107 protein-coding genes (1 of these 107 running past the window's edge) are annotated in these 115,343 nt (G+C 60.7%); 41 read left to right on the forward strand and 66 right to left on the reverse strand.

The annotated features are described in order from the left end of the window. The 4 genes from ACN0SW_RS04235 to ACN0SW_RS04250 all read right to left on the reverse strand — a co-directional run. Positions 1–2,459, reverse strand: a 2,459-nt coding sequence (locus ACN0SW_RS04235) for a choice-of-anchor L domain-containing protein (RefSeq protein ID WP_417726663.1), incomplete at its 3' end; no start/stop codon positions are given. A 237-nt stretch (positions 2,460–2,696) separates the two neighbouring features. Next, positions 2,697–3,062, reverse strand: a complete 366-nt coding sequence (locus tag ACN0SW_RS04240) for a hypothetical protein (RefSeq protein WP_417726664.1) — start codon at positions 3,060–3,062, stop codon at positions 2,697–2,699. After that, entirely contained in the window at positions 3,059–3,367 is a 309-nt protein-coding gene (locus ACN0SW_RS04245; RefSeq protein WP_417726665.1) for a hypothetical protein, read from the reverse strand. Before ACN0SW_RS04245 ends, ACN0SW_RS04240 begins: the two co-directional genes overlap by 4 nt. A 12-nt stretch (positions 3,368–3,379) precedes the next feature. After that, a complete protein-coding gene (locus ACN0SW_RS04250; protein WP_417726666.1) occupies positions 3,380–4,444 on the reverse strand; it encodes a DUF2793 domain-containing protein in 1,065 nt (354 codons plus the stop codon). Positions 4,445–4,776: 332 nt separating this feature from the next. On the opposite strand from ACN0SW_RS04250, the gene ACN0SW_RS04255 reads away from it, so the two are divergent. Then, positions 4,777–5,721 (forward strand): ABC transporter substrate-binding protein, encoded by a 945-nt coding sequence (locus ACN0SW_RS04255; protein WP_417726667.1) that lies wholly within the window; start codon positions 4,777–4,779, stop codon positions 5,719–5,721. Between the two features lie 101 nt (positions 5,722–5,822). Here ACN0SW_RS04255 and ACN0SW_RS04260 read toward each other — a convergent pair whose 3' ends face one another. The 5 genes from ACN0SW_RS04260 to argH are packed head-to-tail and all read right to left on the reverse strand — an operon-like array spanning position 5,823 to position 11,650. Continuing rightward, entirely contained in the window at positions 5,823–8,423 is a 2,601-nt protein-coding gene (locus ACN0SW_RS04260; RefSeq protein ID WP_417726668.1) for a TIGR02302 family protein, read from the reverse strand. A gap of 37 nt (positions 8,424–8,460) precedes the next feature. Continuing rightward, positions 8,461–9,726, reverse strand: a complete 1,266-nt coding sequence (gene lysA / locus ACN0SW_RS04265) for a diaminopimelate decarboxylase (protein WP_417726669.1) — start codon at positions 9,724–9,726, stop codon at positions 8,461–8,463. Between the two features lie 36 nt (positions 9,727–9,762). Further along, positions 9,763–10,083 (reverse strand): DUF2834 domain-containing protein, encoded by a 321-nt coding sequence (locus ACN0SW_RS04270; protein WP_417726670.1) that lies wholly within the window; start codon positions 10,081–10,083, stop codon positions 9,763–9,765. After that, the gene (locus tag ACN0SW_RS04275; RefSeq protein WP_417726671.1) at positions 10,080–10,262 is read right to left on the reverse strand and encodes an argininosuccinate lyase; all 183 of its coding nucleotides are present in this window, start codon (positions 10,260–10,262) and stop codon (positions 10,080–10,082) included. Before ACN0SW_RS04275 ends, ACN0SW_RS04270 begins: the two co-directional genes overlap by 4 nt. Then, positions 10,259–11,650, reverse strand: a complete 1,392-nt coding sequence (gene argH / locus ACN0SW_RS04280; protein WP_417726672.1) for an argininosuccinate lyase — start codon at positions 11,648–11,650, stop codon at positions 10,259–10,261. Before argH ends, ACN0SW_RS04275 begins: the two co-directional genes overlap by 4 nt. Positions 11,651–11,674: 24 nt before the next feature. On the opposite strand from argH, the gene ACN0SW_RS04285 reads away from it, so the two are divergent. Further along, positions 11,675–12,241, forward strand: coding sequence for a TlpA family protein disulfide reductase (locus tag ACN0SW_RS04285; RefSeq protein WP_417726673.1), 567 nt, complete (start codon positions 11,675–11,677; stop codon positions 12,239–12,241). Between the two features lie 96 nt (positions 12,242–12,337). On the opposite strand, the gene ACN0SW_RS04290 is transcribed toward ACN0SW_RS04285, so the two are convergent. Beyond that, positions 12,338–12,976 (reverse strand): hypothetical protein, encoded by a 639-nt coding sequence (locus ACN0SW_RS04290; RefSeq protein WP_417726674.1) that lies wholly within the window; start codon positions 12,974–12,976, stop codon positions 12,338–12,340. 24 nt (positions 12,977–13,000) lie between these two features. Continuing rightward, a complete protein-coding gene (locus ACN0SW_RS04295) occupies positions 13,001–14,401 on the reverse strand; it encodes a selenium-binding protein SBP56-related protein (protein ID WP_417726675.1) in 1,401 nt (466 codons plus the stop codon). A gap of 305 nt (positions 14,402–14,706) precedes the next feature. Here ACN0SW_RS04295 and ttcA point away from each other — a divergent pair, with 305 nt between their 5' ends. The 5 genes from ttcA (at position 14,707) to yihA (ending at position 20,473) form a co-directional block, all read left to right on the forward strand. Next, entirely contained in the window at positions 14,707–15,576 is an 870-nt protein-coding gene (gene ttcA / locus ACN0SW_RS04300; RefSeq protein ID WP_417726676.1) for a tRNA 2-thiocytidine(32) synthetase TtcA, read from the forward strand. Between the two features lie 41 nt (positions 15,577–15,617). Further along, positions 15,618–17,147 (forward strand): putative bifunctional diguanylate cyclase/phosphodiesterase, encoded by a 1,530-nt coding sequence (locus ACN0SW_RS04305; protein WP_417726677.1) that lies wholly within the window; start codon positions 15,618–15,620, stop codon positions 17,145–17,147. A gap of 112 nt (positions 17,148–17,259) precedes the next feature. Continuing rightward, positions 17,260–19,083: a membrane protein insertase YidC gene (gene yidC / locus ACN0SW_RS04310; protein ID WP_417726678.1), complete on the forward strand. Its 1,824-nt coding sequence runs from the start codon at positions 17,260–17,262 to the stop codon at positions 19,081–19,083. Then, positions 19,080–19,823: an MOSC domain-containing protein gene (locus ACN0SW_RS04315; RefSeq protein ID WP_417726679.1), complete on the forward strand. Its 744-nt coding sequence runs from the start codon at positions 19,080–19,082 to the stop codon at positions 19,821–19,823. The genes yidC and ACN0SW_RS04315 overlap by 4 nt, the downstream gene beginning before the upstream one ends. Continuing rightward, positions 19,823–20,473 (forward strand): ribosome biogenesis GTP-binding protein YihA/YsxC, encoded by a 651-nt coding sequence (yihA, locus tag ACN0SW_RS04320; RefSeq protein WP_417726680.1) that lies wholly within the window; start codon positions 19,823–19,825, stop codon positions 20,471–20,473. The genes ACN0SW_RS04315 and yihA overlap by 1 nt, the downstream gene beginning before the upstream one ends. 81 nt (positions 20,474–20,554) lie before the next feature. Here yihA and ccrA read toward each other — a convergent pair whose 3' ends face one another. After that, positions 20,555–21,841 (reverse strand): crotonyl-CoA carboxylase/reductase, encoded by a 1,287-nt coding sequence (gene ccrA / locus ACN0SW_RS04325; RefSeq protein ID WP_417726681.1) that lies wholly within the window; start codon positions 21,839–21,841, stop codon positions 20,555–20,557. 138 nt (positions 21,842–21,979) lie between these two features. Further along, entirely contained in the window at positions 21,980–23,353 is a 1,374-nt protein-coding gene (locus ACN0SW_RS04330) for a 1-acyl-sn-glycerol-3-phosphate acyltransferase (RefSeq protein ID WP_417726682.1), read from the reverse strand. Between the two features lie 190 nt (positions 23,354–23,543). Between ACN0SW_RS04330 and ACN0SW_RS04335 the strand changes: the two genes are divergently transcribed. Beyond that, positions 23,544–25,511: a methylmalonyl-CoA mutase family protein gene (locus tag ACN0SW_RS04335; protein WP_417726683.1), complete on the forward strand. Its 1,968-nt coding sequence runs from the start codon at positions 23,544–23,546 to the stop codon at positions 25,509–25,511. Then, positions 25,508–25,954, forward strand: a complete 447-nt coding sequence (locus tag ACN0SW_RS04340; protein ID WP_417726684.1) for a GNAT family N-acetyltransferase — start codon at positions 25,508–25,510, stop codon at positions 25,952–25,954. Before ACN0SW_RS04335 ends, ACN0SW_RS04340 begins: the two co-directional genes overlap by 4 nt. A 343-nt stretch (positions 25,955–26,297) precedes the next feature. On the opposite strand, the gene mepA is transcribed toward ACN0SW_RS04340, so the two are convergent. Together mepA and ACN0SW_RS04350 are read right to left on the reverse strand one after the other, a co-directional pair. Beyond that, positions 26,298–27,221, reverse strand: coding sequence for a penicillin-insensitive murein endopeptidase (gene mepA / locus ACN0SW_RS04345; RefSeq protein ID WP_417726685.1), 924 nt, complete (start codon positions 27,219–27,221; stop codon positions 26,298–26,300). Continuing rightward, complete coding sequence (locus tag ACN0SW_RS04350) at positions 27,206–28,585, reverse strand: MFS transporter (protein ID WP_417726686.1); 1,380 nt, start codon at positions 28,583–28,585, stop codon at positions 27,206–27,208. Before ACN0SW_RS04350 ends, mepA begins: the two co-directional genes overlap by 16 nt. A 324-nt stretch (positions 28,586–28,909) precedes the next feature. Here ACN0SW_RS04350 and ACN0SW_RS04355 point away from each other — a divergent pair, with 324 nt between their 5' ends. The 3 genes from ACN0SW_RS04355 to yaaA all read left to right on the forward strand — a co-directional run bounded on the left by ACN0SW_RS04355 (position 28,910) and on the right by yaaA (position 32,111). Continuing rightward, complete coding sequence (locus ACN0SW_RS04355; protein ID WP_417726687.1) at positions 28,910–29,197, forward strand: YggT family protein; 288 nt, start codon at positions 28,910–28,912, stop codon at positions 29,195–29,197. An 80-nt stretch (positions 29,198–29,277) separates the two neighbouring features. Further along, a complete protein-coding gene (gene recQ, locus ACN0SW_RS04360; RefSeq protein WP_417726688.1) occupies positions 29,278–31,314 on the forward strand; it encodes a DNA helicase RecQ in 2,037 nt (678 codons plus the stop codon). Between the two features lie 32 nt (positions 31,315–31,346). Then, entirely contained in the window at positions 31,347–32,111 is a 765-nt protein-coding gene (gene yaaA, locus ACN0SW_RS04365) for a peroxide stress protein YaaA (RefSeq protein ID WP_417726689.1), read from the forward strand. On the opposite strand, the gene ACN0SW_RS04370 is transcribed toward yaaA, so the two are convergent. From ACN0SW_RS04370 to ACN0SW_RS04390, 5 genes are all read right to left on the reverse strand, one after another. Then, entirely contained in the window at positions 32,096–34,258 is a 2,163-nt protein-coding gene (locus ACN0SW_RS04370; protein WP_417726690.1) for a response regulator, read from the reverse strand. The two genes, yaaA and ACN0SW_RS04370, sit on opposite strands and share 16 nt — an antisense overlap. A gap of 86 nt (positions 34,259–34,344) precedes the next feature. After that, positions 34,345–35,520: an acetyl-CoA C-acyltransferase family protein gene (locus ACN0SW_RS04375; RefSeq protein ID WP_417726691.1), complete on the reverse strand. Its 1,176-nt coding sequence runs from the start codon at positions 35,518–35,520 to the stop codon at positions 34,345–34,347. Between the two features lie 99 nt (positions 35,521–35,619). Then, positions 35,620–36,339 (reverse strand): metallophosphoesterase, encoded by a 720-nt coding sequence (locus ACN0SW_RS04380; protein WP_417726692.1) that lies wholly within the window; start codon positions 36,337–36,339, stop codon positions 35,620–35,622. A gap of 184 nt (positions 36,340–36,523) precedes the next feature. Next, the gene (gene serA / locus ACN0SW_RS04385) at positions 36,524–38,119 is read right to left on the reverse strand and encodes a phosphoglycerate dehydrogenase (protein WP_417726693.1); all 1,596 of its coding nucleotides are present in this window, start codon (positions 38,117–38,119) and stop codon (positions 36,524–36,526) included. Between the two features lie 86 nt (positions 38,120–38,205). Continuing rightward, the gene (locus ACN0SW_RS04390) at positions 38,206–39,360 is read right to left on the reverse strand and encodes a phosphoserine transaminase (RefSeq protein ID WP_417726694.1); all 1,155 of its coding nucleotides are present in this window, start codon (positions 39,358–39,360) and stop codon (positions 38,206–38,208) included. Positions 39,361–39,518: 158 nt separating this feature from the next. Here ACN0SW_RS04390 and serB point away from each other — a divergent pair, with 158 nt between their 5' ends. Then, entirely contained in the window at positions 39,519–40,394 is an 876-nt protein-coding gene (gene serB, locus ACN0SW_RS04395) for a phosphoserine phosphatase SerB (protein WP_417726695.1), read from the forward strand. Positions 40,395–40,471: 77 nt separating this feature from the next. On the opposite strand, the gene ACN0SW_RS04400 is transcribed toward serB, so the two are convergent. After that, a complete protein-coding gene (locus ACN0SW_RS04400) occupies positions 40,472–40,723 on the reverse strand; it encodes an EF-hand domain-containing protein (protein ID WP_417726696.1) in 252 nt (83 codons plus the stop codon). A gap of 278 nt (positions 40,724–41,001) precedes the next feature. After that, positions 41,002–41,997, reverse strand: coding sequence for an asparaginase (locus ACN0SW_RS04405; RefSeq protein WP_417726697.1), 996 nt, complete (start codon positions 41,995–41,997; stop codon positions 41,002–41,004). A 215-nt stretch (positions 41,998–42,212) separates the two neighbouring features. Between ACN0SW_RS04405 and ACN0SW_RS04410 the strand changes: the two genes are divergently transcribed. Next, complete coding sequence (locus ACN0SW_RS04410) at positions 42,213–42,716, forward strand: hypothetical protein (protein WP_417726916.1); 504 nt, start codon at positions 42,213–42,215, stop codon at positions 42,714–42,716. A gap of 93 nt (positions 42,717–42,809) precedes the next feature. Here the strand turns inward: ACN0SW_RS04410 and ACN0SW_RS04415 are convergent, their stop codons facing one another. From ACN0SW_RS04415 to ACN0SW_RS04480, 14 genes are all read right to left on the reverse strand, one after another. Next, positions 42,810–43,106 carry an SCP2 sterol-binding domain-containing protein gene (locus ACN0SW_RS04415; protein ID WP_417726698.1) on the reverse strand — a complete coding sequence of 99 codons (297 nt, stop codon included), beginning with the start codon at positions 43,104–43,106 and terminating at the stop codon, positions 42,810–42,812. Positions 43,107–43,234: 128 nt separating this feature from the next. Continuing rightward, positions 43,235–43,678 carry a molybdenum cofactor biosynthesis protein MoaE gene (locus ACN0SW_RS04420; RefSeq protein ID WP_417726699.1) on the reverse strand — a complete coding sequence of 148 codons (444 nt, stop codon included), beginning with the start codon at positions 43,676–43,678 and terminating at the stop codon, positions 43,235–43,237. A 3-nt stretch (positions 43,679–43,681) separates the two neighbouring features. Continuing rightward, on the reverse strand, positions 43,682–43,930 hold the full coding sequence (moaD, locus tag ACN0SW_RS04425) for a molybdopterin converting factor subunit 1 (RefSeq protein WP_417726700.1): 249 nt from the start codon (positions 43,928–43,930) through the stop codon (positions 43,682–43,684). Next, entirely contained in the window at positions 43,927–44,592 is a 666-nt protein-coding gene (gene pgsA, locus ACN0SW_RS04430; RefSeq protein WP_417726701.1) for a CDP-diacylglycerol--glycerol-3-phosphate 3-phosphatidyltransferase, read from the reverse strand. The genes moaD and pgsA overlap by 4 nt, the downstream gene beginning before the upstream one ends. A gap of 48 nt (positions 44,593–44,640) precedes the next feature. Next, entirely contained in the window at positions 44,641–45,402 is a 762-nt protein-coding gene (locus ACN0SW_RS04435) for an enoyl-CoA hydratase/isomerase family protein (protein WP_417726702.1), read from the reverse strand. After that, positions 45,399–46,703 carry a phenylacetate--CoA ligase family protein gene (locus tag ACN0SW_RS04440; RefSeq protein ID WP_417726703.1) on the reverse strand — a complete coding sequence of 435 codons (1,305 nt, stop codon included), beginning with the start codon at positions 46,701–46,703 and terminating at the stop codon, positions 45,399–45,401. Before ACN0SW_RS04440 ends, ACN0SW_RS04435 begins: the two co-directional genes overlap by 4 nt. Beyond that, positions 46,700–47,356, reverse strand: a complete 657-nt coding sequence (locus ACN0SW_RS04445; RefSeq protein WP_417726704.1) for a TetR/AcrR family transcriptional regulator — start codon at positions 47,354–47,356, stop codon at positions 46,700–46,702. The genes ACN0SW_RS04440 and ACN0SW_RS04445 overlap by 4 nt, the downstream gene beginning before the upstream one ends. Positions 47,357–47,431: 75 nt before the next feature. After that, positions 47,432–49,300, reverse strand: coding sequence for an excinuclease ABC subunit UvrC (uvrC, locus tag ACN0SW_RS04450; RefSeq protein ID WP_417726705.1), 1,869 nt, complete (start codon positions 49,298–49,300; stop codon positions 47,432–47,434). 294 nt (positions 49,301–49,594) lie between these two features. After that, complete coding sequence (locus ACN0SW_RS04455) at positions 49,595–50,374, reverse strand: SDR family oxidoreductase (RefSeq protein WP_417726706.1); 780 nt, start codon at positions 50,372–50,374, stop codon at positions 49,595–49,597. 13 nt (positions 50,375–50,387) lie between these two features. Further along, positions 50,388–51,353 carry a calcium/sodium antiporter gene (locus tag ACN0SW_RS04460; protein ID WP_417726707.1) on the reverse strand — a complete coding sequence of 322 codons (966 nt, stop codon included), beginning with the start codon at positions 51,351–51,353 and terminating at the stop codon, positions 50,388–50,390. After that, positions 51,350–51,541, reverse strand: a complete 192-nt coding sequence (locus ACN0SW_RS04465; protein WP_417726708.1) for a hypothetical protein — start codon at positions 51,539–51,541, stop codon at positions 51,350–51,352. The genes ACN0SW_RS04460 and ACN0SW_RS04465 overlap by 4 nt, the downstream gene beginning before the upstream one ends. Continuing rightward, on the reverse strand, positions 51,522–52,319 hold the full coding sequence (locus ACN0SW_RS04470; RefSeq protein WP_417726709.1) for a S49 family peptidase: 798 nt from the start codon (positions 52,317–52,319) through the stop codon (positions 51,522–51,524). The genes ACN0SW_RS04465 and ACN0SW_RS04470 overlap by 20 nt, the downstream gene beginning before the upstream one ends. Before the next feature lie 109 nt (positions 52,320–52,428). Continuing rightward, positions 52,429–53,190: an ABC transporter permease gene (locus ACN0SW_RS04475; RefSeq protein ID WP_417726710.1), complete on the reverse strand. Its 762-nt coding sequence runs from the start codon at positions 53,188–53,190 to the stop codon at positions 52,429–52,431. Continuing rightward, the gene (locus ACN0SW_RS04480; RefSeq protein WP_417726711.1) at positions 53,187–54,116 is read right to left on the reverse strand and encodes an ATP-binding cassette domain-containing protein; all 930 of its coding nucleotides are present in this window, start codon (positions 54,114–54,116) and stop codon (positions 53,187–53,189) included. The genes ACN0SW_RS04475 and ACN0SW_RS04480 overlap by 4 nt, the downstream gene beginning before the upstream one ends. A gap of 204 nt (positions 54,117–54,320) precedes the next feature. Here ACN0SW_RS04480 and ACN0SW_RS04485 point away from each other — a divergent pair, with 204 nt between their 5' ends. Further along, complete coding sequence (locus ACN0SW_RS04485) at positions 54,321–55,037, forward strand: SGNH/GDSL hydrolase family protein (RefSeq protein ID WP_417726712.1); 717 nt, start codon at positions 54,321–54,323, stop codon at positions 55,035–55,037. Positions 55,038–55,137: 100 nt separating this feature from the next. On the opposite strand, the gene ACN0SW_RS04490 is transcribed toward ACN0SW_RS04485, so the two are convergent. After that, complete coding sequence (locus tag ACN0SW_RS04490; RefSeq protein ID WP_417726713.1) at positions 55,138–55,641, reverse strand: CoxG family protein; 504 nt, start codon at positions 55,639–55,641, stop codon at positions 55,138–55,140. Between the two features lie 147 nt (positions 55,642–55,788). On the opposite strand from ACN0SW_RS04490, the gene ACN0SW_RS04495 reads away from it, so the two are divergent. From ACN0SW_RS04495 to ACN0SW_RS04515, 5 genes are all read left to right on the forward strand, one after another. Next, the gene (locus ACN0SW_RS04495; RefSeq protein WP_417726917.1) at positions 55,789–56,874 is read left to right on the forward strand and encodes a CaiB/BaiF CoA transferase family protein; all 1,086 of its coding nucleotides are present in this window, start codon (positions 55,789–55,791) and stop codon (positions 56,872–56,874) included. 51 nt (positions 56,875–56,925) lie between these two features. Then, positions 56,926–57,381, forward strand: coding sequence for a YaiI/YqxD family protein (locus tag ACN0SW_RS04500; RefSeq protein ID WP_417726714.1), 456 nt, complete (start codon positions 56,926–56,928; stop codon positions 57,379–57,381). Positions 57,382–57,825: 444 nt separating this feature from the next. After that, positions 57,826–58,797 carry a DMT family transporter gene (locus tag ACN0SW_RS04505; protein WP_417726715.1) on the forward strand — a complete coding sequence of 324 codons (972 nt, stop codon included), beginning with the start codon at positions 57,826–57,828 and terminating at the stop codon, positions 58,795–58,797. A 15-nt stretch (positions 58,798–58,812) separates the two neighbouring features. Beyond that, a complete protein-coding gene (locus tag ACN0SW_RS04510) occupies positions 58,813–59,730 on the forward strand; it encodes an ornithine cyclodeaminase family protein (protein ID WP_417726716.1) in 918 nt (305 codons plus the stop codon). Further along, complete coding sequence (locus ACN0SW_RS04515; protein WP_417726717.1) at positions 59,727–60,650, forward strand: alpha/beta fold hydrolase; 924 nt, start codon at positions 59,727–59,729, stop codon at positions 60,648–60,650. Before ACN0SW_RS04510 ends, ACN0SW_RS04515 begins: the two co-directional genes overlap by 4 nt. Here ACN0SW_RS04515 and ACN0SW_RS04520 read toward each other — a convergent pair. Then, entirely contained in the window at positions 60,647–61,879 is a 1,233-nt protein-coding gene (locus tag ACN0SW_RS04520; protein WP_417726718.1) for an MFS transporter, read from the reverse strand. The two genes, ACN0SW_RS04515 and ACN0SW_RS04520, sit on opposite strands and share 4 nt — an antisense overlap. Before the next feature lie 153 nt (positions 61,880–62,032). Continuing rightward, entirely contained in the window at positions 62,033–62,821 is a 789-nt protein-coding gene (locus ACN0SW_RS04525) for an alpha/beta hydrolase (RefSeq protein WP_417726719.1), read from the reverse strand. Between the two features lie 90 nt (positions 62,822–62,911). Between ACN0SW_RS04525 and ACN0SW_RS04530 the strand changes: the two genes are divergently transcribed. Beyond that, a complete protein-coding gene (locus tag ACN0SW_RS04530) occupies positions 62,912–64,384 on the forward strand; it encodes an NAD-dependent succinate-semialdehyde dehydrogenase (protein ID WP_417726720.1) in 1,473 nt (490 codons plus the stop codon). Between the two features lie 73 nt (positions 64,385–64,457). Then, complete coding sequence (locus ACN0SW_RS04535; protein ID WP_417726721.1) at positions 64,458–65,696, forward strand: META domain-containing protein; 1,239 nt, start codon at positions 64,458–64,460, stop codon at positions 65,694–65,696. A gap of 52 nt (positions 65,697–65,748) precedes the next feature. Here the strand turns inward: ACN0SW_RS04535 and ACN0SW_RS04540 are convergent, their stop codons facing one another. The 6 genes from ACN0SW_RS04540 to ACN0SW_RS04565 form a co-directional block, all read right to left on the reverse strand. Then, positions 65,749–66,216: an Hsp20 family protein gene (locus ACN0SW_RS04540; protein WP_417726722.1), complete on the reverse strand. Its 468-nt coding sequence runs from the start codon at positions 66,214–66,216 to the stop codon at positions 65,749–65,751. 139 nt (positions 66,217–66,355) lie between these two features. Next, positions 66,356–67,177, reverse strand: a complete 822-nt coding sequence (locus ACN0SW_RS04545) for a trypsin-like serine peptidase (RefSeq protein ID WP_417726723.1) — start codon at positions 67,175–67,177, stop codon at positions 66,356–66,358. Then, a complete protein-coding gene (locus tag ACN0SW_RS04550; protein ID WP_417726724.1) occupies positions 67,174–67,977 on the reverse strand; it encodes a trypsin-like serine peptidase in 804 nt (267 codons plus the stop codon). The genes ACN0SW_RS04545 and ACN0SW_RS04550 overlap by 4 nt, the downstream gene beginning before the upstream one ends. Before the next feature lie 65 nt (positions 67,978–68,042). Beyond that, on the reverse strand, positions 68,043–69,365 hold the full coding sequence (gene glcF, locus ACN0SW_RS04555; protein ID WP_417726725.1) for a glycolate oxidase subunit GlcF: 1,323 nt from the start codon (positions 69,363–69,365) through the stop codon (positions 68,043–68,045). Between the two features lie 21 nt (positions 69,366–69,386). Continuing rightward, positions 69,387–70,532, reverse strand: coding sequence for a glycolate oxidase subunit GlcE (gene glcE / locus ACN0SW_RS04560; RefSeq protein ID WP_417726726.1), 1,146 nt, complete (start codon positions 70,530–70,532; stop codon positions 69,387–69,389). A 60-nt stretch (positions 70,533–70,592) separates the two neighbouring features. Beyond that, positions 70,593–72,026: an FAD-linked oxidase C-terminal domain-containing protein gene (locus ACN0SW_RS04565; protein WP_417726727.1), complete on the reverse strand. Its 1,434-nt coding sequence runs from the start codon at positions 72,024–72,026 to the stop codon at positions 70,593–70,595. Between the two features lie 83 nt (positions 72,027–72,109). Between ACN0SW_RS04565 and ACN0SW_RS04570 the strand changes: the two genes are divergently transcribed. Then, complete coding sequence (locus ACN0SW_RS04570; protein ID WP_417726728.1) at positions 72,110–72,829, forward strand: DUF599 domain-containing protein; 720 nt, start codon at positions 72,110–72,112, stop codon at positions 72,827–72,829. Positions 72,830–72,865: 36 nt separating this feature from the next. Then, positions 72,866–73,225: a hypothetical protein gene (locus ACN0SW_RS04575; protein WP_417726729.1), complete on the forward strand. Its 360-nt coding sequence runs from the start codon at positions 72,866–72,868 to the stop codon at positions 73,223–73,225. Between the two features lie 26 nt (positions 73,226–73,251). On the opposite strand, the gene ACN0SW_RS04580 is transcribed toward ACN0SW_RS04575, so the two are convergent. From ACN0SW_RS04580 to ACN0SW_RS04595, 4 genes are read right to left on the reverse strand one after another with little or no spacing between them, the layout of a single operon-like run. After that, the gene (locus ACN0SW_RS04580; RefSeq protein WP_417726730.1) at positions 73,252–75,300 is read right to left on the reverse strand and encodes a hypothetical protein; all 2,049 of its coding nucleotides are present in this window, start codon (positions 75,298–75,300) and stop codon (positions 73,252–73,254) included. Further along, on the reverse strand, positions 75,297–78,053 hold the full coding sequence (locus ACN0SW_RS04585; RefSeq protein ID WP_417726731.1) for a DUF4159 domain-containing protein: 2,757 nt from the start codon (positions 78,051–78,053) through the stop codon (positions 75,297–75,299). The genes ACN0SW_RS04580 and ACN0SW_RS04585 overlap by 4 nt, the downstream gene beginning before the upstream one ends. Further along, complete coding sequence (locus tag ACN0SW_RS04590) at positions 78,050–78,934, reverse strand: DUF58 domain-containing protein (protein ID WP_417726732.1); 885 nt, start codon at positions 78,932–78,934, stop codon at positions 78,050–78,052. The genes ACN0SW_RS04585 and ACN0SW_RS04590 overlap by 4 nt, the downstream gene beginning before the upstream one ends. 1 nt (position 78,935) lies before the next feature. Next, complete coding sequence (locus ACN0SW_RS04595) at positions 78,936–79,943, reverse strand: AAA family ATPase (protein ID WP_417726733.1); 1,008 nt, start codon at positions 79,941–79,943, stop codon at positions 78,936–78,938. A gap of 69 nt (positions 79,944–80,012) precedes the next feature. Between ACN0SW_RS04595 and ACN0SW_RS04600 the strand changes: the two genes are divergently transcribed. After that, positions 80,013–80,594 (forward strand): DUF1285 domain-containing protein, encoded by a 582-nt coding sequence (locus ACN0SW_RS04600; protein ID WP_417726734.1) that lies wholly within the window; start codon positions 80,013–80,015, stop codon positions 80,592–80,594. Between the two features lie 14 nt (positions 80,595–80,608). On the opposite strand, the gene ACN0SW_RS04605 is transcribed toward ACN0SW_RS04600, so the two are convergent. Both ACN0SW_RS04605 and ACN0SW_RS04610 read right to left on the reverse strand, forming a co-directional pair. Next, a complete protein-coding gene (locus ACN0SW_RS04605) occupies positions 80,609–82,243 on the reverse strand; it encodes a hypothetical protein (RefSeq protein ID WP_417726735.1) in 1,635 nt (544 codons plus the stop codon). Then, positions 82,240–82,935, reverse strand: a complete 696-nt coding sequence (locus tag ACN0SW_RS04610) for a thiamine diphosphokinase (RefSeq protein ID WP_417726736.1) — start codon at positions 82,933–82,935, stop codon at positions 82,240–82,242. Before ACN0SW_RS04610 ends, ACN0SW_RS04605 begins: the two co-directional genes overlap by 4 nt. Before the next feature lie 232 nt (positions 82,936–83,167). Between ACN0SW_RS04610 and ACN0SW_RS04615 the strand changes: the two genes are divergently transcribed. From ACN0SW_RS04615 to mscL, 9 genes are all read left to right on the forward strand, one after another. Beyond that, entirely contained in the window at positions 83,168–85,039 is a 1,872-nt protein-coding gene (locus ACN0SW_RS04615; protein ID WP_417726737.1) for a hypothetical protein, read from the forward strand. A 144-nt stretch (positions 85,040–85,183) separates the two neighbouring features. Beyond that, positions 85,184–86,554: a hypothetical protein gene (locus ACN0SW_RS04620; protein WP_417726738.1), complete on the forward strand. Its 1,371-nt coding sequence runs from the start codon at positions 85,184–85,186 to the stop codon at positions 86,552–86,554. Between the two features lie 96 nt (positions 86,555–86,650). After that, positions 86,651–87,946, forward strand: coding sequence for an ABC transporter substrate-binding protein (locus ACN0SW_RS04625; protein WP_417726739.1), 1,296 nt, complete (start codon positions 86,651–86,653; stop codon positions 87,944–87,946). Positions 87,947–87,979: 33 nt separating this feature from the next. Continuing rightward, entirely contained in the window at positions 87,980–88,585 is a 606-nt protein-coding gene (locus tag ACN0SW_RS04630) for a hypothetical protein (RefSeq protein WP_417726918.1), read from the forward strand. Positions 88,586–88,598: 13 nt separating this feature from the next. Next, positions 88,599–89,525: a branched-chain amino acid ABC transporter permease gene (locus tag ACN0SW_RS04635; RefSeq protein ID WP_417726740.1), complete on the forward strand. Its 927-nt coding sequence runs from the start codon at positions 88,599–88,601 to the stop codon at positions 89,523–89,525. After that, entirely contained in the window at positions 89,522–90,454 is a 933-nt protein-coding gene (locus ACN0SW_RS04640; protein WP_417726741.1) for a branched-chain amino acid ABC transporter permease, read from the forward strand. The genes ACN0SW_RS04635 and ACN0SW_RS04640 overlap by 4 nt, the downstream gene beginning before the upstream one ends. Continuing rightward, entirely contained in the window at positions 90,451–91,176 is a 726-nt protein-coding gene (locus ACN0SW_RS04645) for an ABC transporter ATP-binding protein (RefSeq protein ID WP_417726742.1), read from the forward strand. Before ACN0SW_RS04640 ends, ACN0SW_RS04645 begins: the two co-directional genes overlap by 4 nt. Then, on the forward strand, positions 91,160–91,855 hold the full coding sequence (locus ACN0SW_RS04650; protein WP_417726743.1) for an ABC transporter ATP-binding protein: 696 nt from the start codon (positions 91,160–91,162) through the stop codon (positions 91,853–91,855). Before ACN0SW_RS04645 ends, ACN0SW_RS04650 begins: the two co-directional genes overlap by 17 nt. 140 nt (positions 91,856–91,995) lie before the next feature. Then, positions 91,996–92,418, forward strand: a complete 423-nt coding sequence (mscL, locus tag ACN0SW_RS04655; RefSeq protein ID WP_417726744.1) for a large conductance mechanosensitive channel protein MscL — start codon at positions 91,996–91,998, stop codon at positions 92,416–92,418. Positions 92,419–92,455: 37 nt separating this feature from the next. Here the strand turns inward: mscL and rlmH are convergent, their stop codons facing one another. The 3 genes from rlmH to ACN0SW_RS04670 all read right to left on the reverse strand — a co-directional run bounded on the left by rlmH (position 92,456) and on the right by ACN0SW_RS04670 (position 94,800). Then, on the reverse strand, positions 92,456–92,926 hold the full coding sequence (gene rlmH, locus ACN0SW_RS04660) for a 23S rRNA (pseudouridine(1915)-N(3))-methyltransferase RlmH (protein WP_417726745.1): 471 nt from the start codon (positions 92,924–92,926) through the stop codon (positions 92,456–92,458). Next, positions 92,927–93,292, reverse strand: coding sequence for a ribosome silencing factor (gene rsfS, locus ACN0SW_RS04665; protein ID WP_417726746.1), 366 nt, complete (start codon positions 93,290–93,292; stop codon positions 92,927–92,929). It lies immediately after the preceding gene. Positions 93,293–93,474: 182 nt separating this feature from the next. Next, positions 93,475–94,800 carry a mechanosensitive ion channel family protein gene (locus ACN0SW_RS04670; protein ID WP_417726747.1) on the reverse strand — a complete coding sequence of 442 codons (1,326 nt, stop codon included), beginning with the start codon at positions 94,798–94,800 and terminating at the stop codon, positions 93,475–93,477. 96 nt (positions 94,801–94,896) lie between these two features. On the opposite strand from ACN0SW_RS04670, the gene ACN0SW_RS04675 reads away from it, so the two are divergent. The 3 genes from ACN0SW_RS04675 (at position 94,897) to ACN0SW_RS04685 (ending at position 98,118) form a co-directional block, all read left to right on the forward strand. Further along, positions 94,897–95,826, forward strand: a complete 930-nt coding sequence (locus tag ACN0SW_RS04675) for a histone deacetylase family protein (RefSeq protein WP_417726748.1) — start codon at positions 94,897–94,899, stop codon at positions 95,824–95,826. A 28-nt stretch (positions 95,827–95,854) separates the two neighbouring features. Beyond that, the gene (locus tag ACN0SW_RS04680) at positions 95,855–97,021 is read left to right on the forward strand and encodes an MFS transporter (RefSeq protein WP_417726749.1); all 1,167 of its coding nucleotides are present in this window, start codon (positions 95,855–95,857) and stop codon (positions 97,019–97,021) included. Positions 97,022–97,095: 74 nt separating this feature from the next. Then, entirely contained in the window at positions 97,096–98,118 is a 1,023-nt protein-coding gene (locus ACN0SW_RS04685; RefSeq protein ID WP_417726750.1) for an aspartate-semialdehyde dehydrogenase, read from the forward strand. Positions 98,119–98,183: 65 nt separating this feature from the next. On the opposite strand, the gene ACN0SW_RS04690 is transcribed toward ACN0SW_RS04685, so the two are convergent. The 3 genes from ACN0SW_RS04690 to ACN0SW_RS04700 form a co-directional block, all read right to left on the reverse strand. Continuing rightward, positions 98,184–98,768: a c-type cytochrome gene (locus ACN0SW_RS04690; protein WP_417726751.1), complete on the reverse strand. Its 585-nt coding sequence runs from the start codon at positions 98,766–98,768 to the stop codon at positions 98,184–98,186. Beyond that, complete coding sequence (locus ACN0SW_RS04695) at positions 98,768–100,024, reverse strand: PQQ-dependent sugar dehydrogenase (protein WP_417726752.1); 1,257 nt, start codon at positions 100,022–100,024, stop codon at positions 98,768–98,770. The genes ACN0SW_RS04690 and ACN0SW_RS04695 overlap by 1 nt, the downstream gene beginning before the upstream one ends. Before the next feature lie 239 nt (positions 100,025–100,263). Then, positions 100,264–100,914, reverse strand: a complete 651-nt coding sequence (locus ACN0SW_RS04700) for a winged helix-turn-helix transcriptional regulator (RefSeq protein WP_417726753.1) — start codon at positions 100,912–100,914, stop codon at positions 100,264–100,266. 98 nt (positions 100,915–101,012) lie between these two features. Between ACN0SW_RS04700 and ACN0SW_RS04705 the strand changes: the two genes are divergently transcribed. Further along, positions 101,013–101,738, forward strand: a complete 726-nt coding sequence (locus tag ACN0SW_RS04705; RefSeq protein WP_417726754.1) for a DUF1428 domain-containing protein — start codon at positions 101,013–101,015, stop codon at positions 101,736–101,738. Next, positions 101,735–102,403: a glutathione S-transferase family protein gene (locus tag ACN0SW_RS04710; protein WP_417726755.1), complete on the forward strand. Its 669-nt coding sequence runs from the start codon at positions 101,735–101,737 to the stop codon at positions 102,401–102,403. The genes ACN0SW_RS04705 and ACN0SW_RS04710 overlap by 4 nt, the downstream gene beginning before the upstream one ends. Before the next feature lie 7 nt (positions 102,404–102,410). Here the strand turns inward: ACN0SW_RS04710 and ACN0SW_RS04715 are convergent, their stop codons facing one another. From ACN0SW_RS04715 to ACN0SW_RS04745, 7 genes are all read right to left on the reverse strand, one after another. Then, positions 102,411–103,151, reverse strand: coding sequence for a 2-keto-4-pentenoate hydratase (locus ACN0SW_RS04715; RefSeq protein ID WP_417726756.1), 741 nt, complete (start codon positions 103,149–103,151; stop codon positions 102,411–102,413). Continuing rightward, entirely contained in the window at positions 103,148–104,350 is a 1,203-nt protein-coding gene (locus ACN0SW_RS04720; protein ID WP_417726757.1) for a CaiB/BaiF CoA transferase family protein, read from the reverse strand. The genes ACN0SW_RS04715 and ACN0SW_RS04720 overlap by 4 nt, the downstream gene beginning before the upstream one ends. Beyond that, positions 104,347–105,120: an enoyl-CoA hydratase/isomerase family protein gene (locus ACN0SW_RS04725; protein ID WP_417726758.1), complete on the reverse strand. Its 774-nt coding sequence runs from the start codon at positions 105,118–105,120 to the stop codon at positions 104,347–104,349. Before ACN0SW_RS04725 ends, ACN0SW_RS04720 begins: the two co-directional genes overlap by 4 nt. A 10-nt stretch (positions 105,121–105,130) precedes the next feature. Then, positions 105,131–106,411, reverse strand: coding sequence for a TRAP transporter large permease (locus ACN0SW_RS04730; RefSeq protein ID WP_417726759.1), 1,281 nt, complete (start codon positions 106,409–106,411; stop codon positions 105,131–105,133). Then, positions 106,411–106,965, reverse strand: a complete 555-nt coding sequence (locus ACN0SW_RS04735; RefSeq protein WP_417726760.1) for a TRAP transporter small permease — start codon at positions 106,963–106,965, stop codon at positions 106,411–106,413. The genes ACN0SW_RS04730 and ACN0SW_RS04735 overlap by 1 nt, the downstream gene beginning before the upstream one ends. Before the next feature lie 117 nt (positions 106,966–107,082). Then, positions 107,083–108,003, reverse strand: coding sequence for a TRAP transporter substrate-binding protein (locus ACN0SW_RS04740; RefSeq protein WP_417726919.1), 921 nt, complete (start codon positions 108,001–108,003; stop codon positions 107,083–107,085). A gap of 187 nt (positions 108,004–108,190) precedes the next feature. Continuing rightward, positions 108,191–109,375, reverse strand: coding sequence for a pyridoxal-phosphate-dependent aminotransferase family protein (locus ACN0SW_RS04745; protein WP_417726761.1), 1,185 nt, complete (start codon positions 109,373–109,375; stop codon positions 108,191–108,193). 142 nt (positions 109,376–109,517) lie between these two features. Here ACN0SW_RS04745 and ACN0SW_RS04750 point away from each other — a divergent pair, with 142 nt between their 5' ends. Next, positions 109,518–112,448 carry an FAD-binding and (Fe-S)-binding domain-containing protein gene (locus ACN0SW_RS04750; RefSeq protein ID WP_417726762.1) on the forward strand — a complete coding sequence of 977 codons (2,931 nt, stop codon included), beginning with the start codon at positions 109,518–109,520 and terminating at the stop codon, positions 112,446–112,448. After that, positions 112,441–113,133, forward strand: a complete 693-nt coding sequence (locus tag ACN0SW_RS04755) for a GntR family transcriptional regulator (RefSeq protein WP_417726763.1) — start codon at positions 112,441–112,443, stop codon at positions 113,131–113,133. The genes ACN0SW_RS04750 and ACN0SW_RS04755 overlap by 8 nt, the downstream gene beginning before the upstream one ends. Positions 113,134–113,250: 117 nt before the next feature. On the opposite strand, the gene ACN0SW_RS04760 is transcribed toward ACN0SW_RS04755, so the two are convergent. Together ACN0SW_RS04760 and ACN0SW_RS04765 are read right to left on the reverse strand one after the other, a co-directional pair. Further along, complete coding sequence (locus ACN0SW_RS04760) at positions 113,251–114,357, reverse strand: NAD(P)/FAD-dependent oxidoreductase (RefSeq protein ID WP_417726764.1); 1,107 nt, start codon at positions 114,355–114,357, stop codon at positions 113,251–113,253. A gap of 2 nt (positions 114,358–114,359) precedes the next feature. Further along, a protein-coding gene (locus ACN0SW_RS04765) for a histone deacetylase family protein (protein WP_417726765.1) crosses the window boundary here: on the reverse strand, positions 114,360–115,343 show its 3' portion. 39 nt of this gene lie beyond the right edge of the window; the window shows 984 of its 1,023 coding nt (coding positions 40–1,023); its start codon lies off the right edge, out of view; its stop codon occupies positions 114,360–114,362.

The raw sequence follows: 115,343 nt of genomic DNA on the forward strand, positions 1-115,343 counted from the left end.
GCGCCATTGCCCGCGTCAATGCCGTCATGGCCAAAGCTGCCGGACATGCTGTCATTGCCGTCGCCGCCGTCGAGCGTGTCATTGCCCGCACCACCGGCAACCACGTCATGGCCAAGACCGCCCACAACCGAATCGTCACCAAAGCCCGCACCCATGATGTCGTCGCCATCGCCGCCAACAATCGTGTCATTGCCAAGACCGCCGCCAATATTGTCATTGCCAAGACCGCCAAACACGATGTCGTCGCCATCCGAGGCCGGGATGGAATCGTCCCCGTCGTCGCCAAATATACTGTCATTGCCCAGTGTACCCGGAAGGAATTCAGACGCAGCGGTGCCGTTCACCACATTGAAAGCCGCCTGCGCCCCGGTGCTGGTGATCTGGGTATTGCCCCCCGAAGTCACAACATTGAAGGTGGCATTGCTGAAATCACCCTCCAGCGTGACCGTGGTGTCCGCAACCCCATCACCATCTGTATCCACGTCTAGGATCGCAGACCCAAGCGTTACGACTAAGTTGTTGATATTAAAAAGAACCCCAAGGAACTCCAACAGGTCATCGTCATTCCAGCCATCAATGAGGTCACCGTTTAGCTGGTCTGGCGTGCCCGACACCGTATCCTCACCCCCACCAAGGTTGATCAGTTCCGGCGCAGCGGTTGCGTTGAACTGATCCGCACCGGACGAGCCACCAACATTCACAAAGCTACCGCTGGAATTGAAGTTAGAGGCCTGCATGTTGCCAATGAACAGACCTGAATCGAGGATATTGTCTCCGGTATCGGCAATCCCGATCTTGATCTCGTTCACACCCGCCTGAATCGGTGCGATCACTGTGATAACGCGCGAGAACCCGTCATATTCCGTGTCGAACTGTCCGGTAAAGGGATTGTTCGGATCGTTGTTGCCATCGTTGGAAAAGAAGTTGCCGGGCGTGTTGATACTGTCGCCCACGATCGACAGCGGTTGACCGGGATCGTTGTTGAACAGCGCGAAATTCTGCCCGTTCACAAAGACGGCCGCGATGTCAACAAAGCTGCTGTTGACGAATTCCGGGAACTCATCCGACCCAAAGAACAGATCGAACGACACCGCTGGCGCATTCCCCAGATTGGCCGCATCAAAGGTAAAGGTGATCACCGACGCATCATTGGTCGTCCCCGCCCCTGAAAACGCATCGCGCGCAGCCCCGTCCAGATCGGGATCGCCCGGTTCACTGAGGTTCACCGAAAACCCGGCTTCGCTGTTGCTGCTGCCGGGCCCGCCGCCAGTGGTCAGAAACACCCCCCGGTCAAGAGACACAACAGGTGTGACAGTCTCGAACTGGCCATCCAGATCGATATCTTCGATCCGGTTGATCGTGTACCCCTCAGGCAGGAGAGCAATCCCTTCAATCGCCCCTGTAAAGATCACGTCAACAGGCAAGAGATTGGGGTCTGATACCAGCGCGTCAGCTATCCGGTCGAATTCTGCCGGGCCAGAAACCGGTACACCGATCCCGGCTGTCGGGGCCTCGCCCAATTGTAGAATGGCTGAGCCATCGACAAAAGATTGCACCAGCGTCGCACTTGATTCCGCGCTCTGCACCGTGAAACTCGACTCGATGAATCCATCGACATCCACATCAATCGACACGGACAGACCATCACCACCTATAATGATATCGGACGTGGCGGTCAGACCCGCAATCCGGATCTCATCCCCGAACCCAATCAACAGGGTATCGCCGTTCAGTTCATCCGCGGTGCCCTGCAACACGTCCAGCCCACGACCTCCGTCGATGAAATCGGCCCCCGGTCCCCCGACCAACAGGTCGTTGCCATCTCCGCCGAACAGGCTGTCATCCCCGGCATTCCCAAGGAGCGTGTCCGCGCCGTCGCCACCATTGATCAGATCGTCGCCACCCAACCCGGAAATCACGTCGTCCGAACCAAAGCCGTCAATCACATCATTGCCTTCGGTGGGCGCGAACAGATCGACCTCCGTCGTGAGCACGCCGGCAATCGACGCGAGCGGAAACGAAACCCCCGGCGCGAACGGTCCGGACGGAATATCTCTCAGCGACCCGCTGGCCAAGATTTGCTCCATCTCCGCGACAGTCGGCACCGGCCCGGCAAATATGGGCACATTGTCCAATGGAAAGATGAAGGTTTGACCGCTGAAGGCATTAACAAACCCGACAAACTGCGACGTCACGCCATTCAGCTCGGCCTCCGCCATGAGCGTATCGAAATCGTTGTCAAAGACGAATGGGTCAACACCGTCCAACTGCACGTCGAACAGGTCGCCTTTGGTCACATCAAGCCGCCCTTCCGGGTCTGTCGGATCGATGGTTTCTGAGGTATATGTATACTCCAGATCGTCACTTCCGAGAACCTCCAGCGTTGCCGGTCCCAGGCCGGACACCGTTACTCCATCTGTGAAAAACTGGAACCCAGTGAGCGTGAACATTGTTGCCATTTGTAATCTCTCCAGCCCTGTAAAATTTACCAAGAATAAATGCGGCTTTCGCTCGGGGTAACGGTAAGTTTACTTAAGTTTGCTTAAGTTTACTTGATTCCCCTGGAAACAGCTTAACCTCAAAATGACAGAGTTCAAGAATTCTGGTCAGAGGGCTATCGGCTCAAACAACAAGCCTCTGATAGAAATGAATACTAATCACCGTCCCTGCGAAACAGGAACGCCCCGACCGGACGCTCAAAACCGGGCCGCCAGATCGGCAACCCCTGATGGAACGTCCGGCCAGACCGGATCAGTGCTCTCCACAATGGCGGTCCGGCACGCACTCTGCATCGCGGCAACCCAAGCCTTCCACGCCTGCGCCAACGCCAAATCACCCTCTTGCAGACCAGACGCCGCCAGCGCCGCCTCGCGCGGATTGCCATCCAGCACCGCAGCCGTAAACACGATCCCGGCCTGCGCGATGTTCATCTGTGTGGTTTCCGAACCCACAACCAGAATGCGCGCGCGGCACTCGGCCTTGATCGCTGCGGCCCGCACTGCCGCTGCCTCTGCGGCCTTGGCCACTGCGGTGATCGCTTGGGTGAAATCAATCTGCATCATTCAGTCTCCACGTCATAGGGCGGCAGGGCCACAGGCCCGTCAGCAGTTAGGGTCAGGGGGGCGGGATCAACGGTCTGCGGCGGCGCGGACGCCCCGAACGGCACCACCAGCGACAGATGCAGCACACCGCCAATGCGTTCCACGGGACCGGCGAACCAGTTGCTCGCAATTGCCTCTCGCGGCAGGGTCGCCCCATCCGGCAGAGGTGAGAAATCAAACGCCTCGCCATTGATCACCAGCATGTCGCCGGTGCGCCCAAGTGTCAGCACCTCATCGCGGCGCTGCGGTATAAGTGTGATTTGCATTGCGGTCTCTCCTTAGGCCCAACGGCCAATGACGATAAGGCCCACGAATGAGGAAACACGCGCAGAGGCCGTGTTGAATGAGCTGACACTGACCGATGTTGTGGTGCCGCCAATGGCCCGAGGTATGCTGATCGCCCCCCCACCGATTGTGACAGCGGCGACACGCGGCGTTGCGGCAAACGCAGCCGGGTAGGTCCAGGTCACCTCGCCCGCCGAAGATGTGGCGAGGGACGTCGCGCAAATCTGCAAGCCGTTCGCAAATCTGCTGTATTCACCAGCGCCGCCCACAAAGACGCTCTCGATAAGCGCGCCAGTGGGCACACCTCCGGTCAGGCCAACAGGCCCCAGAATATTCCCGCGCCAAAACACATCCGAACCCAGCGCAGCACCCGCCGCCCCCACGGTCAGAACCCGCCCCGCCGTGGCATCGGCCACATGCGATTGCACCGCCGCACCGCTGATCTGCCCGGTCTGCGCATCAACCCGCAGCGCTTCGGTCCAGTCTGCGCCATCCGCGCTCACCTTGATTGAAAAATCATCTTGGCCGGCCAGCCCCATTTCCGCATGACCCGCAAAGGCCGTCTGAAACAGCAGACTTGCAGTGTCACTGACGGCCGCCTTGTTGATCTTGAGCTGATGCCCCGCCCCGGCATGGCTCAGCAATGTCGCCTCCGCCGCCACGTTCAACGGGTTTGCCGCATCGGCTTGGGTGCCAATCCCCAGCGCCTCCAGCCTGTCCGGAAACCCGCGCCAGACGCCCTGACGATAAATTCTCACACCAGAGCCGCCGCGCTCTGCTGCAATCCAGCCCTCTTGCGGCGTGACAAATGTCCACGCCGCATCCGCAAACATGGCAAGCTGGCCATCCTGCCCGGCCCAAACCCCGGTCGCCCCCGGTCCCAGAGCATAGCGCGCGCCCGTCTCTGGCACGGCAGGGGGCTCTGTCGCCTCGAACCCGTCCAACGCCATCTGAACCAAAAGATCCAGCCGTTGCACAGCCTCATTATGGGTCACATGCTTTTGCGCCTGTGACGGGGCGATAAACGGCAGGTCAAGGCGGGCTGATAAATCCGACATCTGTCTCTCCAGAACGGTTGCGCAGGCGACAACCTCGGGGAAACAGGCTTGCCAGCAGGTTAACACCGCGGACGCAGAACACCTACTCGACTGATTTCATGTCATAAACCTATGGCGCACCGATGCCGGAACCGATCAATTGAAACATCGGACACCCTCTCGTGTAGTGGTATGAAAAGGGATGCAGCATGCATCGGACATGGTATCGTATGGCGTGAATCGGAAAACACCTTACCATTGCTCACAACTGCCATTTCAGCATCTCGTTTTCCGATCTGACCAATTGACACATATGAGGGCCGCAGGCCCTCGCTTTGACCAAGGAGTTTGACATGAAATCTACCTGCTGCGCGCTCGCGCTCTGCGCCTTTGCCCTCCCCGCATCTGCGGCGGACTTGGGCAAATCCGAAGAGCCAATCAAGCTTGCGCTCACGGAAGGGACCGGTGCCCAGATCACCGCCCATATGGCAGGCGAATTGCTCACGGCCGCAGGCTACAAGGTCGAATACGTGCCGGTTCAGGACATGGCCGTGTTTCGCCAGATGGGCCGGGGCAACATTGACGCCAATCTCGAAATCTGGCCCGCCAATGCCGCGCCGTCCTTTCGCGATATGGTAATGGATCGCAGCCTGGTGGAAATGGGTGATCTGGGTCTCTCCCTTGTCGAGGGGCTGGCCTATCCCGCCCATATGGAAACCACCTGCCCTGGCCTGCCCGCGCTTGAGGCGCTGCGCGACTGTGCCGCCGCGTTCAGCACCGATGGCGATACACCAGTGCTGATCGACTACCCCACCGCATGGGAAGGACCGGGGGCCGATCTGATGACAGCGCTGAACCTGCCCTTCACCACCACGCCTGCGGCCTCTGAACAGGCGCTCGTCGATAGCCTCGTCAGCGCCAGCAAGAACGGCACCCCGGCGCTCGCGATGTTCTGGCAACCGCATTGGGCCGTGGCCGCCCAAGACCTGCGCTTTGTCGAACTGCCCGTGGCCGAGGCCGCCTGCTATGAGGATGCAAGCTGGGGGATCAACCCCAATGCGGTGGGCGATTGCGGCTTTCCGGCGCTCACAGCCGTCAAAGCCGTGATCAAAGGATTCAAGACCCGCTGGCCCGCCGCCTATATCATGCTGGGCGATTTCCAGATCACCAACGAGACCCAGGCCGAGTTGATGATCGCGGTCGAACGGGATGGGCGTCCCGTCGCCGAAGTTGCCGCCGAATGGGCCGCCGCCAATGAAGAAAACTGGCGTCCGCTGGTCGAGGGCGCCATCAACTGAGCGGTTTCCGGCAAGGGACAGGGTTCACCAATCCTGTCCCCGCCCCACCACTGCAACACAGCGCTCACACAGAACGCCGCAGGCGCATCATACAGCGCGCGTCAGAACCGCTCCAGCAACCGCTTGAGATACTCCAGCTCCACATCCGGGCGCGCGCCCTCGCCTGACCGCTTGCGGATCTCGTCCAGCAATTCCCGCGCCCGCCGATACACATCCTCGCCCTGCAACAAACTGTCCTGCGTGCCCGCCTGCCGCCCTCGCCCGGCCTCACGCCCCAACGGGTCTGCCTGCGCTTGCCCCGGTTGACCTTCGGCATCGCCCTGACCACCCGGATTTTGCTGCTCGGCCAGCGCCTCCCCCATGTTGCGCATGCCCTCGCGCAGCGCATCCATCGCCTCGGCCTGATTGTCGATGGCCCCCGCCAGATCGTCACTGCGCAGCGCCTCTTCGGCCCCTTCCATCGCCCGCCCAGCCCGTTCCAGCGCCTCGCGCGCGGCTTCTCCGGCCTCGCCGCCCAATTGCGGCAATCCCTGCCGCTGACGCTCCAATTCCTGCCGCAACGCGTCCTGCCGCTCGGCCAGTGACCCCTCACCGGTCTGACCGCCCTCAGCCTGATCACGGCCCTCACCGCCTTGACCCTGCTGCTGGCCGCCCTTGCCACCCTGGCCCTGCTGACCCTCATGGCTCTGACCGCGGCCTTCGCCACCATTGCGGCCCTCATTGCCCTGCGACTGCCCCGATTGCGCGCCGGGGTTGAATTGCTCCTGCAAATCGCGGAACGCCTGATCCGACAGGCCCTGCTGCTCGCGCAGCGTCTCGGCCAGCCCCTCCATCGCCTGTTCTCCCTGCGATTGGCCCTGCTGTCCCTGCCCTTGGGTGACCTGCATATTCTCCATCATCTGCTGGAACTCTTCGAGCGCCTGCTGCGCCTCGGCATAGCGGCCCTGTTCCATCAGCTCCTGAATGCGGTCCATCATGTCCTGCAGATCCTGCTGGTTCATCTGCATCATGTTCTCGGCGTTGCGCTGATCGCTGCCTTCAGGGGTCTCGCGCCCGGCCTGCTGCATCTTCTGGCGCAGATAATCCTGCGTGGCGTCGCGCAACTCCTGCATCAACTGCGCGATCTCCTCTTCGCTGGCGCCGTTCTTCATCGCCTCGCTCAGCCGCTCTTGCGCGGTGCGCATCCGCTCCAGCGCATCGCCCAGATCGCCATCCTCCAACAAAACGCCCAGATCCCAGAGCGCCTGTGCAATCTCATCGCGCTCAGCCTCATCCAATCCGTCACTGCGCGTCATCGCCTCCAATTGCCGAATGATCACCCGCAAACGCAAATAGGCCCTTTCGGAGCGAAACAGCCGGCTTTTCGGTTTGTAGGACACCGCGCGCAACACCTGCGCCACGCGTCCGGCATTCTGCCGCGACCACAACAGATCGCGTCGTTGTTCAATCACCGCCGCCGCCATCGGATCAAAGAACCGGCGCGCGGGCAATGCCATCTCAAAGGGGGTCGACCGCGCCTCTTGTCCCGCCGCATCCTCGACCTGCAACACCAAGGTTATCGGCAAATGCGCCCAAGGATGCTCTGACAGGTTCTCGACCAGGGTCTCTGTGAATTCGGTCCGGTCACCCGCCAGCGGCATCGGCAGATCAAGCCGGATCGGCGCGCGTGGCTCCGGAGCCACCGACAAACCATAACGCCGATCCACCTGCGCCAGATCCAGTTCAAAGACAGCGCTGCCGCTGACCACGCCGTAATCATCGCGCGCGACAAAGGGCTGGCTCATCTGCCCGTCAAAGGTGGTGCGCGCCTCGCGTTCCATTAGATCGACCTGTGGGGCGGCATCCGCCAGCGCCGCAATCGCCCACTCACGTCCCCCCGGCCCGTCGATGCGCAGGGCACCATCGCCCGCGACCTCGAACTGTTGCTCAGGATGGGGGTTCGCGGCCTCTGCCCCCGGTCCGGATACGGTCTCCGTCAGGCGCAGTGCCCCCACCTCGCCATAAAACCGCAGGGTGATCCGGCTGCCTTGGGGCACCTCGATCACCGCGCCCTGATCCGCCAGATAGAGGCTCGGCAAACGGGTATAGGCGGGCGGCTCGATCCAACCCTCCCATGTCGGGCCAGAGGCCAGCGCCGCCGCACCGCCGCCCGGCACCATCTGCGCCACCGACCCGGCCCGCCAGACCGAGCCAAAGAGCAGCGCCACCACTAGCCCCAACAAGGCAATATAGCGCAACCCAAACGGATCTTGCCGCGACAACCGCAAATCCGGCTCTACCGCGCGCGCCTGCGCGGCCCGTGCCGCCATCCGCGCCTGATGCGCCCGCCACAATGCGGTTGACCCGGCATCGCCTGCGCCCACCGCCTGCACATCCGCCAGCGCCGCCAATGGCCTGCCCGGCATCGCCGCATCCAGACGCGCCAGCGCCTCGGCCCGACGCGGATAGCGGAACTTGGCCACCCCCAGCACACCGCACACCAGCACCGCCAGCCCGCCCAGCATCATGGCGCCCCAGACCACCTCGACCGCCGCCATATCCTGAAGGCCCAGCATCAGCGCCGCCGCCGCTGCGGCGATCACGCTCCAGACCGGCCAGAACGCCCGCACCAGCCGCTCGGCGATCAACCCCGCCCAAGTCAGCAAGAGCGGTCGCCGCAACCGCGCGGTCAGCCCCTTCAGCGGATTTTCGGTCGCAGCCATGCGCGGCACCTCATCTCGGCCCCGCGCGCCCATCGCGTCAGAGCCATTCAGGGATGGTATCGCGATTTATCATTTCGTCAAAGGTCGGTCTGGCGCGGATCACGGCAAAGTCACGCTCATGCACCAGCACCTCGGGCACCAGAGGCCGGGTATTATACTCGCTCGACATCACCGCACCGTAAGCGCCGGCACTGCGAAACGCCACCAGATCGCCCTCGGCCAGTGGCGGCAACATCCGCCCCTTGGCGAATGTATCCCCCGATTCGCAGACCGGCCCGACCACGTCATAGGGCATCTGCTCCACCCCCGCCGCAGGCTCGACCAGCGGCACGATGTCGTGATGCGCATCATACATGGCCGGACGGATGAGATCGTTCATCGCGGCATCAAGGATCAGGAAATCCCGCCCTTCCCCGGATTTTACATAGATCACCCGGCTCACCAGAATGCCCGCATTTCCGGCAATCAGCCGCCCCGGCTCAATCTCGATCTCACAGCCCAGATGCCCCAGAACCTCGCGGATCAGCGCACCATATTCGGTGGGCAGCGGCGGGGCCTCATTCGAGCGCGTATAGGGGATGCCCAAACCGCCCCCCAAATCGAGGCGGCGAATATCATGCCCGTCAGCGCGCAGCGCTTGGGTCAATTCCGCCACCTTTTCATAAGCAAGGCGGAACGGTGCCAACTCGGTCAGTTGCGATCCGATATGCACATCGATCCCGATCACCTCCAGCCCCGGCAGGGCGGCGGCCTCCGCGTAAACCGTGCGCGCCCGCGCGATCGGGATGCCAAACTTGTTCTCGCTCTTGCCGGTGGCAATCTTGGCATGGGTCTTGGCATCCACATCCGGATTGACCCGGATGGTAATCGGCGCGCGCATGCCCAATTCCAGCGCCACGGCATTGAGCGCCAGCATTTCCGGCTCGCTCTCGATATTGAACTGCCGGATGCCACCTTCCAGCGCCATGCGCATCTCGTCGCGGGTCTTGCCCACGCCCGAAAACACGATCCGCTCGCCCGGCACACCCGCCGCGCGGGCGCGCGCATATTCCCCGCCCGAGACCACATCCATGCCCGCCCCCAAACGCGCCAGCGTCTTCAGAATCGCCTGATTGCTCGCCGCTTTCATCGCGTAACAGACCAGATGATCCATCCCCGCCAATGCCTCGTCAAACAGGCGAAAATGCCGCTCCAGCGTCGCGGTGGAATAGCAATAGAACGGTGTGCCCACCGCCTCGGCGATCTCGCTCAGAGACACATCCTCGGCATGCAACACGCCCTTATGATAGAGAAAATGATCCACGCGCCGTCCCGCCCCGTTTCATCGTTCCAAAAATACTCAAATTCCGCGCGTACCGCCCCGCGAAGCCCGCAAGAACAGATAGAGCGGCAAACCGCAACTCACCCCGATCCCGAACGTCGCCGGAATCGCAATCATCCCCAGCCAATGCCGGTGCCGCACAGTCTCTGCCAGCACCCAGACCGTCAGCGCCACGGCAGCGATGGTCAGATCCCAGACCAGACCGGAACTGGCCGCATTGGCATGCCAGGCATCGACCATAGCCCCGAGGTCATAGCCGTTCTGCCCAAACCATTGCAAAAACCAATACATCGGATGAAGAGCGCCCCACACAGCCAGTGCGGCAAAGACCCATCTCACAGGCCCAGCCCCACGCCGAGATTGACACCGCCCACGCGGACCCCACCGCCCACGCCGACGTTGACGCCACGGGTGCCGACCCCCACATTCACGCCCGCTGTCGGGCGCACCGGCGGGCCATCCACACCGCAGGCGACCAGCACCGACAGCGCAATCAGCCCCAGACCCAGCCGTATCATCCCAACCGCTCCTTCCACCGCGCCACCTGCGCGCGCACCTGCTCAGGCGCCGTGCCGCCATAGCTCACCCGCGAGGCGACCGAATTATGCACGCCCAGCACATCATAGACCGACGCGTTGATTTCGCCATGCACCTCTTGCATCTCGTTCAGGCTCAGGTCCGGCAGGTCACAGCCCTTGGCCTCGGCGCGCGCCACCAGCGTCCCCGTGACATGATGCGCCTCGCGAAACGGCATATCCAGCACCCGCACCAGCCAATCGGCCAGATCGGTCGCGGTCGAGAACCCGGCACCGGCAGCCGCCTCCAGATTATCCGTCCGCGCCGCCATGTCGCGCACCATGCCCTCCATCGCGGCCAAGGCCAGCATCAGGTTGTCAGCCGCGTCAAACACCTGTTCCTTGTCTTCCTGCATGTCCTTGGAATAGGCCAGTGGCAGCCCCTTCATCACCATCATCAGCGCCACATTGGCCCCGAAAATCCGTCCCACCTTGGCGCGGATGAGCTCGGCCGCATCCGGGTTCTTCTTCTGCGGCATGATGCTCGATCCGGTTGAAAACCGATCCGACAGCGCCACGAACCGGAATTGCGCCGAGGACCAGATCACCAACTCTTCCGCGAACCGGCTCAGGTGCATGGCGCAGATGCCGGCCGCCGCCAGAAACTCCAGCGCGAAATCCCGGTCACTCACCGCATCCAGCGAATTGGCGCAGGGGCGGTCAAAGCCCAGCGCCTCGGCTGTCATCTCCCGGTCGATGGGAAAGGAGGTGCCCGCCAGCGCCGCCGCCCCCAAGGGGCATTCGTTCATCCGCGCCCGTGCGTCGCGCACCCGGCTCAAATCCCGGCCAAACATCTCGACATAGGCCATCATGTGATGCCCCCATGTCACCGGCTGCGCGGTCTGCAAATGGGTGAATCCGGGCATCACCCACCCGGCCCCCGCCTCAGCCTGCGTCAGAAGGGCGCGCATCAACGCCTGCAACGCCTGATCCACCGCATCCAGTTGATCGCGCACCCAGAGCCGGAAATCGGTGGCCACCTGATCATTGCGCGAGCGCCCGGTGTGCAGCCGCCCGGCGGGCGCGCCGATCAGGTCCTTCAGCCGCGCCTCGACATTCATGTGAATATCTTCCAGCGCCGTGGAAAACTGAAACTCCCCCGCCTCGATCTCTGACAAGACCGTGAGCAGCCCTTCCCTCATCGCCGCCGCATCACTATCACTGACAATACCTGTGGCCGCCAACATCGCGGCATGGGCCCTCGACCCGGCGATATCTTGTGCCGCCATCCGCTTGTCGAATGAGATCGAGGCATTAATTGCCTCCATGATCGCATCCGGCCCGGCGGCAAAGCGGCCGCCCCACATCTGGTTCGAGGTTGTGTTCGTCATGTCTTTGGCCCTTCGGAGGGAATTATGAAAATCATTCGTCAGATCGTCCTTTATATGGCCCTAGCGCTTGGTGCAAATACTGCCCACGCCGATACCGCAGCCCTTGAGGCGCTGCGCGACGGCGACATGAAGAAATTGAACGTTCACAGCACCCCCATCGCCGCCCCGACGACCGAATTCACCCGCGCTGACGGCACCATGGGCACGCTCGCCGATTTTCAGGGGCGCTATGTCGTGCTGAATTTCTGGGCCACTTGGTGCGCGCCCTGCCGGGCCGAGATGCCGACGCTCTCGAACCTGCAACGCGAGATGCAAAGCGAGGATTTCGAGGTCGTCACCATCGCCACAGGGCGCAACGCCCCCACCGCCATGGCCAAATTCTTCGATGAAATCGGCGTCGACAACCTGCCACTCCATACCGACCCCAAGAGCGCGCTGGCCCGTGCCATGGGGGTCTTTGGCCTGCCCATCACCGTCATTCTCGACCCCGAGGGACATGAAATCGCCCGCCTCCAAGGCGACGCCCATTGGGACAGCGACAGCGCCAGGGCGATTATTCAGGCATTGGTGGATAGCAAAGGAGAGAGCTGAGCGCGCGCGACGGCCCCAAAGCGGCGGATTTTCCAGAGACAGCGGTCATTGCCGGCGCAGGCCTCAGCTCTGCGGCTCTGCGGTTCACCGATAAACCTATTGGGCAAACACAAGCGAGATCGTCCCCACCAGAATCAGGCTCAGCGCCCAGACCAGATCAAGGTTGAACCAACTCCTTGAGAGAAACCGCAGCCCAAGCCATTTATAAACACCGACCGCCAGCGCCCCCCCCGAGAGCATCATCGCCGAGGTATGAACAACGGCAACCAAAACCGCGATCCCGGCATTGCCCGCCATCAGAGTCGTGGCCGCCGCATGACCGGCATCCGCTTCAGCCGCGCGGCAAATGCCCAGATAGACGGGCACCAGCATCAGCCCGGCGCCATGCGCCATCGCCGCCAAAAAGGACCACAGCCCAAGCCGCGACGGCGGCACACGCGCCAGAAACCGCGGATGCCGCGGGCTAAAGACAAGATACAAGCCGAGCCCGATCACAAGAAGCGCGGCCCCGATCTGAATCTCCCGCTGCCATTCCACAAGGACCAACAGCGCCATGAACGGAAACAGGATCGCCGCCATGGCCAGAAAATGCCCGACGGCCAGCGCCAGCAACGCCCTGTAAAGGCTCCGATGTGCGTGGTCCATCAGGGCGGCAGACACAGCCAACGGCCATCCCATGCCCGGGTTGACCCCGTGGTAAATGCCTGAGAGGACAACGGCCCACCACAGGGCCATTGCCGTATCCGTGACCTCCACGCGTCAGACGGAGGGGTAGCAGAAACTGTCGGTCGAACAGTCACCGCCCTCAAGACGGATCTGGTGGCTGCGATAGCCCTTGGGAAAGTCGATGTAGAAATCCTTGTCGAGCTCAAGCCCGCCAGTTTCTCCGACATTCGCCATCACCATCTGACCGCCCTCGTCATTGGGATAAAACTGGTTGTCCCAGGTTGAATAGAGCGAGTTCGTCCAGTAGACGCGCTTTCCGTCGCGGCTGATCTCGACCATCTGAGGACCGTAGGCAAAGGGCTTGCGATTCGGATGCTTGGTGCCCCGGCCAATTCCCCCCAACTCGACCTTGCCGGTCAGCTTGGGATGCATCGGGTCGGAGACATCGTATTGATGCATCTCGCCCATACCCCAGCAGGCCACATAGAGGTATTTGTCATCAAGGCTGAGGTCGATATCCGTCACCAGCGGCGGCACGGCCGCAAAGCCTTGCAGCAGCGGCGGAAGATTCTCGACCTTTTCAGGGCGCGGATCGATGGTCAGGGTCTTCTTGGCCTCAAAGGTGCCATCGTCCTTCCGCCACCAGGTAAAGATTGCGCCCTGCAGATTGGTGGTATCCACAACGACACCGCAAAACCCATAGTCCTTGGCCGGGTCATGGGCTGGCCGGATTTCAAGAGCCATCTGGTGGTTCGCGCCCAGATCAATGGTCTGGACATTGCGCCGCTCACGCAGATTCCAGAAATGGATTGAATGGCCGTACTTGTTCGACAGCAAATCCTCCGGGACAATGCCATTCTCGAACTGCGGCGGCAGGCCCCATTCCGAACTGACCATGTAGTCACGCGGCAGGTTCCACCAGAAATCGTAATGCTTGTCCTGTTTGCCACGATCCATCTCGTAGCGGCCAAGGATCTCGAAGGTCTCGCAATCCATGATAAAGATGCCCGGCGGCCCATCAGTTCCGTCCTTGCCGCCGCCACCGAGGGTCGAGACGTAGATGCCCTCCGGGCCGCAATGGATGGTGTGCGGGCGCGAATAGCCGGTCTTGGCAAAGACCTCTTCCGGCTCGATGATCTTGTATATCTTGGCGTGCATCGGCTCCTTCACATCGATAACATAGATGCGCGAAGACCGAATGCCCGGAATGATCAGATAGCGCCGCTCAAGAAAGGCATGACCGGTAAGCGGGGAAAGCGCAGACGAACAGGCGTTCCAGCCGAAATGGTGAAACTCATCCCCTGTGTTGGGCATGATAACCTGATGAACAATCGTGCCATAGGTGTCTGATTTCGGATTGACGTCGATGATCGCCAGACCATCCGGCTGCGACCCATCGGGGCTAAGCATAAGCGTAAAGGCCAGTGTTTCCGCCGGGGCTTCCATGGCAAGCTTCGGGGTGGCATGAAATGTAGGATCGGGTCGTAGGTTCATGATTGACTCCTCCCAAGCCGTCAGCGCCCACTTGTTATAATAGAATGATCCTTCTTCGGGCACTGTCGCAACACAGTGCCACGAATCCGGAATTCTTGGAAACACTTTGATTTCCCGGCTCCGCACCACATCCCCTGACGTTGTCTTGAAAAGAAACCGGATCAGCCCCTTTCACCTCATCGTTTTCTTGAAAAGAAAACGGATCGGACCCTTTGAAAGGGTCCGCGCCAAATCCTTGCCGCCCCATGCCCGACGGCCCCGCGCAGACCCTTGTGCGAGCCCGTCAAAACCCCTAAAGCCAGCCCATGCTAGACGAAACCGAAGAGATCCATCCACTGTTCCACGGGGCGCCCAGCAGCACCGAATTCAAAAAGCTGCGCAAACGCATTGTCCGCCACACCCGCGAGGCGATCGAACAATATGGCATGATCGCACCGGGCGGCAAATGGCTCGTCTGCCTATCGGGCGGCAAGGACAGCTACACCCTGCTTGCGGTGCTTTACGAGCTGAAATGGCGCGGCCTTTTGCCGGTCGATCTTCTCGCCTGCAATCTCGATCAGGGCCAGCCCGGCTTTCCGGCCACCGTCCTGCCGAAATTCCTCGAAGAGCGCGGCGTCCCCCACCGGATCGAGTATCAGGACACCTACTCCATCGTCATGGACAAGGTGCCCGCCGGACGCACCTATTGCGCGCTATGTTCCCGGCTTCGCAGGGGAAATCTCTATCGCATCGCCCGTGAAGAGGGCTGCACGGCGGTGGTCTTGGGCCATCACCGCGACGACATTCTGGAAACCTTCTTCATGAACCTCTTTCACGGCGGGCGGCTCGCCACCATGCCGCCAAAGCTGGTGAACGAAGAGGGCGATCTGTTTCTCTACCGCCCCCTCGCGCATGTCGCCGAAGAAGATTGCGAGCGGTTTGCCCGTGCCATGAATTACCCGATCATCCCCTGCGATCTCTGCGGCTCGCAGGATGGGTTGCAACGCCAGCAGGTCAAACAGATCCTTGATGGCTGGGAGGCGAATTCACCCGGTCGCCGTCAGGTCATGTTCCGCGCCCTGATGAACGCGCGGCCCTCGCACCTGCTTGATCCCAACCTGTTCGATTTCGCCGGCCTGACGACCGAATCGATAAAATCCGATGCAAATCCCGAAGGATTGCCCAAACTCCGTTAACCCCTCGGCGCTAGGCTCAAGGCCAGATCGCGGGATATCGGATGTTTTACAAAACAAAACAGATAGTTAACGTGGCTCTGACGAGCGTGGCACAGGCTATGCGCTGGCCGCAATCGCTCGCCCTCCTCACCGCCGCCGCCCTCGCGGCCCATTGGTTCGGCACCGCCGCTCTCTTTCTCGCGCTGCCTGTCACCGTGGTTCTGTTCAGTCTTTCATCCCGCCCTGATGATCTGCGCGCGCCCCCACACACAGACCTGACCGATGACAGCACACAGATGTACGCTCAGATCGAACGCACGGTGTCTCATGCCCACCGCAACGGCCTGCGCACCGGCTGCCTGATCCTGCAGATTGATGACTACGCGTCTCTGACCGACCGCTACGGCCTGGCAACCGCCGACCGTGTGATGGTGCAGACACTTGAACGCCTCGCACGCGCGCTCCGCGCCCCGGACCAGCTTTTCGATCTCGGGGTGGGGCGCATCGGCGTCCTGCTCACCCCGGGTCGCGACCTTGGGCATGACCGCCTCCTGTTTCTTGCCGACCGCCTGAGCGCCGCCCTCAAAGAGCCGATCACACTGGACGCAACCACCCTCTATATCTCTGCCTCCATTGGACTTTGCCTTGATGGTCATGCCCCCGCCCGCTCGGCCAAGGCCCTGTTTGACGCGACCATGACCGCCCTTGACGAGGCACGCCGCCACGGCCCCTCTGCGATCCGTGCCTACGCACGCGGCATGCGCGCAGCCACGCCCCTGCCGCATCAGATCGCGGACGAATTGCAACAGGCCCTCGACACCGGCCAGTTCATCAGTTGGTTTCAGCCGCAGATCAGCGCCGCCACCGGCGAGATAACCGGGTTTGAGGCTCTCGCGCGCTGGATGCACCCCACTGCGGGGCTCATTACCCCGGCGGAATTCCTGCCGCTCCTCGCCGCCTCTGGCCGGATGGAGGTGCTCGGCGATGCGATGCTGGCCAATGCCCTGCGCGCGCTGCAAACTTGGGATAATCTTGACCTGGACATTCAGTATGTCAGCGTCAACTTCTCTCCGGAAGAGCTGCGCAATCCGCACCTTCCGGCAAAAATCGCATGGGAACTGGACCGCTGTGATCTTGCCCCCTCGCGGCTGACAGTCGAAATTCTCGAAACCGTGCTGGCCACCTCTGCTGATGATACCATCACCCGCAACATCGCCGCTCTGGCCGACATGGGCTGCCTCATCGACCTTGATGATTTCGGCACCGGCCACGCCTCGATCTCGACCATCCGCCGGTTTGCCGTGCAGCGGCTCAAAATCGACCGCTCCTTTGTCACCAAGATTGATCATGACCCCGAACAACAGCGCATGGTCGCCGCCATCCTCTCGATGGCCGAGCGCCTCGACCTCGCCACCCTCGCTGAAGGGGTCGAGACCGCAGGCGAACACGCCATGCTCGCCCAACTGGGCTGTGGTCATTTGCAGGGCTTTGGCATCGGTCGCCCCATGCCGCTCGACGCGACCGCCGATTGGATCGCGACCCATCGCGCCAAATTCCCGCATCCGCCCCGGATTACCCGCGCCAAAGGGTAAGAGCCGCGATGAATCCCCGCGCGCCCCGTAAAAATACCCGGATTCCGCTTGACCTTTGGGTCCGCACTCTGTTGAACCGCCGTGACATGTAACAGATGGATGGCCATCGGCGATGGATGATCAGAACAAGAACCTAATCTTTGCAACGGCGCTCAGTTTCCTCGTGATTCTGGTCTGGTTCGTGATGTTCCCGCCGCCAGACGCGCCGACGGTGGATCCCAACGCCCCCGTCCCGAGCGCAACCCAGAGCGTACCCGCGCCTGTGGCAAGCGGCACAGCGGACGCGACCACAACCCAGACCGCAACCCCGATGGCAGAGCCGGACGCCCCGCGCCTGACCATCGACACACCCAGCCTGCAAGGGACGGTCTCGCTCAAGGGTGGCCGGATCGACGATCTTTTCCTCAAGAATTATCATGAAACGATTGATCCCGACTCCGACATCGTGCGCCTGCTCGCCCCGGTGGGCAGCGACGCGCCCTATTACGCGCTGTATGGCTGGGCCCCCGGTGCGGGTCTGACTGCGGATCAGGTGCCCGGCGCCAACACGCTCTGGCAGGTTGAAACCGGCGAGACCCTGACACCCACGTCCTCCGTCACCCTGTCTTGGGACAACGGCGCGGGCCTCGTGTTCCGCCGTGAACTCAGCGTCGACGAAGATTTCATGTTCTCGGTCCGCCAGTCGGTCGAGAATACCGGGACCGCCCCCGTCAGCCTCGCGCCTTACGGCATCCTCGCCCGTCACGGACGGCCCGCCGATCTCAAGAAGTTCTTCATCCTCCACGAGGGGCTGATCGGAATGGCCGATGGCACGCTGGCGGAAATCGACTATGATGATGTCGAGGAATATCCCTTCAACGCCCGCGAAAACGCCCCCGCCGAAGTGACGCAAGTCACCGAGAGCGGCTGGATCGGCTTTACCGATCACTACTGGATGACCACACTCATTCCAGCCTCGGGCACCCCGTTCAAGGCGGTCAACAAATTCGATCCGCAGCGCGGTATTTTCCAGACAGAAACCGTCCAGCCGACCCAGACCGTGGCACCGGGTCAGACCGCAACCGCCGAAACCCGCCTCTTTGCCGGGGCCAAGGAATGGGCGACGATTCGCGCCTATCAGAATGAGCAGGGCGTCGACCGCTTCCTCGATTCCATCGACTGGGGTTGGTTCTTCTTCCTGACCAAACCGATCTTTGCCGCGCTGCATTGGTTGCATGCGATGATTGGCAATATGGGCTGGGCGATCATCGCGCTGACCCTGCTGATCAAGGCGCTGGTGCTGCCGCTCGCCTATAAATCCTACGTCTCCATGGCCAAGATGAAGGAACTTCAGCCGCAGATGGAGAAGATCAAGGAGACCGCTGGCGACGACCGTCAGAAACTCCAGAAAGAAATGATGGAGCTCTACAAGCGGGAAAAGGTCAATCCGGCGGCGGGCTGTTTGCCGATCCTGTTGCAGATCCCGATCTTCTTCTCGCTCTACAAGGTGATCTTTGTCACGCTCGAATTGCGCCACACCCCGTGGATTGGCTGGATCAAGGACCTTTCGGCCCCCGACACCTCGTCGCTCTATAACCTCTGGGGCATTCTGCCATGGGCCCCGCCTGAACCGGGCTCGGTTCTGGCGCTGATCTTCATCGGTATTCTGCCGCTGTGCCTCGGCGTCTCCATGTGGCTGCAGCAAAAGCTGAACCCGGCCCCCGCCGATCCCACGCAAAAGATGATCTTTGCCTGGATGCCGTGGGTCTTCATGTTCATGCTGGGCAGCTTTGCCTCGGGCCTCGTGATCTACTGGATCGCCAACAACGTGATCACCTTCTCGCAGCAATACCTGATCATGCGCAGCCAAGGCTACAAGCCGGACGTGTTTGGCAACATCCTGTCCAGCTTCAAGCGCAGCAAACCTGCGCCTGAGGCCTCCAAAAAGAAAAAATGACAGAGGTTCGCGCCCTCTGGCGGCACCCGATCAAGGGACATGGGCGCGAGCCCCTGACCTCGGTGCGCCTCACCTCAGGGCAGGCAATGCCGGGTGACCGCCTCTGGGCGGTCGCCTTGGACATCGCACGTCTGGCAGACGGCGAATGGGGGCCTTGCGTCAACTTCTCGCGCGGCTCGAAAACCGGTGCGATCATGGCGATCAACGCGCGACTGGATGAGGCGTCAGAAACCGTCACCCTGACCCACCCAGACCGCCCCGACCTCACCTTTCGCCCCGATCACGATCCGGCGGCGTTCCTCGATTGGGTGCGCCCCCTGATGCCGCCCGAGGGCACGCAACCCAGTCGCCTGATGCGGCTTGATGGGCGCGGCTTTACCGATACCGATTATCCGTCGGTCAGCCTGCTCAACCTCGCCTCGAACGCGGATCTGGCGGACAAGATGGGCGTGCCGGTCTCGCCCCTGCGTTGGCGCTGCAACATCCATCTCGACGGGCTGGCACCTTGGGCCGAATTCGACCTCATCGGTCAGCGCCTGCGCATCGGCAGCGCCGAAATGACCGTGCGCGAACCGATCCGGCGCTGCCTCGCCACCACTGCCAATCCCGAAACCGGCCTGCGCGACCTCGATACTCTGGCCGCGCTCAACACGAATTGGGATCATCAGGATTTCGGCATCTACGCCGAGGTGACCCAAGGCGGCGAAATCACCCTTGGCGACCAGATCGAGGTGCTGTGATGCAATTACGTTTTCCCATTTCCGAAGAGCCCGATCACACCACCTCTGAACAAGGGCGCAAGCTCTTTGCCGGTCCGGTCGAGTTCGTCAAAGGCGTCGTGGCCATGTCCGGCCTGCCCCCGGCGGACCGGCTCGAAGTCTGCTTTGCAGGGCGCTCCAACGTCGGCAAATCCAGCCTGATCAACGCCCTGACCGGGCGCAAGGCTCTGGCGCGCGCCTCCAACACGCCGGGCCGCACGCAGGAAATCAACTTCTTCAGCTTGGGCGAGAGCCACTATCTCGTGGACCTTCCCGGCTATGGCTATGCCAACGCGCCCGTCGCCGTCGTCCAGAAATGGCAGGCCCTGCTCAAACAGTATCTCTCGGGCCGTCAAACCCTGCGCCGCGCCTTCGTGCTGGTAGATGCCCGCCACGGCATCAAACCGGTGGACGAGGAAATCATGACCCTGCTCGACGGGGCCGCAGTGACATTCCAATGCGTGCTGACCAAAACCGACAAGATCAACGCGGCCGACCGGGATCGCGTTCTGGATCAGGTGCGCAGCAAACTCGCCCCGCATCCAGCCGCCTTTCCAGAGTTGATCCTCACCTCCAGCGAGAAATCCGAGGGGCTGGCCACCCTGCGCGCCACCATCGCAACGCTGGAATAACGCGACCCGGTCTTGAAACAGGATCGGCCCGCGAACCATTCGTGATCCGCGGGCCGACTGTTTCACACCAGAACGCTTAGCTTACCGAGCGGCCTCGATCACATCCTCGACCGTGCGCAACCCGGTGCGCGGGGCCTGCACCAGCACCGCCATATTGCCCGGCTTGTGCTCGTTGCGCAGCATCTTCAAATGGGCCTTGGGAATCTCATCCCAAGGAAACACCTCGGACATGCAGGGATCAAGCCGCCGCTCGACCATCAGCTTGTTCGCCGCCGCCGCTTGCTTGAGATGCGCAAAATGGCTGCCCTGAAGACGCTTTTGATGCATCCACATATAGCGCACGTCGAAGGTGCAGTTAAAGCCGGAGGTGCCCGCACAAATCACGACCATACCGCCTTTCTTGCACACCAGCGATGACACCGGGAATGTCGCCTCGCCGGGATGCTCGAACACCATGTCCACGTTGACGCCCTTGCCGGTGATGTCCCAGATCGCCTTGCCGAACTTGCGCGCTTCCTTGAGCCACTCATTATATTCCGGCGTATTCACCTTGGGAAGCTGACCCCAGCAGCTGAAATCCTTGCGGTTGATGACCCCCTTGGCCCCCTGATCCAGCACGAATTGCCGCTTACTCTCGTCCGAGATCACACCAATCGCATTGGCCCCCGCCGTATTCGCCAACTGGATCGCATAAGATCCAAGTCCACCCGACGCCCCCCAGACCAGTACATTCTGGCCGGGCTTGAGGTCATGCGGCGCATGGCCGAACAACATCCGATAGGCGGTGGCGAGCGTCAGCGTGTAACACGCGCTCTCTTCCCATGTCAGATGCTTGGGGCGCGGCATCAATTGCTGCGCCTGCACACGGGTGAACTGCGCGAATGACCCGTCCGGCGTCTCATATCCCCAGATCCGCTGCGTGGGGGAAAACATCGGATCGCCGCCGTTGCATTCCTCGTCATTGCCATCATCCTGATTGCAATGAATCACCACCTCATCGCCCACCTTCCAGGTGCGCACCTTGTCGCCCACTTTCCAGACGATGCCAGCGGCGTCAGAGCCTGCGATATGATAGGGCGCGCCATGGCCGTCAAACGGGCTGACCGGCTGACCCAGACCGGCCCAGACACCGTTGTAATTCACGCCCGCCGCCATCACGAGGACAAGAACCTCTTGGCTGTCGATATCCCAGACATCGACCACCTCTTTTTGAAAGGACACGTCCGGCTCACCATGCCGCTCGCGGCGAATGGCCCATGCGTACATTTTCTTGGGCACATACCCCAGGGGCGGCATTTCTCCGACCTCATAGAGGTCCTTTTCGGGGGCGTCATAGGGCGCTATGCCCGTCTTGGTATCCAGAGCCATGGTCAACCTCCTGTCTCAGCAATTGCCGCGATGCAGAATCGCGGGTATCTGCCCCGGAATACTAATCGCCTTGAAATATTGCAATAGCTTTTGGATTGTTTTTGTAATTTTATAACCGAGCGGATGCAGAAAATCCACTCACTCCCCGCTGCGGTTGCGAAAGAGATGGTCAATCGACGCCGCATAATACGCCACAACAGCGCGCTCCGCCTCACACACCACAAAGGCTCCGTTTCGCTCTTCGATCATGCCGCGGTTTCGCAACACCTGTATGCCAAACCGGGCCGCATAGCCCAGATCATTGCGCGGCAGATACACATGCGCGCGCGGGGCCTCTTCCAGCATCCGCTCCACCGCCGCATCTAGGCCTGCGCGCGTCAGCGGCCCCTCGGCCCGGATCAGCGCCAGCGCCACCAGAGGCACCGGCAACACCGGCACCTCGGCCCCGATCCGCGCCATCAGCGCCCGCGCCAGCCCCCTTAGCCCAGCCGCCGGATGATCACGTTCGAACTCTGCCAGCGACATCGGGGCACCAAAACTCACTGCCGCATAGCCGTGCCGGTGATAGCGCCGCCGCAGCCGCAACCACACCTGCCGCAGCACGAACCCCGCCACCACGGAAATCCGCGCCGGAAATCGCCGCTTGCCCGCCTGCCCGGCGGCCACCAGCACCCGATCCTCGAACACCCGGTCGTAATTGATCGCGACCGGCACGAACACCACATCACGCCCACCGGGGCTGCGTTCCTCGACCAGATATTTCAGCAACCCCAGCTTGGGCGGCTGCAATCCCCCCGAGAGGCTCAGCCCGCCCTCAGGAAACATCGCCTGTGTCACACCACCATCCGTGGCCATGCCGACATAGCGCGCCAGCACCCGCCGATAGAGATCGCCACGCGATTTGCGGCGGATGAAATAGGCCCCCATCGCCTTGATCAGACGGCTCAGCGGCCAGACCCGCGCCCATTCCCCCACCGCATAGCTCAGCGCTGACCGCTCCGCCGCCAGCCACGTCACCAGCACATAATCCATATTGCTGCGATGGTTCATCACAAACACCACTGTCGCCTCGCCATCGACTTCGGCCAAGGCGTCTTCATCAAAATGCCCCAACCGCACCCGGTAGAGTGACCGGCTCATCCATTTCGCCAGTTTGATCGCAATCCCGAAATAGGCGGTGGCGGAAAAACTCGGCACGATCTCGCGCGCATAGCGCCTGGCCAGCTCAAAGGCCACATTCTCGGGAATGCCCTCGGCCTGTGCATGGGCGGCAATCGCCCGGCTCACTTCGGGATCATAGATCAACCGCTGGATCATGTCATAGCGCCGCGCCAGCTTGAACGGCTCAATGGGCCGCTGCAACCGCGTGTTCAACCGCGCCACCGCCCGCTCCAACCTGCGCCGCAGAAACCACCGCACCGAGGGAAAGAGAAAATGACTGGCAAAGGTGACAGCCGCAAAGCTCACCAATAACACCAACGCCCAGAGCGGCATTTCCACGGTCTGTCCCATGGGCTTACCAAATCAGGGTTTTGGGGTCTGGTAAATGCCCCTCCGCCGCCCCCTTCATCATCCTCTCGCTTGACCAGAGGAAGACGAAACCGCCATATGCCGCAACGCAGCGAATTGACAGCGCAACCTTCTTGCATATACCTTACCCAGAAACGTAACAAAATTGCGCAATCTGAATTACGAGGGCCCTATGTCGCAGACGCAGAAAGACAAGCCTTGGCTTATCCGCACCTATGCGGGCCACTCAACCGCCGAGAAATCCAACGCGCTTTATCGCTCGAATCTCTCCAAGGGTCAGACCGGCCTCAGCGTCGCCTTCGACCTGCCCACCCAGACCGGTTATGACAGCGATCATATCCTGTCGCGTGGCGAGGTCGGCAAGGTCGGCGTGCCCATTTGCCATTTGGGCGATATGCGCACCCTCTTTGATCAGATCCCCTTGGATCAGATGAACACCTCAATGACGATCAACGCCACCGCCCCGTGGCTCTTGGCGCTCTATATCGCCGTGGCCGAGGAACAAGGCGCCGATGTGCGCGCGCTCCAAGGCACCGTCCAGAACGATCTGATCAAGGAATATCTCTCGCGCGGCACCTATATCTGCCCGCCCGCGCCCAGTCTCAGGATGATCGGTGACGTGGCCGAATATTGCTACAAACACGTCCCCAAATGGAACCCGATGAACGTCTGTTCCTACCACCTGCAAGAGGCGGGCGCGACTCCCGAGCAAGAGCTTGCCTTTGCCCTCGCCACCGCCATCGCGGTTCTGGACGAATTGCGTCCCCGCGTGCCCGCCGCCGATTTCCCCGCCCTCGCGTCGCGGATTTCCTTCTTCGTCAACGCGGGCATCCGCTTTGTCACCGAAATGTGCAAAATGCGCGCTTTCGTCGATCTCTGGGATGAAATCCTGCGCGACCGTTACGGAATCGAGGATGCCAAGCACCGCCGCTTCCGCTACGGCGTGCAGGTCAATTCCCTTGGCCTCACCGAACAGCAGCCCGAGAATAACGTCTACCGCATTCTCATTGAAATGCTGGCCGTGACGCTCAGCAAAAAGGCCCGCGCCCGCGCCGTTCAGCTTCCGGCATGGAACGAGGCGCTTGGTCTGCCGCGCCCCTGGGATCAGCAATGGTCGATGCGCATGCAACAGATTCTCGCCTATGAAACCGACCTTCTGGAATTCGACGACCTCTTTGACGGCAACCCGGCGGTTGACGCCAAGGTCGAGGCGCTCAAGAGCGGCGCGCGGCACGAATTGGCCAATCTCGACAGCATGGGCGGCGCGGTCTCGGCGATCGAGTATATGAAATCCCGTCTGGTCGAGAGCAACGCCGATCGCTTGGGCAGGATCGAGCGGAACGAGACCATTGTGGTCGGCGTTAACCGTTGGCAAGACGGAGAGCCCTCGCCGCTGCAAACCGAGGATGGCGGCATCATGGTGGTCGACCCGGCGGTCGAGGCCGAGCAAATCGCCCGCCTGACCGAGTGGCGCACCGCCCGTGACGAGGCGGCGGTCAAATCCACCCTCGCCGCCCTGCGCGCGGCGGCCACCAAGGGGCTCAATGTGATGGAACCCTCCATCGCCTGTGCCCGCGCTGGTGTGACAACCGGCGAATGGGCGGCCCAGATGCGCGCCGTCTTTGGCGAATATCGCGGCCCCACCGGCGTATCGTCCAGCCCCTCGAACAGAACCGAAGGGCTCGACGACATCCGCGCCGCCGTCGATGCGGTCTCAGACCGCCTTGGCCGCAGGCTCAAGTTTCTCGTGGGCAAGCCCGGTCTCGATGGCCATTCCAACGGCGCAGAACAGATTGCCTTCCGCGCCCGCGATTGCGGCATGGACATCGGATATGAGGGCATCCGCCTGACCCCGGAACAGATCGTCAGCGCCGCCGCAGAGGACCGCGCCCATGTGGTCGGCATCTCGATCCTTTCCGGCAGCCACCTGCCGCTGGTCGAGGATCTCATGTCCCGGATGCGCGCGGCGGGCCTTGGCGATGTGCCGGTGATCGTCGGCGGTATCATCCCCGAGGACGATGCCCGTCGCCTGCGTGAAATGGGCGTGGCGCGGGTCTACACCCCCAAGGACTTTGAGCTGAACACCATCATGATGGATATCATCACCCTCGTCGATCCTCAGGCGGTGGCGGCAGAATGACCGGCTCTCTCACCATCCGCCCCATAGAACCCGCTGATCGCCCCGCTTGGGGCGATCTGTGGCGCGCCTATCTCGATTTCTACGAAACCACCCTGCCGGACACGGTCTATGACACCACCTTTGCCCGGCTGGTCTCTCCCGATCATCCCGATCAGAATGGCCTGATCGCCCTCAGAGACGGCCAACCGGTTGGCTTGGTGCATTACATCTACCACGCCCATAACTGGCGCGTGGAACAGGTCTGCTACCTTCAGGATCTCTATGCCACCCCCGAGGCACGCGGCCTCGGCGTGGGGCGCGCCCTGATCGAGGCGGTCTATGCCCGTGCGGACGCCGATGGTCGCCCCGCCGTCTATTGGCTGACGCAAGAGTTCAACAGCACCGCGCGTCAACTCTATGACCGCATCGCTCATGTGACGCCGTTCATCAAATACAACCGCTGATGTCCTCAGGGCTTTGCCGAACGGGCGGGTGCAGCGCCCGACCTTACAAAATCACCTTGCAAACCTGACAGAGCTGCACATTCAAAAGGGCCGTTTCACATGGAAACGGCCCTCTAGAAGTCGCGGAGGCGGGCCGGTTAGGCGCACCAATTTGGTTGGCTTTCGCCTCGGGGCTGCCCTAGGCGATCATCTCCCAAACTGTTCCGACACCTCGCTCCAATCCCTCTGTAGACACTGGACCACCTCCTTTCGCTTGTTGAACTTATCCACAGGTTGCCACATATTTTGCGCTTGTCAAAACAAAATAATGTGGTCGCCGCAAAAAAATCCGCAGCATGCTGATTTATTCAGCCTGCAACACCGCCACGCACTGCCCCGGCAGGTCCGCCATGGTCAATTCGCGTTTGGGCACCGGCTTGGGCGCATTCGGATCGGGCGGCGGTGGATTCAGGATATTGCGCACCCAGTGTTCGGCCTCGGCACAGCCATCCCCCGGCGGCGGCGCCTCCTGCGGCACGCAACCCCTTGCACCCTCGGGACAATTCAGCCTGACATGGAAATGATAATGATGCCCGTACCATGGCCGCACCTTGCGCAACCAGGCCCGGTCACCGCCTCGCTCATCCTTGCACATTTGCACCTTGGCCCCCGGAAAGATGAAAATGCGCGCCGTGCGCGGATCTTTGGCCGCAGCCTTGACGATCTCGTGATGGGCGCGGGTCCATTGGCCGTTGGTATAGGCGCCGTTCGATCTTCTCATTGAAATCGAAGAGATATTTTCCCTCTGCGTCGCACTCAGGGCAAGATTGTCCGCCGGTCTCAGCCATATATCGGCATCCAACCCCATCTGATGGCTGGCATGCCCGCTCAGCATCGGCCCGCCGCGCGGCTGACTGATGTCGCCCACATAAAGCCCATTCCACCCCGGCTGTTCGGCCGCGACACGCGACACCTTCTGAAGCAGATCAATGGTTTCCGGGTGACCCCAGTTGCGGTTGCGGCTCAGCCGCATCGCCTGCCACGTCGGCCCCGTCTCGGGCAGGGCCTGCCCCCCCGCCAGACAGCCCTTGGCATAGCTGCCATAGGCCGCCGGGCTATGCTCTGACCCACGCCGCGAGGTGCCAAAAAGCTGTTTCGCCTGAACACCTTGCATCGCGGCTGGGATGCTCTGGCTCGACAGGATGCCGGTTGTTTCTGGCTCCGGCTTGGACTGCATACAGCCCGCAAGCCCGAGCAAAAGCGTACCGATGACTAAGACCCGAGCCATGTTTCTTTGTCTCCCTCCGCCTTGACCCAGCGTAGCAGAACCAGACCAATCACGAAAAGCAAAATCACCGGCGACACCCCGATGCGCGCCGACCCGCTCAGCGTCGTCACCAACCCAATTAGCGCCGGTGCCATAAACGCCGTCGCCCGTCCCGAGAGCCCATAAAGACCAAAGTTTTCCGTCGGCACCGCCGGATCGGTATGGCGCACCATCAGCGACCGGCTCGACGCCTGCAACACCCCGCCAAAGCCGCCGATAAGCACACCACAGCCGAAAAAGATCATATCCGGCAGCTTGGAGCCTTCGGCCAGCGCCAGCCCGAAAATCTGGCTCCGGTCCATACCAACCACGATGATGCAAACCCCGATCAAGGCCCAGATCGCCAGCTTGATCACCGGCTTGGGGCCAAACCGCTTGTCCGCCTTGCCGCCCATCCAGCTAAATACCGCACCGGCAACCGCCCCGATGATCCCAAACACCCCCACCGACGTGATCGACCAGTTGAGAACCAAAATGGCATAGGTGCCGCCAAACCCATAGAGCCCGTTGAGCGCATCGCGGTAAAACATCGACGATCCAAGATAGGTGCTCAGGCTCAGCCTGTGCCGCAGGCTCTTGATTGTTCTCACCAATGCCCCGAGCGCCCCCATCACCCCGCCACCGTGCCCCCGTGGTCCGACATCGCGCACCCAGAGGAAATAGGGTACCATGAAAACCATATACCAGAGCGCCGTAAACGGCCCCACCGCCCGCGTTCCTTCTCGCATCGCAGCGTCCAGCCCAAACACCGGATCAAGCCCGATCAGGGTCTTGCCGCTCGACTGCTCGACAAACAGCGCCAGCATGATCAAGAGCGACGCAACCCCACCCAGATACCCAAAGGCAAACCCAGATCCAGAGAGATCGCCAACCTCCTCGGCGGTCCCCAGTGACGGCAACTGCGAGTTGATGAAAATCAGCGCATATTCCGCCCCAATGAACCCAAAGCCGAACACCATCAGGCCCCACCAGAGGTTGGACCCATCCGGCAAAACGCCCCAGATCGCCGCGGCCCCCAGCACATACATCATTGAAAAGACAATGATCCACGGCATGCGCCGTCCTGTCGTATCGGCAAAGGCCCCCATGATCGGGGCGCCCAGCCCGATAATCAGCCCCGTCACCGTCAGACACCAAGACCACATCGCCTGCGCTTGCGCATCCGCCACCTCTTCGGTCACGCCTGCGCCGATGAAATGGTCTGACGCGATCGAGGCAAAGTAGGGCCCGAAAATAAATGTCACGAGAAGCGTGTGATAGGGCTGGCTCGCCCAGTCAAAGAAATACCAACCCCAGATCCGCTTGCGCTGCGAAATGCCTGCCATGCCCCATACCCTTTGGTTTCAAAGGGATATGACAACCGTTGCGCGAGCGGCGCAAGCTATTCCTGCCCCTCTTGCACCGGGGGTCACGGACCTGTGGCATCTGCTGCACGCCACGCCGTCGCCCAATCCGATAAGACAGGCGCGGGGATTTGCGGGGCAAAAGCTGCCACATCAGACGCAGGACGGGATACATGCTCGGTTTCCGTTGCAAGGCCCCGCACCAGCGCCCCAACGGTCAACCGCGACCACGACTGCGCGTCAGACTTGCGCTTTGCCGCAGGCTTGCATAGGTCATAGGCGGCCAGACCCAGAGGACACCCGCCCATGCAATCGCTTTTCCAAATTCTGATGCTCATTCTTGATATCGTGTGGTTCTTCATCATCGCGCATGTGATCATGTCATGGCTGATCAACTTTCAGGTTCTGAACCTGCGCCAGCAATTCGTGGCCCAAGTCTGGTATGGCCTCAATCGCCTGTTGGACCCGATCTATAGCCGCGTGCGCCGGATCTTGCCCCCGATGTCCGGCATTGATCTGGCCCCGCTTGTGGTGCTGGTTGCGGTCTATGCGCTGCGCATCGTGCTGATCAACAACGCCGCTGCATTTTACTGATGTCCGGGGCTTGTTCACCGAATCTTAGTATGAAAAACTTTCTGTAAGAGCAGATAGATAAAATCTTACAGGAACCCCCCATGCCAAGCGCTGCCACGCTTTTGCGCGATGTGTTCGGATTCGACGCCTTTCGTCCCGGTCAGCAAGAGATAATCCACACCGTGGCCACCGGCTGTAACACGCTGGCGATCATGCCCACGGGCGGCGGAAAATCCCTGTGTTTTCAAATTCCTGCGCTGATGCGCGACGGTGTGACGGTCGTCATATCGCCGTTGATCGCCCTGATGCGCGATCAGGTGCGCGCGCTCAAGGCTGCGGGCGTCGAGGCGGGCGCGCTCACCTCCGGCAACACCGAAGAAGAAACCGCCGAGGTCTGGGACGCGCTTGAGGCACGGCGCCTGCGCCTGCTCTATATCGCACCCGAACGGCTGGCGGCGGGGTCATCGCTTGGCATGCTGCGCCGTATCGGCGTGGGCCTCATCGCTGTGGACGAGGCCCATTGCGTGAGCCAGTGGGGCCATGATTTCCGCCCCGATTACCTGCGCATCGGCGAACTCAGGCGCGCCCTCAACGTGCCCCTCGCCGCCTTTACCGCCACCGCCGATGCCGAAACCCGCGACGAGATCGTCGAGAAACTGTTTGACGGCCAAGCCCCACAAATTTTCTTGCAGGGCTTCGACCGGCCCAACATCCACATGGCCTTTGCCGCCAAGGACAACCCGCGCGCCCAGATCATGGAGTTTGCCGCCGCCCGCAAGGGGCAGTCAGGCATTGTCTATTGCGGCACCCGCGCCAAGACCGAAACCCTCGCCCGCGCCCTCTTGGACGCCGGGCATTCCGCCTGTGCCTATCACGGCGGGATGGAGGCCGAAGCGCGGCGCATCGTCGAAGGGCGGTTCAGCAGCGAGGATGGGCTGATCGTCGTGGCCACCGTCGCCTTTGGCATGGGCGTGGACAAACCGGATATCCGCTGGGTCGCGCATGCCGACCTGCCCAAATCCATCGAAGGCTACTATCAGGAAATTGGCCGCGCCGGGCGCGATGGTGCCCCCGCCGAAACGCTCACGCTCTTTGGTCCCGAGGACATCCGCCTGCGTCGCGCGCAGATCGACGAGGGGCTGGCCCCTCCCGACCGGCGCATGGCCGATCACGGACGGCTCAACGCGCTCTTGGGTCTGGCAGAGGCGCTCGAATGCCGCCGCGCCACGCTCTTGCGCTATTTCGGCGAGACCGCCACCCCCTGCGGCAATTGCGATCTCTGCGATACCCCGCCCGAAACCTTTGACGGCACCGAGGCGGTGCGCAAGGCGCTCTCGGCGATCCTGCGCACCGGCGAGAGCTTTGGGTCGGGTCACCTGATCGACATTCTCACCGGCACCGCAACCGACAAGGTGCGCCTGCGCGGGCATGAGGCACTTCCCACCTTTGGCGTCGGGCGCGATATCGACAAACGCAACTGGCAGGGCGTCTTTCGCCAGATGATGGGCCGCGATTTGATCCGCCCGGATCGCGAGAGGCACGGCGCTCTGGTGATGACCGAGGCGGCCCGCCCGATCCTGCGCGGCCAAGACAGTGTGATCTTGCGCCGGGATGCGACCTCGCATGCGCCGCGCCCTGCGGTGCGCGCATTGGTGTCAGACGAAGATGCCCCGCTCCTGTCCGCGCTCAAGGCAAAGCGCCGCGCATTGGCAGAGGCGGCCAGCGTGCCCGCCTATATCGTCTTTAACGACCGCACTCTGGTCGAGATGGCCGAAACCCGGCCCGAAACTCTGGATCAGATGGCCCGGATCAGCGGTGTCGGCGCCAAGAAACTAGAGCGGTATGGCGCGGAATTTCTCGAAGTGATCACCGGGGCGGCCGATCCCGTGCATCCCACCCGCCGCAAACTGGCAGGCAGCACCGCAGGCGAGGTATACGACCGGCTGATGCAGGCGCAGGCCGATCTGAGCCGGGGCGAGGACGGCATTGACCGCCCTCTCAGTTGTTCTGCGGCACTCTTGGCCAAGGTCGCCAGCCAGAAACCCCGCACGCCCCAAGAGATGCAGCGCCTGATCGGCGAGAAATACGCCGAGCGTTTTGGTGACGCCTTTCTGGACGTTCTGCGGGCTGCGTCCTAAACCACGGTCAGCGCCACACAAAGGATCACGGAATGCTCGTCGTCGTCTCGCCCGCCAAGAAACTCGACATGACCCCCGTCGAGGGGATCACCGCCACCCGCCCCGCCTTTGCCAAAGAGGCCGTGGATCTGGCGCAAGTGGCACAGGGGCTGACTGTGGGCGATCTGCAAAACCTGATGCATATCAGCGAGAACCTTGCCCGCCTCAACGCTGACCGCTTTGCAGATTTCGGACGGATGGAGGAAAAACCCGCCGCCCTTGCCTTTGCCGGGGACACCTATCAGGGGCTCGAAGCCGGATCGCTCGATCCAGACGAAATGGCTTGGGCACAGGATCATTTCCGCATTCTGTCCGGGCTCTACGGTGTGCTGCGCCCGCTTGACGCGATTCAACCCTATCGCCTGGAAATGGGCAGCCGGCTGAAAACCGCGCGCGGCAAAACGCTCTATGATTATTGGGGCACACAGATTTCCGAGGCGCTGAACACTCAGGCCAAGACGCTTGGCAGCGACACGCTGATCAACTGTGCCAGTCAGGAATACTTCGGTGCGGTGGATCGCGCCGCGCTGCACCTGCGGGTGGTCACGCCCGTCTTCATGGAGGACAAGGCAGGCACCCCAAAGATCGTCAGCTTCTACGCCAAACGCGCGCGCGGGGCGATGGCGCGGTTCATCATCCAGCACCGCCTGACAGACCCGGACGCACTCCTTGATTTCGACAGCGGCGGCTATCGTCATGACGCCAGCCTGTCAAAGCCGGATCAGCCGGTATTCCTGCGCGATCATCCCACAGCCTGAACCAGATTGGCCGCCCCCTCTGGCGGACGCGCGCCCTGGGGACAGGCGGCGATGACATGGCGGTGAATGATCTCTTTGCGCAGCGGCTTGGTCATGTAGTGATCCAGCCCCGCCGCCAGAATGTCCGTATCGTCCCCGGTCATCGCATGCGCCGTCATCGCCACGATGGTTACATGCCGCCCGGTCTGCGCCTCCAGCGCGCGAATGGCGCGCGTCGCCGCCTTGCCATCCATTTCAGGCATGGAAATATCCATAAAGATCACGTCAGGAGCAAAAGAACCGTATCGCTCAACCGCCTCGCGACCGTTCTCGGCAAAGCACAGATCCACATCCAACCCCTTGACCATTTTTGAAAAAACAAGCCGGTTGGTCCTGTTGTCCTCAGCGGCGAGCACCCGCATGGCCCGCAACGGCACAGGCTCTGCGGGCACCAGGGCGGCCAGCGCACCAAACAGATCGCGCCGCGCCACCGGCTTTTGCAGCACCGCCTGCACATGCACGCGCGCCGGGTCTTGCTCGGCATAGCCGGTGTTATGGCTGAGCAAGAGAAAGGGCATGTCATGCCCCGCCTCGCGCAGCGCCTCGGCCAGTTCCAGCCCGTCCATCCCGGCCATGTTGTGATCGCTCACCACCAGATCAATGCCACGGCCTGCCTGCGCCAGCGCCTCATCCCCGCATTGGCAACGGATCACCTCGACCCCCAATTGCCCCAGTTGCCGCTCAAGAATGCTGTGGCTCGCCTCTTGCGGCTCGACGATCAGCACCCGGCGCAGACCGGCCATGAGGCCCGGCAACTCTGCCTCGTCAGGCTCGGTCACCGGCAAGGACATCGAGAACCCGAATGTCGATCCCGTGCCCTGCTCGGACTCCACCCAGATTTTGCCCCCCATCATCCGGATCAGCTTTTGCGAGATAGCAAGGCCAAGCCCGGTGCCCTCGAACTTGCGATTGCGTTCATCATCGACCTGATTGAACTCGCCAAAGATGTGGTCGATCTTGTCCGGCGGAATACCGATCCCGGTATCCTCGACGGTAATATGAATATCGGCCGGGCCGCCGACCTCGGGGGTCATCCCCGTCACCCGCACCAAAACATGACCTGCCTCGGTGAATTTCACCGCATTGCCCAGAAGGTTGGTCATAATCTGCCGGATGCGCCCCGGATCACCAATGAACCGCGTGGGCAGGAACAGATCGTAATCCACCAACACCTCCAGCCCCTTGTCGCGGGCATTGACCTGCATCAGCGTGATCAACTCGTGAATACACCGTTCAAGATCGAACGGCTCAGCATGCAACACCAGCTTTTCAGCCTCGATCTTGGAATAATCCAGCACGTCATTGATGATCACCAACAGCGCCTCGCCAGAGTTCTTGATGGTTGCGGTAAAGAGCCGCTGCTCGTCGGTCAACTCGGTCTCCATCAACAGATCCGCCATGCCCACCACCCCGTTCATCGGCGTGCGGATTTCATGGCTCATATTGGCAAGAAACGACGATTTCGCCCGATTAGCCGCCTCGGCCCGGCGCCGCGCCTCCGTCAACTCTGCCTCGTAACGGATCGTATCCGTGATATTGAGCGCCAGACTGACCATGTCGCCCCCAGGTCCGCGCTGATCTATCAGCTTGATATAATGCCCGTTCCACAGCCGGATCACCTCTGGCTCCGGCAGCGCGCTCTGCCATCGGTCCAGCATCCGTTCGCGCCATTCATGCGGTTTGAGCGCATCAATATTGACGATCCCCTCCTCCGTGATGAATTGCAGGATCTCGATATAGCTCACGCCGGGTTTGACCGCGTCCAGCCCATCGAACACCGAGAGATACGCATGGTTGGCCGCGATCATCCGGCTATCGGCGTCAAAAAATGCAAACCCATCCTGAATCGTTTCGATCGAATGCCAGAGACGGCGTTCCGCGATTTCGACCTTCTGATAGGCGACAGTCAGATCGGATTTGACCCGCTGGTTCTCATTGCGGACCGTCAGCACCTCAGCCCGCGTTTCGTGAATCTCATGCGACAGGGCCAGCGCATGCTTGCCCAGTTTGCGATTGGCCGCCTGCAATTCGGCCTGTTTCTGCTCCAGCAGACGTTCGGCGGCAAGGCGCGCGCGCCGTTCTTCTGCCAGCTTGTTGGCAAGGCTCATGCCCATTCTCCGACATGCCGGATCGTGATCTCCTCACCATCCGGCATCGTCGTGAACAAGCGGTTAAAACCGCCGAGAATAAAGGATCAGAGCCGCTCTATCGCCAATGCGATCCCTTGCCCGCCCCCAATGCACATGGTGATGATCGCACGCTTGCCGCCAATGCGCTCCAACTCATAGAGCGCCTTGACGGTCAGGATCGCCCCCGTGGCCCCGACGGGATGACCCAAGGCAATGGCGCCACCATTGGGATTGACCCGCGCGGGATCCAGACCAAGCCTCTTGTTGACCGCCAACGCCTGCGCGGCAAAGGCTTCGTTGGATTCCACCATATCGAAATCCGCTGCGCTCAAACCGATCCGTTTCAGCAGCTTTTCCACCGCTGGCACCGGGCCGATGCCCATCACCTCGGGGCGCACACCAGCATGGGCATAGCCCAAAACACGCGCGCGGGGTTTGAGGCCAGCGGCCTCTGCCGCGTCGGCCCGCGCCAGCACCAGCGCCGCCGCACCATCGTTGATTCCACTGGCATTGCCCGCAGTTACACTGCCGTCCTTCTGGAACACCGGGCGCAACGCCCCCAGCGCCTCGGCGGTGGTGGCCTTGGGGTGCTCGTCGGTATCAAACGCAACCATGTCACGCTTCACACGCACCTCGACCGGAACGATCTGGGATGCAAACCGCCCCTCAGCGATCGCCACCCCGGCACGGCGCTGGCTTTCTAGCGCAAAGCCGTCCTGATCCGCGCGGCTGATCCCATGTTCTGCGGCAACATTTTCTGCGGTGACGCCCATATGCCCGGTGCCAAACGGACAATTCAGGGCCCCAAGCATCATGTCGCGCGTTTTTACATCGCCCATCTTGGCCCCCCAGCGTTGATCGGGGATGATAAAGGGAGAGCGGCTCATATTTTCCACCCCGCCAGCAAGGCCGAAATCGGCATCGCCCAGCATCAGCGATTGCACGACCGAGACAATTGCTTGGGCACCAGACCCACAGAGCCGGTTCACGTTCATCGCCGGTGTCGTATCGGGAATACCTGCGTCAATCGCCGCCACCCGGCTGACATACATGTCACGCGGTTCGGTGTTGATCACATGACCAAACACCACATGACCGATCTGTGACCCCTCCACCCCAGAGCGCGCCAGCGCCTCACGCGCCACGATAGCCCCAAGTGCGGTAGGCGGAGTGCCCGCCAGAGCCCCGCCAAAAGTGCCAATCGCCGTGCGGCAGCCGTCCAGAATCACGATGTCGGTCATGGGTATCCTCCCTCCGGGTTGCGTTGGGTCAGAGCCTAGCGGCAGGCGGGCGGTAATAGCAACGGGGATATGCCGTCATAGCGGACAATAGCGCCATGTTCACGGGCAAAGCGCGATACGCCCCGTCTCCGTCAAGAGCCAGCCGTCGCGCCCCTCAAACACCGCAGGCCACAGCGGGCGACCATAGGCAGCCCCGCCATCAAGGTCGATGCGATTGCCGAAATGGGTGGGCATTTCCAGCGCCGTGTGACCATGCACCACCAACCAAGGATGCGCACCCTCATGGTCCAGAAACCCGTCGCGGATCCACATCAAATCTGACGGCTCTTGGGCCGCCAGCGCGACGCCAGGGCGAATGCCCGCATGGACAAAGAGCAGCGCCTCAACCTCTTGCCAGAGCGGCAAACCCGCCAGCCAATCACGATGCGACCGCAGCACCATATGGCGCGCGGCGTCCCAATTCGGGGCCCGTTCCGTCGCCGTCAATCCGTAAGAGGCCAACGTCGCAGCCCCCCCCAGCCGGTGATGCAACCAACTTAGACCGGAACGGATGTGATCAGACCGGATCACACCAGTATCAAGGAAATCGACAAACATCTGGTCGTGGTTGCCGCGCAGCACGGTCCAGGGCCGGCCCGCAGCCTGCCCTTGCATCAACCGCTCGATCACCGCGCGGCTGTTTGGCCCCCGATCAACCAGATCGCCCAGAAATACGATGCGCGCCTCTGGCCCGCCGTCGCGCGCAACAAGGTCGAGCGCGGCATCAAGCAAGGCATCCTGCCCGTGAATATCGGGAATGGCGTAAATCGGATCTGTCATGCGCCCGTTGAACCCCTGCCTGCGGCGGATGTCCAGCGATTCCCGCGCGCGGCAGGACAGAGGAGGGATTGCACCGCCAAGCTTTGCTCTGGAACAAGACGTCCAGACATGCAACCGCCGCCCGGCAAACGCGGGGCGGCGGATAAGAGAACGGAAACGGCGTGTCACCCCGCCTGTGCTGCGCTCAGACTCCGTCGAACTTCAGCTCGCGGATCTGCTGGAATTTACCAGTGTTGTGCAACGCCTTGATCGCAGCCTCAGGAACAGGCGCATCGACATAGAGCAGGGCAATCGCTTCACCACCTGCATCGGCACGGCCAAGGGTAAAGTTAGCGATGTTGACGCCGTGATCCCCCATGGTCTGACCAAGCGTGCCAATGATGCCCGGCACGTCCTCGTTGGTGGTATAAAGCATATGACGACCGATTTCAGCGTCGATATTGATGCCCTTGATCTGGATAAAGCGCGGTTTGCCATCCGAGAACACCGTCCCCCCGATCGAGCGCTCGCGCTTGTCGGTGACCACGGTGATCTTGACATACCCTTCAAATGCGCCGGATTTGTCCTGCTTGGTGGTGCTGATCTTGACCCCGCGCTCTTTGGCCACCACAGGGGCCGAAACCATGTTGACCTCGGGGTTAACCGATTTCATGATCCCCGCCACGGCGGCAGAGGTCAGCGCGCCAAGGTTCATCTCCGACACCACACCATCATAGAGGATGTTGATCGCCTTGATCGGCTCATCGGTCATCTGCCCGATGAAATTGCCCAAATGATCCGAGAGCTTGATCCACGGCCCCATCACCTTGGCTTCTTCCGCCGTCACCGACGGCATGTTGAGCGCATTGGTCACCGCCCCCGTGAGCAGATAGTCAGACATCTGTTCGGCCACTTGCAAGGCAACGTTTTCCTGTGCCTCGGTGGTAGCGGCCCCCAGATGCGGCGTGCAAACCACATTGGGCAAACCAAAGAGCGGGTTTTCCACCGCCGGTTCCTCGGCAAACACGTCAAATCCCGCACCCGCGACATGGCCGGATTTCAAGAGGTCCGCCAGCGCCTGCTCATCCACCAGACCGCCACGCGCACAGTTGATGATCCGCACGCCCTTCTTGGTCTTTTCGAGGTTCTCGCGGCTCAGGATGTTGCGGGTCTGATCGGTCAGCGGCACATGCAGGGTGATGAAATCGGCGCGTTTGAGCAGGTCGTCAAGATCGACCTTTTCCACCCCCATCTTGTCCGCCTTTTCCTGACCGAGGAAGGGATCATAGGCGATCACCTTCATCTTGAGGCCCCGTGCACGGTCGCAGACGATACCACCGATATTGCCCGCACCGATAACACCAAGGGTCTTACCCGTGAGCTCCACCCCCATGAAACCGGATTTCTCCCATTTGCCCGCATGGGTCGAGGCGCTGGCCTCGGGGATTTGCCGCGCCACGGCGAACATCATCGCGATAGCATGCTCTGCGGTGGTGATCATATTGCCAAAGGGCGTGTTCATCACGATCACGCCTTTTTTGCTGGCCGCTTCCTTGTCGATATTGTCGGTGCCGATACCGGCGCGCGCGATCACCTTGAGCTTGTGCGCATTGGCTAGGATTTTCTCCGTGACCTTGGTCGCGGACCGGATGGCAAGGCCATCATACTCACCGATCACCTCGGCAAGCTTGTCCTTGTCCTTTCCCAGTTCGGGGCGGAAATCCACCTCGATGCCACGATCGCGAAAGATCTGGACAGCAGTTTCAGAGAGTTTGTCGGATACGAGAACCTTGGGGGCCATGGTCGGGCTCCTTAAATGTAAACCTTGAGGGAGGGACCCGGACTCTTGCAAAGAGTCCGGATCGATTTCTTTTCAAGAAATCGGAATCACGCCGATACGGTCAGGGCCGCGATCTCGGACTCAAACGCCCATTTGATCCACGGCATCAGAGCCGCCACATCGGCGCTCTCGACCGTGCCACCGCACCAGATCCGCAAACCGGCGGGGGCATCGCGATAGGCACCGATATCATAGGCGACCCCTGCGGTTTCCAGCCGCTTGGCAACGGATTTGGCAAACGCTGCACCATCGGTGATCCGGGCATCCTCGAACGTGAGACACACCGAGGTATTCGATCGGATCGCCGGATCAGCCGCCAGAAACGCCAGCCAATCGTTCTGCGCCACGAACGCCTCAACGGCCGCCAGATTGGCATTGGCGCGCGCCTGCAGGCCGGTCAGACCACCCACCGATGCGGCCCAGTCGAGCGCGACGAGATAATCTTCAACCGCCAGCATCGAGGGCGTATTGATAGTCTCGCCCACGAAAATCCCGTCAATCAGCTTGCCCCCCTTGGTCAGGCGGAAAATCTTGGGCAGGGGCCATGCAGGGGTATAGCTTTCCAACCGCTCCACCGCGCGGGGGCTGAGGATCAGCATGCCATGCGCCGCCTCGCCACCCAGCACCTTTTGCCAGCTGAACGTCGTCACATCGAGCTTGTCCCACGGCAAATCCTGCGCAAAGGCCGCGCTTGTCGCATCACAGATCGTCAGGCCCGCGCGGTCCGCCTTGATCCAGTCGCCATTGGGTACCCGCACCCCAGAGGTGGTGCCGTTCCATGTAAAGACAACATCCTTGTCGGTATCGACGCCCGCCAGATCAACAATCTGACCATAATCAGCAGTTTTCACCACCGCGTCGAGCTTGAGTTGCTTGACCACATCCGTGACCCAGCCTGCGCCAAAGCTCTCCCATGACAGCATCTCGACCGGGCGCGCGCCCAGCAGATTCCACATCGCCATTTCCACGGCACCTGTGTCCGAGGCAGGAACAATGCCGATCTTGTAATCGGCAGGCACGCCCAGAATGGCACGGGTGTTCTCGATGGCGGCCTTCAGCTTGGCCTTGCCCACAGCGGCACGGTGGCTGCGGCCCAAAGGCGCATCAGACAGTTTATCGAGCGTGAATGTGGGAATCTTGGCACAAGGGCCAGACGAAAAACGCGGATTTTCCGGCCGCGTTGCCGGTGCTTCAATAGCCATATAGCTACCCTCTCAGATAAGCGCCCCTCGTTGGGGAGGGGTGTCCCACCTCCGCAATTACGGCCAAGCGGGGTCTTTCGCAAGTGCAGAAATGACGCTAGAACGCCGCTTGAATGAGAAATTGCGACATCGCGCGCCTACAATCGGAAACCTGACCCATGTTCACCGTCACCTTGATCGCAGTGCCCGGTGCGCTGCACCCCGCCTTGGTCGAGGCCCTGCGCAACGCCTGGGGCGGCGGGGCGGCACAATGGCTGTCCCCCGACGAGGCGGCAGAGTTCGAGATGCCCGAAGTGCCCGGCAATCGTTGGGACGTCTGGGCAGACCTGCAAGAACAGCGCGTCGATCTGGTGGTGCAGCCCACTAAGGAACGGCGCAAAAGAATGCTGCTCGCGGATATGGACAGCACCATGATCCAGCAGGAATGCATTGACGAACTGGCCGAGGTCGCGGGCGTGGGCGCGCATGTCCGCGCGATCACAGCCCGGGCGATGAATGGCGAACTGGATTTTGAGGGCGCCTTGATCGAACGGGTGGCGTTGCTCCGGGATCTGCCCGAAACCGTGATCGGCGAGGTTCTGGCAAGCCGCATCAGCTATATGCCGGGCGGAACCGCCTTGGTGGCGACGATGCAGGCCAACGGGGCCTATTGCGCGCTCGTGTCGGGCGGGTTCACGGCCTTTACTGCATCGGTTGCAGGGCATCTGGGGTTTGACGAACACCGCGCCAACAAGCTTCTGGCCCAAAACGGCCGCTTGCTGGGCGATGTAGCCCGCCCCATTCTGGGGCGTGCAGCCAAGGTGCAGGCGCTCGAAGAGATCAGCGCACGGCTCGGGATAACCGAGGCCGAGGTGATCGCCGTGGGCGATGGCGCCAATGATCTCGGCATGCTGGGGCGCGCGGGCGCGGGCGTGGCGCTGCATGCCAAGCCAAGCGTTGCCGCCGAATGCGATATCCGTATCAATCACGGCGATCTGACAGCACTGCTCTATCTTCAGGGCTACGCCAAGGATGAGTTTGCCGCAACAGCCTGAACAGACCAACAGACGTCATCCCGGGGCAGGTGATGGCCCACCCCGGAACGGGAAGAGGAGGGGCGCTTAGGCTCCGATCACCCTTCCTTTGCGGGCAAGACGCCCGCGTCCTGCGCGGCGGCCACCTCTTCATCGGTCAGCGCACCATCGGCATTGGCATCAGCCGCGGTAAAGATTTCCGCTGTCGCCTCAGGCATCGCCTGCTGGAACTCGGACATGGTCACGTAACCATCGCCATCCGCATCCATTGCCGAAAACTCCCCGGCCCGCGCCACAGCGGGCAGGCTCATGGCAATTGCAAGGCTGGCTGCAAAGAATTCCTTGGTCATTTGGGTCTTCCTTCTCTCATGTTCAGGGGCACGGGTGTGCCGCTGTGAGAGAAACATGAGACCTCTCTGCCGCAATGTAATGGGCCCACATGAAATCCCGTCAAAAAGCGCGAAAACCAGCCAGAGTCGGGGGGCGGGATGCGCGGACCTACGCCGCCCGCAGAGGCCGGGCGAGAGGCCGCGCATGCACGGCGACAGTTTGGGCGGTGCAGCGCCGACAGGGCCAGCAATCGCGCATAGGTGGAACTCCGCCGATCCGCGAAACCGCCCCCGCCGGATCAGACGAGAGCGGCAGCGGGCCGGATCATACCGATCTCGATCCCGCGCCGGTTCAGAATTGGCGCGTTCATGAATTTGCGCGTGGCCGGGTGATCCGCATCCAGCACGCCCAGCTTGACCAAGAGCGCCGCAATCGCACATTCCGCCCCGCGCGTGCCGCCATCCGTGATCTTGAGCGCGATACCCATCTTGCGGGTCGGCAGAATGGCGATAAAGAACGCCTCGGCCCCGGTCTTGAGCGCCACAGGTTCCTTGCAGGCACGCATCAGCTCGGTACAGGCGCGCCCCTCGCCCGCCACCAGATCGGGATGCGCGATCATTGCCTGCCAGAGCCGCACAGCAGCGCGCTCAGACACATCGCCGCCCTCCGATGCCCCGGCGAACCACGCCATCGCCCGCGCCATCCCATGCAGGCTCGAGGCATGATTGGGGGCCGAACACCCGTCGATCCCGAAAAACGGCGATGTCTCATTGGTCACTGTTTCAAACGCCTCCAGCACCGCCTTTTGAACCGGATGCTGAGGGTCGATATACTCGGCGCTCCCCTTCAGGTGCCGGTTCAGCGTCAGAAATCCCGCATGCTTTCCCGAACAGTTGTTGTGCACCTGACAGGGCGATGTGTCCGAACACAGCAGCGCCTTATGCGCCACCTTGTCATCCGGGTCTTGCGGCCCACATCGAAAATCGTCATCCGTCAGCCCCAGATCGGCAAGCCAGCGATTGACGCGGGTGGTGTGGATCGCCGCGCCATTATGCGAGGCGCAGGCCAGCGCCAGTTGCTCTGTCGTCAGGCCATGCGCATCCGCCGCACCGCTGGTGACCAGCGGCAGGGCCTGAATCATCTTCGAGGAACTGCGCGGCAAGATGATCGTGGACGGATCCCCCCAAGCCTGAACAATGCCGCCGCCCGCGTCGCAAATCACCGCATGTCCTAGATGTACGCTCTCAGCCAAGGGGCCGCGCCAGATTTCAGTCAGGGGAATAGCATGGGTCATTGGTTTGCTCCGGCAGATCGGGGTTACAAGCGGGATGTGCGAAAATCCGCCAATTGCGTCTTTCACTTCTCGCGTGTTTGAGGCTAATATTGCAATGTCGAGATAGGACTGGTCGCATATAAAAATATTCCCGTAAAGGGTGGCTGGCGACCGATAAATTTGAGGCTCAGGACAGCTTGGAGGCTGGACACATGGTATCACGAATTGCAGGCAGCATGGCCATCGCACTGGCTATGCTGGTCACACCCGCAGCTCACGCGCAGAGCACGAGCACCAATCAGGTGGCAACAAGCACAGCCTGGAGCGTGTTTGAGGACAGCGATCCGCGCGAATGCTGGGCCGTATCCGCCCCCACAGAGTCGGTCAACACCAAGGACGGGCGTGTGGTCGCCGTGCGGCGCGGCGACATACTGTTGATGACATTCTTTCGCCCCGGCGCGGGCGTGCAGGGACAGATCACCTTTACCGGCGGCTATCCCTTTGCTGGCGGGTCTACCGTCAACCTCAACATAGGCGGCACCCAGTTCGAGCTTTTCACCGAGGGCGAATGGGCGTGGCCTGCCAGCACCGAGGATGACGCCAAGGTTCTCGAAGCCATGAAGCGGGGCGCTGACGCAGTGCTGTCCGCCCGGTCCGGGCGTGGCACGGTGACCAAGGATACATTCTCGCTCTTGGGGTATACCGCTGCGGTGGAAGAGGCCGAAAAGCGCTGCAAGTAAGTCTGCTCTGGACTTTGCATCAAGGATCAAAGCGGCGGGCCGGATCGGCACTGCCGCTTTTGACGTCACAAGGCCCCGGCGCCCTGACGGGTCTTAGACATTCTCCGTCAGGATCGCGCTGACCTTGAGCGCACGTTGCACGTTGCCCTCGACCTTCAGCTTGCCCGACATATAGGCCATGATCGGGTTCTGCTCGCCCGACAGGATATTGCGAAACACCGCGTCGCTGGCGCTCAGCACCACATCCGCCGCCTCGTCCCCGGCGCGGGCCCCATCTTCGCTCAACATGACGCTGCCATGGTCGGTGATCATCAGCTTGGCCAGCCCCCTGATCCGCCCGCGCGCCTTGGGGGTGAGGGTGGCGACATATTCGTCAAGTATCAGGCTCATCTGCCGCTCTCACTTGGGTGGTCTTGCGGGCCTGATCATCTCTGGAATTTCGCCTTGCGCAAGGGAAACCGCGCATCAGGCGGGATGCGTACACAAACCGCGTACACATTGGACGCTTTGTACACAATTCACCACCGCGTCAGCGCGTCCTCATCCTCATCACGCGCCGCGACCCAATCGGTGCCTGCGTCCGTGACTTCCTTCTTCCAGAAAGGTGCGCGCGATTTTAGAAAATCCATTAGAAATTCAGCAGCTTGGAATGCATCCGCGCGGTGACGCGCGGCGGTGGCGACCATCATGATCACCTCATCTGGACGCAGCGCACCGTAGCGGTGAATAATCAGAATATCCCCGAGATTCCAACGGCTTGCCGCCTCTTCGGCAATCGTTTCAAGCGCCTTTTGCGTCATTCCGGGATAATGCTCGATTTCCATCGAGGTCAGGCGCGTCCCGTCGAGATCGCGCACGATGCCGGTGAACGTGACGACCGCCCCCATACCGGCCTGTTTACCAACAAAGGCATTGGCCTCTGCGCCGAGGTCAAACGCGGCCTCCTGCACCCGGATATCCATGGGTTAACCCCCTGTCATCGGCGGGAAAAATGCCACTTCACGCGCACCAGAGAGCGACGCGTCAAAATCGCTCAATTCCTGATCCACGGCCACGCGCAGGGCACTCAGATCGGCGAAAGCCGCCTCATAGCGCTCCTCGCGCGCCCGCAATTGGTTAACCAGATCCATGACCGTGTCAGGCGCGATGTCGATCCGCTCTTTCGGCAGACCAATCCGCTCTCGCACCCAAGCAAAATATAGCACATCCATCATCCATCATCCTTTAGATAAGGGATTGATTTGTTTAGATAATCAAACCCTGTCACAAGGGTCAGCGCCGCTGCGAGCCACAACAGCCAGATGCCCACATGCCCAGCCCAGACCATGCCAGCGTATTTCCACGCCAACCCGTGAACATCATCCTCACGCCCCTCAAGAATGGACAAAACCAGTTGGTTATCCATACCAAATACCGACATTCCAAAGTAGTGTTCAAACACCCCTTGGGCAAATAATACTGCAATTGCAATCATTTGCGCCGTGGTTTTCCATTTGGCCAGTTGCGTCACCTTCAACGTGCCGGCGGTGTCCCCCAAAAATTCTCGCAATCCAGACACAAAAACTTCGCGAAAGAGAATCACCGTCGCTGGCAGCACCAGCCAAGGCGACATGCTCGAATAACCGACAATCACCATAAGCGCGATCACCACCATCGCCTTGTCGGCAATTGGGTCCAGCATCGTGCCCAACTTGCTCACCTGCTTCCAACTGCGCGCCAGATAGCCATCGAACCAATCGGTAATTGCCGCGCTGACGAATAAAACCAAGGCGAACCAGTCGGCGTATGGTCTTGTAAAATATAGGAACATCACCGCAACTGCCGGGGCGGCCAGCAGGCGGAGCGTGGTCAGTATATTGGGCAAGGTCCACGTCATGGCATAGTTCTACCCTGTCAAAGAGCGAAGGGAAAGCGCCGTTGATGCCTAGAAATCCTTTAGCCTTCGGGTGGTTTCAGGGTCCATGAATCCCGCGATCGTGGCCTCGGTTTCCAAATCCATGGCGCGGCGCAGATCGGTTAACGCGGTGGCGTTCAAAACCCGCTTCATCGCCCGCACCGAGAGCGGCGGCAGATCGGCGAGACGGCGCGCCGTACTCCGTGCCGTGCCCATAAGCTCTGGATCGGAAACGGTTTTCCATGCCACCCCCATCGCCTGCAATTGCGTCGCATCATAGCGCTCGCCCAGAAACAGCATTTCGCGCGCCGTGTTAAGCCCCACCAAGACCGGCAACAGGCTGCTGACCCCTCCGGTAACAAAGAGGTTAAGCGACACTTCAGGAAAGAATCCGCGTGCCGATTCGCCCCAAATCGGGAAATCGCAATTGATCGCCCACTCGAACCCCCCTCCTACAGCCCAGCCATTGATCGCGCCGACCACAGGTTTATGATTTAAAACAATGGCATAGGTTGAACGCTGGATCGCCAGAACCAGATCTCGGGCCTCTTCTTCGCAGGTCGGATGCACATGCTCGCGCCGATCATCCCCCGCACAAAACGCCTTGCCTGCCCCGGTAAAAATGATCGCACGGGTCTTTTGATCGGCATTTGCATCTTCAAAAGCGCGCGCCACATCATCAATCAGGCCACGGTTCATCGCGTTCAGACGATCGGGACGATTAAGGGTGATACAGCGCACACCGTCTTCGACGATCTCACTCAGGACGGTTTCATATTTGAAATCAGTCATTTATATTCCCTCGCCACACGTTTCGTCTTGCCCTCGGTCAGGGGGAACGTGCCATGCGGCACCACCTTGACCCGCGCTGTTGCGCCCAGTTTGGCCTTGATCGCGGCTGCAACCGTCTCGGCCAATCCCTCCGAAGCAGCGCGCCCCTTGGCCAGTTCCACCGTCACCGGCAGCGCGTCATAGGGCGGCGGGCTGTCCAGCGTGATCCGGTAATCCCCTGACAAGGCGGCAAACTCATTAATCACCGCAGCAACCATAGTGGGAAAAAGATTGAGGCCGCGCACCACAACCATATCATCCGACCGCCCCACCACCCGGAACCGAAACCCGGTGCGCCCGCAGGAACATGGCGCGGTGTCATCCACGGCAATGATATCTCCGCTGCGAAACCGCACCAGCGGCTGACAGTCGCGCAGCAGATGCGTCAGCACCAACTCGCCTGTCTGCCCCGCCTCCAGCGGCACCGGCACACCGGTTTCAGGGTCGATCAACTCGGGATAGAGCACATCGGCAGCCATGTAATGCAGCCGCGTATCGTCTTCACATTGCGCCGCAAAATTGCAGAATACGTCAGAGACTCCGTAATTGGCGTTGCGCGGCTCCATCCCCCAAATATCCTTGAGTCGCGCACGAAAGGCCGGGTCATCCAAACCTGCCTCGCCCCCAAAGAGCCCCAGACGCAGCCCCAGATCGCGAGGTTTCAGCCCCGGAAACTTCTGGGCAATCACCCGCTCCAGCACCGCCGGATAAGAGGGCGTGCAGGAAATCGCAGTGATCCCCACCTCCTGAATCGTGCGCACGAGCAGTTCGGTGGACCCTACGCCAAACGGCACCACCAAGGCGCCCGTGGCCTGCAAGGTCATGTGATCGGTCAAGCCACCCATCCACATCTGATAGTTAAGACAATGCACAACGGTATCCTCGGGCGTGAGGCCTGCAGCAGTTTGGCAGCGCCCACCAACCGCCTCTGTCACCGCGCAATCACGAGCAGAGAGCGCCAGATTCATCGCCTGCCCGGTGGTGCCCGAGGTGCGGTGCAGGCGCACGGCGTCACGCCGGGATGCGGCCATGTAATTGCCAAACGGCGGGTGGTCCGCCTGCGAAATCCGCAACTGCGCCTTGTCGGACAAGGGCAATTCTGCCAGATCGCGCAGATCGGCCGGAGGCATGCCCCCCTGCCACAGTTCGCGGTAGAAAGCCGAGTGTCGCGCGACATGATCACTCTGCACCGCCCAAGCGGCGGCTTGATGCGCGCGCAGGCGTTCGGGCTTGGCAAATTCGGCTTGGTCAAGCAGGCTCATGGCTGCAATCCTCGTTCCCAAATGGCTGTAAGTGTGGCGATCACCGACCCGCGATCGGCAGAGACATCAACCAGCCCCGGCTCACCCGAGAGATAGAGACTGGAAAAATACTGATCTGTCATGCCGCCCAACGCATAGGCGCGGCGGGTCAACTCGGCATCACTGAGCGTATCACACCCGTCCCGCGCCAACCTGCGGCGGGTGGCGGCAACCACGGTTTCGATCCACTCTCGGTTGAGTCGGTGAAACGCCGCACGTGCTGCCGGAAAGGCGTCGAGATGGTGAATGAGACATTTCATCAGTCCGCGATTGGCCTCGAAGAGACGGGCATAGGCCTCGGTCGCGGGACGCATGCTGCGCTCAGGGCTGGACCGACTGGCACGGATCATGCCTGCCTGAAGAAAGGCCGCGAACCCTTGCAACAGATCGTCAAGAAGATGCGTCTGGTCCGGAAAATAGAGATAAAAGGTTCCATTCGCGACGCCTGCGTCCTTGCAGATGGCCGCGATGGTCAGATCCTGAAGCGCGGCGCGTTCCAACAGGGTGCAGGCCGCAATGCGGAGCGCCTGCGCGGTGCGGACGCCCTTGGCCTCCCCCTCGACCTGCACGGCGAGAAACTGTGGATAGCTGGCTTGATCGAGGTGCGTAGGCATTGGCGACTCAAAATGAAACTGACTTCATATTCATATTTTTGAGAACTCTGTCAACCCTGTGCGCCCCGGGCCCGCCTAACCGCGTTCGTGGAAGAAATCGTAGAGTTTCTGCGCCATAGCATCCGACACCCCCTCGACTGCGCGCAAATCCGCGAGATTGGCGCGGCTCACCGCCTTGGCGCTGCCGAAATGCGCCAAGAGCGCACGTTTGCGCGCGGCCCCAATTCCCGGCACCTCATCCAGCGGCGTGGCCCCCACCGCCTTGGCGCGTTTGGCGCGATGCGTGCCAATGGCAAACCGATGTGCCTCGTCGCGCAGACGCTGCACGAAATAGAGCACCGGATCGTTATGGCGCAGCGCCATGGGGCGCTTGCCGACACGGTGGAACTCCTCCTTCCCGTGGTCGCGGTCCACACCCTTGGCCACGCCAACCATCGGGAGATCCTCGACCCCCATCTCGCGCATGATACCGGCGACGGCGCTTACCTGCCCCGCGCCGCCGTCGATCAACAAGAGGTCTGGCCATTGCCCGGCACTGCGGTCAGGGTCTTCCTTCAAGAGGCGTTTGAACCGGCGGGTCAGGACCTCTTTCATCATGCCGAAATCATCGCCCGGGGTTAGGTCCTCACCCCGGATATTGAACTTGCGATACTGGTTTTTCATCATGCCCTCGGGCCCCGCGACGATCATCGCGCCGACGGCATCGGTTCCCTGAATATGGCTGTTGTCATAAACCTCAATCCGTTGCGGCGGCCCCGGCAGATCAAACGCCTCCGCCAGGCCACGCAGCAATTTTCCCTGCGTGGCGGTCTCGGCCATCTTGCGTGCCAGACTCTCACGGGCATTGCGCATCGCGGCGTCGATCAGTTCCGCCTTCTCTCCGCGCAGGGGTACGCTCAGTGTCACCTTGCGCCCCAGCTTGTCGCTCAGCGCCTGCTGCATCAGATCGCTATTTTCGATCGGATGCGACAAGAGCAGGCTGCGGGGTGGATCTTTGCTATCATAGAACTGACCGATAAAGGCCTCCAGCGCCTCGGCCTCTTCGACATCCACCCCGACACGGGGATAGAAATCCTGATTGCCCCAATTCTGCCCGCCACGGATAAAGAACACTTGCACACAGGCCTGCCCGTTCTCCAAATGCAGCGCAATCACATCCGCCTCGTCCACGGTACGGGGGTTTATGCCTTGGGCGGTCTGCACCTGCGTCATGGCCTTGATCCTGTCGCGCAGGGCTGCGGCGCGCTCGAATTCCATCGCCTCTGATGCTTCGGCCATTTGCGCCGCCAGCTTCTCCTGAATCTCGGTCGAGCGACCCGAGAGATAGCGCTCGGCATCGCTGACCTGTGTCGCATACTCGGCACGGCTGATCTTGCCCACGCAGGGCGCGGTGCAGCGCTTGATCTGGTGTTGCAGGCAGGGGCGTGTTCGGCTCTCAAACATGGCATCGGTGCAATTGCGGAGCTGAAACACCCGCTGCAACTGCGCCAGAGTCCGGTTGACGGCGCCCGCACTGGCAAAAGGGCCGTAATAGGCGCCTTTCTCGCGCTTGGCACCCCGGTGTTTCTTGATCATCGGGAAATCATGCCCGGTCACGAGGATGTTCGGAAAGCTCTTGTCGTCGCGCAACAACACATTGTAGCGCGGCTTGAGTTGCTTGATGAGGTTCTGCTCCAGCAAAAGCGCCTCTGTCTCGGTCGCGGTGGTCAGAAACATCATCGAGGCAGTTTCCGAGATCATCCGCGCAATGCGTCCCGTATGCCCGGTAGGACGTGCATAGCTCGACACGCGCGCACGAAGATTTCGCGCCTTGCCCACATAGAGAACCCGCGCCTGCGCATCCAGCATACGGTAGACGCCCGGCGATGTGTCCAGCGTGCGCAGGTAGTCACGAATGACCTCATGTCCGGTTTTCGGAGTGAAGTTGGGATCGCTGTCCGTCATCGTACCTCAGATATGATTCCCAACGAGTGCTGCAATGATACGACCCCAAGAGCAAGAGGGAAGCTGTCCACGATTCCTGTGGATAAGTCTGAAGATAAGTTTCCGGGAACTGGAATTTTTCCTTGAATCAGGCGGGCTTCGTCGGATTGCCTATATTTTAGGCAATTTCTCAAGTTATTGATTATAGTGATAAAAAATATGCGGCCACTGCAAAATATTGAAAACACTAACGATTTTGTAACACTTACGTAACGGCAAGACGGCCAGTGCAAAACTTTGCGGCGAGGGCGCGTGCTATTCCAAACCCAAGACATCGGGGGTCTGCCAGCCGAGGTGCTGGCCGCCATCCACACAGAGCAACTGCCCCGTCACACCGGGGGCATTGAGAAAGTACCCAAGCGCCGCAGTGATGTCCTGAGAATTGGCGCCGCGTTGCAGAACCGTGGCCTTGCGTTGGTTCTGGAAATGGCTGTCGCTCTGACGATGACCCTGTAGCGTGGGGCCCGGCCCGATAGCATTGACGCGCACGCGTGGAGCAAGAGCCTGCGCGGCTGTTTGGGTAAACGCCCACAGGCCCATCTTGGCAATTGTATAGGTCATAAATTCTGGCGTCAGTTTGCGCACACGCTGGTCAATCATGTTGATGACCAGTCCCTGCGCGACAGGCTCGCCATTTTCGTCCAATATAGGCGCAGGCACTTGCCGCGCAATTTCTTGCGTCAGAACGAAAGGCGCGCGCAGATTGCTTTCTATATGCCGATCCCAGCTCTGGCGTGTAGCGCTCTCGATACTGTCATAGTCGAAAATCGAAGCGTTGTTGATCAGCGTTGTCAGAGGGCCATCAAGCGCCTCTGCGGCCTTGGCCACAAGTGGCGTCACCTGCGCCTCATCCAGAAGATCAGCCTTAAGCATCACAACATTCCGACCCATGGCACGGATTTCCGCAGCCACCGCTTCGGCCTCGTCACCGGAAGACGCAAAATGCAAGGCAATATCGTGACCTTGGCGCGCCAGCTCCAGCGCCATTGCGCGACCCAACCGCCTGCCTGCTCCCGTAACCAAAGCCCGTGTCATGCTGTTTCTCCAATCATATCAGGATGATCGAGACATAACCCACATAGGTCGCCGTCAAGGCGATACCCCAGAAACGGTTGATGTCAAACTTGAAGAAGACGAAGGGAACAATCAGCACGGATGCACCCAGCATTACCCAGAGGTCAAATTGCAGGAATTGCGGATCAACCGGGATGTTTCCGACCAATGCGGCTACACCAATTATTCCCAACAGATTGAACATGTTGGAGCCGATCACGTTGCCGAGTGCCACATCCGCCTGTTTGCGCAGGGCTGCCATCACGGTGGTCGCCAACTCGGGCAGCGAAGTGCCAACCGCAACCAGCGTCAGCCCGATCACCGCCTCGCTCACCCCGTAGCGCTCGGCAATGATTGAGGCGTTATCAACAAGAATATCAGCGCCAAGCGGCAGACCAACCAGACCGAGAACGAGAAAGGTAATGATCTGCCACCACGGCATAGACGGATCGGCCCCTTCCAGATCCTCTATGTCGTCGCTTGCTGACATCGAAGCGTTTCCGGCGTCCCGCCGATGCGCCAGTGTATCGCGAAACGCATCCGCCAGCATAAGCACCAGTGCAATCAACAAGACCAGCCCTGCAATCCAGTCAAACGTACCGCGAAAGGCGAGCAGGATAAAAAGCAAAGAGGCTGCCAGCATCTGAATATAGGACTTGGAACAGCGGCAACCGCTGGTATGCAGGACCGATAGAATGGCCGGGATACCCAATACCAACAGGATATTTGCGGTATTCGAGCCCACAACATTGCCAAGCGCCAATCCCGGCTTGTTATCGAGCACCGCATTCACCGAGATCAGCAATTCAGGTGCGGAGGTACCAAAGGCCACCACCGTAAGGCTAACGATCAGCGCCGGAATGCCCATCCGCAAGCTAAGGTTCACGGCACCTTTGACCAGAGCATCCCCGGCCAGCAACAGGATCAAAAGCCCAAGCGCCGACAAGAGCCAAGGCATCATTTCAACTTACCCTTTTCGCAAGAACAGGGGCCCTTACCGATACGGTAGCGACCGCATTTACGGCATTTAGCCTGACTGAGGCGGTTTTGACCCGGAAAGCGCAGGCGCCCGAACATGGCCAAAACGCCCATGGCCACCAGAAAGAGTATGACAATCTTGACTACCAAATCAGAGACCAAACCGGGCAAAGCACGCCCGCTCCTCGACCGATGACAGAGCATCCTGAGCGATTATTGCGCCAAAGCGCTGAAAGAGCCCGCGTTTGCGGCCATATTTGGCAAAGCGAACCTTGTCGCCGTAAATATCCTTGAGCTTTGGCACAAGGTGGCCGATGCCATCCGCAAGGCCCAACTCCACGCTGCGCCCCCCCAGCCAAAACTCACCCGTAAAGAGATCGGGATCATCCATGAGTTTGCTCCCTCGCCGGGATTTCACATGCACGATAAAGGCGTCATGGATTTGCTCCAAAATCCCCTTGAGGCGGGTCACATCCTCGGGCTTTTCAGGCATGAACGGATCAAGCGTGCTCTTGGATTTGCCAGCCGTGTAAATGCGCCGCTCAATCCCCTGCCGGATCAGGAACTCATTCGCGCCAAAGCCCGCAGAAATTACTCCGATGGACCCCAGAACCGACGAGGCATCAACCCAGATATCATCCGCCGCCACAGCCAGCCAATAGCCGCCCGAGGCCGCCACATCCTCGACAAAGGCATGCACCGGAATGCCCTTGTCATCTGCCAATCGCCGGATGCGGGCGGCAATGAGCGAGGATTGCACAGGCGATCCCCCGGGGGAGTTGATCACGAGCGCAACCGCCACTGGTTTGCCGCGCGTGAATGCCTTTTCTATCACCGGCCCAATGGCCTCATCGCTCAGGGGCGCACGCGCCCCGGATCCGATCATGCCCGCAAGACGAATGACCGCAACAGTTGGCTTACGTTTCAAGAATGGGATCAGTTGTCTCATGCAGCCCGATGTAGAGTGCGCAGCCAAGACAAACAAGGCAGGCTAGGCATCTGATCGCCCTGCCTTCGGCATTTCCCGTCGTCTCGCGTGAAAAAATCACGCAACACGCTCAGGATTTGATCCGGTATCCAGTCTTGAAGATCAGCCAGACCGCCGCGAGGCACAGGCCAAAGAACACCCCCACCGCCAGCAAGCTATAGCCGATACCTACATCCGCCACCCCAAAGAAGGCCCAGCGAAAGCCTGAGATGAGATAGACCACCGGATTGAAGAGCGTAACCACCTGCCACGCTTGCGGCAGCATTGAGACCGAATAGAACGCCCCCCCGAGGAAGACCAAAGGTGTGATCACCAAAAGCGGGATGAGTTGTAGTTGCTGAAAGTTCTCAGCCCAAATCCCGATGATGAATCCGAAAAGAGCAAAAGAAACGGAGATCAACAACAAAAACACCACCATGATCACCGGATGCTGAATATCGAGATCGACAAAGATGCTGGCGGTGATCAGGATCACCACCCCGATCATCAACGCTTTGGTTGCCGCCGCCCCGACATAACCCAGAACGATTTCGAAGAAATTCACCGGGGCGGAAAGCAGTTCGAATATCGTGCCGATGAACTTTGGAAAATAGATACCGAAAGAGGCATTGGAAATCGCCTGCGTCATCACGCTGAGCATGATAAGACCGGGGACGATGAAAGCGGCATAGCTCACGCCCTCAACCTCTTGGATACGGCCGCCAATTGCCGCACCAAAGACCACGAAATAGAGCGTGGTCGAAATCACCGGCGACAGCAAGCTCTCCAGAATGGTCCGGAAAAATCGTTTCATCTCGTATATATAGATGGCTCTGATTGCTTGGAGGTTCATGCCGCACCCTCTCTTACAAGGTCCACAAAAATTTCTTCGAGACTGCTCTGACGTGTTTCGATGTCCCGCACCGAGAGCCCCTCAGCGGAAAGCGCCTGCAAGAGCCGTGTGATGCCTGTACCCTCGGCCCGCGTCTGGTAATGGTAGATGAGTGACTGTCCACCCTCGGCGCGCTCCAACTCATATTTTCCAAGGCTCGCAGGCACTGCGTCGATGGGAACCACAAGGTCGATACGCAGTGATTTGCGGCCCATCCGACGCATCAGCGCAGCCTTGTCTTCGATCAACAGGACCTCTCCTTTATTGATCACTGCGATGCGGTCAGCCATCGCCTCGGCTTCTTCCAAATAATGCGTCGTGAGAATAATGGTGACGCCGCTTTCCTTGAGGGCGCGCACCACCTCCCACATATCGCGGCGCAACTCGACATCGACTCCCGCCGTCGGCTCGTCGAGGAACAGAACGCGCGGCTCATGACAGAGCGCTTTGGCGATCAGAACCCGGCGTTTCATGCCCCCGGACAGCTCGCGAATGCGGTTGCCGCGCTTATCCCACAGTGAGAGTTGTCGAAGAATCCGCTCGATCAGCGCCTCGTTGCGCGGCTTCCCAAAGAGGCCACGCGAGAAACGCACCGTGTTGATTACCTTTTCAAACGGTTCCAGCGCGATCTCTTGTGGCACAAGGCCGATCATTGCCCGCGCCGCGCGATATCCGGTGAGGATATCATGCCCGCCAACTGTGGCATAGCCACTCGTGGGTGTCGTGATGCCGCAGAGTGTGGAAATCAACGTAGTCTTGCCCGCTCCATTGGGGCCGAGCAGTGCCAAAATCTCACCCTCTTCGATGCTGAGAGAGACATTGTCGAGTGCGGTGAAACCACCTTTGTAAGTCTTGGTCAGACCGTCAACTGTGACGATAGCCGCCATATCAATCCCCTTGTTGCTGAGCCAAACCTAAGCCTCCCGCATCAGAGCGCAATACGCATCGCAGCATAGGCATCTGTGCACTAATGCGCGGCGTCGCCATTCAGAAAACAGTCTGTTTTTGTGAGTTTGTTCATAGTTTCACTACATGCTGTTAGAGTAAATGTCAGCTATGGTGGCAAGCCTGAGGAACGCAAGGACGACAGGATGCTAAGATTCATTTTCAGCCTGAGCCTGTTGGTTTGCGCGTTGGCGATGGGGCCGACCGATGCGCGCGCAGAGCCAAAAATATTGGTTATGGGCGATTCGCTTTTGGCAATGCACAAGTTGGCGGGGCGGTCTGTATCGGCATCGGTCGAGCGGGAATTGGGGGTGCGGGTTACGGATATGTCTGTGGCTGGGGCGCGATTTCTGTACCGCTTGCCAATCACTGGCGCACTTGGCCTCAACATCACCAAGCAGTACAGACAGGATAATTGGGACTGGGCGGTACTGAATGGCGGCGGCAACGATCTCTGGTTTGGCTGTGGCTGCATGCAGTGCGAACGCAAATTGGATCGTTTAATCTCCAGCGACGGGCGGCGCGGCGTGATCCCCGGGTTTGTATCACGGCTGCGTCAAAGCGGAGCACAGGTGATTTATGTGGGCTATCTCCGCACACCCGGCGTCACCTCGCCTGTAGAACATTGCACCGATGAAGGCGCTGAAATGGATCGTCGCGTGGCGCTCTTGGCGAGGCTGGACCGTGGCGTGCATTTCTTGCCGCTGGCTGATATGGTACCAAATGGTGACCGTTCCTATCATGCCATTGACCTGATCCATCCATCGTTCAAGGCCAGCCGCAAGATCGGTCAACGTATTGCACGGCTAATTGCAGAAAACGACCGCAGTGCAGTGTCTCGCAACCTGTTAGTGACGAAGTGATCGAAAATACAGCATTTCTATGGTGCATAGAAACGCTGCATAGGTTCGCATTGACACACTTTCAGGCCCAGAAAACCTCATTGGCCCCAACGAGATTGCTTTAGCTGATCAAGCGTTTGAGCCAGCCCTTTTTCTCTGCCTCAGGCTCTGGATCATCTTCGGATGGCCCTTCCAGCACCTCTTCCAGTCGGGCAAAGAACTGATCTGCCATCTTCTTGGCGAAACCATCCACCAGCCTGCTGCCCAGTTGCGCTAGCTTACCGCCGACACTGGCCTCAACCTCGTAGCTAAGCCGCGTGCCTGTCTCGCTATCCTCAAGCCGCACATTTGCTCCACCCTTGGCATAGCCTGCGGCCCCCCCCTTACCTTCGCCTGTCAGGGTGAGGCTCTGCATTTCGACGATGTTTGACACCCTGACCATACCCTTGAAGGTAGCCTTCACCGGCCCGACTTTTTGCACGACGGTAGCCTCAAAGCCGTCTTCGGGAGTGCCGGTCACCTCTTGCGCGCCCGGAACGCACTCCTTTAGCACCTCTGGGCTAAGCAGAGCCGCCCAGACCGTTGCCCGATCCGCCTTGATGTCGCGCGAGTCACTCATCTGCATCTGTTCGTCCCCTCCCGTTTTGTGTTCGGCACAGCCTAGCGCAGCGCTCAGTTCCCGCCAAGAGACCAGAAGGTCGGACCTGTTGGAGTTGTCTGGCCTTCGAGCCGCGCCGCGCATACCCTGCGCCAAAAGGAAAGAGAGGTGAGGATGCTTTCAGGGCTGCGCGTGGTTGAATTCGAAGGGCTTGGGCCGGCGCCTTTTGCTGCGATGATGCTGGCTGAAATGGGGGTCGAGGTGATCGTCATTCACCGTCACGGCCCGGGCAATCCAGTCGCAGGAGAACACAATCTACTGGATCGAGGGAAACGGTCGATCCTGCTTGATCTCAAGAACTCGGCCGATCTGGCAACCGCCCGCGCGCTTGTCGCGCGCGCAGATGGCTTGATTGAAGGGTTTCGCCCCGGTGTTATGGAACGGCTGGGCCTTGGCCCCGAGGCGATGCACGCCGCCAATCCACGCCTTGTCTATGGGCGCATGACTGGCTGGGGACAAGACGGGCCACGCGCGCAGGAGGCGGGCCATGATCTCAACTATATCGCCACCTCTGGGGCGCTCTGGTATGCTGGTGTGCCGGGCACCGTACCACAAACCCCGGCGACACTCGTGGGTGACGTGGGGGGTGGTGCGCTCTATCTGGTGGCAGGGATGCTGGCGGGGTTGATCCGCGCCACGCGTACCGGGCAGGGGACGGTGGTCGATGCGGCAATTGTCGATGGCTCGGCGCATATGATGGCGCTCCTGATGTCGATGATGCCCACCGGCAATCTCAGCATGACGCGCGGTCAGAGCCTCTTGGACGGAGCACATTGGAGCCGCATCTATGGCTGCGCCTGTGGGGGGTGGCTGTCGGTTCAATGCCTTGAGCCACAGTTTTACGCGGAATTCCTGTCACGCCTGAACCTCTCCGACGATCCGCGGTTTACCGCGCAGCACGACCGCGCGCTCTGGCCTGATCAGGCAGGCGCACTGGCGGCGCTCTTTGCCGCAAAACCGCTGGCGCATTGGGCAGAACTCTTTGCCGGGTCAGAGGCCTGTGTCGCGCCGGTGCTGCGCCCAGATCAGGCGGCCCTCGATCCGCACATGGCAGCGCGCGGCATTTGGCACCGGGACGGGGACTGCCTTAGCCCCGCACCTGCCCCGCGTTTCGACGGTCAGCACCGCAACGTCGCGCCGCCACCCTCACGCGGTCAGCACAGCGCAGAAATTCGCGCATGGCTCGACAATCCGGCGTAGCCTACGCATTTATGCGCAACACATGCCGCTCAACAGACAAAGGACCGCCCCATGCCCATTTACGTCGATGCCGATGCCTGCCCGGTCAAGGACGAGGTTGAGCGGGTGGGCACGCGCCATGGGCTGCGGATGTTCGTGGTCTCGAACGGCGGTCTGCGCCCCTCGCGCAATTCGCTGGTCGAGACGGTGATCGTGCCCGATGGCCCCGACGTGGCGGATATGTGGATCGCCGAGCGCGCGGGGCCGGGGGATGTGGTGATCACCGGGGATATCCCGCTGGCCGCGAAATGCGTCGAGGCGGGGGCGCAGGTGCTCAAACACAATGGCGAGGCGCTGACCCGCGCCAATATCGGCAATGTGCTGGCCACGCGCGATCTCATGGCCGATCTGCGCGCCGCCGATCCGTTCCGTCAGGGCGGCGGCAAGGGCTTTACCAAGGCCGACCGCTCGCGGTTTCTCGACGCTCTGGAACGCGCGGTGCGTGCGGCCAAACAAGCGGACGGATGAAGGGGTGCAGGCCGGGCCGAAGCGACCGTTTGTCTTTTGATGGACGCTGGCTTGCCTTGGGCAAGCTAGGTTTGAACCGAGCCGACGAACAATGATTTATGATGAGTGTTTACGCTCCCCCTACCTTAACTGGAAAAGCTGGTTCATCTTCTTTGTTTCATCGGCCATCACCTTCGCCTTGAGGAAGTACGTCAAGACTGCATTCGCAATTGTGTCCGGCTGTTTTGGCATGATGCTTGCTGTTTCTCGGGCATATTTGTTCTACGAACTAAACTGTGTAGAACTCATCGGTTTGTAGGAGGTTTGGGCTCAAACCTGCCAATCTCATACCCCTTCCTTTCTTTCACAACTACTCCCCCTTCTCCCCCCAAGCCTTACCGCAGGGGTTTACATTCGGTGGCCCCGCGTCTCATGTTCGGTTAAAGACAACTACCGTGGACCCCCATGACCACCGCCATCACCGTTCAGCGTTCCAACCTCATTGGCGCCGCCTATGCGCTTGCGGCGGTGCTGTGTTTTTCGCTCAACGATGTGGGGATTAAGTTCCTGTCGGACAGCTATGCGCTGCATCAGGTGGTGTTCATCCGGGCCATGATCGGGATCAGTGCCTTTACGGTGTTCATCATGCCCTTCGCGGGCGGACTCACCCTTATGCGCACGCGTCGCCCGCGGATGCATCTGCTCCGCGGTCTCTGCGTGGTCAGCGCCAACACCTGCCTCTTTCTCGGGCTGGCGGCGATGCCGATAGCGGATGCAGTGGCGGTGTTTTTTGTCTCGCCACTGGTGATCACGGTGTTTTCGGTGCTGTTCCTGCAAGAGACCGTCGGCGCCCGGCGATGGGCGGCCATTGCCGTGGGGTTTCTCGGTGTGCTGGTGATCGTCAAACCGGGCACGGCGGCGTTTCAAATCGCCTCGCTCTTGCCGGTTGCGGCGGCGTTTCTGTATGCCGTCATGCATATCCTCGCGCGCAAAATCGGCGGCACCGAAAGCGCGCCAACTATGGCCTTCTACATTCAACTCACCTTTGTGGTCGCAAGCAGCCTGATCGGGCTTGGCCTTGGCGACGGGCGTTTTGCCGGGATGGGACATCCCTCGCTCGAATTCCTGTTCCGCGCTTGGATCTGGCCTGATCCGGGGGATTGGCCGATCCTGATCATGCTGGGGATGTCTGGCATGCTGGGCGGTCTTTTCATCTCTCAGGCCTATCGGTTGTCCGAGGCCGCCTTTGCCGCGCCCTTTGAATATGTCGCCATGCCGATGGCGATCATGTGGGGGGTGACGGTCTTTGGAACTTGGCCCGATGCGACCGCTTGGATTGGAATCGCGCTTATTGTGGGGTCTGGCCTCTATCTCTTGTGGCGCGAGTCGGTCAAGGATGCGACGCTGGCGACCAAAGCCCCGACCTATCGCCGCTAAACAAAGGAGAAATCCATGAGCCTGACGATCATCCCCTTTGCCCAAGGTGAGGCGCATCTGGATTGGCTCGGACTCTGCGCGGCGTTTCAGGCCGGGCATGCACTACCCAAGGCCGAGATTGCCGACACCTTGCTTTATCGCGGCAAGGATACGTTGCTCAATCGGGCGGCTTGGATCGACGGGATGGGATTGGCGGTCAAATCCGCCACGATCTTTCCGGGAAACCCGGAACGGGGCGACCCGATGATCAACGGCGCGGTCAATCTCTATTCCGATACCGATGGCACGCTGGAGGCACTTGTCGATTTCCATCTTGTGACCAAGTGGAAAACCGCCGGGGACAGTCTTTATGCCGCCACGCGGCTGGCCCGGCCCAACAGCGAAACCATCCTGATCGTGGGGGCGGGTACGGTGGGCCGCTCGCTCTGGCAGGCCTATCGCGCGGTCTTTCCACAAGCGCGATTCAGCGTCTGGAACCGCACCCGCGCCAATGCCGAGGCGATGGCAGAAGAATGCGCGGGCATGACCGTGGCCGAGGATCTGGAAACCGCCGTGCGCGCCGCCGATATCGTGACCTCTGCCACCATGTCCACCGATCCGCTGATCAAGGGCGACTGGCTGCGCCCCGGCCAGCATCTCGACTTGATCGGCGCCTACCGTCCCGACATGCGCGAGGCGGATGATGCGGCGATGGTGCGGGCGCGGGTCTTTGTCGACAGTTTCGACACAACAGTAGATCATATCGGTGAGATCAAGACGCCACTGGGGACTGGCGCTATAACCCGCGACCACCTGATAGCGGATTTCTATCAGCCCGAGCGGTTTCAACGCCAATCAAGCGATGAAATCACCCTTTTCAAAAACGGCGGCGGCGCGCATCTCGACCTGATGACAAGCCGCTATATCCTCGATGCCTGGAGGGCGGCGACATGATCTGGCTCGGTCTGGTCACGTTTGCGGGCTTGATCTTCGCGGCTCCGTTTCTGCGCGAAGCGCTCAAACCCAAGATGACCGACACCGCCCGCATGAACGCACCTGGCGATTTCGTCCGCCTGTCGCGCGGGATCACGCATTTCCGCTGGCTCGGGGCTACGCGCGGGCCAGTGGCGGTTTGCGTTCACGGTCTGACCACACCGTCGTTTGTCTGGCAGGGGATAGCCGCGGGATTGGGGCGCTTGGGCTACCGGGTATTGGTCTATGACCTGTATGGGCGGGGCTATAGCGACCGACCCAAGGGCCCTCAGGACAGTGCCTTTTTCATTACCCAACTTGAAGAACTGCTCGAAGATCAGGGGGTTGAGGATGATATTACCCTTCTCGGTTATTCGATGGGTGGTGCGATTGCCACGGCCTTTGCCGCGCTGCATGCAGAGCGCCTGCGGACGCTTGTCCTCATCGCGCCTGCGGGATTGGGTCATGATTTGGGCCCGCTGGCTGATCGGGTGGCGCGCAGGGGAATGTTCGCACAGTGGTTAATGCTGGCCGGATTTCCAAGAAGTTTTCGAAGGGGCTGTGAAGCGGAGCGGCATCTGCCCTCCAGCGTGCCGGGTATCGTTGATCTGCAACAGGCCGAGTTGCGATATCGCGGGTTCGTGCCTGCGGTCGCGCGCTCCATCGCAGGGATGGTTTCCGAGGATCTGGCCGACATGCATGCGGATATTGCCGAAACACAGCTGCCGGTGCTGGCGATCTGGGGGCGAGAAGACACGATCATCCCATTGCACAGCATGGCACGACTGGCCGAGGTGAATCGCAAGGCGCGTCAGTACATCATCGACGGTGCGGGGCATGGTCTGACCTATACCCATAGCGAAGACGTGCTACGCGCCATGCGTAACTTGATGCGAGATTAAGCGGCCTGCATCCGGCGCTCTTTGACCGGCAGATGCACAATGGCGGAAAACGCCCCCACACCCACGCCGATCCACCAGACCAATGTATAATCACCATAAAGATCATACATCTTGCCACCCAGCCAGACGCCCATGAAGCTGCCCAACTGGTGGGAAAAGAACACGATCCCATAAAGCGTGCCCATGTAACGCAATCCATAGAGATGCGCGATGAGACCCGAGGTCAGCGGCACCGTAGCCAGCCAGAGCGCGCCCATCGAGACCGAGAATAAAAGCACGGTGGCCGGCGTGATCGGCGTAAGGATAAAAGCCGCCGCAATCAGTGTCCGGCCCAGATAGATCGCCGCCAGCAGGTTCTTTTTGGAATGGCGCTTGCCCAGCCAGCCCGCCGTCAGCGTGCCCGCGATATTGGCAAGACCGATAATCGAGATGGCCACAGCCCCAAGGGTCGACGTGGTGGTAATGCCAATATTGTGCAGCACGTCTCCAGACAGGATCGGGCCGCACATTTCGGTCACAAAGGCCGGGAAATGCGCGGTAATAAAGGCGAGCTGATAGCCACAGCTGAAAAATCCCAAAAATATCAGCGTATAGGAGGGATCACGAAAGGCCCGGCGCAGGATCGTGCCCATCGACTCCTCGACCACGGAGCGATCCACTGGCGCGGGTGCGCGCATCAACGGCAGCATCGCCAGAACCGCGACAATCACGGCGGCAAAGATCAGGAACACGCTCTGCCATGTCATCAGCGACAGCAGGAATTCCGCCAACGGCGCGCCGAACACCTGCCCCGCCGATCCGGCAGCAGTGGCGATGGCAAGGCTCATCGAGCGGTTCTCGTCCGAACTTGCCCGCCCAACCACAGCGAGGATCACGCCAAACCCGGTACCAGCGATGCCAAAACCCACGAAGATTTCGTAGAGCTGATGCGCCTCCGGCGTCACCGCAAAGGACGACAGCACAAGCCCCATCGCATAGGTCAGCGCGCCCAGAATGATCGCCTTTTGGTCGCCGATCCTTTCGGCCAACGCGCCGAAAATGGGCTGGCCGATGCCCCAGGCAAGGTTCTGGATGGCGATGGCCAGCGAAAACTCGGCGCGCGGCCAGTTGAACTCGGTCGCGATGGGGATCTGGAACACGCCAAAAGAGGCGCGGATCGCAAAGGAAATCAGGATGATCACGCAGCCCGCCACAAGAACGGGGGTAATCAGAGGGGCAGATTTCGGCATGGAGTCCTCGTGCAATATCCGCGCACTCTAAGGGACCGGCAGGGAACGTCAATTCAGGCTTTGTGATGGGGGGCATCACGTTTTGCGTGAGCGGGGCGAAGCCTATGTTGACGGTCTACAGCCGCGCGCATGGGCCTGTCACCAACGCCCCCTCTAGCCCAACAGCTGCTCGACCATCCGGCTCTTGGGGTCCTCCAGCGCCTCGATCACGTCGAAATGGTGCCGTCCCTTCGCAATCTCATGACCCGCATTCCACGCCGATGCCAGCCACCGCGCCTGATCCAGAAACACCGGCCGTTCGTCAGCGCCGACCCAGACCGTGACCGGCACAGGTAAGGGCCGCATAAGCGCCGGGCTTTCTGCCTCTGCCGCCATCCGGTCTAGTTGGAATTGCTCATTCATCGAGGTTTGCAGCAGCGGTCGGAGGTCAGACACCGGAGAGATTGGCATGACATGGCTCAACCGCGCCGCCACATCGGCGGGCAACGCACCCGGCACCGCCATACGCGCCACCAGATGGCCACCCGCAGAATGCCCCACAAACGCCAGCGGCCCTTCGCTTCGCGCCGCCAGAACGCAGGTTGCGCGCGCAATCTGCCGGGTGATGTCCGCAATCCGCACCTCAGGGCAGAGATCATAGGACGGCATCGCCACCGCCCACCCCCGCGCCAAGGGCCCCGCCGCCAGATGCGACCAATAGGACCGGTCAAACCGTAGCCAATAGCCGCCATGCACAAAGACGCAGAGCCCCCGCGCCGTGCCTGTGGGGTGAAAGAGGTCAAATACCTGCCGCGCCCCGTCACCGTAAGGCAGGCCAAGCTCTGCCCGGCGTTGCGCAGTCAACCTTGCCCGAAATGCCTCGGCAGCAACGGTCCAGCGCGCCGGATACTGCGCACCTCCCGGAATATGGGGAACGTTGGCATAAGCATCGTCCAGTTCCACAGTGTATTCTCCTTCATCTGGCCCTAGACATTCCTAGCCCAAACTGGTCTGTGTTTGCGAGATCAAAAGCCATGCCAAGAGGGAAATGCAATGACCAAGACCGACCTGAAATCCATGCTCAAGGATCCCAGCCTGTTGTGCGAGCGGGCCTACATCAACGGCGAGTGGGTGGATGGCGACAATGGCACCTTCGAGGTCACGAACCCCGCGCGCGGCGATGTGATCGCGCATGTGGCAGACCTCAGCCGTGCGCAGGTTGCGCGGGCAATTGCCGCTGCAGAGGTTGCGCAGAAAGAATGGGCGAAATGGAGCGGCAAGGAGCGCGCCGCCGTGTTACGCCGTTTCTTTGATCTGATGATGGAAAACCAGCACGATCTGGGCGTTATCTTGACCGCCGAACAGGGAAAACCACTGGCTGAGGCCAAAGGGGAGGTCGCTTATGGCGCGTCCTTCATCGAATTCTTTGGCGAAGAAGCAAAGCGCATCTATGGCGAAACGATTCCGGGCCACCAGCGCGACAAGCGGATCACTGTGATCAAGCAGCCAATTGGCGTCGTTTCTTCGATCACGCCCTGGAACTTTCCCAACGCCATGATCACCCGCAAGGCCGCACCAGCGCTGGCAGCGGGATGTTCTTTCGTGGGCCGCCCGGCGGCGGAAACGCCGCTTTCGGCCACGGCCATGGGCCTCTTGGCTGAGCGGGCAGGCATTCCTGCAGGGGTGTTCAACATCGTCACCTCGTCGCGTGCCTCAGAAATCGGCAAGGAATTCTGCGAGAACCCGGTGGTACGCAAGATCACCTTTACCGGCTCGACTGAGGTCGGGCGCATCCTGTTACGTCAGGCCGCCGATCAGGTGATGAAATGCTCGATGGAACTGGGCGGCAATGCGCCCTTTATCGTGTTCGACGATGCCGATCTCGATGCGGCGGTCGAAGGCGCGATCCTCTGCAAGTTCCGTAACAATGGTCAAACCTGCGTCTGCGCCAACCGTATCTATGTGCAGGCCGGGGTTTATGACGCCTTTGCCGCCAAGCTGAAAATCGCAGTCGAGAAGCTCAAAATGGGCGACGGTATGGACGATGGCGTGGCGCTTGGGCCGCTGATCAACGCTGACGCCATTACCAAGGTGCAGGAACATGTGGCGGACGCCAAAGCCAAGGGGGCCACGGTCATTCTGGGCGGAGGAGAGCCGGTGCAGGGTGCGGGCTACTTCCTACCGCCGACCATTGTCACCGGGTGCACGCAGGAAATGCAGTTTGCCACGGACGAAACATTTGGCCCACTCGCGCCGCTCTTCAAGTTCGAGACCGAGGATGACGTGATCGCGATGGCTAATGACACGATCTTTGGTCTGGCCTCGTATTTCTATGCCAAGGATCTGAGCCGCGTTTACAAGGTGGCCGAGGCGCTTGAGTACGGGATCGTAGGTGTCAACACCGGCATCATTTCGACCGAGGTGGCCCCGTTCGGCGGCGTCAAGCAATCCGGACTCGGACGCGAAGGCAGTCACCACGGGATCGAGGATTTTCTCGAAATGAAGTACATCTGCATGAGTGTCTGACCAAAGCGGCACTCGACCAAGAGCGGGGCAGTCGCTAGGATGGCCGCAGATCCTGTTGCATAGGAGGCGGACGATGGCCCGCGCAATCCTCTTTGCTGGTCTGATGGCCCTCATGCCCGCAGCAGCGGCGCAAGCACAAGACGAGACGCGCATGGTTTCAGGCGCGCTTGGGTATCTGCAACGGATTGCCCTGCCGCCCAATGCCCGCGCCGTGATCGTCGCAGAGGGGCGTTTCGGGGCAATGTTGGGCGAGGCAACGATTGAGGCCGATGGCAAACAGGTGCCTTTACCCTTCGAGATGACGGTGCCGGCCAACCTCTCGGGGGGGCTGAGCGCGGTCATCCGCGTTCAGCAAAAGCCACGCTGGATTCTGCGGAATTTGCCCTTTTCGGCGGGCACTGCGCAGGTGGATCTTGGCACGCTCATTCTGGAGCCCGTGACGGCGATGGCCTTTGCAGTTGATTTTATCTGTGGGGATACAACAGTTTCCTTCGGCATGCTGGACAATGAAACGGTACTGCGGGCAGAGGGTCGGGATACTCCTATGTCGCAGGTCGTATCAGCCTCTGGCGCGCGCTTTGAAGGCATCAAAGATCCTGAAACGGAATTCTGGAACAAAGGCGACTTGGCGATGGTCCGGCTTGAGGGCCGCGATTTACCCGAATGCCGACAGGTGCCGCCACCGCAACACCAAAGCTACCGTGCCAGAGGTAACGAGCCGGGCTGGTCCGTTGTCCTAACTCCAGAAACCGCAGAGATTACTGCCGACTATGGCGAGATCAGCCATAGCCTCGCGCGCCCGGATGTGCAGGTTTTGCCGGGCATCTATGCATTCGACATGCCTGATATCGAAGCGCGCCTGATCATCCAAGAGGGGATTTGCAGGGACGACGCCACCGGTATGCCGCACCCAGATACCGCGGTGTTGGAACTCGGCGATCGTATGCTGCGGGGCTGCGGGGGGGCACCAGAGGATTTGCTGACCGGCCCGGTCTGGCAGGTGACCGCGATCGGAGAGGCATCGCTGATCGAGCCGGAGCGCCTTTCGGTTAATTTCACAGCGCCGGGACGGGTTGCGGGCAGCACAGGCTGTAACCGCTTGGTGGGGGGCTATACGCTGACCGGAGAAGGTCTGCAATTTGGGGCTATGGGAAGTACGATGATGGCCTGCCCCGAACCATTGATGGAGCAAGAGCGCGAGATGCTGGACGCATTGGAGCAGATCACACGGTTCGACATTGCAGATGATGGCGCACTTCTTCTGATCGGCGGGGCCGAAGATCGCGTATTGATCGAAGCGCGCCGTCCATGAAAGCCACACGCCCGGTCAGACATCTCTGACCAGGCGCAGAATCGGAACAGGTTCAGTTTACCTTATCGGCGTCGACCACTTCCTTGGTCACGACATCACCGCTGGCAATCGCTATGCGCCGGGGCTTGAGCGCCTCGGGCACCTCACGGCGCAGGTCGATATGCAGCATCCCATCGGCATGGGTGGCCCCAATCACGCGGACATGATCGGCCAGTTGAAAGCGCCGTTCAAAAGCACGGGTGGCAATGCCACGATGCAGGTAAGTGCGGCCCTCATCCTCGTCGCTCTTGCGCGCGGAAACGACAAGCGCGCCGTCTTTGACGTCAACGCCGAGATCGGCGGCGGCAAAGCCCGCGACGGCGATCGAGATGCGATAGGCATCGTCGGCGGTTTTTTCGATGTTATAGGGCGGATAGGTCGGTTGGGGCACATCGCTGGCCATCACCCGATCCATAAGATCAGCGATCTGGTCGAAACCGACGGTGGCGCGGTAGAGCGGGGCTAGATCAAAATTACGCATGGGTCATCCTCCATTGAGCGATACCTGAATTGCGCCTTCCCCTTAGGGGACAGGCTATGATGTCCGGCCCGTTTTACGGCACCGGAACACATGCGATGTGGGAAGCCTTCGCGCGCCTGTCAAGACCCTCGCAGGGCCCTCAGGGCTTTGCAAACTTTGCGCCGGATGTGACAGCAAGAGTGCCCACCGTCACGCGACGAAAGCCGGGGTTGATCTTGTTCGACAAGGGAGGCGCGGCGCGCAGAATCCGCTTGAGCACCGGTACCAGATCGGGAAGGTCCATGCCATAGGCGCGGTGCGTGCCGGTTTCCCATTCACCTCCGCTGACCAACGACAGGATACGCGCCCGGCCACCATCGCGCACAAAAACCGGTGCACCGGAAGACCCGCTGATCACCGCGCAATCGAATGCCATGACCCCGTCAGACCGCCACAACAGGCCGCAATCGCGCTGCCAAGACGGGGCCTTGTCACGATCCTTGCCATAAGAGACGATGCTGACCCGCTGGCTCGGCGCAGGGGCGCCATAGAGGTTAAACGGCGCGGCGAGCGCTGACGGGATCGCTGTGGACAGGTGCAAGAGGGCGGCATCACGCCTGACATTCTCGGTCTGCATTCCCGCTGCCGGATCATAGCCGGGGGTGACCGCATACCGCGCAACCTGCACTTGGGAAATCGCCACCCCATCACGCAAACCGGCGCGAAACAGGATAGTTTCTGCCGCGATCGGGCGGTTTGCGGCGTCATAGAGACAATGCGCCGCCGTCAGAACTTGATCCGGAGCAATCAACACCCCCGTACAATAGCCATCCCGTCCGAGATCAACCCGGCCCACAGCCTCCCAACCAAAAAGGTCGTCACGGTCGGTAAGTCGAATGAGGCCACTGGTCTGGGCCATTGCACCCGTGACGCAGAGCATCAACGCGGCGAGTGCCAGCAGAGCTATACGCCAAATCTTCATGGCTTGGCGAATTTTGCGCCCGTGTCGCGCCGGATACCAGAGGTGAACATCTTGGGGGCCGCTTCCTGAAACACGCCCGCGCCATTATCGAGGGCCGCGCGCAGGGTTTGCAGCGGATCGATCAGTTGCGTGCCAAGCGACACTTTGCGCCCTTCAACCTCGGCCATGGCGGACACCACCGAGACGATACGCGGCACACCCCCTTCAAAGCTGAAGATTGGTGCGCCGCTCGATCCGAAATCCACATCACAGGACATGACCAAAACACCATCCTGACGCGCCAGAACCTCGCATATATTCTGGAGCGATGGCGCCTCAGAACGGTCGCGGGCATAGCTGACTATCCCAATCTTTTGCCCTTTACGGGGGCGAGCATCCGTCTCGAACGGGGTGACGCGAGTGTTGTTGATTGGATGATGCAACTCCAGCAGTGCCACATCATTACGGACCCGATCAGCGGTTACATTGGTCGCCGGTGCATAGTCCGGATGCGTCACCGCACGCCGAACAGAGCGATAGGCAGCTGCGCGGCCATTGCGCCAACCGGCCATGAATTCGATCCGCGCCGGATCAAGGCGTACGCCGGTTTCCTTGTCAAAGAGGCAATGCGCCGCAGTCAACACCAAATCAGGCGCCACCAGTGCCCCGGTGCAAAATCCGCGCCCGCCCAGCTCTAGCCGTCCCACGGCCTCCCATTGGCGGGCTTCGTCGCCTACATCCAACCGCTGCAAGCGGCTGTCCTGTGCCAAGGCGGCGCCCGAGGTGCCGAGCGCCAGCACAATTATCAGGAATCGCAGCATGAGGTCTCCGACCGTTTTCAGACACTTGCCTGATAACAAGCGTTTCGGGCCAGATTATGACCACACTAGCGCAGGATCGGAACCCCCACCATCCCTTGGGTCGCACGGGTCATCGCGGGCGGCTTGGGTCCGCCGGTGGCCCAATCGAGCAATTCAACCGTATGTACCACGGGGATGCCTGTGCCTGATCCGATCTGCATCATACAGCCGATGTTTCCCGCTGCGATCGCGTCCGGCTTCTTGGCCTCAAGCGTGCGCACCTTGCGGGTCTTCAACTGCTTGGATATCTCAGGCTGCATCAGGTTGTAGGTGCCCGCCGAGCCACAGCACAGATGACTGTCCGCAGGTTCGACCACACTGAACCCCGCGCGTTTGAGCAGATCCTTGGGAAAGGTCTTGATCTTTTGCCCATGTTGCAGCGAACAGGCGGCATGATAGGCGATCACCATCTCCTTATCCCCACCTTCTGGCAGATCGAGTTGCATCAGGATTTCGCTTATATCCATAGCAATCGCGCTGACGCGGGCGGCGTCTTTGGCTAGGGACTCATGCCGGAACATATGGCCGTAATCTTTGACTGTCGTGCCGCAGCCGGACGTATTGATCACGATGGCATCAAGACCCGCTCCATCCATTTCGCGCGCCCAAGCCTTGATATTCTTGGCCGCCGTTGCATGGCTCTCGCCCGTCTTGCCCATATGATGCGTGAGCGCCCCGCAGCAACCCGCGCCCTCGGCCACAACAACCTCGCAACCCAACCGAGTCAAAAGCCGGATAGTGGCGTCGTTTATATCGGTATTGAGCGCCTTTTGCGCACACCCCGTCATCAGCGCCACACGCTTCTTGCGCGCGCCCTGCGCGGCAAATGTCTGCGGATCGTCATTGCGACTGACAGGCGGCACCTGCTTGGGCGCCATTTCCAGCATCGCGCGCAACCGCGCATCTGGCATCAGCCGAGCAAAGGGCCGTCCGATCTTGGCCCCAAGCAAGGCCACGCGAAAGCGCGTTGGATAAGGCAAAATTCGCGCCAGAATCCAGCGCAGCGCGCGATCCCCCAAGGGCCGCTTGTAACGCTCTTCGATATATTCCCGCGCCTGATCAACCAGATGCATGTAATGCACACCTGAGGGACAGGTGGTCATACAGGCAAGGCACGAGAGGCAGCGGTCAATATGCTTGACCGTCTTAGCGTCCGGATCACGGTCATTCTCCAACATATCCTTGATGAGATAGATACGCCCTCTGGGGCTGTCCAGCTCATCGCCCAACACCTGATAAGTGGGGCAAGTCGCAGTGCAAAATCCGCAATGAACACAGGATCGCAGAATCTCATTTGCGCGGGCAATCTTCGGGTCTTCGAGTTGTTTGGCGGTGAATTCGGTTTTCATCTGTCTCTACTTTCCCGTCGTTCAGACGGCTGCACCCGTGGCCATAAGTCCGGGGTTGAGAATTTGTCTTGGGTCGAATTTCTGGCGCAACCCCTCTTGCAAAGCCGCGACTGGCGCAGGCAGCGGGGGAAATGCGCCTTGGCTTCGATCCCCTCGGATCAGCGTCGCATGGCCACCACGCACAGCAACGACGCTGCGGATCTTGGTGGCGGTCAGCCCCGATCCTTCAGCCGCCAAGAGCCAGATCAAACCACCGCCCCAGTCATAAAACGCCTCGCCTCCTGCAAGATCCGCGACGACCGCCGGTGCGTCGCTGGGCTTCACCGAAACACGCCAGACATCGCCGGCGCGGCCATGAAACGGACCAACATCACGGATATGCGCCCATGCCGCAGCGGTTTGTTCCGGATCTGCCTCAAACACGCAGGTTCCAAATTCGGCCAGCAATCGGGTCAGCGCTTCTGCCCGATAGGCGACCGAGTTCTCAAAGCCTTCCAGCCGGATCATCGTCACCGGCGCGCCCCCCGATCCCGCCTGAAGATGCGCGGCCCCCGTCACCTCATAGGGGGACGCCAATGCACGACAAAGCGCTGTCACAGCCGCAGCGTCGCTCAGCCCTTCGATACGCAGCATGCCCATGCTGCGCGGCTTGGGCAGCACCTTGAGCGCCACCTCGGTCAACACGCCCAATGTGCCGTAGCTGCCCGCCATCAGCTTGACCAGATCATAGCCAGTGACGTTCTTCATCACCCGACCACCATTCTTGACGATTTGCCCACGCCCATCGACAAATCTCACCCCCAAGAGGAAATCTCGGCAGGCACCGGCCTGAATGCGGCGAGGCCCACTGACATTGGCGGCAACCACGCCACCGATCGTGGGCGTTCCGCTCGTGCCCAAAAGGGTCCGGTGATCCATCGGCTCAAACGCCAGCCGTTGGCCCTCGGCCTCTAGTGTCGCCTCGACCTCGGCCAGCGGTGTGCCTGCCTGCGCCACCAATGTCAAAGCGCCGGGTTCATAAAGCCCGATGCCGCAAAGTCCGGCCGTGCTCAGTCGAACGCCATTTGACGGGGCGCCTATTGGTCGCGTACCGCCTCCCTCAATGCGCAACGGGGTTTCGGCCGCCCGGATGATCTCGGCAAGTTCTGCCTCGGTTTTGGGTGTCATGCTGCTTCTTCTTGGTAAAATATTCGGGAGGTCCGGGGACGCGCGCCCCGGAGCGATCACTCAGGCCACACGCCGCGCGTCAGAACTTGCCAACGGGAAAACCTTGGCCGGGTTGAGCAGCCATTTGGGATCGAACACATCCTTGACCGCCATCTGCGCCTCAAGGTCCTCAGGCGCATATTGATAGGTCATCAGATCACGCTTTTCGATCCCAACCCCATGCTCGCCGGTCAGGCAGCCACCCACTTCGACACAGAGCTTTAGAATCTCAGCCCCGAAATCTTCGCACAGTTCCAAATCACCGGGCTTGTTGGCATCAAACAGAATCAACGGGTGCATGTTGCCGTCGCCAGCGTGAAACACATTAGCCACGCCCAGCCCAAATTGCTCGGACATCTCGCCGATCCGCTTGAGAACATGCGGCAGCTGGCTGACCGGAATGGTGCCATCAAGACACATATAATCGTTGATCTGGCCCATCGCGCCAAAGGCGGATTTACGCCCCAGCCAGATCGCGGCGCTTTCTTCCGGTGAACGGCTCTGACGGAATTCCACCGGGTTGTGCCGCCGCGCAATTTCTTCGATCAGGCCAAGTTGCTCGTTGATCTCGGCGTCCGATCCCTCGACCTCAACGATCAGCAGCGCCTCACACATCGGATAACCCGCCTTGGCAAAATCTTCGGTCGCCTCAATGCAAGGGCGATCCATGAATTCAATCGCCACCGGCAGCACGCCTGCCTTGATGATGTCGCTCACGCAGGCACCCGCAACTTCGTTGCTGTCGAAGCCGATGAGCACGGGCCGCGCGCCCTCGGGTTTGCGCAGAATGCGCAACGTCGCCTCGGTCACGACCCCCAATTGCCCCTCGGAGCCGCAGACGACCCCCAACAGATCCAGCCCCTCGGCCTCAAGATGCGCGCCGCCCAGTTCCACCACCGTGCCATCCATCAGCACCATGGTCACACCCATCAGATTATTGGTGGTCACACCATACTTCAGGCAATGCGCCCCACCCGAATTCATCGCGATATTGCCCGCAATGGCACAGGCCAGTTGGCTTGATGGATCAGGCGCATAAAAGAAGCCATGCTCCTCTACCGCCCCGGTCACACTCAGATTTGTGCGCCCGGTCTGCACCCGTATAAACCGGTTGTCATAATCGGTTTCCAGCACAGCATTGAGTCGGGCAACCCCAAGAATCACGCTGTCAGCCGTGGGCAATGCGCCCCCGGCGAGGCTTGTGCCAGATCCGCGCGGCACGACCGGCACGCCCATTTCGTGACAGATGCGGAGAGCAGCCGCGACCTCTTGGGTCGATCCCGGCAGAATCGCCACCAAAGGCGCACATTTATAGGCAGTTAGAGCGTCACATTCATAGGCTCGGGTCTCGGACGGATCGGAAATGACCGCATCCCCCGGTAGAACCTCATGCAATCGCTCAACCAATTCGGCCTTTCGAGCCAGAATTTCCGAACTCGGGATAGGCATTTCCATGATGTAATCCTCTTTGATTGGTAATAAAATATAACCAATTTTTGCGTCTGGCAAGTCAAACCTGTCAAGGATAGCGTGCACAAATGATTTGGATGGATCAACTGACACATTTCGGCACGCTTGATGCCGTTGCACTCGGGGCCCTGGTCGGCGGCTGGCTATTAATTGGCTTGATGATAGAGAACCCGCCACGCACGCGCCCTTCGGTCACAGCATTGATGGCGCAATACCGGCGTGAGTGGATGGTGCAGATGGTAGACCGCGAGGCACGCATCTTTGACGCACAACTGCTCGCCAGCCTGCGGCAGGGCACCGCCTTCTTTGCCTCGGCCACACTAATTGCAATTGGTGGGGCGCTGGCGATGCTGGGCGATCTTGACCGCGTAATGGGAATTGCTGATGATCTGACCCCCGGCCAAGAACCCATCATCGTTTGGGAAATCAAGATCATGGTCATCTTGGTTTTTCTAACCAATGCTTTTCTCAAATTCGTCTGGTCCAATCGTTTGTTTGGCTATTGCGCCGTGATTATGGCCTCCGTGCCCAATGATCCAGCACATCCGGCCGCACCTCGACGAGCGCGCAAGGCGGCAGAGATCAACATCACTGCGGCGCGCGGCTTCAATCGGGGTCTCAGGGCGATCTATTTCGCACTCACGTCGGCGGCATGGCTGCTCGGGCCGGTGGCGCTTATCGCAGCCACGGGGTTTACCTGTCTGATGCTGTTGCGCAGGGAATTCGCATCGCAGTCCCGCGTCGTTCTGATGCAACCGGATATGACCGGTAGCCCCACAGAGTCGTGAGTGTGTTTCGCAGCGCGCTGCGCTATACTAACTGGCATGAAACAAATTTGTCTTATCCTCGCCGTCAATATGCTCGCCTCTTTTGCGATCGCTCATGAACCTGAGATTGTAGGCGTCAAGGCTGAGAAATCTGGTTTGGTCTGGCACGTGGATGTGACAATCGCGCATCCTGATACCGGCTGGGATCACTATGCCGATGGTTGGGAGGTTCTGGACAAGGATGGCAACCGCTTAGGTTATCGCCTGCTGCATCATCCGCATGTCGAGGAGCAACCATTTACAAGGTCGCTCAAAAATCTGGCGCTACCGGACGATACCGTCGAGATCTTCATAAAGTCGCATTGCTCGGTGGATGGGTGGTCTGACGAGGCCGTTCAGGTCGAATTACAGCCCTGACTGCATGCGCTCAGACGAGTATTTTTCTATCGGCGCCCTTCACGCAGCCAACCGGTCAAAATCAGGCTTGATACCAGCAACAGGACCAGCCATGGCGGCAAGATGGCCATTTGCCGGAGGCTCTGGGTCTCATAGGCGCCGCGCGGCGTAATCCCGATCCAACCGCGTCCAGCCGCGGGTCGTCCCTCGCGAACCTCGCGGATGGTCGGCACGCCGTCTTGCAGCGCCCAGATTCCGCCATTCTCAGCGTCGATTGCAGCTTGCAACACTTCCGCACTGGCAATCGTGCGCTCGAACTCCACCGCAGCGGCCGGGCCAAGGCCAATCACCGCGCTCTGTTCGCCGTTTTCCAGCCGGTAGAGCCCAATTTCCGGCCCATCATACATGGCCTCAAAGCGCCCCGGCGACACCTCAGCAAGCGGGCGCTCGACCACCTCGCCCGACGGGGTGGTGATTGTCACGGACCCAACTTCACCGTCGAGCGAGCGACGGATGACGCGCATTTGCTGCCCCGTGGCCTCGGCCCAGAGGGCCTCTTCCTCTAGTTCGGGTTCCTTCATCATCCAATGCGCCAGACGCCGCAGCAGTTCCAGTTGCGGCCCGCCGCCCTCGAACCCGCGCCCCCAGAGCCACGCGTGATCCGAGGCCAAAAGCGCCACCCGCCCTTCTCCCACACGGTCAAGCAGCAGCAGCGGTCGATCTCCAACACCGGACATGACGACATCGCCACCGGTTTGAGTGATCTCGATTTGACGCATCCAACGGCCCCAATCGCCCGCAAACTCCCGATCCAACCCCGCCGTTACCGGATGCCGCTCGCCAAGCGCCGTGACTTTGGGCCGATACCCCTCCTCGACCACACGGGCGGTAGGACGGCCGGGCACGATGGCCTCGAACGGACCACGATAAATACTCTCGGCCCCAGCGAAATCCGGCCCCGCCGCAAAGAGAACAGCGCCCCCATTCTCAACATATTGGCGGATATTCTCCAGATAGATTGTCGGCAGGATTCCCCGCCGCCGATAGCGGTCAAAAATGATCAGGTCAAAATCATCGACCTTTTCCAGAAACAGCTCGCGCGTTGGAAAGGCAATCAGAGACAATTCCCGCACCGGAACGCCATCTTGTTTCTCCGGTGGCCGAAGAATGGTAAAATGCACCAAATCGACCGAGCTGTCTGATTTGAGAAGATTGCGCCATGTTCGCGTGCCCTGATGCGGCTGACCCGACACCAAGAGCACGCTCAGCCGGTCACGAACGCCATTGATCTGCACGAGGGCAGTGTTGTTACGGTCAGTCAACTCTCCCTCGGCGGCCGGAGTGGTGAATTGCAGCACATTGCGACCGCCATGCGGCAAGACCAGTGGCAGAGTGATTTCCTCACCCAAAGGCACCTCAAAGCGGCGCGATTCTTCGCCATCCACCGAGATGTCGAGCGGTACACTGGTCACGCCCACGGGTGCGGCACCGTCATCAGTGACGGTCAGCGTCATCTGCACCTCTTCACCCAGAATGGCGAACGCAGGTGCATTGTCGATCCTCAGTCGCCGGTCCCAATCCCCATCGCGGCCTGTGTGTAACAAATGCAGCGGCGCAGGTATCTCCGGGGCACGGTCTGCGTCATGCACAAGCCCGTCCGAGAGCATGATCACGCCAGCGATGCGGCCTAACGGCTCTTCGGCCATCGCCTGAGCCAATGCCGTCATCGCCTGCGTGCCGCCGTTGTCCGGGGCGTCAGGCACCCGCACGCGGCGCACTTCAGTATTCGCGCGCGCCTCGAGACGTGCCGCCAATACAGCAGCCGCTTCTTTCGTGCTTTCGGCCCTATCCGCCAGTCCTTGACTGGCGCTTTCATCCTCAACCAGTAACACGATGTCGCTAAGCGGTATGCGCTCTTCTTGCTGATAGGCCGGGCCCATCAGTGCGGCCAATATGACCAACCCTGCCAGCGTCCGAAGTGGCCAACCGGCAAGCCCGCGCCAAAGCGCCAACGCCAAGCCCGCCGCGACCACGACCGCCAGACAGGCAATCAACCAGAGCGGCAGCAGAGGGTCAAAGATCACACTGCCTGTCATTGGCCCAACCTGTCGAGCAGTGCAGGCACATGCACCTGATCGGATTTGTAATTGCCGGTCAACACATGCATCACCAGATTGACACCAAAGCGGTACGCCAGTTCCCGCTGACGCTCGCCCGCATATCCGCGCCCAACCGGGTACATCGGCGCGCCGCGCTCGTTCACCGCCCAAGCGGCGGCCCAGTCGTTGCCGCCAATCACCACCGGCGTCACCCCATCGTTGAGATTGCGAAACGGCATGCCTTCAATCTGTTCGGCATCGGGGGGGGCGGCCTCGACCCACACCGCGCGCCCCATGTGACGACCCGGAAAGTCAGTCAGGAGGTAGAAAGTCCGCGTGAGAACGTGATCTTCGGGCAGAGGTTCCAGCGGCGGGATGTCCAAAGGCGCCGCCAAACGTTGCAACCGTGCGCCGTTGGGGGACGCCGCACCGAACCCCGCGATATCGGCATCGCGTGTATCAAACAAAATCAGGCCGCCGTTGCGCAGGTAGTCGTTCAGCTTGACATAAGCCTCTGCCGAAGGGGTCGGTTGATTGACGCTGATCGGCCAGTAAAGGATCGGATAGAAGGTGAGATCATCGCGTTCAAGATCAACCGCTATCGGCTCTGCAGGTTCCACTGAAGTGCGGAAATTCAACACCTGCCCCAAACCGCGCAGCCCGGCACGCGCGGTGTCGTCAAGCTGAACATCCCCCGTGACCACATGCGCAAGAGCCAGCTCTTCTGTTGCAAGCAGCGCGCGCGCATCGTCCTGCGCATGGGCGTCTTGTACCGCCCCAAGGCTAAGTGCGATCACAAGTGTAGCCATTGCACGCACAGGCCAGAGCCGTCCGGAAAGAGCGAGAGACGCAAGAATATCAACCGTCAGCAGCAAAAGCGCCGTAGCCAGAAGCCACCCAGCCAGAGGCGTTTCTGGAGAAGGTTCCAGCCCCTCGACCGAAATACGGGCCGGCCATTCCACCGCATTAAGCACCGTATCAGAGGCGATCACATTGCGCGCAACGCTGCGCTCTGGTCCGTCATAAAGACCCGGTAAAAGATCAGAACCAAGCGGCGCATTCAGCAGCCGCTCGCCCGTCACACCGGGGAGGTTATCCGCATCGCGCAGCGCACCAAATCCATCCAACACCTTGACCGGTTGCCATGTGGTGCCTTGCAGTTCCGCCGCATCAGGCGGCGCCATGGCCGAGGAGACCGCCAGCCGTTCAAGCATCTGCACAAAGAGACCCGAAAGCGGCAGGCTCGACCATTCGGCATTTGCGGTCACATGAAACAAAACCACCTGCCCCGCGCCGATCCGTTTGCGTGTAACCAGCGGGGTTCCGTCGCTCAATTGGGCGATGACCCGGTCCGCGAGCGTCGGATCGGGCTGCGCCATCACCTGCGCGCTCACCGTCACATCCGAAGGGACATTCAGCCCCTGAAATGGGCTGCCGTCGACAAAAGGAGCAAGCGCCTTGGGCTCACCCCAGCTCATCGCACCGCCGACCGTTCGTCCGCCCGCACGCAGCCGAACCGGCATCAACGGGTCCTCATCGCCGCGTGACACGTCGCTCGCAGCCACCCGCGGTCCGGCAAAACGCAAAAGAAGCCCGCCCTTGTCTGCCCAATCGAGCAACGCCGCCTGTTCCGCGCCCGAGAGCGTCGCCACATCGGCCAGCACAATCACATCAGGGTTGGCGGGCAAGACATCCATCAGCCCCCCTTCGAGCAAATCGGCGGTTGGGCTGAGGGCTTGTTTCAGGTAGTGCAGATGCGCCAATAGTTCCAGCCCCTCGCGATCCTCTCGGCCTGCGATAAGCGCCACCTCGCGGCGTTTCAGCCCATCATCGGTCAGGGTCACAGCCCCGGCCTGCGCTTCACCCGCAATTTCAAAACGCGTGACACGGGCGCGCAATTCAGGCGGCAGAGAGAGTGCGCCGGACGCCTCCGCCACCCCATCATCAAAGCTCAGCGGCAAGGTTGCCAAGATGCGCGAAACCCCTGCAGGATCGAGCCCGTGCGCATTAACCGTGATGCCGCGCTCTGTCCCCCCTGCCGCACGGAGTGCGCGCACAACGATCTGCCCGTCCTCAAGCACCGGCGGTGCCAGCGCGAACACGATGCGCGGACTTTCGTGAACAGTCACCGAGCCACGCGCCTCCAGCGCTTCCAAGAGCGCCATGCGTCCGTCCTGCGCCAGCCCGTCCGAAAACCAGCGAGTTTCGAATTCGCCCTCGCCCAAGGCCTCGGCCGCCCGGTCCATTGCCACGGCCTCAATCGCCCAAGGGGTCGGAACCAGTCCCGGCAAACGACTGCGCAAGGTCTCTGCGGCCTGAAACACCAACGCTTCAGGGGTGCTGAGTTGCATCAGTGCAGCAGGCCGCCCGTCGCGCCCCGCCTCAGCCAAAAGCGTGTCTATCACACCCATCTGCGCGGCCCAGTCCCGCGCGCTGGCCCAGCTGCCGTCAAGCAGGATCAGAAGCGGCCCCGACGCGCGCGCCTCGCCTTCGCCGCGTGGATTCAACACCGGCCCCGCCAGCCCCACAATAACCGCCGCCACCGCCAACATGCGTAAAAGCAGGAGCCACCATGGTGTGCGGTCGCTGACGCTATCCTCATCTTTGAGCCCCAGAAGCAGCGCCACTCCCGGAAATCGCCGACGGATCGGTGCGGGTGGCACGGCGCGTAGAATAATCCAGAGGATCGGCAAAGCGACCAACGCCCAGAGAAGCCAAGGTGCGGCAAATCCGATCGGGCCCAGTATCATGCGCCCGCCTCCCCGGCCATCGCCCCATGCAGCCACAAAAGCGCGGATTGCGCGCTGTCACCGGTATGATGGCTGCCATAGCGCCAGCCGGTCAAATGGCAGAGCGAGGACAGCTCGTCCTTGCGCTCTGCGAGGCGCTCCAGATAGCGCGCCCGCAGATCGCCTGCCTTCAACGTCTCATACGTCAAAGTCCCCCCCACGCTCTCGAAAATCGTGCGGCCATTGTAGGGAAACACCTCTTCAGCGGGGTCGAGAACCTGATAGAGCAGCCCGCGCACGCCGCGATCCGCCGCCGCTGTCAGGGCGTCGCGCAACGGGGCGAGATCCCCCATGAAATCCGAGATCAGAAGCGCACGACCATGCGGGATCAGGCCTGACATATCGGGGCTGGCGTAATCCTCATCGCTCTCTTGCACAAGCGCCTCAGCCAAGCGCGCCACCTGCGCCTGTCCACGCCGGGGCGGCAAGGCGGTGCCAGTCAGGCCCACCCGCTCTCCTCCACGCCCCAAGAGCACAGCTATCGACAGTGCCAAAAGCCGGGCGCGATCCGCCTTTTCGGGCAAGCTCTTGTCGCTGGAAAACCGCATCGAGGCGGCGGGATCGACCCAAAGCATCACGCTCTGAGCAATCTGCCATTCCCTCTGCTTGACGAACTGCACGTCAGAGCGCGCAGAACGGCGCCAGTCGATCATCCGGCGGCTGTCACCGGGTTGCACCGGACGATATTGCCAGAAATCATCACCCGCGCCTGCACGCCTGCGGCCATGCTCCCCCAAAAGCACTGTCCGCGCCAATAGCTCTGCTCGGGCCAAAAGCGGCGGAAGGCGGGCCGCCTCGGCTTCGGCGCGGGGGCGCAGAGTGTTGGGGGCAGGCGCGGTCATCTCAGGCGGCAGCCTGCACGTGGGATACACTCTCAACCGTGCGGGAAATCAGCGCTCCAAGGCTGTCGCCACGGGCGCGCGCCGCGAAATTCAGCGCCATGCGATGGCCAAGGACCGGCTGCGCCATCGCTGCAACATCATCGGCATCCGGGGCAAGCCGCCCTTGCAGCATTGCCCGCGCGCGTACCGTCAGCATAAGCGCCTGAGCGGCGCGCGGCCCCGGCCCCCATGCCACACTCTGGCGCACGATATCGGCGGCGCTTGTATCCTCTGGGCGGCAGGCGCGCACCAGATCGAGAATCGCCTCCATCACCTTTTCGCCCACCGGCATGCGCCGCAGCATCTGTTGCGCCGCTATCAACTCGGACGGGGTAAATACAGCATGCGCGGCCTCTTCGGTCGCCCCGGTGGTAGCCAAGAGAATGGCGCGTTCTGTGTCGCGATCCGGGTAAGGCACCTCGATCTGCACGAGGAATCGATCAAGCTGCGCCTCTGGCAATGGATAGGTGCCCTCTTGTTCAATCGGGTTCTGAGTGGCCAGCACGTGAAACGGCGTGCCAAGTGAACGGCTGACACCCGCCACCGTGACAGTGCGTTCCTGCATCGCCTGAAGAAGCGCGGATTGGGTTCGCGGGCTGGCACGGTTGATCTCATCAGCCATCAAGAGCTGGCAAAAGACAGGCCCTTCAATGAACTTGAAGGCGCGTTTGCCGTCCTGCGCAGTCTCAAGCACTTCGCTGCCAAGAATATCGGCAGGCATCAGATCCGGCGTAAACTGCACCCGGTTGGTATGCAGCCCCATCACCGTGCCGAGTGTCTCGACAAGTCGCGTCTTGCCCAGTCCAGGCAGGCCGATGAGCAACCCATGACCACCGCAAAGAAGCGCCGACAGCGCAAGGTCCACAACCTGCTCTTGGCCAATAAACCGTCGCGTGATTGAGGCGCGTGCCAGCGCCAATTTGCCCTCAAGCGCCTCAAGACCGGCCAAAAGATCGGTGTCATCGGTCATGGCAAAACTCCTGTCAGAACTATATCCTACGGTTAGAGTGTATAGCTTGAGACAGAAATGGCAAAAGCAATGAGCAAAGAAACCGTCACAACCCCGTCAGCCGAGGGGATCGCTGCCGCGGCAAGCGCCGTTCGGGCAAAAGGCAAGGGCTTACCCCCGGTTCACCTGTGGAATCCGCCATTTTGCGGCGATTTGGACATTCGGATCGCGCGGGATGGTACGTGGTTTTACCTTGGTACCCCCATCGGGCGCCCCGAGTTGGTTCAACTGTTTTCCACAATCCTGCGCCGTGATGGCGATGATTACTTTTTGGTCACTCCGGTCGAGAAGGTTGGAATAACCGTTGATGATGCCCCCTTTGTCGCCGTAGATTTCGAGGCCGAAGACACTGGCAAGGCGCAAAATCTGCGGTTTGAGACCAACGTCGGCGATCAGGTGACGGCTGGCCCGGATCATCCCATCCGGGTTGAACGCGACCCCGAAACAGGCGAGCCATCACCCTACATTCTGGTGCGCGCCAACCTTGAGGCACTGATAGACCGCAAGAGCTTTTACAGACTGGTCGAGATTGGTGATAGGGTAGAGGGCTGGTTTGGTCTTTGGTCCGGTGGTCAGTTTTTTGGAATCATCCCCGAGGCTGAATTGCCCTGACTTGCAACGGCAGGCTAGTCGCGGCTGCGCAAGGCACTGCGCTGAATGATAAATACGGTCACGAGCGGCAGACCAACGGTGACAAGCACGACGGTGATCAACAACATCCCCAACTCGCTATAATCCGCAGGTGTGGTGATCTGTCCAGAAGACGGATCGCGGACTTCGCGCGTGATGATGAAGATCTGATTGAGGTATTTGGTCAGCAAAGAACTGGCCGACAGCGCCAGATTGGTGAAAGACGCCATCACGGCAAAGAACGTGGCCTTTAGATTGTCCGGCGCGTTGCGGGCGATCCACGCCAACATCGGAATCATTGCCACCTGTCCCAAGGGCGATTCGATGGCGGTGTCGAGAATGGCGATGAACCGCGCATCAACAATACCACCGGTGAACGCGGCAGTGATCTCTTGCACCCCATAATAAAGCCCGATGTTGGGCAACGACAAAACTCCGCCCGCCAAGGTGAGCAGCACCACGATATAGACGATGCTGCGATGGGCCATGAGCGGACGCAGGATAACCATACCCACCAGCGTCAAAAGCGAGGTGATGAGCGAGAGCACCGCAAGGAATTGCTGATCAAAGGCCAAGAGGTCGATGGAAAACCATGTGTAGCCATCACCGGGGCGGGGCGTGGCGCGGAACATGAAGATGATCACCGCAGTGCCAACCAGCGTGCGCGCTTGAGCAGTGGGCAGGACCAGCACAAGCTGGCGCATGAGCAAGAGCACGATCACCATGGACCCGGCAAAGATAATCTCCTGACCATAGGGGATATCGCCCAGCCCGATCGTGAGTGACAGCGCCACGAACCCTGCGCCGCCGATGAAATACCACGGGTTGGGGCGGGTTTCCTCGCCCGGTCGTTCAAAGAGCGTGTCAGCTTCGGCTTCGCTCAGCCCATGCGTTATCAGCCCCCGGTGCAAGCGATGCTTTTGCCATGCCGCGAGCAGCACGCCCGACACTGACACCAGCGGAATCGAGAGGGCTGACAGATAGATCAGCGCATAGGTGGAACGCTTGGCCTCAGCATCGAGCGCCTCAATACCTGCAAACATGTAGATGTTGAGCGCCGCCACAGCGAGCGTGCCTGCAATCAACGCAAATCGGCCAAGCGTCTGCATCGTGGTGTGCAGGGCACGGGCGACCTCGTCGTCGATCTTGCGACCGTCAGCATCAATACGCGGCACCGCCTCGACCGACATGGCATCGGCAACCGCGTCCTGAATGACCAATCCGCACGGGGCCAGAAGGTACGACGTCACATACCACGCCCCTTTTGGCATGATCGCGGTCATCGCCTCGGTCTGTGTCAAAAGCAGATACATGATGAACACCGACAGCCCGATCAACCCGGCCCCGAAATAGACAAGCAACCATTTCCAGCGCCAGATGATGTCTACCAAATGTCCCAGCGGCATCTTGAGCGCCCAAGGCAGCCCCGCCCAAAAGGCGAGACCGGCCAGATAGGCCGCAGAAAGGTCTAGATATTCCTTTACGAAGAAAGTGCCGACGATCATCGTGAGGCCGGAAAACCCAGCCGCGAAATAGATCATCAAGGGGGGCAGAAAGGTCCAGCGCATTTGCCGTCCGAGATCGAAGACAACCACGTCAACCCATCTGGTCAGGCGCTGAGTCAATGTCATACGATGTGCCCCTCATCGGCGGGATCAGGCCAGCGGGCAGTGGTGCTGCGCAGGGTCGCAACAGCGATCTTGAGCATATCGAGTGGCAAAATCACCAGCATCTTGGGCGCAGTCACCGCCAAATGAACAGGGCCGAGCGCTGCGTTCGAAGTGCCGATACGTCCATCCGGAGCAAGGTTGAGCCCAGCTATCGGCCACTGCAGCCCATCAGACACCCCCTCGACCGCCCCCATGGGAAAGACCGAGATGCGGCAGCCCGCAGGCAACGGCAGGTCTAGCGACGGAGGACAGAGAAACATCAGATCACTGGCACCCAGCAGGATACAGCGCTGCCAAGGATGCCGCACAAGTGCCGTACAGGCCGCCAGTTGATGATCAAGCCGGTCCCCGCAAAACCCCAAACCTAAAATGAGCGGCGCCGATATCGCGGCAAGGCATTTCTCGAAATCGGTCGTGTTCTGATCCGGGTTCGGATATTGTGCGGCATCCGGGATGCTGGCACGGGCAGATTGTGAGATGCTGTCAAAATCGCCAATTACCGCGCGCGGCATAATTCCATGCTCCAGCGCGGTATCGGCCCCGCTATCGGCAGCGATCACAATCCGCGTGATCGAGAGCGCATGGTTAACATACCCCTCCGGCACAGCGGCCCCGCCGATCAAGATCACTGGTTCAGATTCACGGACAATCATTAAATTTGCCTCTTATCGTTGCCTTAACTAACCTGATGTCACATTCTGGCCACGAAATGATACGGTAAAAATCTAAGAATCGGGCCGCTTTGGTCTATGGCGTCATGGTAAACCCTGTCTTTGCAGGCAAGCAAAGCGAGCACATATTATGGTTGGTTCAAGTAAGATACTAACGGTCTCCTACGGCACGTTTTCGTGCACGTTGGAAGGATTTGACGATTCATTTGATACGATGAAAGCAATTGCGGAGTATTTTCGCGATTTAGCGGCGGATGACCGATACTTTGGGGCAGAGCCGCCAACGCCAGATGCAGAGATGTTGGCGCGAATCGCCGAACGAGAAACTGCCCGTCGGGTAGATGCGCATGAAGAACGCGGCAAAATTGTGCTTCGGGCTGAAACGGCTCAGACGCTCATGCACACGGCCAAGTTGGAAACAGCGGGAACAGAACCGACAGCCCCCGTTGCGGAACCGCAGGTCGCCAAAAAAGCAACAGCTGTACCAGACATCGAATCCGCCAAGGCAATCGAACCCGCACCTGAACCTGTTGCCGAGGTGACGCCAGAATCCGTGCAGGCTGACGAAGCTGCCGAGAAATTGATGGACAGGGCGGACGCAGACACCGCAGATGCACAAGTCGAGGCCGACACCGCAGCAGCAGAGACGAGCACGCCAGACGTGCCCGAAACCTTGGAGAACGAACCCCTCGCGACACAAGCAGAAGCCGAAGCCGAAGTCGTCGTGTCCGAACCAGTCGTAGACAGTGAAAGCATCGCTGCCAAACTAAGTCGGATCCGGTCGGTTGTGGCACAGACCGAGGACGAGGCCGAATCCCAAGATCAATATACCGAAGACGAACACGCACAGGATTTTCTGGACAGCGTCGCAGAAGATCTGAATGCAATTCTCGCCGAAGATGACCGCGCAACCACCGAATTTCCCGAGGATGAAAGCGACCAAGACGCGGCGAACGATTTCGAGGATACCCTAGCCGCACTCATGGCCGATGCAGAACCCGCCGGCGCCAAGGTCGAACCCCCTGCCCCAATTACTCAAGAGACAGAGGCGCAACCGGTCGCACAGGTGATAAAGGTCAATCGCGCCGAGTTCGAGTCGGCAGTCGCGAATGGCATTTTTGAAGAAGACGAATACGAAGAGGACGATTTAGAGGACGCAGAGGCAAACCTTTTTGGCGAAGATGACACCGCACTGAGCCCCGAAGAAGAGGCAGAGCTGCAACGCGAATTGGCCGAAGTCGAGGCTGAACTGGCCCTTGATGATGCGGCAGAGCCGGACGCGGAACCTCAGGCAGAGCTTGAGGACGAAGCCGAGGACGAGGTTGCTGAAGCTGAACATGCGCCCTTGACGGTAACTCCGCGCACAGAAGTCGCATCCGACTCCGCAGAAGAGCCTGGTGTGAGCCGGTTGGAACGTGCGGCAGGATCCAGTGATCTGACCCGGATCTTCGAGAAAACCGATACGCAGCTTGACGCCCCCGACTCAAGTCAGCGACGCAATGCCATTCAGCATTTGCGCGCGGCGGTGGCGGCAACCCGTGCCGAGCATAGCGCCGGATCGAGTCTGCGCGAAAATGTGGATGATACTCCCTATCGCAGCGATCTTGCCAATGTCGTGCGCCCGCGCCGCCCACAGATTGAAGCCCCGAGCGAACGCTCTGCACGCCCCGAAGAAAGCCGTCCCGCACCGCTCAAGCTGGTGGCGGAGCAGCGCATCGACACGCCGCGCACAACAATCCGTCCGCGCCGCATTTCCACAGCCGACTTCGAGGTCGATATCGCGGTCGAAACACAAAACGGCAGCTTTATTGCCTTCGCTGAAGAGATGGGCGCAACCAGCCTGCCAGACCTGCTAGAAGCGGCAGCAGCCTATTTGTCTGATGTCGAGGGGCGGCCGCAATTCTCGCGACCGATGCTGATGGGCAAGCTCAAGGAGGTCGAGCGAGATCGGTTTTCACGAGAGGATGGATTGCGCTCCTTTGGGCAACTCCTGCGTCAGGGCAAGCTGCAAAAGCTGGCAGGTGGACGGTTTGCCGTGACCGAAGAAACAGAATTTCGCGCGTCGGGCCGTCGTCAAGCAGGCTAATACCATCGCCTTTGTGACGTAAACAGTGATATCCCTCGCCCCCCAACAGGTGCGAGGGATTTGCGTTTTTGCGGCGATTTACCTCTTTCCCGCACCACACAAGACGGTCAGGATTGACCAGCAAGAGAGGCAGAGGGCAGAGGCATGCGCGCGATTATTTTGAGCGGAGTGTTTCTTGCGCTGACGAGCGGTTTACTCTGGGCGCACGCCGGAGAGCAGGGTTTTGTTCTTCTCTTACCAACGGCGGCTTACATCACGGCCGGTGGCGTGACCGTAGCCATCACCGTTGCACTCTTGGCCGTGCTGCCGGGGGGGCTGACAGAGGCACTCTTTCGGCCTTTTTCACTTGGGCGCATACGCATATGGTTCAGGGTGCGGCATGCGATTAGCCTGAGCGTTACGCTGGCACTCGGCTGGCTGGTTTGGCGAGGGCTGGTGGGGCCGGGAGATCCGGGCGTCAATCCGTTGCCGCTGGCGATCTGGGTGGTGTTCTGGATCGGCTTGGTCACGGTGCAGGGGCTGATCGGAGATGTCTGGCGCTGGATCAATCCGTGGGTGGGCGTGGCTGTTTTGCTGCGCAGTTTCACCGGAATGCGCCCGCCCCTGCGCTATCCCCGCGCCTTGGGGCATTGGCCTAGTGTTTTGGGATTCCTAGCTTTTTCCGGGTTTCTGATGGCTGACCCTGCCCCCACTGATCCGGGGCGTCTAGCGGTGGTGGTGGGGTTTTACTGGTATGCGATGCTGGTTGGGGTGGCTCTTTTTGGGCCTGTCTGGCTGATTCGGGGCGAGGCGATCACGGTTTTGATGCGGACCTATCGCCGGGTATCTTTCATCGGGATATCAAAGGGTTGCATTTCCATTGGCGGGCCGGGATGGCAGGTTCTCAGGGCCCCAAAGGCCGGTTTGGGACTGGCGGCCTTTTGCCTCATATTGCTCGGCTCGGGCAGTTTTGACGGGGTGAACGAAACCTTTCTCTGGCTTGGAATCCTTGGGATCAACCCGTTGGAGTTTCCGGGGCGATCCGTCGTCATATTACCCAACATCTTGGGGCTACTGGCGACCAACTCCGCACTTGTTGTGGTCTTCACCGCAACCCTCTGGGTGGGTGAGCGGCTGGCGGGAGGGCAACCACGACCCTTGCGGGCGCTCTTTTGCCTCTTTGCGCCGACAATCCTGCCCATCGCGCTGGCCTATCATATTGCGCATTACCTGACCGCGTTTCTGATTGACGGGCAGTATGTTCTGGCGGCCCTCGCACGCGCCCTTGACCTTACAGAGCTTACAATATCCGCCGGATTCCTTAACACTCCCGGCCCGGTCAGGATCATCTGGATGACACAGGCGGGCGCGGTGGTGGCGGGGCATGTGATTGCCATCCTGCTGGCGCATGCGCTGGCGATGAGCGCGGGCGATGGACGGCGACGCGCGGTGCTGGGACAGGCACCGCTCGCCCTTTTCATGATTGCATATACGGTCTTTGGTCTCTGGCTGCTGGCCACACCACGCGGGGCATAAGGCGTTAAGCGCTCTGGACAACCCCAAAGGGCTTGCGCAGAGTGTGCAGGTGCGGCATTTGCAGGACAAATGCGACTGATCTTTGGAGGATACGCGATGAACTGCCCAAAAATGAGCCCGACAACCAGCACGACCCGACGCGGCGCGCTGACTGCGCTGGCAGGCGGCGTTGCGGCGGCAAGCCTGCCGATGTGGGCACGCTATACCCATGCCCAGACCACCGCCCCCATCAAGATCGGGTTTCAGGTACACCGCACCGGCATCGGGGCGGCCTATGGCCGCTGGTATGACCGCACCACACAGGCGGCGGTCAAACTGATCAATGAGGGCGGCGGCATCAATGGCCGCATGATCGAGATCGTGGCCGAGGATGATGGCACGGACCCCAAGCGCGGGGCCGAAGTGGTCGAGAAATTCGCCAATCAACATGGCTGCGATATCGGCTTTGGCACGCTCTTTAGCCATGTCGTCATTGGCTCTGCGCCGCGCGCGGGCGAATTGAAACTGCCGTATTTCGTGGTTTCCGAGGGGCACCACGTCGCCTCTGGCATGCTCAACCGCTATACCCTGCAACCGGGCATCACCGATGTGAAGAGCCAAGTTCAGGCGATGGCCCCCTATGTAGCCGCGAACCTCGGCAAGAAAGTCACCATGGTGTTTCCGGATTTCGCATTCGGTCATGACCACCGCGATTTCTTTACCCAAGCCATCGAGGCGCAGGGCGGCGAGGTGCTGGCGCATATCGCCATTCCGCCGTCAGAGACATCCTTTACCAAGTATTTCCCGAAAATTCCGCGCGATACCGAGGTTTTGTATCACGTCATGGTCGGACCTGCCGTGCTGACCTTTGTCAAGGAATTGGGCGAATTCTTTGGTGGGCAGGGTCCGGCGCTATTCGGGTTTATTGACAGTCTAGAGGCGGTGGCGATTGACAGCCCCGGTCTGGAGTTCCTTGAAAACAGCTATTTCTGGGAGGGCATGTGCCGCAATCAACAACCGGATGAAACCGCGCATGAGACCGCTTACCGGGCGGCAGTTGGTGTCGATGCACTGGGTGCATCGCTCAGCGATGGTCGCGACGTGGCCACCTATGCGCATATGTTCGGCTGCTGGGAAACGCTGCATGTGATCAAAGCGGGCATGGAGGCGGCAGGTTATAGCGGACCGCAGGACCGCGCCGCGCTGATTGAGGCAGTCGAGGCAATGACCCGCCTGCCCGAGAGCCTGGCGCATCCGCAAGGGGACAAGCTGTTCAATGGCAAAACGCATCAGGTGTTTGGTCATCAGAATATTTCTCAGGTGCAGGGCGGCAAGCTGATGCGTGTGCATCGTACCTCGATTGAGGATACACTTTATCCCGACGAGGTGGATTACACGACGCAGCCGCTCTAAAGCGGTCTTGGCGAGCGGGGCGATAATGTGAGGATTCGACGGGTTTTCTGGGGTCTGGCGCTGGTGGTGTTAACCGGCTGCGGGGCGCCACCCCCGCCCCCCCAAGACGGAGACATAACCCGTCTGGCGGCCGCAATCCGCGCTCTGGGCCCAGAGGTAGACCCCAACGAGGCGAGCCGCGCCGCGCGAATTTCCTATGAGTATAGTCACCAGCTTGCGTTGGACTACGAGATCACCGATCCACCGATTGTGCATAACACCAAGGTCAACTTGGGGCTGAAGCCGCGCGGTCTGTGCTGGCATTGGGCGCGGGATATGGAAGATCGGTTAAAGCAGGAAAATTTCCAGACGCTCGATCTGCATCGCGCGGTCGCCAACGCCGAAAACGCCTTTCGGCTGGAGCACAGCACGGCAATTGTCAGCGCCAAAGGCGATGCCTTTGATCAGGGGGTCGTGCTCGACCCATGGCGCAGAGGCGGGCGGCTGACTTGGGTGGCTGTGGGTGAAGACCGGGCCTATAAATGGGAGCCCCGCAATGAGGTGGTGGCCCGCGCGCTGGAGCGCAAGCACGGGCAGATCGTGACCCTGACCGACGATGATCGCATCCTGATAGGCGGGCTGGAGTTCGCCGCGCAATGACACGGCACCATCCATGGAGCTAGGCCCCTATCTGGTGCTGGCCACGGTCGAGGGCGCGGTGACAGCGGCGGTGCTGGCGCTGACGGCGGTGGGCCTCAGCCTGGTGTTTGGCGTGATGCGGGTGGTCAATATCGCCCACGGCGAGTTTTTCATGCTGGGCGCGGTGCTGGCGTGGTGGATCGCGCAGACCATGGCCGGGCATCCCGCCATCGGTTTCGCGCTGGCGCTGGTCGCGGCACCGCTCCTTGTAGGGGCGCTGGCGGCGGTCGCGGATATGACGATCCTCAAGCGGCTGAACTATGATCCCGAGCGCACCATCGTCGCCACCATCGGTCTGCTCTATATCATTCAGCAAGTGACTCTCATGGGATATGGTCCCGATGCGCGGCCCGTCGCGGCCCCGTTCAATACGCGGCTGTCTATTCCGTGGTTCGAGCGGGGCGCGGAGGGTTGGCAGATGATCTGGCCTTGGGGGCTGGGCACGACATCCTACAAGCTGGCGGTCATCGGCGCGGCGGTGGTAATCCTGTGCGCAGTCTGGGCGTTGATGGCGCGCACGCGGATCGGTCTGGTGATGCGCGCGACGCAGGCGGATCGTGAAATGGCGCTGGCATTCGGCATCCCGGTCGAGCGGGTCTATGCGCTTGTCTTTGGTCTGGGCGCGGCGCTGGCGGCGCTGGCGGGCGTGCTGATCGTCCCAATCCAGCAAGCGCATTACCTGATGGGGGCGGACCCGCTGCTGTTGTCGTTTATCGTGGTGATTATCGGTGGGCTTGGCAGTCTGCCCGGCACGGTGCTGGCGGCGGTGCTGATTGGCCTCAGTGACGGGATCATCTCGGTGTTTTTCTCGCCCACTCTGGCCAAGATATTGGCGACGCTCTTGGTCGGGCTGGTGCTGGTGTTTCGTCCGCAGGGTCTGTTTGGGACACGCGGCGCATGAGGGTTTATGCGTCACATGCCGGGCTGTTGGCCCTGTTGCTGGCGCTGCATTTCGTGCTGCCCGCCTATCACCACGGCAATCTGGCGCGGGTGATGGTGCTGGCGAGCTATGCCATGGGTTACAACCTCATGTTTGGCTATACCGGGCTGCTCAGTCTGGGCCATGCGCTGTTTTTCGCGGCGGGCATGTATGGGATGGGGCTGGGGGTGCAGCATCTGGGCCTGACGCCTGCACCGGCGCTGATTTTGGGGCTGGCGGCGGGGGCTGTGGTCTCGGGTGGGCTGGCCGTGCTGGCGCTGCGCACGGCCGGGGTGGCGTTTATGATCGTCACGCTGATGTTCGCGCAGGCGGGATATCTGACGGTGCTCTACTTTGGCGGGCTGACGCGGGGCGATGAGGGCTTTGTGATTCAGCAGCCGGAACGCATGCTCTGGGGCATCGACCTGAGCCTTGAGGGCAACCGCTATCTGGCGGCGCTGATCCTGTTTGGGGTTTGCATGATGCTGTGCCTGTGGATCGTGCGCTCACCGTTTGGCCGGGTGCTGGTGGCGATCCGCGAGAACGAGGACCGCGTGCGCATGCTGGGCTATGACGTTTTCGCGCATAAGTTCGCGGTCATGGTGATTTCGGGCACGATGGCAGCAGCGGCGGGGGCGGCTTACGGTCTGCTCTTTGGCTATGTGGGGGCGACATTTGCCTCGGTGCAATATTCGATCTTTCCTCTCCTCTGGGTGCTTTTGGGCGGGGCGGGCACGGTGCTGGGACCGTTCATCGGCACGCTCTTCATGTTCTACCTGATTGACCTCAGTTCAGGCGTGACCACCGCCTATATGCTGATTGCCGGTGTCGCACTGGTGCTGCTCACGCTCTTTGCCCCTCAGGGGTTGATGGGCGAATTGCGGCGGCGGATCTGGCGGGGGGTGCCATGATGCTGCTGTCAACGCGGGGATTGAGCAAACATTTCTCTGGGCTGCGCGCCGTTGAAGGCGTGGATTTCGACCTGCCCCAAGGCGAAATTCGCGCCCTCATCGGCCCGAATGGGGCAGGCAAGACAACGCTGGTCGGCATGATCTCGGGACGGATCAGCCCAAGCGCGGGGCAGGTGATCTTTGACGGGCAGGATATCACCGCGTTGCCCGCGCACCGGCGGATGCGCCTTGGCATGGCCTATACGTTCCAAATCACGTCGATCTTTGGCCGGTTGAGCGTGCAGGAGAATGTTGCCTTGGCCGCGCGGCGGCATCTGAGCGGCAAGGCCGTGAGCGGGGAAGTAGATGCGGCACTGGCGCGTGTCGGGCTGACGGACCGCAAGGATCAAGAGGCTGGCGATCTGGCCTATGGCCATCAGCGCCTGCTGGAAATTGCCATGGGTCTGGCGCAACGCCCGCGCCTGCTCATCCTGGACGAGCCAACGCAGGGGTTGGCGGAGGGCGAGATTGACAGCTTTGTGCATCTGATCCGCGAGCTGGCGCAAGAGGCGACGATCCTGCTCATTGAGCATAACATGCGGGTGGTGATGGATCTGGCGGACCGGATCACCGTGCTCAACTTTGGTCAGGTTCTGGCCGAGGGAACGCCCGCGGAAATTCATGCCAACAGGGACGTGCAGGCGGCCTATCTGGGGGGGGCGCCCGATGCTGCGGCTGGATAAGGTCAACGCAGGCTATGGCCGGGCACAGGTGCTGCGCGATCTAAGCCTAGAGGTGCATCCGGGCGAAATCCTCTGCCTGTTGGGTCGCAACGGGGCGGGCAAGAGCACCACGATGCGGGCGATCATGGGGCTTTTGCCGCTCATGTCCGGCAGCATCTGGTTGCAAGAGCGCGCCCTGAGCACCCTGCCCGCGCATGAGGTGCCGCGCGCCGGCGTGGGCTATGTGCCGCAGGGACGCAGGCTGTTTGCTGACCTCACAGTGGCGCAGAACCTTGAGATTGGACTCCGGGCGCGCAAAAGCGGGCCAGAGGTGCGCGAGGACGTGCTGACGCTTTTCCCGCGCCTGCGCGAGCGTTTGGGACAAAAGGCGCAGACCCTCTCGGGGGGCGAACAGCAGATGCTGGCAATGGCGCGGGCGCTCTGTCTGCGGCCAAAGGTGCTATTGCTCGACGAGCCGACCGAGGGGCTTCAGCCTTCGATGATCGCAGCCATTCGTGAGGTGATTACAGGACTGCGGGCAAAGGGGGTCGCGGTGCTGTTGGTGGAACAGCGGGTCGATGCGGTGCTGGAAGTGGCGGACCGGGTGGTCTTTTTGGAAAATGGCATTGGCGGGGCCGTGATGAGCGCCAAGACGCTGCATGCGGATCGCAGTCTTGTGGAGCGCTATATCGGCGTGTAGCGCCCCTCTCTGAGGGGAGGTCCCTGCGTCAATTCCCCGTGCTGCACGGCATTTTTATGCCAAAATCGCACAAAAATATGCTAGAGGCCCGACGCGGGCGCCCGAACAGACCCGTGTGTGACAGTGGAAAAGGGACAACAATGATTCAAGAGTTCAAGGATTTTATCGCCAAGGGCAATGTCATGGACATGGCCGTGGGGATTATCATCGGTGCGGCCTTTACTGCGATTGTCGGCTCGCTGGTGTCCGATCTGATCAATCCGATCATCAGCCTGTTTCTGGGCGGCATTGATTTCTCGGGCCTCTACATCGTGCTTGGGTCCGGCGAATATTCCTCGATTGCAGCCGCAGAAGAGGCAGGAGCCGCAGTGTTTGCCTATGGCCGTTTTATCATGGCCGTGATCAATTTCCTGATCATTGCTTGGGTGGTGTTCATTCTGGTCAAGCTGGTGAACCGCGCAAAAGACGCCACAATAAAGCCGAAAGAAGCGGCCCCCGCCGCCGACCCTGGTCCGTCGGAACTGGATATTCTGATGGAAATCCGCGACGCGCTGAAGAAGTGATCAAATCAAGGTGGGGGGCCATGTGCCCCTCGCCGCTTCAGACACGGTGATAGGGGCTTCCGGCCAAGATCGAAGCGGCGCGATAGAGCTGTTCGGACAGCATCACCCGCACCAGCATATGTGGCCAGACCATCCGGCCAAAGGACAATGCAAAATCCGCCCGCGCCCGCAGCTCTGGCGCAATCCCATCCGCGCCACCGATCACCAGCGCCAGATCGCTGCGCCCGGCATCACGCCAGCCTGCCATCGTATCGGCAAAATCAGGAGAGGACAGCAGCTTGCCCCGTTCATCGAGGACCACAAGCACCGCGCCTTGGGGAATCACTCGGTCCAGCAACAGGGCCTCAGCCGCCATACCGCCGCCCTTCTTATCCTCGACCTCGTGCAGGGTGGCAGGGCCAAGACCGTGCGCGCGCCCCGTTCGGTCGAACCGGGTGAGATAATCGTCGAACAGTGCGCGTTCCGGGCCGGTCCGCAACCGGCCCACCGCGCAGATGTGAACCCGCATTCAGACCTGAGACGCCGCCGTGTGCCCCGAAGGCAACCACATCTTTTCAAGTTGATAGAAATCGCGGACCTCGGGGCGGAACACATGGACGACCACGTCACCTGTGTCGATCAGCACCCAGTCACCGGTTTCCTTGCCTTCGGTGCGGGCAACGATCCCCATATCCTGCTTGAGCCGGTCCATCAGTTTCTCTGCGATGGCAGAGACCTGCCGCGAGGAGCGCCCCGAGCAGATCACCATATAGTCGCACATGGCCGTTTTGCCGCGCAGATCAATCTGCACGATGTCTTCGGCCTTGTCGTCGTCGAGAGAAGTCAGGATCGCCGCAAGCTGCGCTTCGCTATCTGCGGTCACGGTGGGCATCATCGAGATGGCCCCCTGTTCAGCGGCATTTGCCGCGTATGTCGTAAAAGACAGGACATCGTCCTCCTTTGCTGCGCACCGCAAGACCCCGGCGCAAGGTATAACGCTAAGGTAGCAAGAGATGCGCGACTTTTCAATAAACCCTAAAGACACAATCTAATATGACGCGGGAATGTGCTGCAAATTTACCCGATTGGCGGCTCTGTGCGCGCCGCATCCCCCAACATCCGCACCTCGCGCTGCGGGAAGGGGATGGAAATACCGTGCTCTTGAAAGGCGTCCCAAAGGGCAAGATAGACATTTCCACGAATATTGGTGAGGCCCTGGGTAGGGTCCTTGATCCAGAATCGCAGGATGTAATCCACGCTGCTGTCACCGAAACCAACGATGTGACAGACCGGTGGTTTGCTGCTGAGCACGCGGGGCACACCGCTGGTGGCGTCGATGGCGACTTTGCGTACAAGATGCGGATCGTCGCCATAGGCGGTGCCAAAATAGATGTCGAGCCGCACGAAATCGTTGGAATGCGACCAATTCACCACCTGCCCGGTGATCAGATCCTCATTCGGGATGAGATATTCACGCCCGTCCCGTGTGGTGATCGAGACATAGCGCGCGCCGAGGGAATTGATCCAGCCAAAGGTCTCGCCCAAGCTGATCACGTCGCCGGGTTTGATCGATTTATCGAGGAGGATGATGATCCCCGACACAAGGTTCGAAACCACCTTTTGCAGGCCAAAGCCGAGACCCACACCAATCGCCCCGGACAAGACGGCAAGCCCGGTCAGATCCACACCGACGGTGCGCAGGCCGATAAAGAACGCGGCACCATAGAGCAGCACCTGAGAGAACTTGACCACCAACACCTGCATTGAGGGCGAGAGATCCTCATTGCTGCGCACCCGCGCGCTCGTCACCCGTGCGGTGAACCGCGCCAGCACGACAAGACCACCGATCACGATCACCGCCTGCAAAAGGAGCCAGAGGGAAAACCGCGTCTCCCCCACCTCGATCGCGGCGCTGTCGAGCAGGCTCTGCGCCTGTTGGGTAAGATTGAGAATGCTGAGCGTGACCCAAGTCCAGCCCGCATAACGCACAAGGCTGCGCAACAAGCTGTTACCGATCAGCCGGGTGAGGATGGCGATGATCAGCCACGCAAATGCCAACTCTCCGATGATGGCCAGCAGATAAGAGCGGCTGGGCCATGTCAGATCGCGCATCAGCCAGATCACCGGCCAGATCAGCAGGACAAAACAGATGAGCCGCAGGCGGCGGTGCAGCATAACCAGCAGGCGCATGCGCCATTTTGGCCACCCTTCACGGGTTCGCATCCACTCGCGGCAAGGCGGCCCCAACAGGTGTTCCAGCAGATGGGCAAGAGCAAAGAGGCCAAGGACAATGGCAACCTGATAGGCATTCCACGGGCGCAACAGGCTGCGCAAGAACATTTCGGCCTGCGCCCAGAGGCCAAGCGCAATCTCTTGCGTCAATGTGATGGTATCGGCTTCCATGTCTGTCAGAGTGGCATGCTGCCTCGCCCCCCACAAGGCCGCACTGGACAAGCCCCGCAATTCAGGCTCTTTTTGAACCAATAACGGAGGAGCGTCATGACCACAGCCCTGATCACCCACCCTGATTGTCTGGGCCATGAAACGCCCCCCGGTCACCCCGAACAGGTCGCGCGGCTGGAACGTATTCTGGAGGCTTTTGAGGGCAAGGACGTAATCCGCGTCAAGGCCCCCCTTGTGGCCGAAGACGATCTCTTGCGCGTTCATCCCAAGAGCCATGTTCAGGCGATCCGGGCCGCATCCCCCGCCTCGGGCAGGGTGCAACTGGATGCTGATACATGGATGTCGCCGGGCACGCTTGCCGCGGCCCATCGCGCGGCAGGCGGGGCCGTCCGCGCCGTTGATCTGGTGCTCTCGGGCGAGGTGCAAAACGCCTTTGTCGCCACCCGGCCACCGGGGCATCATGCCGAGCGCGAGACAACCATGGGCTTTTGTCTTTTTGGCAATGTCGCGGTCGCGGCAAAATACGCGCTGGATCATCACGGGCTGAAACGGGTGGCGGTCGTGGATTTCGACGTGCATCACGGCAATGGCACGCAAGACCTGCTGGAAGACGAGTCACGCGCATTTTTCGCATCGTCGCATCAATACCCGCTCTGGCCCGGGACCGGGGCCGCGCATGAAACCGGCCCGCATGATACAATCTTGAACGTGCCGCTTGCGCCAAAGTCGGGCGGAGAGGTGTTTCGCCGGGAATATGAGGCCAAGGTCTTTCCGCGGGTGCGTGCCTTCAAACCTGATCTCATCCTTGTTTCCGCCGGATTCGACGCGCATCGCGATGATCCTCTGGCCGACCTCATGCTTGAAACCGAGGATTTCCAATGGGTCACCGAACGGCTGTGTGATCTGGCGGATGAGCTATGTGGCGGACGGCTGGTGAGTTGCCTTGAAGGCGGTTACAATCTCGATGCGCTGGCCGAGAGTGCGGCGGCGCATCTAGACGTTCTGATCGCGCGCGGCGCAGCCTGATACCAATCCCACTCAAGGAATCCCTCCTATGCGCGCTGGTCTGATCCTGCTGTGCCTTGCTTATGTGCTCAGCCAATTCTTTCGCGCCTTTCTGGCGGTTCTGAGCGGTCCTCTGGCACAGGATGTCGGCGCGACGCCGGATGATCTGGCCACGGCCTCGGGTCTGATGTTCGTGACATTCGCGGCGATGCAACTGCCGGTGGGCTGGGCGCTCGACCGGGTGGGGCCGCGCCGCACGGCGGCGGTTTTGTTGCTGCTGGGCGGCGGCGGTGGGGCGGCGCTCTTTGCGGCGGCCACCAGCGCGCTGCATATCAACCTTGCGATGGCGTTGATCGGCGCAGGCTGTTCGCCGGTGCTGATGGCCTCTTATTACATTTTCGCGCGGCAATTCTCGCCCGCGCGGTTTGCAACACTGGCGGCGGTCATGCTGGGGGTCGGATCATTTGGTAATCTGGTGGCCTCTTATCCAATGGCATGGGCGGCGGAAACGATTGGGTGGCGCGCGGCGCTCTGGGGATTGGCGGCCGTCTCGGTTGCGGCAGCTCTTGGTATTCTCGCGCTGGTCCGGGACCCCGAAGCGGTGGGAGGCGATGCGCGCGGCTCGCTCTTTGATCTGCTGCGTATGCCCGCCGTCTGGGCGATTCTGCCCCTGATGTTTGTAGCCTACGCACCGGCCGCCGCGCTGCGCGGGCTGTGGGCAGGCCCCTATCTGCGCGATGTCTTTGGTCTTGAGACCGGACAGGTGGGGCAGGCGACGCTGGTTATGGGGGTGGCGATGATCGCAGGCACCTTTGCCTATGGTCCGCTGGACCGGATTTTTAACTCGCGCAAGTGGGTGATTTTTACCGGAAATGCGATCTGTGCCGTGGCTGTGCTGGCGCTGATGCTCTGGCCGGATCGGAGCCTTGGGCTGTCCATCACCCTGCTCGCGGTCATAGGTCTTGCCGGGTCCACCTTTCCGGTGCTCATAGCGCATGGCAAGGCATTCTTTCCCGCGCATCTGGCGGGGCGGGGTGTGACACTGCTCAACCTGTTTGGAATTGGCGGAGTCGGCGTGGCGCAATTTGCCTCTGGCCCGCTGCACGCCTCAGCCCCGAGCACCTTGGCCGGGTATACCACGATTTTCGCACTTTTCGGCTTTGCCTTGCTGGCGGGTCTGGTGACATATCTCCTTAGCCGCGACAGCATGGATTGAGTGCTGCCCCTTTCACATCCCGGTCAATCGCTGTATGACCCGCACCGCAACCCCCGCTATGGAGGCAGACACACATGGGTTACAAAATCGTCGTCGCAGGTGCCACGGGCAACGTGGGCCGCGAAATGCTGAACATTCTCGCCGAGCGCGAGTTTCCGGTGGATGAGATCGCGGCACTTGCGTCGCGCCGGTCTCTGGGCACCGAGGTCAGCTTTGGCGAGCGAACTCTCAAGACCCAGGATCTGGACACGTTCGATTTCACCGGCTGGGACATCGCACTGTTTGCCATCGGCTCTGACGCGACCAAAATCTATGCGCCCAAAGCCGCCAAGGCTGGCTGCGTGGTGATCGACAACTCGTCGCTCTATCGCTACGATCCCGATGTGCCGCTGGTCGTGCCGGAAGTGAACGCCGAGGCGGTTCTGGGCTATGCCAAAAAGAACATCATCGCCAATCCCAATTGTTCCACTGCGCAAATGGTGGTGGCGCTCAAGCCGCTGCATGACCGCGCACGCATCAAGCGTGTCGTTGTCTCGACCTATCAGTCGGTGTCGGGCGCTGGCAAAGAAGGCATGGACGAGCTCTGGGATCAGACCAAGGCGGTCTACAACCCGACCGATGACAAGCCCGCCAAGAAATTCACCAAGCAGATCGCGTTCAACGTGATCCCGCATATCGACGTCTTCCTTGAGGATGGTCAGACAAAGGAAGAATGGAAAATGGTCGCCGAGACCAAGAAAATTCTCGACCCCAAGATCAAGCTCACCGCGACCTGCGTGCGGGTGCCGGTGTTTGTCGGCCATTCCGAGGCAATCAATATCGAGTTTGAGGATCATCTGGACGAAGCCGAGGCCCGCGACATCCTGCGCGAAGCCCCCGGCATCATGGTGATCGACAAGCGCGAGAACGGCGGATACGTGACGCCGATCGAATGCGTGGGCGATTTTGCCACCTTTATCAGCCGCATCCGTCAGGACCCGACGATTGATAACGGCATCAACCTGTGGTGCGTCAGCGACAACCTGCGCAAGGGTGCGGCGCTGAACGCGGTGCAGATCGCCGAGGTGCTGGGTCAGCGCGTGCTGAAAAAAGGCTAAGCGTCGATCAAGACGAGTTCAACGGGCGCGCCCTGCGGCGCGCCCGTTTGCGTTTCTTCTGACCGTTACTGGACCGGCTCGACCTTGAACCGGACAGACGAATACCATTCCGCCACGGCCCGGATTTCATCGTTCGACATCTCTGCGGCGATACCGCTCATGATGTCATGCTGCCGCTTGCCGGTACGGAATGCCTTGAGTTGGGTGTCGATATACATCACCGTCTCACCCGCAAGGTTTGGCGCATCGTCGATAAGCGCGATCCCATCCGCACCATGGCATGCGGTGCAGGCCTCTGGTGCGTTCTCCGGCGTCTGATTGGGACCAAGGGCGGCAACCGGTGTCTGGCTGCTGTACCACGCCGCCAGATCGGCAATCGCCTGATCCGAGAGGCTGGCCGCGACCACGCTCATCATTTCATGCACGCGACGCCCCTCACGAAAGGCGGTCAGCTGATGCTCGATATAGGCTGGGTTTTCGCCACCGATATGCGGGACGATTGGCATCTTGGCCATGCCTTCGATCCCATGACAGGTGCGGCATTGGCTGGCCAGTTTGCGCCCGGCCTCGGGATTACCTGTTGCCCCCTCTGCCATGGCAATCTGGGCGAGGAAAACCCCGCCCAGACCAAGAACACATGCCTTGAGCATCAATTGCCCTCATACCAGATGCGATAGATCGCGCCGGCAAGATCATCCGAGACCAGAAGCGAGCCGTCGCGCAGCTGCGCCACATCGACAGGACGCCCCAGATATTCGCCATTCTCGTCGATCCAGCCCTCGGCAAACGGTTCCATCGTCGCGGTACCGTCCTCAGCGATATGGGTGACCATCACGCGGGCGCCCACCGGATCAGTGCGGTTCCACGAGCCATGCTGCGCCGAGAAGATGGCGTTCTTATAGTGTGCCGGGAACATCTTGCCGGTGTAGAAGGTCATGCCAAGATCGGCGGCATGGGCCACGGATTCGACCGCGGGCATCACCACCTCGACGGGCACGTCCTCGCCCTTATACTCATTGGTGCGTACCGATCCGCCGCCATACCACGGATGGCCAAAATGCTGACCTGCCTCGGTCTGATGGTTCAACTCGCCGGGGGGGATATCATCGCCCATGCCATCAACCTGATTGTCGGTAAACCACAGTTCACCGGTTGCGGGATGGAAATCCTGCCCGACAGAGTTGCGCACCCCGTAGGTATAAACTTCGCGGCCGGTACCATCGGTGTTCATGCGAATGATCCCACCGATGCCCCATTTGGTGTTGGTCTCGAGGTTTTCTTTCGGGGCGACGTTAAAGGGCTGTCCGAGCGAGATATAAATCTTGCCATCCGGGCCGATGTCACAAACCCGCGCGGTGTGGTTAAAGCTTTCCTGTTCTTCGGGGATCAGATCGCCCTTGGCCACAAGATTGAAGGCCGCCACGTCGGGGCTCTCATAAAAGAACTCTGCGGCGGGGAACAGCAGCACGCGGTTCTGTTCGGCGATGTAGAGAAAGCCATCCTTGGAAAAGCACGGGCCATTGGGGATCGAAAACTGCAGCGACGGCGCGAAATCCTTGACCTCGTCGGCGACGCGGTCCTTGTTGCGGTCGGTGACCGACCAGACCTTGTCTTTGCGGGTGCCGACAAAGGTCACGACGCCTTGTGGACCGACAGCCATGTGGCGCGCATCAGGCACAACCGCGTAAAGGCCGATCTTGAACCCGGGCGGCAGGGTGACACGCTCAAGCGTTTTCTTGATGCCATCGGCATAGGCGCCGCCCTGTTCGATAAAGGTAAAGTCGCTCACACCGGTCGATTGAAAATTCGACAGTTTTTCCAGATTACTCGGCACATTGGCCGCCTGTGCATGGGCAAGGCCCGCGCTGAGCGCCAGTGTGGCAATGGTTGAAAGAAGATGCTTCATGTGGTTCCTCCCGTTTGAAAATCCAGACAGCCTGTTCGCCACGGCGCGGTCGAACCGAGCTGTATCTTAGACCTCTAAAAGCAGACCCAACGCGCTCTCCCCTTCGCGCGGCTCATGCGAATACCGCTTACGTTGCATTCACACATTCAGAACCCTATCGCAGTTTCGCATCGGCACAAGTGCTTGCTGCGCTTTGTGCCTCCGACCAAAGTAGGAGTAGAATTATCCTGACACGGCACTCACGCTGAAAGTTGAAAGAGGTCGACAAACGCCTGTGCGGCATCCACATCGCTCTGCACGGCGATGTCACCTTGGGAGATCATCTGGTGCAGGGGCCTTTTGCCGTATACGGCGGCGGCCAAGGTATTGCCGGTCCCGGACAACACAAACGGTGCGTTGACCTCTATGACCAGACGGGTGTCGAGCACGCCATTCGTCAGTTGCATTTCAAAGGCTTCGCTGCCGAAATCAAACCCGGCCCGTGCATCGAGACCTGCGGCACGGTCACGCCGGAGCATCACACCCATCGAGATCATCAAGGCCGAAGGGCTGATAAAGCGCGACGGGTCATGGCCCGGTATCGTCAGCGCCCAACGGCAGAGTGCCTGCAGAACCGGCAAGAGCGCGCGACCAGGGTTGGTCAGTGCGTAAACACCCAACCGCGTGTCATGGGTCAGCACCCCGGCCTGTTCCATCTGTGTCAAACGTCCGGTCAGCACGCTTGCTGTGATGCCCGGCAGACCCGCGCGGATCATCTGGAACCGTTTGGGTGCGAACATCAGTTCGCGCACGACAAGCAGCGCCCAGCGGTCGCCAATAAGGTTTAGCGCATGCGCCGCGAGACAGCCTTCGTCATAGCGCAACGTGGGGGATTTCGCCTGTTTAGTCATTTTTCATACTTTTAGTAGTTTTTTACTACTACCGTTGGCACAGTATGGATGCAAGAGAGATTCTCTCGCGCGCGAACACGTAGAACAGGAGAGTTAAAATGCCCTATTTCACCGGCTCGGTTGCCGCTGTTCCATCCTCTAACAAGGACGCCTATCTCACTCATGCCGATGCGGTCTGGGAGATGTTCAAATCTTATGGCGCCACCCGCATGATCGAGACCTGGGGTGTGGATGTGCCCCATGGCAAAATCACCGATTTCTATGGCTCAGTCGCTGCAGAGCCCGACGAAGCCATCACATTTTCCTGGATCGAGTGGCCCGACAAGGCAACTGCGGATGCCTCTTGGGAAAAGATGCAGAGCGATCCCGCGATGAAGGAAATGCCGCCAATGCCGTTTGACGGCAGCCGGATGATCTTTGGCGGGTTTGACCCGGTCGTAGAGTGCGGGGCGCACAGTGGCGCGCGTTACTATCAAGGCTTTCTGCTTGCCGTCCCCGAGGCCCATAAGCAAGCCTATATCGACATGGCAAACAAAGCCTGGGACATGTTCCGCAAGGGCGGTGCGCTCGGCATGGTTGAGAACTGGGGCGTGGATGTGCCCAAGGGCAAGAAGACAGATTTCTACCGTGCCACCAAGGCGGAGGACGGCGAGGTGCCGATCTTTAGCTGGATCGCCTGGCCGGACCGTGCCACCTGCGATGCGGCGTCCAAGGCAATGGAAGCCGAGATGGGCACCATGGATATGTCCACGATGCCGTTCGATGGCAAACGCATGATGTGGGCGGGGTTTGAACCCCTTTTCGATTCGGGGAAGGTGGCATGACACTGACACTGATCACCCTTGATTGGGTGCCCGACTTTCCACGCGGCTTTGTGCGTGACCTGCGGGTAAGGTGGGCACTCGAAGAGATTGGCCGCCCTTATCATGTCGAAACGGTGCCGATGCAGCCCAAGAGCGACACGCACCGCGCCATGCAGCCCTTTGGACAGGTGCCAATAATCCGCGACGCAGATTTGACCCTGTTCGAGAGCGGGGCGATCCTGCTCCATCTGGGCGAGGGCACCGCGCTCTTGCCCGAGGCGCGGCGTGCGGAGATCACGCAATGGCTCTTTGCTGCACTGAACACGGTCGAGCTCACAAGTGTCGTATGGGTCAGCAAGGTGCTTGCTGAACGCTGGCCAGAGTTCTTTGGCCCACCATCCGGGGAAGAGAGCAAGGCGTTTGCCCGACAGGCCCTGAAGACCAGACTATCCGAGGTGGAAACGGTACTGGAGGGGCGCGATTGGATCGCAGGCGCGTTCAGTCTGGCCGACATTGCGATGGTCGATACGCTGCGCGTGCTGGCAGGCGAGGGCATGCTGGGTGATATGCCCATTCTGAGCGCCTATGTCGCGCGCGCCGAGGCGCGCCCGGCGTTTGTCAGGGCGATGGCGGATCACATGGCGCATTGGCAGAGGGCTGATGCCACCATGGCCCGCACGGCCTGACAGGGTCTCACACCGGCGTCAGGGCCATGCTGACCGAACCCAACCCGTCGATCAAGCCTGTGGCTGTGGTCGGCGGCGTCATCCACGGCAGCCCATTGAGGGACCCTGTGATCACCACATGGCCCGGCAGCAACCCCCCGCAATGAGTGCCCAAGGCGCGAGCCAGAGCGCAAAGCGTGGCAAAAGCATCACCGCCAGGCACCGATGCGGGGCCATCGAGCAGGATGTCGTCGCCAAGCGTCAGCCGCGCCTGTGCCTGCGTGACGTCGATGCCCTGCCAGTCGCGACAGGGCGCGCCCAGAACCACCGCGCCGTTCAATTGATTGTCGAGCATTTTGAGCGCAGCCGTGGCCCCCTTGGGATCGGCAAGGCGGCTCTGCACCAGCTCAAACGCGGGCAGCAATTCGACCGCCGCGCGCAATTGCACCTCGAAATCCGCCGCGTCTGTGTCCGGCACGGGGGCAATCAGGCGAAAGGCGTATTCGAGTTCGACCCCCACCTCTTCGCCCGCCGCCAGACGGATGCTCGCGGGGCTTTCGTGAATGTCGCGCGCCATGATCGGTGCGATGATAATGGGGGCACCGGGCGGACACGCCACCTTAAAACCGCCCACCGGGCCCAATTGGCCAGCGACCGCAGCCTGCACGGCAAAGACGCGGTCCCTTGTCAGGCCCTCACCTGCTGCCGCAGGCAGTTTTGGCCCACCGTTTCGTGCCGCCAAGAGCTGCGTCACCAAAGGGTCCGTCATGCCGCAATTACCGCACCAGAGGCAATCATCGCCTCGATCTGATCCGTCACATATCCCGCCTCGCGCAATACCTCGCGACTGTGCTGCCCAAGAACAGGAGCCGCGCGGCGGATGCTTGCGGGCGTTTCGCTGAACTTGATCGGATGGCCCAATGTCTTGACCGTGCCCGCCACCGGATGATCCACCTCGACGATCATATCGCGCGCATGTGCCTGTGGGTCCGCCTGCATTTGCAGAATGTCGAGCACTGGTCCCGCGGGCAGCCCGGCCTTTTCCATCCGCTCCAGCCAGACCGCAGAAGTCTCGTGCCGGAGATAGCCATTCAGAATCTCCTCCAGCTCCTGCAAATGCTGCATCCGGTCGTGGTTCGTGGCAAAGCGCGGGTCATCGTTTAACTCGGGTGCGCCGATCACATCAAGAAAGCGCAACCAGTTGCGTTGATTGGCGGCCCCGACGTTGATCCAGCCATCGGCAGTCTGGAACGCCTGATAGGGACCATTGAGCGGATGCGCCGAGCCCATCGGACCCGGGGCCACGCCCGTGGCAAAGGCAATCGCCGATTGCCAATAGGTCTGGGTGATCGCCGCCTCGAACAGCGAGGTGTCAACCTTTTGCCCCTGCCCGGTCTGAAGCATCCGCGCATAAGCCGCAGAGACCCCCATGGCAGCCACAATACCAGCGGTGATGTCCGAAACCGGCGCGCCGGTCTTGACAGGAGGGCGTCCCGGCCCCTCGCCGGTGATCGACATCAGGCCGGACATACCCTGCGCGATGAGGTCAAAGCCGCCACGCTCAGCATACGGACCCGTACGGCCAAAGCCGGAAATTTCGCAGTAGATCAGCCTTGGGTTAATTGCGCGCAAATCGTCATAGCTCAGGCCCAGCCGCTCCATTGTGCCCATGCGGTAATTCTCGATCACCACATCCGCCTCTTCCAGCAGGCGATGCAAGACCTGAACTGCCTCCGGGTCCTTGAGATTGAGCGCGAGCCCCCGCTTGTTGCGGTTCATCATCATGTAGGCGGCGGATTCACCCTCGATCGCGGGCGGCACAAAACGGCGGCTGTCGTCGCCGTCCGGCTTTTCCACCTTGATCACATCCGCGCCCATATCGGCCAGCATCAGGCCACAGACCGGCCCGGCCATGATATGCGCCAGTTCGATCACTTTCATCCCCTCAAGGGGGCCAGTGCTGCTCATGTGCCGCTCCAGTCTGGTTTTTGCTTGGCAAGAAAGGCCTCTATCCCATGTCGGAAATCGCGGCTCATGTAACACAACTCGATCAGGTCGGCATCCGCGACACGGGTGGCCACCGCGACCCGGCGCATCGCCTCCTTGGTGGCGCGCAGGGTGAGGGGGGCCATTTGCGCCAGCGTGTCGGCAAGCTCTTGGGCGCGGGTCATCAGCGCGGCCTCATCCTCCAGAACCTCCGAGATCAGGCCACAGCCCTGCGCCTCTTCTGCGCCGATCAGACGCGCGGTAAAGATCATTTCGCGCACCCTGCCAGCCCCCATCAAAGAGGACAGCCGCGCCAGATTGGCGGCAGCGAGGCAGTTTCCTAGAGTGCGCGCGATGGGAAAGCCGAACTTGAGATTGGTGGCCGCAATGCGGATATCGCAGACCCCGGCAATCGCCGCCCCGCCACCGGTGCACGCGCCGTTTATCGCCGCGACCGTGGGCAGCGGGCAGCGCTCGACCGCCTCTAGCACGCTTTCAATCCGCGCCTCGTAATCGAGCGCATCTTGCGCGCGTTCAAAGGCGCGAAACTGCGTCATGTCGGTGCCCGCCGCAAAGGCCTTGCCGCCCGCGCCGTGGATCACCACGGCACGGAGGCTGCCATCGTTGGGCACCTCGCGGCAAAGTTTGGCCAAGCCTTCGTACATCTCAAAGGTCAGCGCATTGCGCGCCTGTGGCCGATTGAAGGTGATCCAGAGGGTGCGCCCCCGGATCTCTGACAGGATCTCAGTCATCTGCGCCCCCTTAACGGTAGAAATATTCGACAAGAAAGAGCGGCACAGACGGCACATAGGTGCAGAGCAGCAAGACCGCCAAGAGCACCAGAATGAACCAGATATTGACCTTGGACACTTCCCAGATATTTGCCCGCGCCACCGCACAAGAGGTGATCAACACCGAAGCCACCGGCGGCGTCTGTTGGCCAATGGCCAAGTTCAGCGTCACCACCAGCCCGAAATGCACCGGGTCGATGCCAGCAGCAGTGATCAGCGGCATCACGATCGGGATCACCAGAATGATCGCCGCCGCAGAGTGCAGAAAAAACCCGATAACCAGAAAGAAGAAGTTGAGAATAAGCAAGATCGCCCATTGCTGATCGGTGATATTGAGGATGCCTTGGGCCAGTTGCTGCGGAATTTGCGCGCGGGTGAGGAACCCACCCATCAGCACCGAGGCCGCCACAAGCAACATGACGACCGCGGTCTGCATGCCGCCGTCGAGCATGGCGCGGCGCAGATGTCCCAGATCAACCTGTCCGTACCACGCGGACACGACGATTGCCGCAATCACCGCAAGGCCTGCGGCCTCGGTCGCCGTCACATAGCCACCAAAGATGCCCCCCAGAATGATCACCGGAAGAAAGAACGCCGGCAGCGCGTCCATAAACGTCTCGCGCACGCGGGGCATGTTGAACGCTTCTTCCGTCGGCAGATTGTAGCGGCGGGCAAAGACATAGGCCACAAACATCAGCCCCGCCGCCCCCAGCAGACCCGGCACCACGCCCGCAACAAACAACTGCTCGACCGAGGTGTTGGCCGACGCAGCATAGAGGATCATCGGGATCGACGGCGGAATGATGATCGCCAGCGACGCAGAGGACGAGGTGACAGCCGCCGACAGTTCCTTGGAGTAGCCGCGCTTTTTCATCTGTGGAATGAGAATGGACCCCATTGCCGCCACATCCGCCACGGCAGAGCCGGAGATTTCGGCAAAAAACAGCGACACCCCAATGTTGACCATCGCGAGGCCGCCACGAATGAACCCAATCAGCGCCGAAACGAAATTGATAAGCCGGTCGGTGATGCCGCCCGCGTTCATGATCGCGCCTGCCAATACAAACATCGGGATCGCGATCAGCGAGAATTTGGTTGATCCGTCGTACATGTCGAGGGCGATCGTCACGAGACTTCCCGCTCCCTCAGTAACCAAGAGCCCCAAGACCCCCGCCAAGGCAAGGCCGATGGCGATCGGCACATTGATGCAGATCATCGCAACAAGTGCCGCAAAAATACCCAGCATCAGCATCACACGCGCTCCTTGTTCTTTTCGAGTTCGGTCTCGACCTCTTCCTCGATCTCAGCATGTTCCAGAGAAATGCCCTGGGCGGTCTTGGACCAGTAATTGGGCAGGCTCAGCAATTGGCAGATCACAAACAGGACCGCGCCAATCGGGATCACCGATTGTGTCAGTTGCACCGGCACCCATGGCAAAGACGTGAGAGAGTCGCCCTCCAGCACCTCGAGCACCTGAAGCCCGGCACGCGCCATGAGGATAAAGAACAACAGCACCAACCCTTCACCGATCAATACCGCCAGCATCCGATACCTGCCGGGAATCGCGAGCAACACCGTATCAAAGCCGATATGACGCCTGTGCAGCGCGGCGAGGGCAGATCCATAATAGGTGATCCAAGCCAGCGCGATCGCCGCCACCTCGTCATACCAGGAAAAGCTTTGGCCCATGAGGCGGGCGATGACGGCCACGATCACGATCACTGTGAGGCCAACCATCAAGAGAACCGTGATCGTTTCAAGGATGCGACTTGCGATCCGGTTGGTTTGCTGAAGAAGAGCGTTCATTTGGTCCTGCGTTCCGGTGCATCGAACCGGCCCGGCGCGGCGGTGCCGGACACGATCCGCGATGTCATGTCAGGGAAAGGAATGACGGCCCCCAAAGGGGGCCGCCGACGTGTGGGATCAGCTTGACCCGGCAAGTGCGAGAACCGCATCGATCAATGCCTGACCGCCTTCGACCTCTGCCGCAAAAGCGTCGTAGATCGGCGTAGAGGCCGCGATGAACGCATCTTTGTCCGCCTCGTTGACCTCGACACCGGCCTCTTTGATCACATCGAGCAATTCGGTTTCCAGCGCCGCTGCGGTCTCATAGGTAAAGGTCTGGGTCTCTCCGGCGCAGTCCGACAACACGGCCTTTACCTCATCTGACTGGCCATCGAGATGCTTCTTGGATGCCAGAATATACGCAGGCGTATAGACGTGCCCGGTGATTGACAGGTATTTCTGCACTTCCTGGAATTTGGCCGAAGCGATCTGAGCATAGGGATTTTCCTGACCGTCGATCACGCCTGTTTGCAACGCGGTGAACACGTCAGAAAACGCCATCGGGGTCGGGTTCGCGCCATAATGCTGGAACATCTTGACACGCCATTCGCCGTTGGGCGTGCGCAGCTTGATGCCCTGCAGGTCCGCAGGCACATTGACCGGGCGGGTGTTGTTGGTGATGTGGCGGAAGCCGTTTTCGGCCAGACCCACGATGTGATAGCCATTGTTGTTCGCTGCGGTCTGGAACTTGTCCATCATCGCATCCTGAACCCGGCGCATATGATCGCGGTCCTTGATGATATAGGGCATCTCGAACACACCAAAGATCCCGTCAACGGACGACATCACCGAGGAAGGCAGCGCGAAATCAACCTGACCCAGCTTGAGCTTTTGCAAAAGCTCCTTGTCCTTGCCAAGCTGCGACGAGCCAAAGGTCTGCACCTCGACCTTGCCGCCGGACTTTTCAGCGACACAGGCCGCATAATGGTTCGCCGTTGCCTCAAACAGCGAGCCCGGAGCGCCCACATGCCCGAATTTCATCGTCACATCTGCCGCCATCGCGGGCATGGCCACGAACGATCCGACGACGGATGCAATTAAACTCAGTTTCAGTGTCTTTTTCATTGTCTTCCTCCCTTAGTTTTCTCTCTGCGCGGCTTGCGTCGCACGGTGGTCTTCTCTGGTTCCAAACACGCCTTGCATGCTCCGGGCAGGCTCCTCTTTCCTGCCCGGAACATTGATACTCTCAGGCTGCGGCGCGGGCACTGTCGAATTTCTGGCCCAGCACGTCCATCGCCGCCTGCACCCCGCCTGCACGATGCGGCACACCTGCGTCACGCAGCCCCATTTCCACACCGGCCAATGTGCCGATCAGCATGAGGTCGTTGAAATCCCCCAGATGGCCGATACGGAACACCCGATCCGCCACCTTGGACAGACCGTTCCCCAGTGACATATCATAGTTGCGCAAGGTGACCGCCCGGAAATTATCCGCCGAATGTCCCTCGGGCATCATCACGGCTGTCAGGACCGGCGACCGGTCCGAGGCTTTCTTGCAGAGCACCTCTAGCCCCCATGCCTCGACCGCAGCACGGGCCGCCGTGCCATGCCGCTTGTGCCGGGCAAAGACATTGTCGAGCCCTTCTTCGTGCAGCATGTCGATCGCCTCGTTGAGACCGTAGAGCAGGTTGGTCGCGGGCGTGTAGGGGAAATAGCCGGTGTCATTCGGACCGGCCATCTCGGCCCAACTCCAATAGGACCGCTTGAGCCCGGCGGTCTCTGAGATCTTCATCGCCTTGTCGCTGACCGCATTGAACGACAGACCGGGCGGCAGCATCAGACCCTTTTGCGAGCCGGAAACCGTCACATCGACACCCCATTCGTCGTGTTGGAAATCCACCGACGCGAGCGAGGAAATCGTATCGACCATCAAAAGCGCGGGATGGCCGGCGGCGTCCATCGCGCGGCGCACGGCGGCCACATCGGTCACCGACCCGGTCGAGGTCTCGTTGTGGACAACGCAGACGGCCTTGATCTCATGCGCGGTGTCGGCGCGCAGGTGATCCTCAATGGCGGCGGCATCGGCCCCGGCACGCCAGTCGCTGTCGATAAACACCGGATTCAGCCCGAGTTTCTGCGCCAGCTTTTGCCACAGCGTCGCGAAATGGCCTGTCTCGAACATCAGCACCGTGTCACCCGGCGACAGCGTGTTGACCAAGGCCGCCTCCCATGCGCCGGTGCCCGAGGATGGATAGATCACCACCCGTGATTCGGTCTTGAAGATGCTCTTCATCCCCTCAAGCGCCTTGCGCCCGACATCGGCAAAGGCCGGACCGCGGTGGTCCATGGTCGGATAATCCATCGCCCGCAAAACGCGATCAGGCACGTTAGAGGGGCCCGGTATCTGTAAAAAATGGCGGCCAGCGGTCATCGTCGTTCCTCCTAGGACTGCGACCCCGCCCATGCGTCCGGCAAACTTCGAACTCTGGGTAAGGGTGAATTTTGTTGAATTGAATTCTGAATTCAATATTCTGTCAAGACCTAACTCAACCCATCGACCGGATCGGGGGACCATGCTGGACATCACTCTACAACAGCGCCTCAACCGCGAGGTTCAGGGCGAAACCCACTTTGACGCCTTTTCACGCGGGCGCTACGCCACCGACGCCTCGATCTATCAGATCATGCCGGCAGGGGTGATTCTGGCGAAAACGCCGGACGATATTGCCGCCGCATTGCAGGCCGCGACCGACGGCGGTTTGCCGCTGACCATGCGCGGCGGCGGCACCTCGCAATGCGGGCAGACCGTCAATTCCGGGCTGATCGTGGATTGCTCGAAATACCTCAATCGCATTCTGGAACTGGATGTGGAGGGGCAGCGCGCCGTGGTAGAGCCGGGGATCGTGCTCGATGATCTGAACCGCGCGCTCAAACCGCATGGCCTGTGGTTTCCGGTCGATGTCTCGACCGCGTCGCGTGCTACGATTGGCGGCATGGTGGGCAATAATTCCTGCGGCTCGCGGTCACTGCGCTATGGCACGACACGCGACAACGTCACCCGGATCGAGGGATTTCTTGCGGACGGATCCCGTTTCGATTTTGGTCCCGGATCGGGCAATCGCGTGCCCGAACCACTGTTGCGCCAGATGCTCGACCTCGGCGCGCGTGAGGCGGATGAGATCGCCGCGCGTTTCCCGCAGGTGCAGCGACGGGTGGGCGGCTACAATATCGACGCGCTGGTGCCCGGTGCAGCGCCCATCAACCTTGCCCATCTGCTGATCGGGTCAGAGGGAACGCTGGCCACCTCGACCGCGATCGAGATCAAGCTCTCGCCGCTGCCCTCAAAAACCCGCGTATTGGGGGTCTGTCATTTCCCCACGTTCCGCGCCGCGATGGAGGCTGCAAAATCACTGGTGGCACTTGGCCCGACCTCGGTTGAACTGGTGGATAACACCATGATCGACCTTGCCCGTGCGATCCCGCTCTATGCCAAAACACTAGAGCAATTTGTGCGCGGCACCCCTGCCGCAATGTTGCTTGTGGAATTCGCAGACACCCCGCCTGAGAACGAAGAAAACATGCGCCGTCTGGCTGATACCATGTCTGATCTCGGCTATGGGTTTGGCTCTGGTGGCAATCACGAAGGCGGCGTGGTCGAGGTATGGGACATGGCACTTGCCGCGGATATCGGCGAATTGCGCAAGGCCGGGCTCAACATCATGATGTCGATGAAAGAGGCCGGAAAACCCGTGTCCTTTGTCGAGGATTGCGCGGTGCCGCTGGATCATCTGGCGGATTATACCGACCGGCTCACGGAGGTGTTTCACCAGCACGGCACCACCGGGACCTGGTATGCGCATGCCTCTGAGGGATGCCTGCATGTGCGCCCGGTGCTGAACCTCAAGCTGGAACAGGACGTGCGCAAGATGCGCGAGATTGCCGAGGCGGCCTTTGCCATGGTGCGGGAATACAAAGGCTCGCATTCCGGCGAGCATGGCGACGGCATCGTGCGGTCAGAGTTTCACGGGGCGATGTTTGGCCCGCGCATCCTCAGCGCCTTTGAAGAGGTCAAGGCGGCCTTTGATCCCAACGCCCGCCTCAACCCCGGCAAGATCGTGCATGCGCCGAAGATGGATGACCGCAGCCTGATGCGCTATCCACAAGGTTATGATTTTGCCGACCTCAAGACCGGGCATGACTGGTCCGAGTGGACCGGTAAGGGGGCCGGATTTCAGGGCGCGGTCGAGATGTGCAACAACAACGGTGCCTGCCGCAAACTGGCGGGGGGCGCGATGTGCCCCAGTTACCGCGTCACCCGCGACGAACGGAACGTGACACGCGGCCGGGCCAACACGCTGCGGCTCGCGCTCTCGGGCCGTCTGGGCAAGGATGCGCTGTTCTCAGACGAGATGGCCGAAACCATGAAGCTCTGTGTCGGCTGCAAGGCCTGCAAGCGCGAATGCCCGACTGGCGTTGACATGGCAAAGATGAAGACCGAAGTGCTGTATCAACGCGGTCAAAAACTGGGCTATGGCCTGCGCGCCCGCCTGATCGCGGAGATGCCGCGCTATGCACGGGTCGCTGTCGCGTTGCGCGGCCTTATCGCCCTGCGCAACCGCGTGCCCTTTCTCGCGGCATTGGGCGAGCGGATGACCGGGCTCGCCCGCGCACGCTCGCTGCCGCTGTTTCGTGGGGACTATTTCAAGGACGCAGAGGTCAAACGCGCCCGGTCTTCGACCAAGGCGGGCAAGGTCATTCTCTTTACGGATACATTCAATCGCTGGATGGAACCGGAAATCCCCCGCGCCGCCCTGCGCGTGCTGGCACGAGCTGGATACGAGGTGATCACGGCAAATGCACCGGGGCGCCCGCTTTGTTGTGGTCGCACCTACCTTGCGGCAGGCATGATCGACCGCGCGCGCGCCGAGGCACAACGCACGCTCGACGCCCTTATCCCGCACATCCGCGCGGGCACGCCCATCGTCGGACTGGAGCCCTCCTGCCTTCTGACGCTGCGTGATGAGTTCCTGACCCTGCTGCCCGGCGACGAGGCGCGCCTCTTGTCAGAAAACGCCTTTCTCTTTGAGGAATTCATCGCCCGGGAATCCCGCGCCGGCAAACTGAACCTGCCGCTTGCCGATCTGGGTCAGACCGCCCATATCCACGGCCATTGCCATCAAAAGGCGGCTGGCGTGATGGGGGATATGGCACAGGCGCTCGCTCTCATCCCCGGTCTTGACGCGCAGACCATCGAGAGCAGTTGTTGCGGTATGGCAGGGGCGTTTGGCTATCAGGCCGAAACCATCGACGTGTCCCTGAAAATGGGCGAACTATCGCTCTTGCCCGCCGTGCGTGCCGCGGCACCGGATGACCTCTTGATCGCAAATGGCACCTCTTGTCGCCACCAGATTGCCGATGGTGCCAACCGACGTGCGCAGCATATTGCAGAAATCTTCGACAGAGCATCGGGAAATGCTGTAAGAGAAGGCCGCAACGATGGATAACCCTAGCCAAGAGGCCCCGATGACCGCGCTCAAACCCGATTTGATCGGCCGCACAGCCTTGGCTGTCGAGATCACCAACCGGCTGCGTCAGATGATCCTTGAGGGCCTGTTACAGCCCGGCGCAAAGATTAACGAGAAACTGCTGACCGAACAGTTCGGCGTGTCAAGGACGCCGCTGCGCGAGGCGCTCAAGGTTCTGGCCGCCGAAGGCCTTTTGGATCTCATCCCGCATCGCGGCGCGGTCATCACCCGGCAGAGCGAGGCCGAACTGGCCGAGGTGTTTTGTGTGCTGGCCGCTCTTGAGGGGCTGGCGGGCGAACTGGCCACGGCGCAGGCCAGCGACGACACCGTGCAAGAGATCGCAGATATGACCGAGACGCTGCGACGCACCTATGACGAGGCGGATCGCCCCACCTATTTCCGCATCAATCAGGCGATCCACAAGGCAATTTTGGCGGCGGCGAACAATGATACCCTGCTGCGCTCGCATGAATTGCTGGCCTTTCGCGTACAGCGCGCCCGCTATCAGGCCAATCTGACACCGGAACGCTGGCGCGCGGCGGTCGAAGAACACGAAGCCATTCTGGACGCGCTGCGCGCCCGCGATGCAGAGCGCACGGGCAAACTGATGAAAGATCATCTGCTGCGCAAATTCGCCTCGATCAGGGCCAAGGCGCAGGAATAAAGCAGGGTATCGCGAGGCGGGGTCGCCCTGCCGGGGTGATCGTGACCAAAGGGGCCGTCAACCTTCAGACGCCGCGCCGCGCATTAGGGCATATGGCAAGTTCGGCCCGCCTGCCCCTCACTCCGTCGCCGCCGCAAACCGTCCCGGCACCATCCCCGCCACTACGGCATCGGATACATCCGGCGTGCTGCCCGCAATCAGCGCCGCTGTCAGTCGGGACAACGCGGGCGCGGTTTGTACGCCGTAGCCCCCCTGCCCTGCCAGCCAGAAAAACCCTTCGGCCTGTGGGTCAAACCCCACCACCGGGGTGCGGTCAGGGGCAAAGGTGCGCAGACCTGCCCAGCTATGCTCGACCCGCGTTACCGGCACGTTGACCGCCTGCTCGAACCGATAGAGCCCCTCGGCCAAGACCATATCATCGGCCCAGGCGTCATGCGGCTCAACCGGATCTTCGTCAGCAGGCGATACCATCAGCTTGCCCGCTTCGGGCTTGGCATACCATGTCTCAGCGATACCGCCAAAGATCGGCCAATGCTCGGTGTCAAACCCCTCGGGGGCCGGAATGATCGCAGCGGAACGCCGAAAGGGCTGCAAGCCTGCGCGCGGCACGCCTGCAATTGTCGCCACCTGATCCGCCCATCCCCCGGCGGCATTCACCACGACAGGCGCAGCAAAGCTGCCCTGCGCCGTCATCACTTGCCAGAGCCCCGCCTCTCGGGTCAGGTGCGTCACCGCAGCCCCGGTCACGATCTGACCACCGCGCGCCCGCAATATCCGGGCATAGCCCTGCAACAAGAGGTCCACATCGATCCCGCGCGCGTTGCGTTCGATCATCGCGCCTGCAATCCGGTCCGCCCGCAGGATTGGCACGATCTCTGCCGCCTCCTTGCCTGTCAGACGGTCAATGCCTGTCGATCCTTCAAGATAGGCATCGAGCACCGGCAGTTCCTCTTCCGTGGCGACCATCAATTCGCCCCGCGGGCTAAGCAACGGCTTGCTGCTAATCTCTCCCGGTTCCTCAAAAATCGGCTCTGCTACAGCATTCAATCCGCGCAGGGTGGCATTGCCGTAGTTGCGGATAAAGATGGCGGCGGATCGCCCGGTTGCGTGATATCCGATCTGTGGCTCAGCCTCCAACACCACGACAGCCGCACCGCTGCGCGCCAGTTCCGCTGCCGCACTGACGCCAGCAATCCCGCCGCCGATCACGATTACATCAGCCATGCTCACGCCTCCTCAAATCCTGTCAAAACCGATGTCAGATTCTGCCCCAATTCCTCGCAGAGATACCCGCCTTCCTGTACGAAAAGCGTCGGCATCCCAAGTCTGGCAATCGCAGCCCCGATGCGTCCAAATCCGGGCGTGGTGATCGCCAGCCCCCGAAGTGGATCGTTCTCATACGCATCGAGGCCCAGTGCCACAACCACCACGTCCGCCCCGAAATTCACGACCCGTTCCAACGCGACGTCGAGCGTTTTCAGATAGGCGTCGTCCCCGGTGCCGCGTGCCAGCGGCAGGTTGAGGTTGTAGCCGGTTCCGCGCCCGGTTCCGCGTTCGTCAGCGTGACCCCAGAAGAACGGATAAAAGCGCACCGGGTCGGCATGAATCGACACGGTCAGCACATCGTCGCGGTCATAAAAAATACCCTGCGTGCCGTTGCCGTGATGCACATCGACATCAAGGATTGCCGCACGCAGCCCCTTGGACCACAACCGCTCTGCCGCAATTCCGGCATTGTTGAGAAAGCAGAACCCCCCCGCCAGATCGCCAAAGGCATGATGCCCCGGCGGACGGCAAAGCGCATAGGCGGCCTGCTCTCCAGCGGCCAACATATCCGCCCCGGTCACCGCGGTCTGTGCCGACCAATAGGCGGCTTCCCATGTGCCCGCCCCAATGGGACAGGCGGTATCAGCCTGATGGTATCCGGCCTGACCCACGGCGGATTTGGGGTAATTGTCGCTGCGATTGGCAGGGTGAATGTTGGGGATCACCTCTTCGCCCGCGCCGTCGATGCGCTGCCAACGCGGGTAGATATTGCGCAGAAACGTAACATACTCCGGCGAATGGAGCGCGGCAATCGGGCCAAGCCCGGCATCCTGCGGCGCGACGACCTCACAGCCTGCCGCCGTGGCGCCTTCTGTCAGGCGCGCAATCCGTTCGGGCTGTTCCGGGCTAGGTTTGATCACCCCATTGGCCATAAAATGTTTGGG

The organism is Roseovarius sp. (assembly GCF_048262375.1).
Classification (GTDB): Bacteria; Pseudomonadota; Alphaproteobacteria; order Rhodobacterales; family Rhodobacteraceae; genus Roseovarius.

Coding starts and splice junctions, on each gene's coding strand:
- ACN0SW_RS04240 (WP_417726664.1), bottom strand. CDS start 3,062: ATGATGCAGATTGATTTCACCCAAGCGATCACCGCAGTGGCCAAGGCC.
- ACN0SW_RS04245 (WP_417726665.1), bottom strand. CDS start 3,367: ATGCAAATCACACTTATACCGCAGCGCCGCGATGAGGTGCTGACACTT.
- ACN0SW_RS04250 (WP_417726666.1), bottom strand. CDS start 4,444: ATGTCGGATTTATCAGCCCGCCTTGACCTGCCGTTTATCGCCCCGTCA.
- ACN0SW_RS04255 (WP_417726667.1), top strand. CDS start 4,777: ATGAAATCTACCTGCTGCGCGCTCGCGCTCTGCGCCTTTGCCCTCCCC.
- ACN0SW_RS04260 (WP_417726668.1), bottom strand. CDS start 8,423: ATGGCTGCGACCGAAAATCCGCTGAAGGGGCTGACCGCGCGGTTGCGG.
- ACN0SW_RS04275 (WP_417726671.1), bottom strand. CDS start 10,262: ATGATACGGCTGGGTCTGGGGCTGATTGCGCTGTCGGTGCTGGTCGCC.
- argH (WP_417726672.1), bottom strand. CDS start 11,650: ATGACGAACACAACCTCGAACCAGATGTGGGGCGGCCGCTTTGCCGCC.
- ACN0SW_RS04285 (WP_417726673.1), top strand. CDS start 11,675: ATGAAAATCATTCGTCAGATCGTCCTTTATATGGCCCTAGCGCTTGGT.
- ACN0SW_RS04290 (WP_417726674.1), bottom strand. CDS start 12,976: ATGGCCCTGTGGTGGGCCGTTGTCCTCTCAGGCATTTACCACGGGGTC.
- ACN0SW_RS04295 (WP_417726675.1), bottom strand. CDS start 14,401: ATGAACCTACGACCCGATCCTACATTTCATGCCACCCCGAAGCTTGCC.
- ttcA (WP_417726676.1), top strand. CDS start 14,707: ATGCTAGACGAAACCGAAGAGATCCATCCACTGTTCCACGGGGCGCCC.
- ACN0SW_RS04305 (WP_417726677.1), top strand. CDS start 15,618: ATGTTTTACAAAACAAAACAGATAGTTAACGTGGCTCTGACGAGCGTG.
- yidC (WP_417726678.1), top strand. CDS start 17,260: ATGGATGATCAGAACAAGAACCTAATCTTTGCAACGGCGCTCAGTTTC.
- ACN0SW_RS04315 (WP_417726679.1), top strand. CDS start 19,080: ATGACAGAGGTTCGCGCCCTCTGGCGGCACCCGATCAAGGGACATGGG.
- yihA (WP_417726680.1), top strand. CDS start 19,823: ATGCAATTACGTTTTCCCATTTCCGAAGAGCCCGATCACACCACCTCT.
- ccrA (WP_417726681.1), bottom strand. CDS start 21,841: ATGGCTCTGGATACCAAGACGGGCATAGCGCCCTATGACGCCCCCGAA.
- ACN0SW_RS04330 (WP_417726682.1), bottom strand. CDS start 23,353: ATGGGACAGACCGTGGAAATGCCGCTCTGGGCGTTGGTGTTATTGGTG.
- ACN0SW_RS04335 (WP_417726683.1), top strand. CDS start 23,544: ATGTCGCAGACGCAGAAAGACAAGCCTTGGCTTATCCGCACCTATGCG.
- ACN0SW_RS04340 (WP_417726684.1), top strand. CDS start 25,508: ATGACCGGCTCTCTCACCATCCGCCCCATAGAACCCGCTGATCGCCCC.
- mepA (WP_417726685.1), bottom strand. CDS start 27,221: ATGGCTCGGGTCTTAGTCATCGGTACGCTTTTGCTCGGGCTTGCGGGC.
- ACN0SW_RS04350 (WP_417726686.1), bottom strand. CDS start 28,585: ATGGCAGGCATTTCGCAGCGCAAGCGGATCTGGGGTTGGTATTTCTTT.
- ACN0SW_RS04355 (WP_417726687.1), top strand. CDS start 28,910: ATGCAATCGCTTTTCCAAATTCTGATGCTCATTCTTGATATCGTGTGG.
- recQ (WP_417726688.1), top strand. CDS start 29,278: ATGCCAAGCGCTGCCACGCTTTTGCGCGATGTGTTCGGATTCGACGCC.
- yaaA (WP_417726689.1), top strand. CDS start 31,347: ATGCTCGTCGTCGTCTCGCCCGCCAAGAAACTCGACATGACCCCCGTC.
- ACN0SW_RS04370 (WP_417726690.1), bottom strand. CDS start 34,258: ATGAGCCTTGCCAACAAGCTGGCAGAAGAACGGCGCGCGCGCCTTGCC.
- ACN0SW_RS04375 (WP_417726691.1), bottom strand. CDS start 35,520: ATGACCGACATCGTGATTCTGGACGGCTGCCGCACGGCGATTGGCACT.
- ACN0SW_RS04380 (WP_417726692.1), bottom strand. CDS start 36,339: ATGACAGATCCGATTTACGCCATTCCCGATATTCACGGGCAGGATGCC.
- serA (WP_417726693.1), bottom strand. CDS start 38,119: ATGGCCCCCAAGGTTCTCGTATCCGACAAACTCTCTGAAACTGCTGTC.
- ACN0SW_RS04390 (WP_417726694.1), bottom strand. CDS start 39,360: ATGGCTATTGAAGCACCGGCAACGCGGCCGGAAAATCCGCGTTTTTCG.
- serB (WP_417726695.1), top strand. CDS start 39,519: ATGTTCACCGTCACCTTGATCGCAGTGCCCGGTGCGCTGCACCCCGCC.
- ACN0SW_RS04400 (WP_417726696.1), bottom strand. CDS start 40,723: ATGACCAAGGAATTCTTTGCAGCCAGCCTTGCAATTGCCATGAGCCTG.
- ACN0SW_RS04405 (WP_417726697.1), bottom strand. CDS start 41,997: ATGACCCATGCTATTCCCCTGACTGAAATCTGGCGCGGCCCCTTGGCT.
- ACN0SW_RS04410 (WP_417726916.1), top strand. CDS start 42,213: ATGGCCATCGCACTGGCTATGCTGGTCACACCCGCAGCTCACGCGCAG.
- ACN0SW_RS04415 (WP_417726698.1), bottom strand. CDS start 43,106: ATGAGCCTGATACTTGACGAATATGTCGCCACCCTCACCCCCAAGGCG.
- ACN0SW_RS04420 (WP_417726699.1), bottom strand. CDS start 43,678: ATGGATATCCGGGTGCAGGAGGCCGCGTTTGACCTCGGCGCAGAGGCC.
- moaD (WP_417726700.1), bottom strand. CDS start 43,930: ATGATGGATGTGCTATATTTTGCTTGGGTGCGAGAGCGGATTGGTCTG.
- pgsA (WP_417726701.1), bottom strand. CDS start 44,592: ATGACGTGGACCTTGCCCAATATACTGACCACGCTCCGCCTGCTGGCC.
- ACN0SW_RS04435 (WP_417726702.1), bottom strand. CDS start 45,402: ATGACTGATTTCAAATATGAAACCGTCCTGAGTGAGATCGTCGAAGAC.
- ACN0SW_RS04440 (WP_417726703.1), bottom strand. CDS start 46,703: ATGAGCCTGCTTGACCAAGCCGAATTTGCCAAGCCCGAACGCCTGCGC.
- ACN0SW_RS04445 (WP_417726704.1), bottom strand. CDS start 47,356: ATGCCTACGCACCTCGATCAAGCCAGCTATCCACAGTTTCTCGCCGTG.
- uvrC (WP_417726705.1), bottom strand. CDS start 49,300: ATGACGGACAGCGATCCCAACTTCACTCCGAAAACCGGACATGAGGTC.
- ACN0SW_RS04455 (WP_417726706.1), bottom strand. CDS start 50,374: ATGACACGGGCTTTGGTTACGGGAGCAGGCAGGCGGTTGGGTCGCGCA.
- ACN0SW_RS04460 (WP_417726707.1), bottom strand. CDS start 51,353: ATGATGCCTTGGCTCTTGTCGGCGCTTGGGCTTTTGATCCTGTTGCTG.
- ACN0SW_RS04470 (WP_417726709.1), bottom strand. CDS start 52,319: ATGAGACAACTGATCCCATTCTTGAAACGTAAGCCAACTGTTGCGGTC.
- ACN0SW_RS04475 (WP_417726710.1), bottom strand. CDS start 53,190: ATGAACCTCCAAGCAATCAGAGCCATCTATATATACGAGATGAAACGA.
- ACN0SW_RS04480 (WP_417726711.1), bottom strand. CDS start 54,116: ATGGCGGCTATCGTCACAGTTGACGGTCTGACCAAGACTTACAAAGGT.
- ACN0SW_RS04485 (WP_417726712.1), top strand. CDS start 54,321: ATGCTAAGATTCATTTTCAGCCTGAGCCTGTTGGTTTGCGCGTTGGCG.
- ACN0SW_RS04490 (WP_417726713.1), bottom strand. CDS start 55,641: ATGCAGATGAGTGACTCGCGCGACATCAAGGCGGATCGGGCAACGGTC.
- ACN0SW_RS04495 (WP_417726917.1), top strand. CDS start 55,789: ATGCTTTCAGGGCTGCGCGTGGTTGAATTCGAAGGGCTTGGGCCGGCG.
- ACN0SW_RS04500 (WP_417726714.1), top strand. CDS start 56,926: ATGCCCATTTACGTCGATGCCGATGCCTGCCCGGTCAAGGACGAGGTT.
- ACN0SW_RS04505 (WP_417726715.1), top strand. CDS start 57,826: ATGACCACCGCCATCACCGTTCAGCGTTCCAACCTCATTGGCGCCGCC.
- ACN0SW_RS04510 (WP_417726716.1), top strand. CDS start 58,813: ATGAGCCTGACGATCATCCCCTTTGCCCAAGGTGAGGCGCATCTGGAT.
- ACN0SW_RS04515 (WP_417726717.1), top strand. CDS start 59,727: ATGATCTGGCTCGGTCTGGTCACGTTTGCGGGCTTGATCTTCGCGGCT.
- ACN0SW_RS04520 (WP_417726718.1), bottom strand. CDS start 61,879: ATGCCGAAATCTGCCCCTCTGATTACCCCCGTTCTTGTGGCGGGCTGC.
- ACN0SW_RS04530 (WP_417726720.1), top strand. CDS start 62,912: ATGACCAAGACCGACCTGAAATCCATGCTCAAGGATCCCAGCCTGTTG.
- ACN0SW_RS04535 (WP_417726721.1), top strand. CDS start 64,458: ATGGCCCGCGCAATCCTCTTTGCTGGTCTGATGGCCCTCATGCCCGCA.
- ACN0SW_RS04540 (WP_417726722.1), bottom strand. CDS start 66,216: ATGCGTAATTTTGATCTAGCCCCGCTCTACCGCGCCACCGTCGGTTTC.
- ACN0SW_RS04545 (WP_417726723.1), bottom strand. CDS start 67,177: ATGAAGATTTGGCGTATAGCTCTGCTGGCACTCGCCGCGTTGATGCTC.
- ACN0SW_RS04550 (WP_417726724.1), bottom strand. CDS start 67,977: ATGCTGCGATTCCTGATAATTGTGCTGGCGCTCGGCACCTCGGGCGCC.
- glcF (WP_417726725.1), bottom strand. CDS start 69,365: ATGAAAACCGAATTCACCGCCAAACAACTCGAAGACCCGAAGATTGCC.
- glcE (WP_417726726.1), bottom strand. CDS start 70,532: ATGACACCCAAAACCGAGGCAGAACTTGCCGAGATCATCCGGGCGGCC.
- ACN0SW_RS04565 (WP_417726727.1), bottom strand. CDS start 72,026: ATGGAAATGCCTATCCCGAGTTCGGAAATTCTGGCTCGAAAGGCCGAA.
- ACN0SW_RS04570 (WP_417726728.1), top strand. CDS start 72,110: ATGATTTGGATGGATCAACTGACACATTTCGGCACGCTTGATGCCGTT.
- ACN0SW_RS04575 (WP_417726729.1), top strand. CDS start 72,866: ATGAAACAAATTTGTCTTATCCTCGCCGTCAATATGCTCGCCTCTTTT.
- ACN0SW_RS04580 (WP_417726730.1), bottom strand. CDS start 75,300: ATGACAGGCAGTGTGATCTTTGACCCTCTGCTGCCGCTCTGGTTGATT.
- ACN0SW_RS04585 (WP_417726731.1), bottom strand. CDS start 78,053: ATGATACTGGGCCCGATCGGATTTGCCGCACCTTGGCTTCTCTGGGCG.
- ACN0SW_RS04590 (WP_417726732.1), bottom strand. CDS start 78,934: ATGACCGCGCCTGCCCCCAACACTCTGCGCCCCCGCGCCGAAGCCGAG.
- ACN0SW_RS04595 (WP_417726733.1), bottom strand. CDS start 79,943: ATGACCGATGACACCGATCTTTTGGCCGGTCTTGAGGCGCTTGAGGGC.
- ACN0SW_RS04600 (WP_417726734.1), top strand. CDS start 80,013: ATGAGCAAAGAAACCGTCACAACCCCGTCAGCCGAGGGGATCGCTGCC.
- ACN0SW_RS04605 (WP_417726735.1), bottom strand. CDS start 82,243: ATGACATTGACTCAGCGCCTGACCAGATGGGTTGACGTGGTTGTCTTC.
- ACN0SW_RS04610 (WP_417726736.1), bottom strand. CDS start 82,935: ATGATTGTCCGTGAATCTGAACCAGTGATCTTGATCGGCGGGGCCGCT.
- ACN0SW_RS04615 (WP_417726737.1), top strand. CDS start 83,168: ATGAAAGCAATTGCGGAGTATTTTCGCGATTTAGCGGCGGATGACCGA.
- ACN0SW_RS04620 (WP_417726738.1), top strand. CDS start 85,184: ATGCGCGCGATTATTTTGAGCGGAGTGTTTCTTGCGCTGACGAGCGGT.
- ACN0SW_RS04625 (WP_417726739.1), top strand. CDS start 86,651: ATGAACTGCCCAAAAATGAGCCCGACAACCAGCACGACCCGACGCGGC.
- ACN0SW_RS04635 (WP_417726740.1), top strand. CDS start 88,599: ATGGAGCTAGGCCCCTATCTGGTGCTGGCCACGGTCGAGGGCGCGGTG.
- ACN0SW_RS04640 (WP_417726741.1), top strand. CDS start 89,522: ATGAGGGTTTATGCGTCACATGCCGGGCTGTTGGCCCTGTTGCTGGCG.
- ACN0SW_RS04645 (WP_417726742.1), top strand. CDS start 90,451: ATGATGCTGCTGTCAACGCGGGGATTGAGCAAACATTTCTCTGGGCTG.
- ACN0SW_RS04650 (WP_417726743.1), top strand. CDS start 91,160: ATGCTGCGGCTGGATAAGGTCAACGCAGGCTATGGCCGGGCACAGGTG.
- mscL (WP_417726744.1), top strand. CDS start 91,996: ATGATTCAAGAGTTCAAGGATTTTATCGCCAAGGGCAATGTCATGGAC.
- rlmH (WP_417726745.1), bottom strand. CDS start 92,926: ATGCGGGTTCACATCTGCGCGGTGGGCCGGTTGCGGACCGGCCCGGAA.
- rsfS (WP_417726746.1), bottom strand. CDS start 93,292: ATGATGCCCACCGTGACCGCAGATAGCGAAGCGCAGCTTGCGGCGATC.
- ACN0SW_RS04670 (WP_417726747.1), bottom strand. CDS start 94,800: ATGGAAGCCGATACCATCACATTGACGCAAGAGATTGCGCTTGGCCTC.
- ACN0SW_RS04675 (WP_417726748.1), top strand. CDS start 94,897: ATGACCACAGCCCTGATCACCCACCCTGATTGTCTGGGCCATGAAACG.
- ACN0SW_RS04680 (WP_417726749.1), top strand. CDS start 95,855: ATGCGCGCTGGTCTGATCCTGCTGTGCCTTGCTTATGTGCTCAGCCAA.
- ACN0SW_RS04685 (WP_417726750.1), top strand. CDS start 97,096: ATGGGTTACAAAATCGTCGTCGCAGGTGCCACGGGCAACGTGGGCCGC.
- ACN0SW_RS04690 (WP_417726751.1), bottom strand. CDS start 98,768: ATGCTCAAGGCATGTGTTCTTGGTCTGGGCGGGGTTTTCCTCGCCCAG.
- ACN0SW_RS04695 (WP_417726752.1), bottom strand. CDS start 100,024: ATGAAGCATCTTCTTTCAACCATTGCCACACTGGCGCTCAGCGCGGGC.
- ACN0SW_RS04700 (WP_417726753.1), bottom strand. CDS start 100,914: ATGACTAAACAGGCGAAATCCCCCACGTTGCGCTATGACGAAGGCTGT.
- ACN0SW_RS04705 (WP_417726754.1), top strand. CDS start 101,013: ATGCCCTATTTCACCGGCTCGGTTGCCGCTGTTCCATCCTCTAACAAG.
- ACN0SW_RS04710 (WP_417726755.1), top strand. CDS start 101,735: ATGACACTGACACTGATCACCCTTGATTGGGTGCCCGACTTTCCACGC.
- ACN0SW_RS04715 (WP_417726756.1), bottom strand. CDS start 103,151: ATGACGGACCCTTTGGTGACGCAGCTCTTGGCGGCACGAAACGGTGGG.
- ACN0SW_RS04720 (WP_417726757.1), bottom strand. CDS start 104,350: ATGAGCAGCACTGGCCCCCTTGAGGGGATGAAAGTGATCGAACTGGCG.
- ACN0SW_RS04725 (WP_417726758.1), bottom strand. CDS start 105,120: ATGACTGAGATCCTGTCAGAGATCCGGGGGCGCACCCTCTGGATCACC.
- ACN0SW_RS04730 (WP_417726759.1), bottom strand. CDS start 106,411: ATGCTGATGCTGGGTATTTTTGCGGCACTTGTTGCGATGATCTGCATC.
- ACN0SW_RS04735 (WP_417726760.1), bottom strand. CDS start 106,965: ATGAACGCTCTTCTTCAGCAAACCAACCGGATCGCAAGTCGCATCCTT.
- ACN0SW_RS04740 (WP_417726919.1), bottom strand. CDS start 108,003: ATGGCGGCAGATGTGACGATGAAATTCGGGCATGTGGGCGCTCCGGGC.
- ACN0SW_RS04745 (WP_417726761.1), bottom strand. CDS start 109,375: ATGACCGCTGGCCGCCATTTTTTACAGATACCGGGCCCCTCTAACGTG.
- ACN0SW_RS04750 (WP_417726762.1), top strand. CDS start 109,518: ATGCTGGACATCACTCTACAACAGCGCCTCAACCGCGAGGTTCAGGGC.
- ACN0SW_RS04755 (WP_417726763.1), top strand. CDS start 112,441: ATGGATAACCCTAGCCAAGAGGCCCCGATGACCGCGCTCAAACCCGAT.
- ACN0SW_RS04760 (WP_417726764.1), bottom strand. CDS start 114,357: ATGGCTGATGTAATCGTGATCGGCGGCGGGATTGCTGGCGTCAGTGCG.